Annotated in this window: 101 protein-coding genes, 3 pseudogenes and 1 riboswitch (1 of these 105 running past the window's edge); of the genes and pseudogenes, 21 read left to right on the top strand and 83 right to left on the bottom strand. The window is 72.0% G+C overall.

Going from position 1 to position 115343, the window contains the following annotated elements; genetic code table 11:
- Both M2266_RS06245 and M2266_RS06250 read left to right on the top strand, forming a co-directional pair.
- Nucleotides 1-90, top strand: the end of a protein-coding gene (locus tag M2266_RS06245) for an MFS transporter (RefSeq protein WP_277437242.1). It extends 1296 nt beyond the left edge of the window; only the last 90 of its 1386 coding nucleotides appear in the window; the start codon falls outside the window, past its left edge; the stop codon is at nucleotides 88-90.
- A 257-nt stretch (nucleotides 91-347) separates the two neighbouring features.
- Nucleotides 348-722, top strand: a complete 375-nt coding sequence (locus M2266_RS06250) for an RNA polymerase-binding protein RbpA (RefSeq protein ID WP_138353051.1) — start codon at nucleotides 348-350, stop codon at nucleotides 720-722.
- A 69-nt stretch (nucleotides 723-791) separates the two neighbouring features.
- Here the strand turns inward: M2266_RS06250 and fxsA are convergent, their stop codons facing one another.
- The 5 genes and pseudogenes from fxsA to M2266_RS06275 form a co-directional block, all read right to left on the bottom strand.
- Nucleotides 792-1385, bottom strand: a complete 594-nt coding sequence (fxsA, locus tag M2266_RS06255; protein WP_277437243.1) for an FxsA family membrane protein — start codon at nucleotides 1383-1385, stop codon at nucleotides 792-794.
- Between the two features lie 100 nt (nucleotides 1386-1485).
- Nucleotides 1486-2283, bottom strand: coding sequence for a polyprenol monophosphomannose synthase (locus tag M2266_RS06260; RefSeq protein WP_277437244.1), 798 nt, complete (start codon nucleotides 2281-2283; stop codon nucleotides 1486-1488).
- Nucleotides 2280-3915, bottom strand: a pseudogene (gene lnt, locus M2266_RS06265) (apolipoprotein N-acyltransferase). Before lnt ends, M2266_RS06260 begins: the two are co-directional and overlap by 4 nt.
- Nucleotides 3916-4560: 645 nt before the next feature.
- Nucleotides 4561-6189 (bottom strand): amidohydrolase, encoded by a 1629-nt coding sequence (locus M2266_RS06270; RefSeq protein ID WP_277437245.1) that lies wholly within the window; start codon nucleotides 6187-6189, stop codon nucleotides 4561-4563.
- Between the two features lie 28 nt (nucleotides 6190-6217).
- Nucleotides 6218-6658 carry an Lrp/AsnC family transcriptional regulator gene (locus tag M2266_RS06275; RefSeq protein WP_138353046.1) on the bottom strand — a complete coding sequence of 147 codons (441 nt, stop codon included), beginning with the start codon at nucleotides 6656-6658 and terminating at the stop codon, nucleotides 6218-6220.
- A gap of 249 nt (nucleotides 6659-6907) precedes the next feature.
- Between M2266_RS06275 and M2266_RS06280 the strand changes: the two genes are divergently transcribed.
- Nucleotides 6908-7339, top strand: coding sequence for a hypothetical protein (locus M2266_RS06280; RefSeq protein ID WP_277437246.1), 432 nt, complete (start codon nucleotides 6908-6910; stop codon nucleotides 7337-7339).
- 64 nt (nucleotides 7340-7403) lie between these two features.
- Here M2266_RS06280 and M2266_RS06285 read toward each other — a convergent pair whose 3' ends face one another.
- From M2266_RS06285 to M2266_RS06310, 6 genes are all read right to left on the bottom strand, one after another.
- On the bottom strand, nucleotides 7404-8579 hold the full coding sequence (locus M2266_RS06285) for an acyl-CoA dehydrogenase family protein (protein ID WP_277437247.1): 1176 nt from the start codon (nucleotides 8577-8579) through the stop codon (nucleotides 7404-7406).
- Between the two features lie 435 nt (nucleotides 8580-9014).
- Nucleotides 9015-10271: an SLC13 family permease gene (locus tag M2266_RS06290; protein ID WP_277441086.1), complete on the bottom strand. Its 1257-nt coding sequence runs from the start codon at nucleotides 10269-10271 to the stop codon at nucleotides 9015-9017.
- Between the two features lie 150 nt (nucleotides 10272-10421).
- Nucleotides 10422-12593: an EAL domain-containing protein gene (locus M2266_RS06295; protein WP_277441087.1), complete on the bottom strand. Its 2172-nt coding sequence runs from the start codon at nucleotides 12591-12593 to the stop codon at nucleotides 10422-10424.
- A 38-nt stretch (nucleotides 12594-12631) separates the two neighbouring features.
- Nucleotides 12632-13447 carry an SAM-dependent methyltransferase gene (locus M2266_RS06300; RefSeq protein WP_277437248.1) on the bottom strand — a complete coding sequence of 272 codons (816 nt, stop codon included), beginning with the start codon at nucleotides 13445-13447 and terminating at the stop codon, nucleotides 12632-12634.
- Nucleotides 13448-13716: 269 nt separating this feature from the next.
- Nucleotides 13717-14958: a carbohydrate-binding protein gene (locus tag M2266_RS06305; RefSeq protein ID WP_277437249.1), complete on the bottom strand. Its 1242-nt coding sequence runs from the start codon at nucleotides 14956-14958 to the stop codon at nucleotides 13717-13719.
- Nucleotides 14959-15072: 114 nt separating this feature from the next.
- Nucleotides 15073-15957, bottom strand: a complete 885-nt coding sequence (locus tag M2266_RS06310; RefSeq protein ID WP_277437250.1) for an amidohydrolase family protein — start codon at nucleotides 15955-15957, stop codon at nucleotides 15073-15075.
- A 190-nt stretch (nucleotides 15958-16147) separates the two neighbouring features.
- On the opposite strand from M2266_RS06310, the gene M2266_RS06315 reads away from it, so the two are divergent.
- On the top strand, nucleotides 16148-16438 hold the full coding sequence (locus M2266_RS06315) for a hypothetical protein (RefSeq protein ID WP_277437251.1): 291 nt from the start codon (nucleotides 16148-16150) through the stop codon (nucleotides 16436-16438).
- Nucleotides 16439-16511: 73 nt separating this feature from the next.
- On the opposite strand, the gene M2266_RS06320 is transcribed toward M2266_RS06315, so the two are convergent.
- Together M2266_RS06320 and M2266_RS06325 are read right to left on the bottom strand one after the other, a co-directional pair.
- A complete protein-coding gene (locus tag M2266_RS06320; RefSeq protein ID WP_277437252.1) occupies nucleotides 16512-17921 on the bottom strand; it encodes a peptidase C39 family protein in 1410 nt (469 codons plus the stop codon).
- A 214-nt stretch (nucleotides 17922-18135) separates the two neighbouring features.
- Nucleotides 18136-19272 (bottom strand): Xaa-Pro peptidase family protein, encoded by a 1137-nt coding sequence (locus M2266_RS06325; RefSeq protein ID WP_277437253.1) that lies wholly within the window; start codon nucleotides 19270-19272, stop codon nucleotides 18136-18138.
- 101 nt (nucleotides 19273-19373) lie between these two features.
- On the opposite strand from M2266_RS06325, the gene M2266_RS06330 reads away from it, so the two are divergent.
- Together M2266_RS06330 and M2266_RS06335 are read left to right on the top strand one after the other, a co-directional pair.
- On the top strand, nucleotides 19374-19991 hold the full coding sequence (locus M2266_RS06330; RefSeq protein WP_277437254.1) for a hypothetical protein: 618 nt from the start codon (nucleotides 19374-19376) through the stop codon (nucleotides 19989-19991).
- Nucleotides 19992-20432: 441 nt separating this feature from the next.
- Nucleotides 20433-22331: an AAA family ATPase gene (locus M2266_RS06335; RefSeq protein ID WP_277437255.1), complete on the top strand. Its 1899-nt coding sequence runs from the start codon at nucleotides 20433-20435 to the stop codon at nucleotides 22329-22331.
- A gap of 31 nt (nucleotides 22332-22362) precedes the next feature.
- On the opposite strand, the gene M2266_RS06340 is transcribed toward M2266_RS06335, so the two are convergent.
- From M2266_RS06340 to M2266_RS06390, 11 genes and pseudogenes are all read right to left on the bottom strand, one after another.
- Nucleotides 22363-23415: a hemolysin family protein gene (locus M2266_RS06340; protein ID WP_277437256.1), complete on the bottom strand. Its 1053-nt coding sequence runs from the start codon at nucleotides 23413-23415 to the stop codon at nucleotides 22363-22365.
- On the bottom strand, nucleotides 23412-24755 hold the full coding sequence (locus M2266_RS06345) for a hemolysin family protein (RefSeq protein WP_277437257.1): 1344 nt from the start codon (nucleotides 24753-24755) through the stop codon (nucleotides 23412-23414). The genes M2266_RS06340 and M2266_RS06345 overlap by 4 nt, the downstream gene beginning before the upstream one ends.
- Before the next feature lie 179 nt (nucleotides 24756-24934).
- Nucleotides 24935-25426, bottom strand: coding sequence for a PH domain-containing protein (locus M2266_RS06350; RefSeq protein WP_277437258.1), 492 nt, complete (start codon nucleotides 25424-25426; stop codon nucleotides 24935-24937).
- Nucleotides 25426-26274: an ATP phosphoribosyltransferase gene (hisG, locus tag M2266_RS06355; protein WP_277437259.1), complete on the bottom strand. Its 849-nt coding sequence runs from the start codon at nucleotides 26272-26274 to the stop codon at nucleotides 25426-25428. Before hisG ends, M2266_RS06350 begins: the two co-directional genes overlap by 1 nt.
- Before the next feature lie 74 nt (nucleotides 26275-26348).
- A complete protein-coding gene (locus M2266_RS06360; protein WP_138353026.1) occupies nucleotides 26349-26621 on the bottom strand; it encodes a phosphoribosyl-ATP diphosphatase in 273 nt (90 codons plus the stop codon).
- 34 nt (nucleotides 26622-26655) lie between these two features.
- Nucleotides 26656-27141, bottom strand: a complete 486-nt coding sequence (gene ribH, locus M2266_RS06365) for a 6,7-dimethyl-8-ribityllumazine synthase (protein ID WP_277437260.1) — start codon at nucleotides 27139-27141, stop codon at nucleotides 26656-26658.
- 53 nt (nucleotides 27142-27194) lie between these two features.
- Nucleotides 27195-28499 carry a bifunctional 3,4-dihydroxy-2-butanone-4-phosphate synthase/GTP cyclohydrolase II gene (locus M2266_RS06370; RefSeq protein ID WP_277437261.1) on the bottom strand — a complete coding sequence of 435 codons (1305 nt, stop codon included), beginning with the start codon at nucleotides 28497-28499 and terminating at the stop codon, nucleotides 27195-27197.
- Nucleotides 28496-29153, bottom strand: a pseudogene (locus M2266_RS06375) (nicotinamide mononucleotide transporter family protein). The gene M2266_RS06370 and the pseudogene M2266_RS06375 overlap by 4 nt, the downstream one beginning before the upstream one ends.
- Nucleotides 29150-29758, bottom strand: coding sequence for a riboflavin synthase (locus M2266_RS06380; RefSeq protein ID WP_277437262.1), 609 nt, complete (start codon nucleotides 29756-29758; stop codon nucleotides 29150-29152). Before M2266_RS06380 ends, M2266_RS06375 begins: the two are co-directional and overlap by 4 nt.
- Nucleotides 29759-30877: a bifunctional diaminohydroxyphosphoribosylaminopyrimidine deaminase/5-amino-6-(5-phosphoribosylamino)uracil reductase RibD gene (ribD, locus tag M2266_RS06385; RefSeq protein WP_277437263.1), complete on the bottom strand. Its 1119-nt coding sequence runs from the start codon at nucleotides 30875-30877 to the stop codon at nucleotides 29759-29761.
- A 120-nt stretch (nucleotides 30878-30997) separates the two neighbouring features.
- A riboswitch (FMN riboswitch) is annotated at nucleotides 30998-31128 on the bottom strand.
- A 127-nt stretch (nucleotides 31129-31255) separates the two neighbouring features.
- Complete coding sequence (locus M2266_RS06390; RefSeq protein ID WP_277437264.1) at nucleotides 31256-32479, bottom strand: ROK family transcriptional regulator; 1224 nt, start codon at nucleotides 32477-32479, stop codon at nucleotides 31256-31258.
- Between the two features lie 85 nt (nucleotides 32480-32564).
- Here M2266_RS06390 and M2266_RS06395 point away from each other — a divergent pair, with 85 nt between their 5' ends.
- Nucleotides 32565-33758, top strand: coding sequence for an MFS transporter (locus M2266_RS06395; RefSeq protein WP_277437265.1), 1194 nt, complete (start codon nucleotides 32565-32567; stop codon nucleotides 33756-33758).
- A gap of 9 nt (nucleotides 33759-33767) precedes the next feature.
- On the opposite strand, the gene M2266_RS06400 is transcribed toward M2266_RS06395, so the two are convergent.
- Nucleotides 33768-35072, bottom strand: coding sequence for an alginate lyase family protein (locus tag M2266_RS06400; RefSeq protein ID WP_277437266.1), 1305 nt, complete (start codon nucleotides 35070-35072; stop codon nucleotides 33768-33770).
- A 308-nt stretch (nucleotides 35073-35380) separates the two neighbouring features.
- Here M2266_RS06400 and M2266_RS06405 point away from each other — a divergent pair, with 308 nt between their 5' ends.
- A complete protein-coding gene (locus tag M2266_RS06405; protein WP_277437267.1) occupies nucleotides 35381-36838 on the top strand; it encodes a glycosyltransferase in 1458 nt (485 codons plus the stop codon).
- An 84-nt stretch (nucleotides 36839-36922) separates the two neighbouring features.
- Nucleotides 36923-37612, top strand: coding sequence for a DUF5995 family protein (locus M2266_RS06410; protein ID WP_277437268.1), 690 nt, complete (start codon nucleotides 36923-36925; stop codon nucleotides 37610-37612).
- 25 nt (nucleotides 37613-37637) lie between these two features.
- Here M2266_RS06410 and M2266_RS06415 read toward each other — a convergent pair whose 3' ends face one another.
- The 9 genes from M2266_RS06415 to M2266_RS06455 form a co-directional block, all read right to left on the bottom strand.
- On the bottom strand, nucleotides 37638-38096 hold the full coding sequence (locus tag M2266_RS06415; RefSeq protein ID WP_277437269.1) for a phospholipase: 459 nt from the start codon (nucleotides 38094-38096) through the stop codon (nucleotides 37638-37640).
- A 132-nt stretch (nucleotides 38097-38228) separates the two neighbouring features.
- Nucleotides 38229-39932, bottom strand: coding sequence for an NAD(P)/FAD-dependent oxidoreductase (locus M2266_RS06420; RefSeq protein WP_277437270.1), 1704 nt, complete (start codon nucleotides 39930-39932; stop codon nucleotides 38229-38231).
- Nucleotides 39933-39977: 45 nt separating this feature from the next.
- Nucleotides 39978-40778 (bottom strand): carbon-nitrogen hydrolase family protein, encoded by an 801-nt coding sequence (locus M2266_RS06425; protein WP_277437271.1) that lies wholly within the window; start codon nucleotides 40776-40778, stop codon nucleotides 39978-39980.
- A 175-nt stretch (nucleotides 40779-40953) separates the two neighbouring features.
- The gene (locus M2266_RS06430) at nucleotides 40954-41409 is read right to left on the bottom strand and encodes an Lrp/AsnC family transcriptional regulator (protein WP_277437272.1); all 456 of its coding nucleotides are present in this window, start codon (nucleotides 41407-41409) and stop codon (nucleotides 40954-40956) included.
- A 10-nt stretch (nucleotides 41410-41419) separates the two neighbouring features.
- A complete protein-coding gene (locus tag M2266_RS06435) occupies nucleotides 41420-42913 on the bottom strand; it encodes an amino acid permease (RefSeq protein ID WP_277437273.1) in 1494 nt (497 codons plus the stop codon).
- A gap of 334 nt (nucleotides 42914-43247) precedes the next feature.
- Complete coding sequence (locus M2266_RS06440; RefSeq protein ID WP_277437274.1) at nucleotides 43248-44687, bottom strand: GuaB1 family IMP dehydrogenase-related protein; 1440 nt, start codon at nucleotides 44685-44687, stop codon at nucleotides 43248-43250.
- A 154-nt stretch (nucleotides 44688-44841) separates the two neighbouring features.
- Complete coding sequence (locus M2266_RS06445; RefSeq protein WP_277437275.1) at nucleotides 44842-45156, bottom strand: barstar family protein; 315 nt, start codon at nucleotides 45154-45156, stop codon at nucleotides 44842-44844.
- Nucleotides 45153-45608, bottom strand: coding sequence for a ribonuclease domain-containing protein (locus M2266_RS06450; protein ID WP_277437276.1), 456 nt, complete (start codon nucleotides 45606-45608; stop codon nucleotides 45153-45155). The genes M2266_RS06445 and M2266_RS06450 overlap by 4 nt, the downstream gene beginning before the upstream one ends.
- Before the next feature lie 48 nt (nucleotides 45609-45656).
- Nucleotides 45657-46415, bottom strand: a complete 759-nt coding sequence (locus tag M2266_RS06455) for a GntR family transcriptional regulator (protein ID WP_277437277.1) — start codon at nucleotides 46413-46415, stop codon at nucleotides 45657-45659.
- 211 nt (nucleotides 46416-46626) lie between these two features.
- Between M2266_RS06455 and M2266_RS06460 the strand changes: the two genes are divergently transcribed.
- On the top strand, nucleotides 46627-47745 hold the full coding sequence (locus tag M2266_RS06460; RefSeq protein ID WP_277437278.1) for a glycosyl hydrolase family 18 protein: 1119 nt from the start codon (nucleotides 46627-46629) through the stop codon (nucleotides 47743-47745).
- 46 nt (nucleotides 47746-47791) lie between these two features.
- On the opposite strand, the gene M2266_RS06465 is transcribed toward M2266_RS06460, so the two are convergent.
- Together M2266_RS06465 and rpe are read right to left on the bottom strand one after the other, a co-directional pair.
- On the bottom strand, nucleotides 47792-48778 hold the full coding sequence (locus M2266_RS06465) for a sugar-binding domain-containing protein (RefSeq protein WP_277441088.1): 987 nt from the start codon (nucleotides 48776-48778) through the stop codon (nucleotides 47792-47794).
- Nucleotides 48779-48888: 110 nt separating this feature from the next.
- Nucleotides 48889-49554 carry a ribulose-phosphate 3-epimerase gene (gene rpe / locus M2266_RS06470; protein ID WP_277437279.1) on the bottom strand — a complete coding sequence of 222 codons (666 nt, stop codon included), beginning with the start codon at nucleotides 49552-49554 and terminating at the stop codon, nucleotides 48889-48891.
- A gap of 179 nt (nucleotides 49555-49733) precedes the next feature.
- Here rpe and M2266_RS06475 point away from each other — a divergent pair, with 179 nt between their 5' ends.
- Nucleotides 49734-51878: an MMPL family transporter gene (locus tag M2266_RS06475; protein ID WP_277437280.1), complete on the top strand. Its 2145-nt coding sequence runs from the start codon at nucleotides 49734-49736 to the stop codon at nucleotides 51876-51878.
- A gap of 390 nt (nucleotides 51879-52268) precedes the next feature.
- Nucleotides 52269-53612: a phosphatase PAP2 family protein gene (locus tag M2266_RS06480; protein WP_277441089.1), complete on the top strand. Its 1344-nt coding sequence runs from the start codon at nucleotides 52269-52271 to the stop codon at nucleotides 53610-53612.
- Between the two features lie 49 nt (nucleotides 53613-53661).
- Here the strand turns inward: M2266_RS06480 and M2266_RS06485 are convergent, their stop codons facing one another.
- The 3 genes from M2266_RS06485 to def form a co-directional block, all read right to left on the bottom strand.
- Nucleotides 53662-55047, bottom strand: a complete 1386-nt coding sequence (locus M2266_RS06485; RefSeq protein ID WP_277441090.1) for a transcription antitermination factor NusB — start codon at nucleotides 55045-55047, stop codon at nucleotides 53662-53664.
- Nucleotides 55048-55371: 324 nt separating this feature from the next.
- On the bottom strand, nucleotides 55372-56313 hold the full coding sequence (gene fmt, locus M2266_RS06490) for a methionyl-tRNA formyltransferase (RefSeq protein ID WP_277437281.1): 942 nt from the start codon (nucleotides 56311-56313) through the stop codon (nucleotides 55372-55374).
- Between the two features lie 66 nt (nucleotides 56314-56379).
- A complete protein-coding gene (gene def / locus M2266_RS06495; protein WP_277437282.1) occupies nucleotides 56380-56925 on the bottom strand; it encodes a peptide deformylase in 546 nt (181 codons plus the stop codon).
- A 275-nt stretch (nucleotides 56926-57200) separates the two neighbouring features.
- Between def and M2266_RS06500 the strand changes: the two genes are divergently transcribed.
- The gene (locus M2266_RS06500) at nucleotides 57201-57833 is read left to right on the top strand and encodes a hypothetical protein (protein ID WP_277437283.1); all 633 of its coding nucleotides are present in this window, start codon (nucleotides 57201-57203) and stop codon (nucleotides 57831-57833) included.
- Nucleotides 57834-57965: 132 nt separating this feature from the next.
- Here M2266_RS06500 and M2266_RS06505 read toward each other — a convergent pair whose 3' ends face one another.
- From M2266_RS06505 to pyrR, 14 genes and pseudogenes are all read right to left on the bottom strand, one after another.
- Complete coding sequence (locus M2266_RS06505; RefSeq protein ID WP_277437284.1) at nucleotides 57966-60104, bottom strand: primosomal protein N'; 2139 nt, start codon at nucleotides 60102-60104, stop codon at nucleotides 57966-57968.
- A 96-nt stretch (nucleotides 60105-60200) separates the two neighbouring features.
- Complete coding sequence (metK, locus tag M2266_RS06510; protein ID WP_277437285.1) at nucleotides 60201-61409, bottom strand: methionine adenosyltransferase; 1209 nt, start codon at nucleotides 61407-61409, stop codon at nucleotides 60201-60203.
- 231 nt (nucleotides 61410-61640) lie between these two features.
- Nucleotides 61641-62849 (bottom strand): bifunctional phosphopantothenoylcysteine decarboxylase/phosphopantothenate--cysteine ligase CoaBC, encoded by a 1209-nt coding sequence (coaBC, locus tag M2266_RS06515; protein WP_277437286.1) that lies wholly within the window; start codon nucleotides 62847-62849, stop codon nucleotides 61641-61643.
- A gap of 100 nt (nucleotides 62850-62949) precedes the next feature.
- On the bottom strand, nucleotides 62950-63219 hold the full coding sequence (gene rpoZ / locus M2266_RS06520) for a DNA-directed RNA polymerase subunit omega (RefSeq protein ID WP_269269550.1): 270 nt from the start codon (nucleotides 63217-63219) through the stop codon (nucleotides 62950-62952).
- A gap of 44 nt (nucleotides 63220-63263) precedes the next feature.
- Nucleotides 63264-63857, bottom strand: a complete 594-nt coding sequence (gmk, locus tag M2266_RS06525; protein ID WP_277437287.1) for a guanylate kinase — start codon at nucleotides 63855-63857, stop codon at nucleotides 63264-63266.
- Nucleotides 63858-63895: 38 nt separating this feature from the next.
- Nucleotides 63896-64219 (bottom strand): integration host factor, encoded by a 324-nt coding sequence (locus tag M2266_RS06530; RefSeq protein ID WP_138352594.1) that lies wholly within the window; start codon nucleotides 64217-64219, stop codon nucleotides 63896-63898.
- Between the two features lie 254 nt (nucleotides 64220-64473).
- Nucleotides 64474-65323 (bottom strand): annotated as a pseudogene (pyrF, locus tag M2266_RS06535) (orotidine-5'-phosphate decarboxylase).
- Nucleotides 65320-66429, bottom strand: coding sequence for a quinone-dependent dihydroorotate dehydrogenase (locus M2266_RS06540; protein ID WP_277437288.1), 1110 nt, complete (start codon nucleotides 66427-66429; stop codon nucleotides 65320-65322). Before M2266_RS06540 ends, pyrF begins: the two are co-directional and overlap by 4 nt.
- Before the next feature lie 85 nt (nucleotides 66430-66514).
- On the bottom strand, nucleotides 66515-69826 hold the full coding sequence (gene carB / locus M2266_RS06545) for a carbamoyl-phosphate synthase large subunit (protein ID WP_277437289.1): 3312 nt from the start codon (nucleotides 69824-69826) through the stop codon (nucleotides 66515-66517).
- Nucleotides 69819-70976 carry a glutamine-hydrolyzing carbamoyl-phosphate synthase small subunit gene (gene carA, locus M2266_RS06550; RefSeq protein ID WP_277437290.1) on the bottom strand — a complete coding sequence of 386 codons (1158 nt, stop codon included), beginning with the start codon at nucleotides 70974-70976 and terminating at the stop codon, nucleotides 69819-69821. The genes carB and carA overlap by 8 nt, the downstream gene beginning before the upstream one ends.
- Nucleotides 70973-71602: a hypothetical protein gene (locus M2266_RS06555; RefSeq protein ID WP_277437291.1), complete on the bottom strand. Its 630-nt coding sequence runs from the start codon at nucleotides 71600-71602 to the stop codon at nucleotides 70973-70975. The genes carA and M2266_RS06555 overlap by 4 nt, the downstream gene beginning before the upstream one ends.
- Nucleotides 71599-72885 carry a dihydroorotase gene (locus M2266_RS06560; protein ID WP_277437292.1) on the bottom strand — a complete coding sequence of 429 codons (1287 nt, stop codon included), beginning with the start codon at nucleotides 72883-72885 and terminating at the stop codon, nucleotides 71599-71601. The genes M2266_RS06555 and M2266_RS06560 overlap by 4 nt, the downstream gene beginning before the upstream one ends.
- Nucleotides 72882-73913, bottom strand: a complete 1032-nt coding sequence (locus M2266_RS06565; protein WP_277437293.1) for an aspartate carbamoyltransferase catalytic subunit — start codon at nucleotides 73911-73913, stop codon at nucleotides 72882-72884. Before M2266_RS06565 ends, M2266_RS06560 begins: the two co-directional genes overlap by 4 nt.
- 83 nt (nucleotides 73914-73996) lie before the next feature.
- Nucleotides 73997-74569 carry a bifunctional pyr operon transcriptional regulator/uracil phosphoribosyltransferase PyrR gene (gene pyrR / locus M2266_RS06570; protein WP_277437294.1) on the bottom strand — a complete coding sequence of 191 codons (573 nt, stop codon included), beginning with the start codon at nucleotides 74567-74569 and terminating at the stop codon, nucleotides 73997-73999.
- Nucleotides 74570-74806: 237 nt separating this feature from the next.
- Between pyrR and bldD the strand changes: the two genes are divergently transcribed.
- Nucleotides 74807-75307 (top strand): transcriptional regulator BldD, encoded by a 501-nt coding sequence (gene bldD, locus M2266_RS06575; RefSeq protein WP_277437295.1) that lies wholly within the window; start codon nucleotides 74807-74809, stop codon nucleotides 75305-75307.
- Between the two features lie 117 nt (nucleotides 75308-75424).
- On the opposite strand, the gene M2266_RS06580 is transcribed toward bldD, so the two are convergent.
- The 15 genes from M2266_RS06580 to M2266_RS06650 form a co-directional block, all read right to left on the bottom strand.
- The gene (locus M2266_RS06580) at nucleotides 75425-76885 is read right to left on the bottom strand and encodes an aminotransferase class V-fold PLP-dependent enzyme (RefSeq protein ID WP_277437296.1); all 1461 of its coding nucleotides are present in this window, start codon (nucleotides 76883-76885) and stop codon (nucleotides 75425-75427) included.
- A gap of 120 nt (nucleotides 76886-77005) precedes the next feature.
- Complete coding sequence (gene nusB, locus M2266_RS06585) at nucleotides 77006-77431, bottom strand: transcription antitermination factor NusB (RefSeq protein WP_138352604.1); 426 nt, start codon at nucleotides 77429-77431, stop codon at nucleotides 77006-77008.
- Between the two features lies 1 nt (nucleotide 77432).
- Complete coding sequence (gene efp / locus M2266_RS06590) at nucleotides 77433-77999, bottom strand: elongation factor P (RefSeq protein WP_269269536.1); 567 nt, start codon at nucleotides 77997-77999, stop codon at nucleotides 77433-77435.
- A 52-nt stretch (nucleotides 78000-78051) separates the two neighbouring features.
- Entirely contained in the window at nucleotides 78052-79161 is a 1110-nt protein-coding gene (locus M2266_RS06595) for an aminopeptidase P family protein (RefSeq protein ID WP_277437297.1), read from the bottom strand.
- Between the two features lie 119 nt (nucleotides 79162-79280).
- Entirely contained in the window at nucleotides 79281-79979 is a 699-nt protein-coding gene (locus tag M2266_RS06600) for an AAA family ATPase (RefSeq protein ID WP_277437298.1), read from the bottom strand.
- 136 nt (nucleotides 79980-80115) lie between these two features.
- A complete protein-coding gene (gene aroQ / locus M2266_RS06605) occupies nucleotides 80116-80556 on the bottom strand; it encodes a type II 3-dehydroquinate dehydratase (protein ID WP_277437299.1) in 441 nt (146 codons plus the stop codon).
- Nucleotides 80553-81644, bottom strand: a complete 1092-nt coding sequence (aroB, locus tag M2266_RS06610) for a 3-dehydroquinate synthase (protein WP_277437300.1) — start codon at nucleotides 81642-81644, stop codon at nucleotides 80553-80555. The genes aroQ and aroB overlap by 4 nt, the downstream gene beginning before the upstream one ends.
- The gene (locus tag M2266_RS06615; RefSeq protein ID WP_277437301.1) at nucleotides 81641-82156 is read right to left on the bottom strand and encodes a shikimate kinase; all 516 of its coding nucleotides are present in this window, start codon (nucleotides 82154-82156) and stop codon (nucleotides 81641-81643) included. Before M2266_RS06615 ends, aroB begins: the two co-directional genes overlap by 4 nt.
- Nucleotides 82153-83337 carry a chorismate synthase gene (gene aroC / locus M2266_RS06620; RefSeq protein ID WP_277437302.1) on the bottom strand — a complete coding sequence of 395 codons (1185 nt, stop codon included), beginning with the start codon at nucleotides 83335-83337 and terminating at the stop codon, nucleotides 82153-82155. Before aroC ends, M2266_RS06615 begins: the two co-directional genes overlap by 4 nt.
- Before the next feature lie 146 nt (nucleotides 83338-83483).
- Entirely contained in the window at nucleotides 83484-84326 is an 843-nt protein-coding gene (locus M2266_RS06625) for a shikimate dehydrogenase (RefSeq protein ID WP_277437303.1), read from the bottom strand.
- Between the two features lie 85 nt (nucleotides 84327-84411).
- A complete protein-coding gene (mltG, locus tag M2266_RS06630; protein ID WP_277437304.1) occupies nucleotides 84412-86172 on the bottom strand; it encodes an endolytic transglycosylase MltG in 1761 nt (586 codons plus the stop codon).
- A 121-nt stretch (nucleotides 86173-86293) separates the two neighbouring features.
- On the bottom strand, nucleotides 86294-86758 hold the full coding sequence (gene ruvX / locus M2266_RS06635) for a Holliday junction resolvase RuvX (protein WP_277437305.1): 465 nt from the start codon (nucleotides 86756-86758) through the stop codon (nucleotides 86294-86296).
- Between the two features lie 2 nt (nucleotides 86759-86760).
- Complete coding sequence (alaS, locus tag M2266_RS06640) at nucleotides 86761-89433, bottom strand: alanine--tRNA ligase (RefSeq protein ID WP_277437306.1); 2673 nt, start codon at nucleotides 89431-89433, stop codon at nucleotides 86761-86763.
- The gene (locus M2266_RS06645; RefSeq protein ID WP_277437307.1) at nucleotides 89433-89774 is read right to left on the bottom strand and encodes a DUF6167 family protein; all 342 of its coding nucleotides are present in this window, start codon (nucleotides 89772-89774) and stop codon (nucleotides 89433-89435) included. The genes alaS and M2266_RS06645 overlap by 1 nt, the downstream gene beginning before the upstream one ends.
- Before the next feature lie 6 nt (nucleotides 89775-89780).
- The gene (locus M2266_RS06650; protein ID WP_277437308.1) at nucleotides 89781-90224 is read right to left on the bottom strand and encodes a DUF948 domain-containing protein; all 444 of its coding nucleotides are present in this window, start codon (nucleotides 90222-90224) and stop codon (nucleotides 89781-89783) included.
- A 181-nt stretch (nucleotides 90225-90405) separates the two neighbouring features.
- Here M2266_RS06650 and M2266_RS06655 point away from each other — a divergent pair, with 181 nt between their 5' ends.
- Nucleotides 90406-92556 (top strand): tetratricopeptide repeat protein, encoded by a 2151-nt coding sequence (locus M2266_RS06655; protein WP_277437309.1) that lies wholly within the window; start codon nucleotides 90406-90408, stop codon nucleotides 92554-92556.
- A gap of 22 nt (nucleotides 92557-92578) precedes the next feature.
- Here the strand turns inward: M2266_RS06655 and rpsD are convergent, their stop codons facing one another.
- Entirely contained in the window at nucleotides 92579-93190 is a 612-nt protein-coding gene (gene rpsD / locus M2266_RS06660) for a 30S ribosomal protein S4 (RefSeq protein ID WP_138352618.1), read from the bottom strand.
- 124 nt (nucleotides 93191-93314) lie between these two features.
- Between rpsD and M2266_RS06665 the strand changes: the two genes are divergently transcribed.
- The gene (locus M2266_RS06665) at nucleotides 93315-94043 is read left to right on the top strand and encodes a DUF2470 domain-containing protein (RefSeq protein ID WP_277437310.1); all 729 of its coding nucleotides are present in this window, start codon (nucleotides 93315-93317) and stop codon (nucleotides 94041-94043) included.
- A 144-nt stretch (nucleotides 94044-94187) separates the two neighbouring features.
- On the opposite strand, the gene M2266_RS06670 is transcribed toward M2266_RS06665, so the two are convergent.
- From M2266_RS06670 to M2266_RS06680, 3 genes are all read right to left on the bottom strand, one after another.
- Nucleotides 94188-95537, bottom strand: a complete 1350-nt coding sequence (locus M2266_RS06670) for a replication-associated recombination protein A (protein WP_277437311.1) — start codon at nucleotides 95535-95537, stop codon at nucleotides 94188-94190.
- Nucleotides 95538-95548: 11 nt separating this feature from the next.
- Nucleotides 95549-96268 (bottom strand): gamma-glutamyl-gamma-aminobutyrate hydrolase family protein, encoded by a 720-nt coding sequence (locus M2266_RS06675; RefSeq protein ID WP_277437312.1) that lies wholly within the window; start codon nucleotides 96266-96268, stop codon nucleotides 95549-95551.
- Nucleotides 96269-96353: 85 nt separating this feature from the next.
- Nucleotides 96354-97109, bottom strand: coding sequence for an FCD domain-containing protein (locus tag M2266_RS06680; RefSeq protein WP_277437313.1), 756 nt, complete (start codon nucleotides 97107-97109; stop codon nucleotides 96354-96356).
- Between the two features lie 74 nt (nucleotides 97110-97183).
- Here M2266_RS06680 and M2266_RS06685 point away from each other — a divergent pair, with 74 nt between their 5' ends.
- From M2266_RS06685 to M2266_RS06695, 3 genes are read left to right on the top strand one after another with little or no spacing between them, the layout of a single operon-like run.
- On the top strand, nucleotides 97184-98545 hold the full coding sequence (locus M2266_RS06685; protein ID WP_277437314.1) for a glutamine synthetase family protein: 1362 nt from the start codon (nucleotides 97184-97186) through the stop codon (nucleotides 98543-98545).
- Between the two features lie 11 nt (nucleotides 98546-98556).
- A complete protein-coding gene (locus M2266_RS06690) occupies nucleotides 98557-99924 on the top strand; it encodes an aldehyde dehydrogenase family protein (RefSeq protein ID WP_277437315.1) in 1368 nt (455 codons plus the stop codon).
- Nucleotides 99925-99930: 6 nt separating this feature from the next.
- Nucleotides 99931-100722: a 3-oxoacyl-ACP reductase gene (locus M2266_RS06695; protein ID WP_277437316.1), complete on the top strand. Its 792-nt coding sequence runs from the start codon at nucleotides 99931-99933 to the stop codon at nucleotides 100720-100722.
- A 63-nt stretch (nucleotides 100723-100785) separates the two neighbouring features.
- Here M2266_RS06695 and M2266_RS06700 read toward each other — a convergent pair whose 3' ends face one another.
- The 3 genes from M2266_RS06700 to M2266_RS06710 form a co-directional block, all read right to left on the bottom strand.
- Nucleotides 100786-101424 carry a vitamin K epoxide reductase family protein gene (locus tag M2266_RS06700; RefSeq protein ID WP_277437317.1) on the bottom strand — a complete coding sequence of 213 codons (639 nt, stop codon included), beginning with the start codon at nucleotides 101422-101424 and terminating at the stop codon, nucleotides 100786-100788.
- A gap of 186 nt (nucleotides 101425-101610) precedes the next feature.
- Nucleotides 101611-102873, bottom strand: a complete 1263-nt coding sequence (hisS, locus tag M2266_RS06705; protein WP_277437318.1) for a histidine--tRNA ligase — start codon at nucleotides 102871-102873, stop codon at nucleotides 101611-101613.
- An 11-nt stretch (nucleotides 102874-102884) separates the two neighbouring features.
- A complete protein-coding gene (locus tag M2266_RS06710) occupies nucleotides 102885-103595 on the bottom strand; it encodes an MBL fold metallo-hydrolase (RefSeq protein ID WP_277437319.1) in 711 nt (236 codons plus the stop codon).
- Between the two features lie 231 nt (nucleotides 103596-103826).
- On the opposite strand from M2266_RS06710, the gene M2266_RS06715 reads away from it, so the two are divergent.
- Both M2266_RS06715 and M2266_RS06720 read left to right on the top strand, forming a co-directional pair.
- On the top strand, nucleotides 103827-104678 hold the full coding sequence (locus M2266_RS06715; protein WP_277437320.1) for a peptidylprolyl isomerase: 852 nt from the start codon (nucleotides 103827-103829) through the stop codon (nucleotides 104676-104678).
- A gap of 223 nt (nucleotides 104679-104901) precedes the next feature.
- On the top strand, nucleotides 104902-106131 hold the full coding sequence (locus tag M2266_RS06720) for a DUF349 domain-containing protein (RefSeq protein ID WP_277437321.1): 1230 nt from the start codon (nucleotides 104902-104904) through the stop codon (nucleotides 106129-106131).
- Between the two features lie 73 nt (nucleotides 106132-106204).
- On the opposite strand, the gene M2266_RS06725 is transcribed toward M2266_RS06720, so the two are convergent.
- The 8 genes from M2266_RS06725 to ruvC form a co-directional block, all read right to left on the bottom strand.
- Nucleotides 106205-108646, bottom strand: a complete 2442-nt coding sequence (locus tag M2266_RS06725; RefSeq protein WP_269269506.1) for a bifunctional (p)ppGpp synthetase/guanosine-3',5'-bis(diphosphate) 3'-pyrophosphohydrolase — start codon at nucleotides 108644-108646, stop codon at nucleotides 106205-106207.
- A gap of 124 nt (nucleotides 108647-108770) precedes the next feature.
- A complete protein-coding gene (locus tag M2266_RS06730) occupies nucleotides 108771-109331 on the bottom strand; it encodes an adenine phosphoribosyltransferase (protein ID WP_277437322.1) in 561 nt (186 codons plus the stop codon).
- Nucleotides 109328-110500, bottom strand: coding sequence for a protein translocase subunit SecF (secF, locus tag M2266_RS06735; protein WP_277437323.1), 1173 nt, complete (start codon nucleotides 110498-110500; stop codon nucleotides 109328-109330). The genes M2266_RS06730 and secF overlap by 4 nt, the downstream gene beginning before the upstream one ends.
- Nucleotides 110500-112260: a protein translocase subunit SecD gene (secD, locus tag M2266_RS06740; RefSeq protein WP_277437324.1), complete on the bottom strand. Its 1761-nt coding sequence runs from the start codon at nucleotides 112258-112260 to the stop codon at nucleotides 110500-110502. The genes secF and secD overlap by 1 nt, the downstream gene beginning before the upstream one ends.
- A gap of 91 nt (nucleotides 112261-112351) precedes the next feature.
- A complete protein-coding gene (gene yajC, locus M2266_RS06745) occupies nucleotides 112352-112804 on the bottom strand; it encodes a preprotein translocase subunit YajC (protein ID WP_277437325.1) in 453 nt (150 codons plus the stop codon).
- Between the two features lie 160 nt (nucleotides 112805-112964).
- Entirely contained in the window at nucleotides 112965-114041 is a 1077-nt protein-coding gene (gene ruvB, locus M2266_RS06750) for a Holliday junction branch migration DNA helicase RuvB (protein WP_277437326.1), read from the bottom strand.
- Nucleotides 114042-114138: 97 nt separating this feature from the next.
- Entirely contained in the window at nucleotides 114139-114762 is a 624-nt protein-coding gene (gene ruvA, locus M2266_RS06755; protein ID WP_277437327.1) for a Holliday junction branch migration protein RuvA, read from the bottom strand.
- Nucleotides 114759-115298: a crossover junction endodeoxyribonuclease RuvC gene (ruvC, locus tag M2266_RS06760; protein WP_277437328.1), complete on the bottom strand. Its 540-nt coding sequence runs from the start codon at nucleotides 115296-115298 to the stop codon at nucleotides 114759-114761. Before ruvC ends, ruvA begins: the two co-directional genes overlap by 4 nt.
- Nucleotides 115299-115343 lie beyond the last annotated feature (45 nt).

A 115343-nucleotide genomic window follows, 5' to 3' on the forward strand; every position in this document is an offset into this window, starting at 1 on the left:
TTCTTCGCCGTGGGGTTCGTGCTGCTGGCCCGGGTACCGGTGCGCGCGGCCGTGGAAGCCGCCGGAAATCGCGTCCCGGAGATTATTTAGGTATTGGGGGTCGCGGGCCGGTAGTGTACGCGGTTGTCCCGCCAGGTTGACCGTTACTGCGCGCCAAAGATATGAAAACACCGGGTGACATCTGGTAACAGATGTGACAAAACGGTCAACGGTGGGTACAAACAGGGGCGGCACGACGGACGACACAGGTCCCTCAACGGGAATCTTCACCGCCGACCGGACGTTGACCGGATGACGACGACAGCGACACCTGTCCTGTGGGCGACAAAGCCCGGGAGGCACGATTCATGAGTGAGCGAGCTCTCCGCGGTACGCGACTCGGGGCCACTAGCTACGAGACCGACCGTGGTATCGATCTGGCACCTCGCCAGACCGTTGAGTACGCATGCCGGAACGGACATCGCTTTGAGATGCCGTTCTCGGTTGAGGCCGAGATTCCGTCGGAGTGGGAGTGCCGCGCATGCGGCACCATCGCACTTCTGGTGGACGGAGAGGGCCCGGAGAAGAAGGAAACCAAGCCCGCGCGCACGCACTGGGACATGCTCATGGAGCGGCGCACGCTCGAGGAGCTCGAGGAGGTGCTGGCCGAGAGGCTGGCCGTCCTGAGGTCCGGAGCGATGAACATCGCGGTGCATCCGCGCGACAACCGCAAGAGCGCCTGACCAACAGGCATCGGGCCCGTGGTGACACACGGGCCCGCCCAACACTTCCGCCCCGTGGCGGAGCGCTGATCAGCGCTCTGTCCCGGGGTTCTTGCGTTCCGGGTCCACGACCTCGCCCTGGATGACCTCGCCCTGGATCACCTTGCCGTCGGGGCGGTGGATCCGGACCTGCTCGTTGACCACCCGCGCCTGCTGGAACAGATCGCCGACAGAGCCGGAGTCGTAGGTGCCGCGCCGCCGCAGGGCGCGGTCCGCCGCCTTGCGCACCAGGATGCGGGTCGGCGGGAACAGGCAGAGCAGCCCGACCGCGTCGGAGGCGAAGCCGGGGATCATCAGCAGCAGGCCGCCGAGCATGCCCAGCGCCGCCCCGGTCGCCTCGCTCCCCGAGGGAGCGATCCCCGGCGTTCCGGCGGTGCCCGGGGCCCCGGGCTGCACGGACACGGTCAGACTGCGCCAGGCGCTGCGCCCGGCCCGCTTCACCACGACCGCCCCCAGCACGATCCCGGCCGCGAGCAGCAGCAGGACGGCCCCGACGCTGGTGGCCGAGGCCACCACGATCAGCAGCCAGATCTCCAGGGCCACCCAGGCCGCCACCACGAGCGGCGCGAAGGTGCGGACACGGGAGCGCCGGGGGCGGACCGGGGGCGGGGTGCTGGTAGTCATACGGTCAATTGTGCCTGGGCCCGGATAAAGCCACGATCACCGGCGGACATCGCCGATCACGTTCAGCCCGAACCCGTTCAGCCCGAACCCGCTCCGCAGATCAGGTTCGGCCGGACGTGCGGCCCAGGGTCCGCTTCACCCGTGAACCCACGCCCCAGGCGGTGACCCGCCACAGCGCCTCGACCACGATGTTGCGGCTCATCTTGCTGTCGCCGCGCTCGCGCTCCACGAAGGTGATGGGGACCTCCACGACGTGGTAGCCGGCCTTGACCGTGCGCCAGGCCAGGTCGACCTGGAAGCAGTAGCCGGCCGAGGCCACCTCGTCCATGCCGAGACCGGCCAGGGTCTCCTTGCGGAAGGCCCGGTAGCCGCCGGTGACGTCGCGGATCGGCACGTCGAGCAGGATCCGCGAGTACGTGCTGCCGCCGCGCGAGAGGAACTCGCGGGACTTGGGCCAGTTGACGACCCGGCCGCCGGGGATCCAGCGGGAGCCGAGGACCAGGTCCGCGCCTTTGAGGGCGGTCAGCAGCCGGGGCAGTTCCTCGGGCTGGTGCGAGCCGTCGGCGTCCATCTCGACGAGGACGCCGTAGCCCTCGTCGAGGCCCCAGCGGAAGCCGGCCAGGTAGGCGGCGCCGAGGCCCTCCTTGCCCTTGCGGTGCAGCACGTGGACGTGGTCGTCCCCGGAGGCCAGTTCGTCGGCGAGCTTGCCGGTGCCGTCGGGGCTGTTGTCGTCGGCGACCAGGATGTGCGCCTCGGGTACCGAGGACCGGACCCGGGCCACGATCGGTTTGATGTTCTCGGCTTCGTTGTAGGTCGGGATGATGACCAGAACCGTGCCGAGCGGACCGAAGTCCCTCCCCTGGGCTCCGCCATGGGGAACCCCACCGCCGTCGTTCACTGCTGCCCCTTCGCTTTTGTGGCTTCGCGCCTGCCGAGCGCGATGGCGACAGCGCAGGACAGAATCCCCACCATAGCGAGAGTCCACTCGGGAACCGTACCGACGCGGTCGGCCACCGTGAGCTGGTCGCGCAGTGGGATCCGGGCACTCAGGACATCCCGGGTGAATTCCTTCGTGCGCTGCTCGATGGTGCCGTCGGGGGCCACCACGGCGCTGATGCCGCTGGTCGCGGCGGTGACGATGGCGCGCCCGTGCTCGACGGCCCGCAGCCGCGACATGGCGAGCTGCTGCTCGGGCTGCCCGGTGCGGCCGTACGTCGCGTTGTTGGTCTGGACGATGATCGCGCGGGCGCCGGCCTTCACGGTGTCGTGCACGATCTCGTCGTAGGCGACCTCGAAGCAGATGACGTCGCCGAGCGTGGCGGGCCCGATCTTGAGCACGCCGGTGTTCTTCCCCGGGTAGAAGTCCCGCGGGATCTGGTCGAGCCGCTTGATGACCTTGCTGAGTTCCGCGCGGAAGGGCACGTACTCGCCGAACGGCACCGGGTGCTGCTTGGTGTACGAGGCGCCGGGCCCGGAGACCGGGTCCCAGACGATGCCCTCGTTCTGCACGTGCCGGGCGTCCGGGCCGTCGACCAGCGCGCCGACCAGGATCGGGACGCCCACGGCGCGGACCGCGCGGGTGATCCGGTCGTACGCCTGGGGGTTGCTGAACGGGTCGAGGTCGGAGGAGTTCTCCGGCCAGATCACCAGATCCGGCTTGGGCGTCCGCTTCGCCTTGATGTCCTCGGCCAGCTGGAGGGTGGCCGCGACATGGTTGTCCAGGATCTGCAGCGGCCGGCCGAGGAAGTGCATCCCCGGCTGCTCGACGTTGCCCTGCACGACGGCCACCTTGACGAAGTCGGTGGCGTCGGTGGGCACCGGCACCGCGTACCCGGCGGCGACCAGGGCGCCCGCGAGCGCCGCGGACCCCACGGCGGGCAGCAGCGTCCGGGCGGTGCGGGCGGTCCCGGCGGCGCGCAGGCGCGGGGCGGCGAGCACGGCCGCGGCCAGCAGCGTGCGCGGTCAGCGCGACGGCGAAGGTCACCAACGGAGCCCCGCCGAGGGCGGCCAGCGGTGTGAAGGTCGAGCCGGTGTTGGCGAAGGCGAGCCGGCCCCAGGGGAAGCCGCCGAACGGCAGCCGGTCCCTGGCCAGTTCCTCGGCCACCCACAGGCAGCCGCCCCACAGCGGCCACCACGGCAGCCGCGAGGTGACCGCCAGGCCGGCCCCGAGCGCGGCGATGAAGAGCGCCTCCAACACGGACAGCCCGAAGACCGCGTCATAGCCGACGACCCGCAGCCACAGCAGGAGCCACAGGAAGAAGGGCAGCGCGAAGGCGAAGCCGAGCCAGGCGCCCTGGCGGGCGGTCCTGCCCCGGGTGAGGACGGACAGCCCGGCGACCGCGGCGATCGACAGCGGCCACACGTCGTAGGGCGGGAAAGCGGCGGCGAGCGCCAGTCCGCAGAGCACGGCGGCGGCGCTGCGGGGGGCCGCGCGGCGGGCGGCGAGCGCGGCACGCCGGCGGCGGCCGGGCCGCTCGGGCGCGGGGCCGGCCCGGTCCTGCGGCGCGTCCGGAGCGGCGGCCTGGTCCACGGCGGCCTCCTCGGAGGGCTCCACGGCCGGTTCCGCGGCTGGGTCCACGGCCGGGGCGGTGTCGGGTCGCGGGCGCACGTCGCGGCCTTCCTGCAGGTGGTGAGCTGGTGCAGTGACGGTACAGCGTGTGCGCGCCGCCGCGGGTCGCGGGTGCGTAACGGACAAAGACCCGGCTGGGGTGACGCGGGAGCGCGGCGGCGCGGGAGGGTGGCGGCCCGGGAGCGCCCGCTGCGGAACGAGCCCGGAACGCCCTTCGGGCCGACCTGGGACCCGCTGGCTGCGAGTCGGCGCCAAGGCCGTTGTCTACTGGGCGTCCGGGCCCTTCCCGGGTCACACCTGCCGTCCGGCGGCACTCGCCGTGGAGCGAGCCGCTTTCCGTGCCGCTGACGCTGGACCTGGCTGCCAGTGGCGGCGTGCACGTGCGGCGCGACACCCCATGGCCCAGCGGCGGCCGACGGATTCGCGGAGGGTCCCCGGTCCGACGTCCTGTGGTGGACTCGGCCGAACCTACTCGCCCTCGACCACTGGCTGTCAATAGCGGCTTGACCTGCGAGGACGCGTCAAATCAGCAGGTCAGTGCGGGCCCTGGCGACTCGGCGCGACAGGCCGAGGGAACACCGTTCGGCCGCATGTGACCGCCGCCGGTCACTCATTCGGCCGTGCGTAGACGGTCCGACCGGCCACGACGGTACGCAGAGCGACCGGAAGCGCACGGTCCGGTGCGACGTCCGGCAGCCCCGGAGTGCCGGAACGCGGGTCGGTGGACCAGTTGGCGACCCGTTCGTCCGGGGCCTGCACCACCAGTTCGCCGCCGCGCCACAGCACGTAGTCGGCGGGCGCGCCCGGCACCAGGACGCCGGTGTCGTCCCGGCCGACCGCGCGCCAGCCGCCCCGGGTGTGGGCGTTGAAGGCGGCGCGGGCCGAGATGCGGTGCCCGGAGGTGCGGTGGAACGCGGCCGCGCGCACGGCGCCCCAGGGGTCGAGCGGGGTGACGGGGCTGTCGGAGCCGAGGACCAGCGGCACTCCGGCCCGCACCATGGCGGCGTAGGAGTTGAGTGTCCTGGCCCGCTCGGCCCCGAGCCGCTCCGCGTACATGCCGTCCTCGCCGCCCCAGGCCGCGTCGAAGGCGGGCTGGACCGAGGCGATCAGGCCCAGCTCGGCGAAGCCGGCGATCGCGTCGGGCGTCATCATCTCGGCGTGCTCGACCCGGTGGCGCAGTGCCCGGACGCGGTCGGTGCCGACCCGCTCCGCGGCGGCCCGGACCCCGGCCACGACGGAGGACACGGCGGCGTCCCCGATGGCGTGGAAACCCGCCTGGACGCCGGCCTCGGTGCAGGCGGCGACGTGGGCGGCGATGGTGTCGGTGTCGAGGAAGGAGATGCCGTCGTGCGGCGCGTCGGCGTAGGGCGCGTGCAGGCAGGCGGTGTGGGAGCCGAGGGATCCGTCGACGAACAGGTCGCCGCCCGCTCCGACGGCGCCCAGCTCCCGGATCCGGTCGAGCCCCGACGCGTCCTTGACGGCCTCCGCCCAGTAGCCGAAGACCTGGGGTCCGGATTCCGCCGCGGCGAGTGCCAGCAGCCCGGTGAGGTCGTCCTCGGAGGAGATGTCGGGCCCCGCGCACTCGTGCACGGCGCTGATTCCCAGCGAGGCGGCGTGGCGCAGGGCCGCGCGCTGCGCCGCGAGCCGCTGCGCGGGGGTGACGGCGGCGTGCGCGGCGCGGCGTACCGCGTGGTGCGCGTCGGCGGTGAGCGGGCCCCGCGGGTGGTACCCGGGCAGCTCGCGCACGCCGGGGACGAGGTCGAGCAGCGCGGTGGTGACGACGGCGGAATGCACGTCCACCCGCGTCAGGTAGAGCGGACGGCCACCGACGGCCTCGTCCAGCTCCTGGCGCGAGGGGGTCCGCCGCTCGGGCCAGCGCGACTCGTCCCAGCCATGGCCGAGCAGCACCCGGTCGCCGGAGCGGTCGCGGGCGAACGCGGCGGTGCGCGCGAGCGCGTCCGCGAGCGAGGTGGCCGCGGTGAGGTCGAGGCCGGTGAGCGCCAGTCCGGTGGCGGTGGTGTGCACGTGCGCGTCGGTGAACGCCGGGGTGACGAGCGCGCCGTCGAGTCGCACCACCTCGTCGACGCCCTCCACGAAGGAGTCGGCGGCGCCCTCGGATCCCACCCAGGCGACGGTGCCGCCCTCCACGACCATGGCCGTGGCGAAGGGGTCGGCGGGGCTGTAGACGGTTCCGCCGCGCAGCAGCACGGTGGTGGAGGGGGTGCGCTCGTTCATGAGGAACAGTCTCTCCCCTGCCCGGAGCTCAGATGCGCGGGGGCCTGGCCTCGTACGGGGTGGACAGCACGACGGTGGTGCGGGTGGAGACCCCGGCCAGGGTGCGGATCCGGGCGAGCAGGTGCTCCAGCTCGCCGGGGGTCGCGACGCGGACCTTGAGGATGTAGTTCTCCTCCCCCGCGACACTGTGGCAGGCCTCGATCTCCGGCACTTCGGCGAGGCGCTCCGCGATGTCGTCGGGCGCGCTCGGGTCGAACGGCTTGATCGAGATGAACGCCGTCAGGGACAGGCCGACCGCTTCCGCGTCGACGATCGCGGCATAGCCGCGGATCACCCCGCGCTGCTCCAGACGGCGCACCCGCTGGTGCACCGCCGAGGTGGACAGGCCCGTGGCCTTGCCCAGGTCGGTATAGCTCATCCGCCCATCGGCGACGAGAAGTTCCACGATCTGCTGGTCCAGCTCCTCCACGGCGGTCAACCTACTGCCCCGGAGGCACTCCGGCACAGCGGGCGGGGGGCACGCCGGGGCGGAAGGGCGTTCTCCGGGGGCGCGTATGTCCCGTACGGCGCCCGATGTGATGAAGGCCACACCGTACGCACCCCACGATGACGGCCGCAGAGGTTATCGGCGGCGCTGGACGGGAAGTGCTCGCTATGGCCGTGGCCGTCGCGCCCGGCGGGCCCGTCGAACGGGCGTTCATCCAAGGGGGATCCACCTATGCGCACCCATGTGCGGCCCAGCCGCAGCGACCGTACGCAATCCGTGCTCGAGGAGGACGACGAACGGGCGCAGGCGCTCGAAGCCGCCGCCCTGGACGCCGAGGAGGCGTTCGACGAGGAGGTCTACGCCGTCCTGCGGGTGCACTGCCCGGACTGCGCGCGGCCGATAGCGCTGTTCGAGGGTGAGGACGTGCTGCCGCAGCACGCGCTGTGCCCCACGCCGTGGAATCCCTTCGGCCTCACCGTGTGCGCCGGTTCCGGGCGCGCGATGCGGGACGCGCAGCCCGTGGACGGCATGGAGTACACCGGCGAGGATCTCGCCACGCTGCTGACGCTCCCGGTCGGACTCGACTGGCGCACCCAGCCGTTCTCGCACGCGTACGGCCCCGAGTCGCGCCCGGTGCGGGTGCCGCGTCAGCGCGCGGCCTGAGCCCGGCGGCGACCGCCCGCGCGACGGTGCCGCGTCCCCGGGGGGCGCGGCACCGGCCCGGATGTTACGGCTTGCTCTCCGGCCCGGCGAGGTGCCGGGCGATGACCATCCGCTGGATCTGGTTGGTGCCCTCGACGATCTGCAGCACCTTGGCCTCGCGCATGTAGCGCTCGACGGGGAAGTCGACCGTGTAGCCGTAGCCGCCGAGGAGTTGCACGGCGTCGGTGGTCACCTGCATCGCCGCGTCCGTGCAGAAGAGCTTCGCCATGGCCGCCTGCCGCGAGAAGTCCCGGCCGGCGTCGCGCAGCCGGGCCGCGGCGAGATAGAGCGCCCGGCCGGCCTCGATCTTGGTCGCCATGTCGGCGAGCATGAAGCGCAGCCCCTGGAAGTCCACCAGGGGCCGGCCGAACTGCTTGCGCGCCAACGTGTAGGCCAGCGCCTCGTCGAGGGCGCCCTGGGCGACCCCGACGGCGCAGGCCGCGATGCCGAGCCGGCCCGAGTCGAGTGCGGACAGCGCGATGGAGAAGCCCTGGCCCTCCTCGCCGACCCGCCGGCTGTCCGGGACGCTCACGCCGTCGAAGTGGACCTGCGCGGTGGGCGAGCCCTTCATGCCCATCTTCCGCTCGGGCTGGGCCGCGGTCAGGCCCGGTGAGTCGGCGGGGACCAGGAACGCGGTGATCCCGCGCGGGCCTTCGGCGCCGCTGCGGGCGAGCACGGTGTAGAAGTCGGCGACGCCGCCGTGGGTGATCCACGCCTTGGTGCCGTCGATGGTCCAACTCCCGTCGCGCAGGACCGCGCGGGTGTTCAGGGACGCGGCGTCCGAGCCCGCCGCGGGCTCGGAGAGGCAGTACGCGCCCAGCAGCGCGCCGCCGAGCATGGCGGGCAGGTGCTCCGCACGCTGCTCCTTCGTGCCGAAGTGCGCCAGCGCGTGGCAGGCGAGGGTGTGGACGCTCACGCCGAGGCCGACGGTGAGCCGGGCGGCCGCCAGCTCCTCCAGCACCTGCAGGTACACCTCGTAGGGCTGTCCCCCGCCGCCGTGCTCCTCCGCGTAGGGGAGGCCGAGCAGCCCCGCCTCGCCGATGAGGGAGAACGTGTCCCGCGGGAAGTGCCCGCTGTCCTCCTCCTCGGCGGCCCGGGGAAGGATCTCCCGCTGGGCCAGCTCGCGAGTGAGGGCGAGCAGGTCTCGGGCCTCCTCGGTGGGCAAGTGGCGGTCTACCGGTTGCGGGCCGTTGCGGGGCATGGCGGCACGCTCCTCCCTGTCAGGCGCGGCGGCGGCCGCCCAGGGTGTGGCGGCGCCGTACGTCTTGCGGTGCCCAAATGCCGATCGTCTCCCGCCGGGTCGCGGCGGGGCTTGATCAGCGGCTGTGGCGCGATGGAGTATGCCCGATCGGGCGCCCGGCGTCACGGGGCGAGGCCCGCTTCCGGTACGGACCATGGGTCTTCCAGGGGTCGGTGGGGCCCGGCACCCTGCGCACCCGGGGGTACGCCGCGGTGCGGCGGGCGACGGGTTCGACGGCGTACCCGCCCGTCGTCCGTACCGCCGCTGTCCGGCGGCGGCGGGCGTGTCCGTCCGGGCCTCCCGCTCGGCCTCGGCGGTACGACGTTCGCACCAGCGGCCGGGACCGAGTCGTCCCGGCGGCCTCCGGATGGCCGCCTGGCGGCCGCCAGGGGCCCCTCAGGTGCCCGTCAGGCGCAGCATGGCCCACAGCGCGGTCGTGGCCCCCACCAGCGTCACAGGCACCGTCAGCAGGCCCAGGCGGGTGAAGACGCCCAGCTGCGGATCCTTGCCGTGGTCGCTGAGGATCCGGCGCCACAGCAAGGTGGCCAGCGAGCCGGCGTAGGTGAGGTTCGGTCCGAGGTTCACTCCGATCAGGACGGCGAGCACGGGGCCCGGCCCGGCCGTCGCGACGAGCGGCAGCAGGGCCAGCACCGCGGGCAGGTTGTTGATCAGGTTGGCCAGCACGGCGGCGAACGCGGCCACCGCCAGCAGTTCGGGCAGCCCCGCGCCGTCCGGCAGCACCCGGCCCGCCGCGTCGGCCAGACCGTTGTCGACCACGGCCTTGACGACGACGCCCAGCGCCAGCACGAACAGGCAGAACAGCGGGTTCGCGGCGCCCACCAGGCCGCGTACGGTCGTCCGCCCGCGGCGCAGCGCCCGCGCCCCCAGCACCAGCGCCCCGGCCAGCGCCGCCCAGGCGGGGTCTGCCCCGGCCAGGGACGCCACGACGAAGCCGACGAGGGTCAGGGCCACGACGACGAGGGTGAACACCGGCAGCGCGGGCCGCGCCACCGGTTCCATCGCGCGCGGCGGGGCGGCCAGATCGGCGGCGAAGAACCGGCGGAAGACCAGGTACTCCAGCCCGATCGCCACCAGCCAGGGCAGCGCCATCAGCGCCGCGAAGCGGGTGAAGGACAGCCCGGCCGCGGCGAAGGCGAGCAGGTTGGTCAGGTTGGAGACCGGGAGCAGCAGCGACGCCGAGTTCGCCAGGTGCGCGCACGCGTAGACGTGCGGCCTGGACCGGGTGCCGGCGCGGGCGGCGGTCACGATGACCACCGGGGTCAGCAGCACCACCGTCGCGTCCAGGCTGAGGACGGCGGTGATCAGCGAGGCCACCGCGAACACCCCGGCCAGCAGCCGGCGGGGCTCGCCCCGGCAGGCACGGGCCATCGCGTCCCCGGCCGCGGTGAAGAGGCCCGCGTCGGCGCAGAGTTCGGCCAGCACCAGCACGGCGGCGAGGAAGCCGACGACCGGCAGCAGTTCCCTCGTCTGCGCCCAGGCGTCCTGCCACGTCACCGCGCCCGTCGCGGTGACCAGGACCGCCGCCGGCACCGCCGCGACGGCCTCGGGCAGGCCGCGCGGGCGGGCGACCGCGAACCCCAGGACCAGCAGGAGCAGGACGACGGACAGGATCTCGGCTGCGGTGGTGCTCAGGGTCGCTCTCCACGGGCCTGCGGCGGGCGGTCGGCGGAGCCGCCGGAAGCGGGCACGCAGGACCAGGTCAGGAGCCAGCATGCACCACGCCGCCGACAGGCCGGGCGGCAGCGGCGGTGAGTCCCCCCTTGAGGTGCGGACGGGCCGCCGTCAGGCGCTCATCGCGTCGGCCAGCGTGAGGGTGTGCAGATGGTCCGGCGGCCCTGGCCGGGCGTAGTACCAGCCCTGGGCGGTGTCGCAGCCGAGCAGCCCCAGGTGTTCCGCCTGGGTGCGGGTCTCCACGCCCTCGACGGTCACCGTGAGGCCGAGCGTGTGCGCGAGGGAGACGATGCCCTCGACGATCTTGAGGTCGACGGGGTCGGCGGGGTGCTGCCGGATGCCGCGGGTGAAGGCCCGGTCGAGCTTGAGGTTGCTGATCGGCAGCCAGCGCAGCGACGACAGGTTGGAGTAGCCGGTGCCGAAGTCGTCGAGGGCTATGTCCACGCCGAGGTCGACCAGCCGGCGCAGCGGCTTGAGGGCGTCCTCGTCAGCGCCGATCAGGGCGCTCTCGGTGACTTCCAGGCAGAGCGCGGTGGGGTCGAGGCCGGTCTCCTCCAGCACGGCGGCGACCTCGTCGACCAGCCCCGGGTGGTACAGCTGGCACGGGGACAGGTTGACGTTGACCCGGACCGGAAGCCCGTCGGCGCTCCTGCGCTGCCAGGCGCGCGCCTGCCGGGCGGACTCCTGCAGCACCCAGCGGCCGAGCGGGACGATCTGCCCGGTGCTCTCCGCCAGCGGTATGAACTGGTCGGGACCGAGCACGCCGTGCAGCGGATGGCACCATCTGACCAGCGCTTCCGCGCCCTGGACGCTGCCGTCGGCGAGCCGGATGAGGGGCTGGTACTCGATGAAGAACTCGCCGCGCTCCAGGGCGGTCGGCAGCCGGTTCGTCAGGCCGTGCCGGGTGATCGCGCGGGCGTCGGAGTCCGGGTCCGCGACCTCGTAGCGGTTGCCGCCCGCGGCCTTGGCCCGGTACATCGTGATGTCGGCGCTGCGCAGCACGTCGGCCGCGCCGCGGGTGCCGGTGGGGCCCTCGACGATGCCGATGCTGCCGTGGACGGGCAGCTCGCGCCCGTCGAGGCGGACGGTGGTGGACAGGGCGGCCAGGATCCGGTCGGCCAGGTCGGTGACCTCGCCCTGCGTCGCGGGGTCGACGATCAGGGCCGCGAACTCGTCGCCGCCGATCCGGGCCACCAGCTGGTCGGGGGCGGTCACGCACGCCTGCAGCCGCTCGGCGACCGCGACCAGCAGCCGGTCCCCCACCGCGTGGCCGAGGCTGTCGTTGACGGCCTTGAAGCCGTCGAGGTCGAGGTAGCACAGGCCGAGGCGTTCGGTGCCGGTCCCGGGCGACAGGGCCTGTTCCAGCCGCTCGAAGAACAGCGCCCGGTTCGGGAGCCCGGTGAGGGTGTCGTGGGTCGCCTCGTGCCGCAGCCGCTCGGTCAGCAGCCGGGCCTCGGTGATGTCCTCCATGAGCGCCAGCTGGTACTGCGGGACCCCCGAGGAGTCCCTGAGCAGCGACACGGAGAGGTTGGTCCACAGGGCGGTGCCGTCGGGCCGGTAGTACGGCTTGGTGATCCGGTACTCGTCGCGCTCACCGCGCACCAGTTCCCCGTACAGCCCCCAGACCTCGGCGCCGTCCTCCGGGTGCACGAAGTCGCTGACGTTCCGGTTGCGGACGTGGTGCTCGCCGCCGAACATCCGGGTCAGCGCGCCGTTGAGTTCGAGGATCCGTCCGTCGAGGTCGGCGATTCCGATGCCGATCGCCGCACCTTCGAAAACAGCGCGAAAACGGGCCTCGCTGGCCTGGAGCGCCGTTTCCGCCTCGGCACGGGCGGCGATCGCCGCGCGCGAGATGGCCTCCTGCTCGTAGCGGGTGCGCTCCACCAGCGCGCGGGCGAAGCCGGCCGCGACGGCGTGCTGCAGCCGCGCGCAGCGCGACCGGCTCTCGTCGGCCGGCAGCGCCTGCGGCGGGCAGTAGAGCACCAGATACGCGTCGACCACGCGCAGGATGCTGGGCAGCGCCTCGGGGTCGGTGCAGTGCGCCGCGACCAGCGCGGCACCGACCTCGGAGGCCGGGCGCGGGTCGAACGGCGTGGCGCACAGCGCGTCGTCGAGCGTGCGGGCCAGCGGGAGCAGGTACTCCTCGAACTCGGAGCGCGTCATCGACGTCGCGGTGGCCGGGTAGATGGCGCGGCTCCATATGGTGGCGAAGCGCCGCAGGCCGTCGGCCCGTACGTTCGTCCCGGTGTCCCCGGTGGCGTCCCGCCCGGTGCCTCCGGCCAGGTGCAGCCCGGAGTCGTCGGTTCCCGCCGGCTGTGAGGTCACGCCTTGAGCCCCACGCCGGCGAAGCCGACGAAGGCCGCGGGGTCTTCATCGTGGCCGGCCGGGTTGTCCGGATGCCAGTCGGGCATCGACACGAGACCGGGGTCGACGATGTCGAAGCCCTCGAAGAACGGGGCCACCTCGGCGCGCGTGCGCATGATCAGCGGGGAGCTGGCCTTGCGGTAGACGCCCTGGACGGCGCCGCCCTGCTCGGCCGAGATGGGGCCGCCCTCGGTCGAGGCGTGGGTCAGCACCAGCAGGCTGCCGGGGGCGAGAGCGTCCCGCAGTTCGGCCACCGCGGTGACCGGATCGTCCTCGTCGGGCACGAAGTGGAGGACGGCGACGAGCAGCAGCGCCACCGGCTTGTCGAAGTCGAGCAGTTCGAGCGCCTCGGGACTGGTCAGGATGTCCTTGGGCTTGCGCAGGTCGGCGGCGGCGATCCGGGCCGTCGGATTGCCGTCGAGCACCGCCCGGCTGTGCGCCACGGCCACCGGGTCGCTGTCGACGTAGAGCACCCGGGCACCGGGGCTGGCGGCCTGGGCGACCTCGTGCACGTTGCCGAAGGTGGGTATGCCGGATCCGATGTCCAGGAACTGGGTGATGCCCTGCTCGACGGCGTAGCGAACCGCTCGGCGCATGAACGCGCGGTTCGCCTGCATGATCTTGGGAAGCCCCGGAAAGAACTCCATGGCCTGACGGGCGGCCTCGCGGTCCACCTCGAAGTTGTGCGAACCACCGAGGTAGTAGTCGTAGATGCGCGACACACTCGGTACCGAGAGGTCAATACCCTGGGGTGCCCAGGCGGGACGCTCCATCACGGTCTCCAGCTCATCAGATGATCTTGGTCAGCCCAAGATACCGGCCTACTCTCCACCAAAGGCTATCGATCACCGGAGCTAAGCGGAATATCATCCGGAAATGGTCCGTCCGTTTTCGGCGAGAACTCCCGGCATATGCACCTGCCAAAACGCGCCGGTGCGGATTCGCGCACATGTACGGGTCCACCGGCCGTCGACCGGTGGACCCGTACTGCGCCGCGGTCCCGGCGGTGCGTGCCGTGACCGGGCCGGACTTCAGGGAGACGTCAGCAGGCGCCCTCGTCCAGCCAGACGCCCCACTCGCCGGTGGTGCCGGGCTCCTCGTTCTGCGTCCACCACTTGGCCTTCCACTTGTGGCCCTTGTGGGAGACCTCGTTGCCGTTGACGTATACCGCGGAACCGCTCCACGCCGCCACCGTGCACTGGCCCGGGGGGTTGGTCGGAGGCGTGGTCGGCGGGGTCGTCGGGGGGTTCGTGGGCGGGGTCGCCCCGGCGAACTTCACCGAGAACTTGGCGAATTCCCAAGGGGTCTGCGGAACGCTGCTGCACACGCCCGAAGTGGTGCCGTTGTCGGGCGGAGTGCACTGCCGGTCACGGTTGAGTGACCAGAAGGTGAACCGGCCCATCGCGTGACTCGTGGCGTAGTCGAGCACCGTCTGGAAATCGGCCTGCCGGAAGTATTCGCCGGTATCGCTGCGGCCGTTCATTCCGGAGAAGCCCTCGTGGGCGTAGGCCGTAGCGGCGTTCCAGCCGAACGTCGTCTGCAGGATCGTGTTGAAGTTGGTCAGGGCGCTGGTCTGCGCCGCGGCGCTGTTGAAGCCGCCGTCGAACGGCATGATGGAGAAGTTGTTGGGCGTGAAGCCCTGCGCCTTGGCCTCGTTGAGCATCTGCTTGCCGAACCAGCCGGTGCCGTCGGCGGTGCCGGCCGTGGTCACCGAGACGTAGAGGCCGGGGTTGTTCGACTGGAGGATCTTCGCGGCGCCGATCTCGTGGGCGATCGCGGTGGTGTTCTCGTACTCCGGCTCCTCGAGGTCGAAGTCGATCGCCTTCAACTGGTACTTGCTGATGACCTGCTGGTACGCGGCGGCGGTCGCCTCCGAGGTGGAGCAGGCCTGGCCGAGTTTGGTGCCGCCGTAACCGCCGATGGAGACGGAGACGTCGCCGCCCTTGGCGCGGATCCCGCTGATCACCGCGGCGACCGCGGTGTCGGAGGAGACGGCCGCGGTTCCGTCCCAGGTCGGGCTGCAGCCACCGCCGTTGGGCGCGAGGATGAACGCGAGCTGGAACGCCTTGAGCCCGGTGGCGTCCATGATCGCCCCCGCGTCGGGCGGGTTGTTGTCCCGGGGCATCAGATAGGGCGCCGCCGCGTACCAGTTGTTGCCCAGGGCGGCCGCCGAGGTCTCGGCGCCGGATGCCTGGCCGGTGCCCAGCGTGGCGGCGGCGGCGAGTCCGGCTGCCGCGAGGGTGGCTGCCGCCACCCCGGAACAGAGTGCTTTGAGGCGCTTCACGTCGTACCTCCTGTGGGGGGAAACGCAGCCAGAATCCAGCCGTGACGCGACCCCGTCAAGGCTTTGGACTAGACCTAGGACTAAACCACTAGAAGCCTGCGACCTGGCGTCCCGTCAGATCTTGAAGAGAACTGACGCGTTGTCGTGGCACACGGCGCGCAGCCAGGCGTCCCCGAGGCCGAGTCGCCGCAGCGACTCCAGGCCATGGGCGTAGGCATACGGGATGTTCGGGAAGTCGCTCCCCCACAGGATCCGGTCGCCGAGGTCCGCGAGCCGGGCGTACTCCCCCTTCGGCAGCGGGGCGGACTCCTCGGAGAAGTCGGTGAACGCCATCGTCGTGTCCAGCAGCACGCCGGGGTGGCGTTCGGCCAGGTCGAGGAAGGCGGTGTAGTCGGGCATCCCCATGTGCGCGACGACCAGCCGCAGCCCGGGGTGCCGGGCCAGCACCCGGGCGATCGGGCCCGGACCGGTGAACGCGCCGGGCACCGGCCCCGACCCGCAGTGCGTCACCACCGGGATCCCGGCTTCGGCCAGCAGCCCCCAGACCGGTCGCAGCAAGGGGTCGTCGGGGTCGTAGGCACCCACCTGGACATGCGACTTGAAGACCCGGGCGCCGCCCTCGACGGCCGTCCGGACGTAGCGGGCGGCGCCCTCCTCCGGGAAGAAGGTGGCGGTGCTCAGGCAGTCCGGCGTGCGGGCGGCGAAGTCCGCCGCCCAGCTGTTCAGCCAGCGCGCCATACCCGGTTTGTGCGGATAGACCATCGAGGTGAACGCCCGGACGCCGAAGCCGCGCAGCACCGCGAGCCGCTCGTCCTCCTGGTGGCGGTAGGCGATGGGCCAGTGCCGGCCCACGAGCGGTCCGGCGGCGTCGAAGTACGCCCACACCTTGTCCAGCACGCGCTCCGGCATGAAGTGCGTGTGCACGTCGATCAGCCCCGGCAGCCCGAGACCGCGCCAGAACGCGGTCACCCGTGCGTCGTCCGCGCCCGTCTCCACCATGCGGGGGCCTCCGCCCGTTCCGTACGGTCCCGCTCCGTCCGGTCGGCGGCGTCCGTCCGGGTCCCGGGGTCCGTCCGGACATGATCGCAGAGGGCCCCGAGCCGGTGGTGGCCCGTCGGCCCGGCCCGTGCTTTCGGGCCGCGGCCCTGGCCGGGTCGCAATTGTCGGTCGGGCGGCGGATCCTGGCCCTATGGGAAACACCTATCGGGGCTGGGCGACAGTGATAGCGGACGGTGCCGGAACTCCGGTCGAGGCCGATCTCTACGCGATCCAGGAGAAGGGCCGCCTCTCGGCCTGGCACGGCAGTCTCCACGCCGCCGCGGGCGGCAGCCGGTGGGCGGTGCGCGGCCGGACGCTGGACCTGCGGTTGCCCAACGGGCGGCAGGGAGAGTGCGTCATCACCAAGGTGTTCCCGGAGACGGGACGCGCCGAGGTGACCGGGAACGGACCGGTGCCGTTCGGGGCGGAGCCCGGGAGGTAGCGGGATTGCGGCGACGCCCGGCCGTGCCGCGGTACGGGTCCCCTCCGGCGCGGCCGGAGGGGACCCGTCAGCGTCAGTGGACGCCGACGGAGGCCAGGGCGCGGCGCTGGCCCGGGCTCGGGTGGGCCGGCCAGTAGAGGTAGCAGACGCCGCCGGTCCCGCTGCTGACCTTGCCCGAGGCGTTGTAGCGCTTGGTCCGCAGCCAGATCGTCTCGAACTGGGACCGCTTGTAGACGTGGCGCACCGCGTCGTCGCCGGAGCAGGCCGGGTCGTTGGCCACCACGTCGCCGTCGGCGGTGAAGCCGGCGACGCACATCAGATGGCCGGAGGTGCCGTAGCCGGCGCCGTCCAGCTCGGTGGCGAGGAAGGACTGGGACGTTATCACCGGGATGCCGGCGCGGATCAGCCGTTCGACGTCGTCCAGCGAGCGCAGCCGCGTGATGACGGCCTGCAGGTCGCGGTAGGTCGCGGCGTAGGCGGCGTTGAACGGCCAGTTGCCGCAGCCCTCGTACTGGTAGTCGTACGTGAAGCGGGCCGCGTGGTCGACCTGCGGATCGGCGTAGGCCGGGTCCACCCAGGCGAGGTCGGCCGCGGAGGGCCCCCGGCCCCAGTACTCGACGACCATCTGCGACGACGTCGGGCTGCACCAGGCCTCACCGCCGTTGTCGTACTGCGGGTACTGGCCCTTGTGGACGTTCTGCGAGTAGCGCGGCACCGGGAGTTCGACCCCCGCGCCCGTGCCGGGCACCGAGGCCGGCACGGTGAAGCGGTCCGGGATGGTGGAGGCCATCGCGCCCAGCCGCCAGAGCGTCGGGGAGAGCCGACTGCCGGGCTTGCGGTACAGGGTCGCCCGCAGCCGGTACGAGGCGAGCAGCGGACCGGTCGCCGCGTCGTCGATGGAGAAGGTGTCGGTCCAGATGCTGCTCTTGCCGTCGGTCTGGCCGTCGACCGAGGTGCGCCTGATGTCGCCGTCCCCCGAGGCCCAGCGGCCCAGGACGTAGGCGGGGGTGGCCGTGCCGTCGGTGTAGGTGCCGAGGAGCTCGACCTGGAGCCAGGTGCCGGCCGGGGTGCGGGCGTTCCACGACGCGATCAGTTCGCTCGCCGGGTGGCTCAGGGTGTGCACCGGGGAGGCCCAGGTGGCGGAGTCCCAGGTGGACGTGGTGCCGGTGTGCGGGTCGGTGTAGGCCAGTGAACCGGTGGGGTGGTCGATGACCAGGCCCGGCCGCGCCCCCGGCACCGGGCGGGTGCCGGCGCGTTCGCCGCTCCGCCAGTCGGTGTACGAGGTCCAGCCGGTGTACTCCACCGGCGCGCTGTCCGCCGGGGCGTCGTGGGGCGGAGCGCCCCGGTCCGCGGCCCCCGCGTCTCCGGGCCTCCCGGCGGCTCGCGGGGCTGCGGCCGCCCGGGTCGCGGGCGCGGCGGCGGTGGCGGCGACGGCGGCGAGCGCGGCGGTCAGGACGGTGCGCCGCGGAGCGGGTCTGGTCATGGCGGTGTTCCCCTCGCTGTGAACGACGGAGTCGGTCCTGCCGCGTCGGCGGGCACGCGGTGGATGCGCCTTACTATCGCGGCTCCCCCGGCGTTTCTGCCAGGGTTTCCGCCGCGCGCCACGGAGCAACATTGGCGCAGACCACTGGCACTCGGCCGGGACGAACACCCAGGTCCGGCCCTTCGCCGCGGTGTCGGACCAGGGCCCCGTCGTGCTACCCCGGCAGCACGACGAGGTCACGGCCCGTCAGGTTCAGCCGCTCGCCGGAGTTCTCGGTGCAGATCGCGATGTCCTCGATGCGGGCGCCGAACCGGCCGGGGAGGTAGATGCCGGGTTCGATGGAGAAGGCCATGCCCGGCTCCAGCGGGCGGTCGCTGCCCGCGACGATGTACGGCTCCTCGTGGGTCTCCAGGCCGATGCCGTGCCCGGTCCGGTGGATGAAGTGGTCGCCGTAGCCGGCGGCGGCGATGATGTCGCGGCCGACCGCGTCCAGCGCCTCGGCGGTGATCCCCGGGCGCACCGCCTCGACCTGCGCGTGCTGCGCGCGCTGCAGCACGTCGTACAACTCCCGGAAGTCGGCGTGCGGTTCTCCGACGGCGTAGGTGCGCGTCGAGTCGGAGCAGTAGCCGTCCTCGGTGGTGCCGCCGATGTCGACCACGACGGGATCGCCGGCCTTGACGACGCGGTCGGAGACCTCGTGGTGCGGGCTGGCGCCGTTGGGTCCCGAGGCGACGATGACGAAGTCGACGGTCGCGTGGTCCGTCGCGAGGATCGCGTCCGCGATGTCACGGGCGACCTCGCGCTCGGTGCGGCCGGCCCGCAGCCATTCGCCCATCCTGCGGTGCACCCGGTCGATCGCGGCCCCCGCCCGCCGCAGCGCCGCCACCTCGGCCGGGCTCTTGCGCATCCGCAGCTCCTGGAGCACCTCGCCGGCCAGGATCGCCTCGGTCTTCGGCAGCGCGGCGGTGAAGGCGAGCAGTTTCTCGGCCCACATGTGGTTGTCGACCGCGACCCGGCGCACCCCGGCCGGCAGCCGGCCGGCGATCAGCCGGTAGGGGTCGTCGGTCTCGGCGAAGCCGGTGATGTCGATGCCGAGGGCGCCGACGGGCGAGGCCAGCGCGGCCGGCCGTTCCAGGGCGGGGACGACGAGGAAGGCGTCGCCCTCGGCGGGCACCACCAGGCACGTCAGGCGCTCCAGCGGCAGCGCGTGGTAGCCGGTGAGGTAGCGCAGGTCTGCGCCGGGCGAGATGAGCAGGGCGTCGAGACCCGCACCCGCGGCGGCCTTGCGGGCGAGTTCGAGACGCTCGGCCGGGAACAGCCCGGCGGAGGCGGAAGCGGAGGAGTCGGTCACGCGTCACACCGTAGACGCCTGCGGCGTCCGGCGGAGGGCGCCCGGCAGGACGCGTCGCGGCCCCGGCCGCGCCGTACCGCGGGCTCGCTACGCTGAGCCCGATGAACGATCACGCCGCCTCCACCTTGAGCGACCCCCTGGCGGGGTTCGCCGCACATCTGCGGGAGCTGCCGCCGTCGTGCGGACCGGTCAGGATCGTCGCGGTGGACGGGCACGCCGGCTCGGGCAAGACCACGTACGCCGCCCGGCTCGCCGCCGCGCTCGGCGGGGCGCCCGTCGTCCATCTGGACGATTTGGCCACCCATGACGAGCTGTTCGGGTGGACCGGCCGGCTGCGCGAGCAGGTCCTGGAGCCGCTGGCGGCCGGCCGGACCGCCCGGCACGGGGTCTACGACTGGACGCTGCGGCGCTTCGAGGGCGTCCGCGAGGTGCCTGCCGCGCCCGTGCTCCTCCTGGAGGGCGTCGGGAGCGGGCGGGCCGCCCTGCGACCGCTGCTGTCGCACCTGCTGTGGCTCGAGGTCCCCCGTGACACCGCCAGGAATCGCGGACAGCTGCGGGACGGACCCGAGATGGACGCTTTCTGGTCCTCCTGGATGCGCGCGCAGGACGCGCACTTCGTGTCCGATCCCTCACAGCCGTTCGCGGACCATCTGGTACTTGTGCGACCAGAGGGATACAAGATGCTTCCGGGGCCTGGGAGACACTCCCGGATGCCATGATTCCTCACGGACGGTGACCGATCACGGTCGGTGCGCTGCCACTTCCGGACGACCCCGACGGAGCCTTCGGGAGCGGCTTGACCGGGGGGGTGTACAGGAATTACGTTCTCAATACGCGGCCAGTGCGGGCCGCTCCCATGATCCGAAGCCCCCGGTTGTTCCCCCGTGACCGGGGGCTTCGCCGCGTCCCCGCCCGGTCCACCGGCCCCCTCGCGCCCCATCGCCCTCACCCACTGTCACCACGTGGAGTCCGTGCGTCGAACGGCGCGGCACCGAGGGGAGCGCTGCGCCGCTCTACGGCACGCCGGTTATCGCAGGTACGATGCGATCGGGGTGCGGTGGCAGGCGGGGGCGACTCCCCTGCGCCAACTCCCGTCCCCGTCCTCAAGGTTGGGACGGGATACAGCAGCAAGCCGCGGGGGAACGGTTGGTGGGGACCTGATGGACTTCGGGACAGAGCGCTCGGGCGCCCCCGCCGGCCTCGCCTGGCTGCGCGCCGTGGACGCCTACACCGTCGGGGCGTACGCGCAGGCCGAGGAGGAGTTCCGCACCGCCGTCCGGCTCGATCCGGGGATGGCGGACGCCTGGCTGGGCCTGCACGCGCTGCGCGCGGACACCTCGACCGCGCTGCTCCAGATGTACCGGCACCGGGACCGCTTCGGCGAGGAGCGCCGGCTGCACCGCAGGTCGCTCAACTCCTGGTACTGGCTGGGCTGGTGGGTGCAGCCGGTCCTGGAGTCCGAACGTGATCTGCTGCTCGCGCACGCCTCGCACTGGCTGGACGGCCGGCATGTCGCCGAGCTGGACCGCGCGCTGGCCGAGTGCCCTCCCGTCGACACCGACCGGCAGGTCCGCTTCCTGCACGCCTGCCGGGCGTATCTGGTCAAGGACTGGGAGCAGCTGGTCCGCAACACCGAGCCCCTGCTGGGCGATCCGGTGCTCGGCATCGAGGCGGGCCTGTTCGGCGGGATGGCCCGGGTCCGCCTCGAACTGTGCGGGCAGGCTGAACCGCTGCTCGCCGCCGCGCTGATGCGCTGTCGCAGCGAGCAGCCGCAGCGCAAGGAGCTGCGCTACTGGCTGGCCCGCGCCTACGAGGGCACCGGCCGCACCGCGGCGGCACTGCCGCTGTACCGGGCGGTGCACCGGGTGGACCCGGCGTTCATGGACACCGCCGCCCGGCTGGCGGCGATCAACGAGTCGGATGGGCTCGACGAGGGCGAGGGCGCGGCTGCCGGCATGGCGGCCGTCTCGCTGTCGGGCTTCGGCCAGGCCTCCCCCGACGTGCTCGACAGCCCGGACTCCGCCTTACTGACCGGGGAGCCGATGGACGGCCGCGGCCCCGGCACCGAACTGGAGGAGCCCGCGCTGACGCTCGGCCCGCCGGACGACGACGTACGGGAGAAGTCCGTGGTGGGGTCGCCGGCCCTGCCGCCGCTGTCGATGACGGCGCCCGACCCGATGCTGCTCGGCCAGGCACTCGCCGAGTTGGACCGCATGGTCGGTCTCGAGCCGGTGAAGCGGCAGGTGCGGGCGTTGTCGGCGCAGCTGCGGATGGCGCGGCTGCGGGCCGGCCAGGGGCTGCCCGTGCAGCCTCCCAAACGCCACTTCGTCTTCTCCGGCCCCTCCGGTACCGGCAAGACCACCGTGGCCCGGATACTCGGTCGGGTCTTCTACGCGCTGGGCCTGCTCGGCGGCGACCATCTCGTCGAGGCCCAACGGTCGGACCTGGTGGGCGAGTTCCTGGGGCAGACCGCCGTCAAGGCCAACGAGCTGATCGACTCCGCGCTCGGCGGGGTGCTCTTCGTGGACGAGGCGTACGCCCTGTCCAACTCCGGCTACTCCAAGGGCGACGCCTACGGCGACGAGGCACTCCAGGTGCTCCTCAAGCGCGCCGAGGACAACCGCGACCGCCTCGTGGTGATCCTCGCCGGCTATCCGGAGGGTATGGACCGGCTGCTGGCGGTGAATCCCGGGCTCGGTTCCCGCTTCACCACCCGGGTCGACTTCCCCAGCTACCGGCCGCTGGAGCTGACCCGCATCGGCGAGGTCCTGGCCGCGGACAACGGCGACCACTGGGACGAGGAGGCGCTGGAGGAGCTGCGGGCCATCAGCGCCCATGTCGTCGACCAGGGGTGGATAGACGAGCTGGGCAACGGCCGGCTGCTGCGCACCCTGTACGAGAAGAGCTGCGCCTACCGCGATCTGCGGCTGACGGACTACCCGGGATCGCCCAGCCGTGACGACTTGTCGACCTTGCGGCTCCCGGACCTGATGCAGGCGTACGGCGAGGTGCTGTCCGGCCGCGGCCCGGGGGTGCCGCCGGGCGAACCGGCCGAATAGTGCCGGTCCGCCACAGGGGCCGGAAGGGGCGTCAGGCCCGGCCGGCGATGGTCGGCAACTGCCGGTGCGCCGGGTCGCGCACCTCGCCGACCAGCATCTCCAGCACGTCCTCCAGCGCGACCAGCCCGATCGGGCGCCCGTCGGCGTCCGCGACCGCCGCGAGGTGCGACGCCGCACGCCGCATCTGGGTGAGCGCGTCGTCCAGCGGCAGGTCGGCGCGGAGTGTCGCCATCGGGCGCCAGAGCCGCTGCGGCACCGGGCGACTGCCGTCCTCGACGTCCAGGACGTCCTTGACGTGCAGGTAGCCCAGGTAGAGGCCGTCGGGGCCGGCCACCGGGAACCGCGAGTACCCGGTGTGGACGGTGAGTTCCTCGACCTGGCGCGGGGTCACCGACGGATCCACCGTGATCAGCTCGGCGGGGCGCAGCAGCACCTCGGTGACGGGGCGGGTGCCCAGCTCCAAGGCGTCCTCCAGCCGCTCCTGCTCGTCATGGTCGAGCAGCCCGGCCCGCCGGGCGTCCTCGACGAGCACCGTCAGCTCCTCGCTGGTGAAGACGGAGTCGACCTCGTCCTTCGGCTCGACCCGGAACAGCTTCAGAATCAGCCGCGCGCAGCTGCCCAGCACGGTGATCACCGGCCGGAACACCCGGGCGAAGGCGACGAGTCCGGGGCTGAGCCACAGCGCGGTCTTCTCCGGGGCCGCCATCGCCAGGTTCTTCGGCACCATCTCGCCGATCACCAGGTGCAGCGAGACCACCACCGCGAGCGCCACCACGTACCCGACGGCGTGCACCAGCCCTTCGGGCATCTGTACGGCCTCGAAGAGCGGTTCCAGCAGCTGCGCGATGGTCGGCTCGGCGACCGCGCCCAGGGTGAGCGAGCAGACGGTGATGCCGAACTGGGCCGCGGCCATCATGCGCGGCAGGTTCTCCAGCCCGTACAGGACGGTACGGGCGCGCCGCTGTTCGGCCGCGAGCGGTTCGATCTGGCTGCGGCGGACCGAGACCAGCGCGAACTCGGCGCCGACGAAGAATCCGTTGGCGAGCACCAGCAGGACGGCGAAGATCAGTTGGAGGGCGCTCATCGGGCGGCCTCCTGTTCGTCCTCGGCACCGGTGTCGGTTCCGGTGCGCACGATGCGCACCCGCTCCGCCCGGTGGTGGGAGACGTCCCGCACCCGCAGCTCCCAGCCGGGCAGCTCCGCGGTGTCGCCGGGCTCGGGAATGCGTGCCAGCAGGTCGGCGACGAGCCCGGCGACCGTCTCGTACGGCCCCTCGGGGGCCTGCAGCCCGATCCGGACGAGCGTGTCCACCCGGCAGCCGCCGTCGGCGTCCCAGGCCGGCAGGCCGTCCTCGGTCGGGGCCTGCGCCAGTTCCGGCAGGTCCACGGCGTCGTGCTCGTCGCGCACCTCGCCGACGAGTTCCTCGATGATGTCCTCCAGGGTCACGACACCGGCCGTGCCGCCGTACTCGTCGACGACGACGGCGATCGGCTGCTGGCTGCGCAGCAGTTGCAGCAGCTGCCGTCCCGCCAGCGTCTCCGGGACCAGCAGCGGCGAGACCGCGATCCGGCCGACCGGGGTGCGGTCGCGCAGCGGGGCGGCGACGGCGAGCGCGTTCTTGAGGTGGACCATGCCGATGATGTCGTCCAGCCGCTCCCGGTAGACCGGGAAGCGGGACAGCCCGGTGGCCCGGGTGAGGTTCAGGACGTCGGCGGCGGTGGCGGTGTCCTCCAGCGCGCTGACCCGGACCCGCGGCGTCATCACGTTGGCGGCCGTCAGGTCGCCGAGCGACAGGGTGCGGACGAACAGGTCGGCGGTGTCCTGCTCCAGCGTGCCGGCCTGCGCCGAGTGCCGGGCGAGGGAGACCAGTTCGCGGGGGGTGCGGGCCGAGGCCAGCTCGTCGGCCGGCTCGACGCCGAGCGTCCGCACCAGCCGGTTGGCGATCCGGTTGAGCACTTCGATGACCGGCCGGAACGCGGTGGAGAACACCCGCTGCGGGCCGGCCACGAACCGGGCCACCTGCAGCGGGCGCGAGACCGCCCAATTCTTGGGGACGAGCTCGCCGACGACCATCTGCACGGCCGAGGCGAGCATCATGCCGATGACGACGCCGACCCCGGGGGCCGCGCCCTCGGGCAGTCCGGCCGAGGTGAGCGGGCCGGTGAGCAACTGGGCCAGGGCCGGTTCGGCGAGCATGCCGACCACCAGCGAGGTGATCGTGATGCCGAGTTGGGTGCCGGAGAGCTGGAACGACAGCTTCCGCAGCGCCGCCACGACGCTCCGGGCCCGTCGGTCACCCTCGGCGGCGGCGCGTTCCGCGGCCGGCCGGTCGACGGTCACCAGACCGAACTCGGCGGCGACGAAGAAGCCGTTGGCGAGAATCAGGACGAATGCCGCACACAGCAGCAGCAACGAGGTGTTCATGCCGCCGCTCCGGGAATCACGTGGACTCCGCTGGAGGGAGGGGCGGCGCAGGTACTACCAGACGATTTGGACATCGTCGTTTGGGTGTCACTCCTTGGGTCGGTGGGGCCCCGCGCGGCAGTCTCCGCAAGCACTGCCCGACTACCAGAGTAATCAGGAGCGGGGCTGGGTCGGCAGCCCTATCCGGTGCCCGGCTGCCCGGTGCCGCGCGCTTCGGCCAGGGCCCGCAGCCGACGGGCGGCGCGGACCGCCTGGTCCCGGCCGCCGCCGGGCTGGATGCCCATGGCGGCCAGGCTGGTGCCGTCGGTGAGGTCGAGGTACGCCCACGGGTCGCCGGTCCGGAGATTGACCTTGACGATCTCGGCCCACTCCAGATGGCGGCGGACGACCAGGTTCACCACGGTGACCCCGGCGTCGTCCGCGACCACCTTGGGCCGGCTGAGCACCGCCAGCAGGGCGAAGATCAGCACTCCCGTGATGATCATGGTGGCCCGGTCGCCCGGGCCCCAGGGCTGCGCCCCGCCGCTGGGCATCATCAGCGCGACGACGGTGAGCACGACCAGCAGCCCCGCCCCGATCGTCAGCAGCACCACGCGGGTGCGGACCGGACGGAAGGTGACGGGCAGCTCGGGTTGGGGCACGGCGGCGGACGGGACGGGATCGCCGGACATCACAGGCGGGCGGCGTGGATGCCGGTGGTGAGGATCGCCCGGGCGCCGAGGTCGTACAGCTCGTCCATGATCCGCTGCGCGTCGCGGCTGGGGACCATGGCGCGGACGGCGACCCAGCCCTCGTGGTGCAGCGGCGAGACGGTCGGCGACTCCAGGCCCGGGGTGAGGGCCACGGCCCGTTCGACCTGCTCCACGCGGATGTCGTAGTCCATCATCACGTACCGGCGGGCCACCAGGACGCCCTGCAGCCGGCGCAGGAACTGCGCGACCTTGGGGTCCTCGCCGTCCACGCCGGTACGCCTGATGACGACCGCCTCGGACTCCATGATCGGCTCGCCGAAGACCTCCAGGCCCGCGTTGCGCAGCGAGGTGCCGGTCTCGACGACGTCCGCGATGACCTGGGCGACGCCCAGTTGGATCGCGGTCTCGACGGCGCCGTCCAGGTGCACGACGGAGGCGGCGATGCCGTTGTCGGCCAGGTGCTTCTCGACGACGCCCTCGTAGGAGGTGGCAACCGTCATGCCCCCGAGGTCCTTGACCGACTGCGCCGTACCCGGCTCCGCGGCGTAACGGAACGTGGAGCGGGCGAAGCCGAGCTGCAGGATCTCCTCGGCGTCCGCGCCCGAGTCCAGCAGCAGGTCGCGGCCGGTGATGCCGATGTCGAGCCGGCCGGAGCTGACGTAGATCGCGATGTCGCGCGGCCGCAGGTAGAAGAACTCCACCTCGTTGTCGCGGTCGACCAGGACGAGCTCCTTGGACTCCTTGCGCTGCCGGTAGCCGGCCTCATGGAGCATCGCCGACGCAGGCCCGGAGAGTGAACCCTTGTTGGGAACGGCGATGCGCAGCATGAGAACGGCTTCCTTTGCGGTTCGGAGGGTGCGGGAGGTCTTCGGGAGCGGGACCGCGGGGTTCGCGTGCCCGCTCAGAGGTGGGCGTAGACGTCGTCGAGGGAGATTCCCCGGGCGACCATCATCACCTGCAGGTGGTAGAGCAGTTGCGAGATCTCCTCGGCGGTGCGGTCGGCGCCTTCGTACTCGGCGGCCATCCACACCTCGGCGGCCTCCTCGACCACCTTCTTGCCGATCGCGTGCACCCCGCTGCCCACCAGTTCGGCGGTGCGGGAGGTACTGGGGTCGCCGGTGGCGGCCTTGTGCTGGAGCTCGGTGAAGAGCTCCTCGAATGTCTTCTTGGCCATGGTGGCTCACACCCTACGCGGAAGTGCCGGACGCTCAGCGCCAGGGTTCGGATACTGAACGCAGGATGGTCGCGGTGGCCACCGCCGCGGTGACCGCTTCATGGCCCTTGTCCTCGTTCGAGCCGGGCAGCCCGGCCCGGTCCAGCGCCTGCTCCTCGGTGTCGCAGGTCAGCACCCCGAAGCCGACGGGCACTCCGGTGTCCACGCTGACCTGGGTGAGGCCGGCGGTGACGCCGTGGCTGACGTATTCGAAGTGCGGGGTGCCACCGCGGATGATGACGCCGAGGGCGACGATCGCGTCGTAACCGCGGCCCGCCAGCACCTTGGCGACGACCGGCAGCTCGAAGCTGCCGGGCACCCGCAGGACGGTCGGCTCGTCGATGCCCAACTCGGTCAGGGCGCGCAGCGCGCCCTCGACCAGGCCGTCCATGACCTGGGTGTGCCACTGGGCCGCGATCACTGCCACGCGCAGGTCACCGCAGTTCTTCACGGTCAGCTCGGGGGCGCCCTTACCGCTCACGTCTCTCCTCAGTTCCGGTGTGCTGGTCGTACGGGGTGGTGTCGTGCGGGTGATTACTGGTTGCCACAGGGGCTGGTCACGACCGGGTCGAGCCACGGCAGGTCGTGACCCATCCGGTCCCGCTTGGTGCGCAGGTACCGCAGATTGTGCTCCCCCGCCGCGACGGCCATCGGCTCGCGGGAGAGGACCTCCAGGCCGTGGCGGGTGAGCGCGTCGACCTTCTCCGGGTTGTTCGTCAGCAGCCGCACGGACCGCACCCCGAGGTCGGCGAGCATCTGCGCCGCGGCGCCGTAGTCGCGGGCGTCGGCGGGCAGGCCGAGTTCCAGGTTGGCGTCCAGGGTGTCGCGGCCGAGCTCCTGCAGTTCGTACGCGCGCAGCTTCGACAGCAGGCCGATGCCGCGGCCCTCGTGGCCCCGCAGATAGACGACGACACCGCGCCCCTCGGAAGCCACCCTTTCGAGCGACGCCTGGAGCTGCGGTCCGCAGTCGCAGCGCTGCGAGCCGAACACGTCCCCGGTGAGGCACTCGGAGTGCACCCGCACCAGGACGTCGTCGCCGTCGGCCAGCGCGCCGTCCGCGTCCAGGTCGCCGGCGATGAGCGCGATGTGCTCGATGCCGTCGGTGGTGCTGCGGTAGCCGTACGCCCGGAAGTCGCCGAAGGCGGTGGGCAGCCGGGTCGCCGCCTCACGGCGCACGGTGGGCTCGGCGGCGCGGCGGTAGGCGATCAGATCCTCTATGGAGATGATCGACAGGCCGTGCTTGCGGGCGAACGGCACCAGCTCGGGGAGCCGGGCCATGGTGCCGTCCTCACGGGCGATCTCCACGATCGCCGCGGCCGGCCGCAGTCCCGCCAGCCGCGCGAGGTCGACGCCCGCCTCGGTGTGGCCGTTGCGGACCAGGACGCCGCCCGGCCGGGCGCGCAGCGGGAAGACGTGGCCGGGGCGCACGAAGTCACCCGCGACGGAGGAGGGGTCGGCGAGCATCCGGATGGTGGTGGCCCGGTCGGCGGCGGAGATGCCGGTGGACACGCCGTGCGCGGCGCTCGCGTCGACCGAGACGGTGAACGCCGTCTTCATCGACTCGGTGTTCGCCTCGACCATCTGCGGCAGTTCGAGGCGGTCGAGCTCCGGCACCTCCATCGGCACGCAGATCAGCCCGCGGCACTCGGTCATCATGAAGGCGACCAGCTCGGGGGTGGCCTTCTCGGCGGCGATGATGAGATCGCCCTCGTTCTCGCGGTCCTCGTCGTCGACCACGACGACGGGACGGCCGGCGGCGATGTCGGCGATGGCCCGCTCCACCGGGTCGAGCGTGAGATCACCGTCATGGTCGGCGTACCAAGTCTGCAGCGCGGTCATGCTGTGGCTCCATCCGGGACGGTCCCGCTCGGCGTCCTGTCCGTCCGGGTCTGCAGCCACCAGGCGCGCAGACCGAGGACGACCAGGACGAAGTAGATGACATAGACCAGGCCCGAGAAGGCCAGCCCGTTGTTGAAGGCGAGGGGGACGCCGACCACGTCCACGGCCAGCCAGGCGAACCAGAACTCCACCCAGCCGCGGGCCTGGGCGACCATGGCGGTCAGCGTGCCGACGAAGATGTACGCGTCGGGCCACGGGTCCCAGGACAGCTTCGGGTAGGCGGTGAAGAGCAGCGCCAGGGCGACGGTGCCCGCGGCGGTGCCGGCCACCAGCCAGGGCCCGTTCGGCCCAGGTGGCGAACCGGATGGCGAGGCGGCCCTGCGTCGCTCCGCCGCGCCGCCACTGGACCCAGCCCCACACCGCGACGGTGATGACCACGAGTTGCTTGCCGATGCCGCCGCTGAGGTGCGCGGAGGCGTAGGCGGCGACCAGCACGAGGCCGGAGAGCAGCTGGACCGGCCAGGTCAGCATGGAACGGCGCCAGCCGAGCGCGAGGGCGCCCAGGCCGAGCAGGTTGCCGGCCATGTCCGACCAGAGGATGTGCTGGTCGAAAGCGGTGAACGCCTCGCTGTTGAGCCAGTCGAGCGCACTCATGGCGTGGTCTCCGTCCGGTTCGCGCCGAGCAGCCGCTCGACGTACTTGGCGAGTACGTCCACCTCGAGGTTGACCGGGTCGCCGGGCTGCTTGAAGCCGAGCGTGGTGAGCGCGAGGGTGGTCGGGATGAGGCTGATGGTGAAGTGGTCGGAGCCCGCGTCGACGACGGTGAGGCTGATGCCGTCGACGGTGATCGAGCCCTTCTCGACGACGTAGCGGGTCAGTTCGGCGGGCAGCGAGACCTTGACGAGCTCCCAGTGCTCGGCCGGCGTGCGCTCGAGGATGGTCCCGGTGCCGTCCACGTGACCCTGGACGAGGTGGCCGCCGAGGCGTCCGCCGAGCGCCATCGGGCGCTCCAGGTTGACGCGGGAGCCGGTGGCCAGCGCGCCGAGGCTGGAGCGCTTGAGGGTCTCGGCCATCACGTCGGCGGTGAACTCGCCGTCTCCGAAGTCCACGACGGTCAGACAGACGCCGTTGACGGCGATGGAGTCGCCGTGCTTGGCGCCTTCGGTGACGACGGGGCCGCGCACTCGGAAGCGGGAGGCGTCGGCCAGCTCCTCGACTGCGGTGATCTCGCCCAGTTCTTCGACGATTCCGGTGAACACTCAGTTCTCCTCGGCGTGCGGGTATGCGGTGATGCGGAGGTCGGGACCGATGCGGACCGTTTCGGTCACATCGAGCCGCAACGCCTGCGTGATGGTGGTGATTCCGGCGTCGGCCAGCGCGGCCGGTCCGGCGCCGAGCAGGACGGGCGCGAGGTAGCCGACGACCTTGTCGACGGCGCCCGCGGCCACGAAGGCGCCGGCCAGGGTGGGGCCGCCCTCCAGGAGCACGGAGCGGACTCCGCGGTCGTACAGGGCGGTGAGCAGGGAGGGGATGTCCAGCCCGGGGCCCGCTGCCGCGCGGGGCAGCCGGACGGTCTCGGCGAGGCCGTCCAGGTGCGCGGTCGCGGTGTCCTGGGCGACGGCGATCAGGGTGCGGGCGGCGGCGTCCAGCACCCGGGCGCCGGGCTTGACGGTGGCGGCGGTGTCGACGACGACCCGCAGTGGCTGGGTGACGCCGTCCAGGCCGCGCGCCGCCAGGTGCGGGTCGTCGGCGCGCAGGGTGCCGGAGCCGGCGACGACGGCGTCCGCCTCGGCGCGCAGCCGGTGGACGTCGGCGCGGGACTCCGCGGAGGTGATCCAGCGGCTGGTGCCGTCGGCGGCGGCGATCCGGCCGTCGAGGCTGCTCGCGTACTTCCACACCACGAAGGGGCGGCGGCGGGCGAGGGTGGTCAGCCAGACCTCGTTGCCCCGGGCGGCCTCGGCGGCGAGCAGCCCGCCCTCGGCGTCGATGCCGGCGGCGCGCAGGGTGGCGGCGCCGCCGCTCGCGTCGGGGTTCGGGTCGGCGACCGCGTAGACGACGCGGGCGACGCCGGCCTCGATGAGGGCCTGGGAGCAGGGGCCGGTCCTGCCGGTGTGGTCGCAGGGTTCGAGGGTGACCAGGGCGGTGCCACCGCGGGCCGCCTCTCCGGCCGCGCGCAGCGCGTGGATCTCGGCGTGCGGGCCGCCGGCCCGCTGGTGCCAGCCCTCGCCGACGGTGCGGCCCGCGGCGTCCAGGACGACGCAGCCGACGACGGGGTTGGGGCTGGTGGAGCCGAGCCCGCGGGCGGCGAGCCCGATGGCTCGGCGCATTGCGGCGATGTGGGCCGGAACTGCTGTGGCCACCGGGTCCTCCTGCCTCATAGGGCACGGACTCCGGGGCTGTCACGAGGACAGTAAGCGGGTTGCACCAGGAGACGCCGAGGCGGGAAACGGTTCGCCCGAGGGACGAGCCGACAGCAGCGGCGCACCGGTGATAGCCCGCCGCGCACTGCCTCCCATCCGGACTTTCACCGTCGGTCCAGGAGTTTCACCTGGTCAACCGGCCGCTGGCTGCGGACGGGTCGCGGACTGTAACCGCCGGTTCGGAATTACACCGACCCCGGAGTGCGCAAACGTCACTGATACAGCCCCCAGTCTGCCACGTCCGATCACAGCGCCGGTAGAGAGGTGACTGTGGTCTCACTCACGAGAGGGGCGGCGCGGGGGTCCGCCCGGGCAGCCGCTTCAGGCCACCGGCGCTCAGGGGGTGGGGACGAACAGATCCTCCTGGGCGGCGTCCATGGCGGACAGCACGGCGCCGCGCAGCACCGCGCTGCCGGTGACCGTGCCGGCCCGTACGTCGGTGCTCAGCGGCGACATCAGCGGGAGCCGCCGCGCGACCCTCCCGGCCAGCGCCTCGCCGCCGGCCCGGCCAATCTCTCCCGCCAGCACCACGCAGCCGGGGTCGAGGACGGCGCAGACCGCCGCCGCGCCGATGGAGATCCGGTCGGCCAGCTCGTCCAGGAACGCCTCGCCCCGCTCCCCGGGACCGGGGCCGCAGGCCCAGCGGACGGCGGCCTCGGCCGTCTCGATGCCGTCGCCGGGCTCGGGAAAGCCGTGCCGGCGCGCGAGCGCGCAGACCGCGGCGGAGCCGGCCAGCGAGTGGAAGCCGCCTTCGCAGTCGGTGACGGACGGCAGCCGCGAGGTGCCGGGCACCGGCAGGAAGCCGATCTCGCCCGTTCCGCCCGAGGCGCCGCGCCGCAGCCGGCCGTCGAGCACGACGGCCGCCCCGACGCCGGCGCCCAGCCACAGCAGGACGAAGGTGTGCCGGCCGAGGGCGGCGCCCACGCGCTGCTCGGCGATCGCGGCCAGGTTGCACTCGTTCTCCAGCAGGACCGGGATCCCGAGCCGGCCGCGTACCTCGGTCACCAGGTCGCCGTGCCAGGCGGGCAGCGCGCCGGTGGCGCGGAGCTGCCCGGTGGCGGGGTCGACGAGGCCGGGTGCCCCGAAGGCGACGGTGTGCAGCGCTTTCGCGCCCGCCTCGTGCGCGGTGCGCTCCAGCAGCTCGGTCCCGCGCCGGGTCACCTCGTCCGGGGCGTCGGACGGACCGACGGGCATGGCCGCGGTGCCGACGGTGCGGCCGAGCAGATCGGCGACCGTGACGGCGATGCCGGAGACGCGGATGTCCACTCCGGCGATGTACGCGCGGTCGGCGACGATCGCGTAGAGCCGGGCGTTGGGACCGCGGCGATCCTCCCCCGCCGTCCCGGCGACCTTGATCAGCCCGGCGTCCTGGAGCCGTTCGACCAGGTCGGCGACGCTGGGCCGGGACAGCCCGGTGAGGTTCTTCAGCTGGGCGGCGGTCAGCGGCCCCTCGCTCTGCAACAGCCCCAGCGCCAGCCGGTCGTTGATGACGCGGGCCGTGCGCGGCGAGGCGGTGGGGCCGGGGGGCGGGGGGCCTGCGTGCGCGCGGGTGGCGGTCATGCCGGGATCCTTCCAGACACCGGACGCCGAACGGGCATCCGAAAAGCCATTTCTATCAGGCAGGCTCCCTGATAGTTTACGCGCCATGACAAGTGCAGCGACGCAGCAGGCCGATCCGGGGCTTCGCCGGGCCCACATAGCCATCGCGACGGTATTCGCCGTGCACGGCTCGGTCGCCGGTAACTTCGCCACCCGGATTCCCTGGATCAAGGACCATCTGGACCTCAGCGCGGGCCAGCTCGGCCTGGCGCTGATCTTCCCGGCCTTCGGCGCGTCCGTGGCGATGCCGCTGGCCGGCCGGGTCATGCACCGTTTCGGCTCCCGTACGGCGCTGCGCGGGCTGCTGGCCCTGTGGTGCGCGGCGCTGGCGCTGCCCGCCGCCGCCCCCAACCTGATCTCGCTGTGCGGCCTGCTCTTCGTCTTCGGCGCCACGGCCGGCATGGCCGACGTGGCGATGAATGCGCTGGGCGTCGATGTGGAACAGCGCAAGGGAAAGTCGATCATGTCGGGGCTGCACGGCATGTGGAGCGTGGGCACGCTGGCGGGCTCCGGGATCGGGGTCGCCGCCGCACACGCGGGCATCGACGCCCGGCTGCATCTGGCGGTGGTGGCGGCGGTGCTGATCCCGCTCGGGTTCTTCGCGTGCGCCGGCGCCCCCGACATCCACCCGGAGGTGGAGACGGAGGCGCCGCCGCGGTTCGCCCTGCCGCCGCGCTCCGCTCTGGTCATCGGGGCCATCGGCTTCTGCGCGGTCTTCGCGGAGGGCGCGAGCATGGACTGGTGCGCGGTCTACCTCCGCGACGTCATCGGGGCCTCCGCCGGTGTCGCCGCGGCCAGTTACACCGCCTTCGCCTGCACCATGGCCGCGACCCGGCTCGCCGGGGACGCGGTGGTGCGGCGGCTCGGACCGGTGCGGACGGTGCGGGCCGGCGGCGTACTCGCCGTCGTGGGCGGGCTGCTGGTGGTCGCGGCCGATGCCCAGCCGCTGGCCATCACCGGCTTCGCGCTGCTCGGCGTGGGCATCGCGGTGGTCGTGCCGCTCTGCTTCGCCGCGGCCGGGCACGCGGGTCCGGTGCCCAGCCAGGCGATCGCCGGTGTCGCGACCGTGACGTACACCTCGGGTCTGGTGGCGCCGGCCGCCATCGGGTTCATCGCCAACGCCAGTTCCCTGACGGTGTCGTTCGGGCTCGTGACGCTGCTCGCGGCGGGACTCGTGGTGGGCGCGGGGGTGTTGCGCCCGGCCGCCGGACGAGCCGTCTCCGGCTCGTCCGGCGCGTGAGCGGCGGACTCAGCCGGTGATCGAGTCCAACTGCTCGGCCGCGGGACGCAGCGCCCACAGGTCACCGCCCGGCGGGGCCTGGAGCGCGGACACCGCCGCGCGGGCCCTCGGGTCCCCGGCGTCGGCGGCCGCATGGACGAGGTCGCTCGCCGCGTAGGCGTGGAAGTCCAGTTCCGGGTGCGGCCAGGGCGCCTTGCCGGTCGCCGCGGGCAGCAGGTAGTCGACGGCGGCGGAGAGCCGCTGTCCGGCCGGCCCCCGGTAGGACCACAGGTTCACGCCGACGTGCTCGCCGATCGCCGCGAGCCGGGTGAACGCCACCAGGTTGAAGGTGGAGTAGTGCCAGCTGCGGGTGCGGGAGATCTCGCCGGGCTGGCTGCCGTCGGCGGCGATCTGCGGGTCGATCCGCGAGGAGCGCGCCGTGGCCACCGTCCGGGCGGCGAGGTCGCGGTGACCGGTGGCGAGTTGGAGCGCGGCCAGCTGCATGTCGAAGAAGGTGCCGTGGTTGTTGGCGGCCGCGGCCTCCTCCGTACCGAAGGCGCCGCCGAGCCAGCCGCGGAAACCCTCGTACCAGGTGCGCATCCCGCCGCGGTCGCCCGCGGTCCAGCCGGGGGCTCCGGTGTCGAGGATGGCGGTCGCGTCGAGGACGCTGGTGAAGCCCTGCGAGAAGTCGATGATGCCGATCGCCCGGCCGTCGTACTTGCACGGGATGATCTGCGCGTGGTCCAGGTTCGGGTTCATGCGGGTCGCCGGGTCGGTGAACCAGGTGCGCAGGATCTCGGCGGCGTGCCGCGAGTAGGCCGGGTCGCCGGTGTAGTACCAGGCGAGGCTGAGGGTGTAGGCGGAGGCGAACACCTCACCGCGCTCGTCGTGGTCGGTGAGTTCGTCGACCTCGGGATTGCGCTGCCCGTCCTTCTGCACGTAGGGACACCCCATCGGGTTGTCCGCCGTCTTCGGCAGGCTCGCCCACCAGTAGGGGGCCTGGCTGAGGTAGTCGTGCTTGTCGCCGCCGGGCGGCGTGCGGTCCTTGTCGGTGACGGTCCACGGCCCCTGGCCCAGCCAGCCGTCGGCCTGCGTGCGCAGCGCGGCGACGGCTCTCCGCAGCGCCGGGTCGCCCTTCGCCAGCCGCGCCTTCGTCTGCCGCAGGCGCTCGCCGTCCAGCACGACGGTCCGCGGCGCCTTCGACCCGGCATGGGCGGCGGGCGGGGGCGCGTGATCGGGCGCCGCGGACGCCGGCGATGCCATGGGCACGAGCAGGGCGGCGAGCCCGGCCAGGGTGGCGAGCAGCGCTACCCGACCCCTACGTCTTCCGCTCATCAAACGCTCCGATCACATACATGAATGGTGTTCACAATGGCGACCGTGTGAGCGTAAGGCAGCCACTGCTGCCTGACAACGCCTCGTACGGGATTCACGGATGAGACCAAAAAGGGGCGCATGGCCGGTACGGAGCCGGTCCCGGCAGACGTCAGCCGCACGGGTACCCGCCCGGCGTACGGCGGCACCTCCACCCCGCGCTTGCGCTAGATTGCCCTTCCTCGGCACCGCGAGCCCCCAACTCGTCGACCGGATCATGGATTCCCCCTCTCTTTGCTGCGGCCACAACCAAGGAGGCGACCGCGACCGTGCCCGAGACATGGGTAAGCGTCATCATTCCGGTCTACAACGCTGTCGACTTTCTGGACGAATGCCTGGAATCGGTCGTCCAGCAGACGATCGGCATCGACCGCGTCGAGGTCGTGGCGGTCGACGACGGGTCGACGGACGGCAGCGGCGACCTGCTCGACCGGTGGTCGGCGAAACACCCGCAGATCCGGGTGGTCCACCAGAAGAACTCCGGTGCTCCCGGCGGCCCGCGCAACCGTGCCATCGACATGGCCACCGGAGAATTCCTCTTCTTCGCCGATCCCGACGACTACTTGGGCACCGAGGCTTTCGAGCGCATGCTGGCGGCGGCCCACCGCGACGATTCCGATGTCGTGCTCGGCCGTATCCGCGGGGTCGGCCGCGCCGCGGCGACGGGGCCGTTCCGGCAGAACGTCGAGCGGGGCGACATCTACAGCACCAAGGCGGTGTGGAGCCTGACCGCGCACAAGCTGTTCCGCCGGTCGATGGTGGCCGAGCACGGACTGCGTTTCGCGGAAGGTGTCCGGCTGGCCGAGGAGCAGATCTTCATCGTGCCCGCCTATTTCGCCGCCAAGGCGATCTCGGTGGTCGCGGACTACGACTGCTATTACCTGATGATGCGGGAGGGTTTTCCCCACCTCACCCAGCAGGGGCCCGATCCCGAGGTGTTCTACGGGGGCATCCGGAAAGTCCTGGAGACGGTGGTCGAGAAATCCGAACCCGGCGCCCGGCGCAACAGCCTCCTCCTGCGCTGGGGCCAGGTGGAAATTCTCGGCAAGTTCGGGCGCAATTTCCCGCGCTGGCCCGAGGACCGGCAGAAGGCCTACGTGCGACTGGCCTCGGAACTCCTCCAGGACTTCATCCCCGAGGAAGTCCTGACCCCGCTCTCCCCGCTCGACCAGGCGCGCGGGCAGTTGCTCCGCCGTGGTCAGCTGGATGAACTGATCGCCCTCGCCCGGTTCGAGCAGTCCGACTGGGCGGACCTCACCGACGTCGCCTGGCTGCCGGACAACCGGCGGTTCACCGTCGGCGTGCGCACCCGACTGCGGGCCTCCAACCGCCCCGCGAACCTGGCGCACCACTTCCTGCTCCAGCGGGTGGGCGACGGGCACGAGGTCGTGGTCCCCGCCGGGGAGCCGGGGGGCGGCGGGACGGAGTTGACCTTCGCAACCGTCTTCGACGTGCGCCATCTCGGCACCGAGGTCCGCCGGCCGGGCGCGTGGAAGATACTGCTGCGGCTGTCGTACGGCGATCAGTCCAGGGACTTCCCGGTGTGCTTTCCCGGAGCGAAGGTCCCGACGGGCGCGGCGGGCCGCAGGAAGTTCCTCGCGGGCCTGCGCCCGATGCTGGTCTGGCTCTCCCGCGACCAGGACGGCCAGGCGGAACTCATCGTCACCAACTGGCGCGGCGTCGCCGGGATGGTCAAGCGCAAGGTCCGCAAGCGGCTGTCGCGGTGAGACGGGCGCGGCGCCCGTCACCCGTTTCAGGGACTCACCGGCGCGCGGCCGCTCCCCGTGCCGGCCGGCTGGGACGCTGGGCGTATGACGACGGTGCGGCGGACGGTCCCCGGTGACGTGGACGAAGTGGTGGCGCGGATGCGTGCGCTGGGCGCCTCGCTCCCGCCGCATGACGGCGTCGCGGTGTTCAACCGGGTCTACCTCTCCGTCACCGAGGAGGTCCGGCGGCTGATCTCCACCGGGCTCTTCGACGACCCTTACGCGGCCGCCGAGTTGGACGTGCGCTTCGCCGGCCGCTACCTGACGGCGGTCGGCGCGGGAACGCCGCGCCACACCCCGGCCTGCTGGCGTCCGCTGCTGCAACTGCGCGGACACCGCGGGGTGCGTCCCCTGCAGTTCGCGTTGGCCGGGATCAACGCGCACATCGGCCACGACCTGGCGCTCGCGCTGGTCGACACCTGCGGGGCCCTGGATCGTGAACCCGCCTCGATGGAACGGGACTTCGAGCGGATCGGGGACGTGCTGGTGGCCATCGAGGAGCGGGTGCGCGAGGACCTGATGCCGGGGCCGGACCTGCTGGACATCGCCGACCCGCTGACCCACCTGGTCGGCTCCTGGAGCCTGGAACGGGCACGGGACGCGGCCTGGGCCGCGTCCCGCCTGCTCTGGTCCTTGCGGCACACCGGAGAGATGTACCGGGAGTGCGTGGAGCGGCTCGACGCGGGCGTGGGGCTCGTCGGCCGGTTCCTGCTCACCCCGCTGACCGGTCGCTGACGCGGGGTCAGGCGGGGCCGGAGGGTCAGCCGAACTGCTTGACGGCCTGGTAGTACGTCCAGGCGAGGCTGTTGCAGGCCGCCTTCGTCACGACGTTGTAGCCGTGCGAACCGCAGACGCGCTTCAGGTCCTCGTACAGCATGCTGTCCAACCGGGGCTTGTTGGCGCTGAACTGTCCGGCGGCCTTGTAGTTGCGGTAGCCGAAGTCGTGGTGGGCGCAGGACAGGTTGAACGGGAAGCCCAGCGGGTTGTCGGGCGACGACGAGCAGTAGTCCGTGGACCAGTCGAAGCCGTAGGCGGACCAGGCGCCCTGGTTGTTGCGCGCCGAGATGAAGGCGTTGTAGCTGGAAGCGCTGGTCTGGGTCCAGCTGGACAGGACCTGGGGTTTGTCGGCGGGTGCCGCCGACGCCGGAACTGCGGCGCCAGCGACAGCGATCAGGGCGGCGGCCGGAACGGCCAGGAGTACGGGCAGGCGACGGCTCATGCGCTACCTCCGGGTTGCGGCGGCCCGCGTGGGGCGGACCGCTTACCCGGAGGATTGCACCGCTCGCCGCTGGCGTCCCGCTATACGACTCCTTAAGCCCGGATCACCGGAAGACGACACCCTGACGCCGGCTCAGTCCTCGTCGAGGAGAACCGGCGCGATGTCCTCGTACACGTCGCCGGGACCGGGGTTGGTCGCGTCGGTCCCGCCGCCGAAGTGGTGCATGACGCCCCACACCGCGTTGAGCGCCGTCTGCACCGCGCCCTCGGCCCAGCCCGCCGTCCAGGAGATGTCGTCGCCCGCGAGGAAGATGCCGCGCTTGTCGTGCGGCAGCGCGTCCTGCATGAAGTGGGTGAACAGCCGCCGCTGGTAGCGGTAGTGGCCGGGCAGGTTGGCCTTGAAGGCGCCCATGAAGTAGGGCTCGTTCTCCCACGACACGGTCACCGGGTTGCCGATGATGTGCGAGCGGATGTCGACCTTGGGGTAGATCTCGCCGAGCGAGGTGAGCATGACCTCCATGCGCTCGTTGGCGCTCAGTGGAAGCCACTTGAGGCTGTCGTCGCACCAGGTGTACGACAGGCAGATGGTCGCCGGCTTGTCCGGGCCGTCGTCCAGCAGGTACGTGCCGCGGGTCATCCGGTCGGTGAGCGTCATGCTCATCACGTCCCGCCCCGTCTCCGCGTCCTTGTCGAGCCAGAACGGCCGGTCGACGGGCACGAAGAGCTTGGACGACTCCATGTAGTGGGTGCGCTCGATCGCCGTCCAGTGGTCGATCGGGAAGAGTGAGTCGTCACAGGCGATCTTGGACAGCAGCATCCAGGACTGCGCGGTGAAGACCGCCGCCGGGTACGTCCGGATGTCGCCCGCCGCGTCGGTGACCGTGATGCGGTTGCCCGCGGTGCGGTGCAGCCGGGTGACCGCCGGGCGCGGAGCGCCGCCGTGCAGCGAGGCCAGCGAGGTGCCGCGCTCCCAGTGCGTGAGCTTGTCCGGCTCGCGGTCCCACAGCCGCAGCGGCAGCTGCTGGCTGCCGCCCACGATGCCGTGGTGGTCGTCGTCGGCGCCCGTGTAGACGACTCGCAGGATCTCCAGGATGGAGTTGGGGAAGTCGGTGTCCCAGCCGCCGGTGCCGAAGCCGACCTGACCGAAGATCTCCCGATGCCGGAAGGACTTGAAGGCCGGGGAGTCGCAGAGGAAGCCGTAGAACGTCTGGTTGTCGAGCTTCTCGACCAGCGTGGACCAGATCTTTCGGATGGCGGGGACGTCGCGCTCGCGCAGGGCGCGCTGCATCGAGGAGAAGTCGGCGCCGTCCTCCAGGCACGCGTTCCAGGCGTGCATCACCTGGTGGTAGACCTCGGGCAGGTCCTCGACGGACGTGGCGTAGTGCGACTCGCCCTTGAGGTCGACGACGGTGGAGGGGGTGCCGGGCGCCAGCGGGTTGGGGAACGGCTTGGTCTGCAGCCCCACCAGGTCCACGTAGTACTGGAAGGCGGTGGACGACGGCGGGAAGCGCATTGCGCCCATCTCCGCGGTCAGCCCCGCGTCGCAGCCCTCGAAGCCGATGGTGCGCAGCCGGCCACCGATCTTGTCGGCCTCGTAGACGACGGGCTTGAGGCCCATCTTCATCAGCTCGTAGGCGGTGATGATGCCGGACAGGCCGCCGCCGATGACCGCGACCTCGGTGCCGTGCTCGGTCGCCGGTATGGACCCGAGCCCGGCCGGGTGCGCCAGGAAGTCGTCGTAGGCGTACGGGAAGTCCGGCCCGAACATCGTGATGGGGGGCTCGGCCTGCGCCTGGACGTGCTGCTCGTCATGGACCGCGGTGGGCACGGACGTCATCGGGGGGTACTCCTCGCGAAAAACGAAAAAGGGGTCGGACGAACGTCAGACGAGCGTGCTGTACAACTCGGGCCGCCGGTCGGTCAGATAGGGGGTCTCGTCCCGCACGGCCCGCAGCAGCTCCGGATCGGCGTCGGCGATCACCAGTTCCTCGCCGCCGCCGGCGCGGGCACGGACCGTGCCGTCGGGGCCGACGAGCGCGCTGAGCCCGGTGAAGTGGTACTCGCCCTCCGCGCCGCAGCGGTTGGCGTAGGCCAGGTGCAGCTGGCTCTCGTACGCGCGGGCCGGGACGAGGGTCCGGGCCACGAACTCGTACGGGCGCATCAGCGCCGTCGGAACGACGAGCAGGTCGGTGCCCGCGAGGGCGTGCGCCCGGACATTCTCCGGGAACTCGACGTCGTAGCAGATCAGCAGCCCGATCCGGACGCCGTCGAGGTCCGCCTGGACCACGGCGGTGTCACCGGGTGTGAAGTTCTCGCGCTCGAAGCCGCCGAACAGATGCGTCTTGCGGTAGTTCGTCAGCGCGGCGCCGTCCGGGCCGATGAGCTGCGCGGAGTTGAAGACCGCGGTGCCCGCCCGCTCGGGGTAGCCGTACACGATCGCGATGCCGTGTTCGGCGGCGATCTCCGCGACGCGCCGCGCGCCCGGACCGTCGGCGGGCTCGGCCAGTTCGGGGATCCGGTCGCCGAGTGCGTACCCCGTCAGGTACATCTCGGGGGTGGCGAGCAGCCGGGCGCCGGAGGCCGCCGCGCGCCGCGCGGCGGCGTCCAGCGCGGCCAGGCTGGCGCCGGTGGAATCCGGAACGCCGCCGGGGCCTTGGTACAGCGCGATGCGCAGCGGCGGCATGGATCCTCTTCGTCGCTCGGTGGTCTGCTCGGGGTCTCCTAGACGGTACGTTTCCGGCCACTCGGGCGACAAGATCTGAATATTGCGCACCGACCAGCGATCTGTTGCGTCTCGAAGCTCCCCGGCGGCGATTCGTTGCGCATCCCCGAAAGGGCCAGGCCGTGTGGAGAAGTCCCTAGGCCGGCGAGCCCGACGTGTAGCGCCGCAGCAGCGGCGACAGCACCAGGACCGACTTGGTCCGCTCCACGAACGGCTCCCCCGCGATCCGCTCCAGCACCCGCTCGAAGTGCCGGACGTCGGAGGCGAAGACCTGCACGAGGGCGTCCGCCTCGCCGGTGACGGTCGAGACGGTCGCGACCTCGGAGTAGCGGGCGAGGCCGCGCAGGATGTCGCCGGGGCCGGTGTTGCGCCGGCAGTAGATCTCGATGAACGCCTCGGTCTCCCAGCCGAGCGCCGCCGGGTCCACCCGCACCGTGAACCCGGTGATGGCGCCGGAGGCCAGCAGCCGGTCCACCCGTCGTTTGACGGCGGGGGCGGAGAGCCCGACCTGGGTGCCGATGTCGGCGTAGGAGCGCCGGGCGTCCTCGGCAAGGGCGTGGACGATGCGTTCGTCGAGATCATTCAGGCGCACAGCGGGTGGTTCACACTTCTTCTCGGGCGAGCTGGGAGCGGCGCATGCCGTACCCGAAGTACAGCACGAGACCGGCGGCCATCCAGCATCCGAAGTACGTCCAGGTGGTCGCGTTCAGGCTGGTCATCAGGTAGCCGCACAGCAGGAAGCCGATGGCCGGGGTGACCGGGGAGAGCCAGACGCGGAAGGTGCGGGGCATGTCCGGCCGGGTCCGCCGCAGGATGATCACCGCGACGTTGACCAGCGCGAAGGCGAACAGGGTGCCGATGCTGGTGGCGTCGGCCAGTTCGTGGAGCGGGACCAGCGCGGCCAGGACGCCGCAGAACAGCGAGACGATCACGGTGTTCGCGCGCGGGACACCCGATCGGGCGTCGACCCGGGAGAAGATCCTGGGCACCAGGCCGTCGCGGGACATCGAGAACAGGATGCGGGTCTGGCCGTACAGGACGGTCAGCACGACGCTGGCGATGGCGATGACGGCGCCCGCGGCGAGCAGCACGGCCCAGAAGCTCTGGCCGGTGACTTCCTTCAGGATGTGCGCCAGGGCGGCGTCGGTGTCGCCGAACTGCTGCCACGGCATGGCGCCGACGGCGACCAGCGCCACCAGGACGTAGAGCGCGGTGACGATGAGCAGCGACAGGATGATCGCCCGCGGCAGGTCGCGCTTGGGGTTCTTCGCCTCCTCACCCGCGGTGGAGGCGGCGTCGAACCCGATGTACGAGAAGAAGAGGCTGGCGCTGGCGGCGCTGACCCCCGAGATGCCCATCGGCATGAGGGGGGTGAAGTTGCCCGCCTTGATACCGGTGAACGCGACCCCGCAGAACAGCACCAGTGCGGCGATCTTGATGACGACCATGACGGTGTTGAGCCGGGCGCTCTCGCGGGCGCCGCGGAGCAGGAGGACCATGCAGAGCAGGACGAGCACCAGGGCGGGCAGGTTGACGATGCCGCCGTTGTCGCCGAACGGGTTGGCGAACTCCGCGGGGATGGTGACCCCGACGGTGCCGTCCAGGAACTCGTTGAGGTACTGCCCCCAGCCGACGGCGACGGCGGCCACCGACACCCCGTACTCGAGGATCAGGCACCACCCGCAGAGCCAGGCGATGAACTCGCCCATCGTGGCGTAGGTGTAGGAGTACGAGGAGCCGGAGACCGGGATGGTGCCCGCCAGCTCCGCGTAGGACAGCGCCGAGAAGAGCGCGGTGAGTCCGGCGATCACGAAGGCGATGGTGACGGCGGGGCCCGCCTTGGGGACGGCGGTACCGAGCACCACGAAGATGCCGGTGCCCAGCGTCGCCCCGATGCTGATCATCGTCAGCTGCCACATGCCCAGTGAGCGTTTGAGCTCACCGCCGTCGCCGTGGCCGCCCTCGGCGACGAGCCGGTCGACGGGCTTGCGCCGCATCAGCCTGCTGCCGAAGCCACCGCCGGCGGGGGGTCCGCCCGGGGCGGAGTCCGCCCGGGTCGGGTGGGGGGTGGACGGCGCTGCGCCAGATCGTGCCACTGCGGGAGCTCCTTGGTCGTGCCGGCTCGAAGGGCGGCGAGGTCGCGGCGGCACCGTACGGGAGTGCGCGCTGCGGCGCACTGCCGGTGGGAACCGCCGAGCTGGGGGTCGCCACCGCTCCACGTACAGGGCATGACCTTACGAGGTATGACGAGTGCCCGTAATGCGGGTCCATTGCGCATCCGCGGATGATCGTTGCGCGAAACGGGCGTACCGCGCCGAATCATTGCCCCCGGGGCGGCGGGTCGTTGCGTTGTCCGGTTTGTGGGGGCCCGGAACGCGGCAGCGCCGGACCGGTTCGTCCCGGTCCGGCGCTGCCGTGTGCTGGGTGCCGTCAGCTCCAGCTGGCGTGCAGGGCCTTGCCCTCGGCGTAACCGGCGGCGCTCTGAATGCCGACGATGGCCTTCTCCTCGAACTCGGCGAGCGAACCCGCGCCCGCGTAGGTGCACGAGCTGCGCACCCCCGCGATGATCGAGTCGATCAGGTCCTCGACACCGGGGCGTGTCGGGTCGAGGAACATCCGCGAGGTGGAGATGCCCTCCTCGAAGAGCCCCTTGCGGGCCCGGTCGTACGCGGACTCCTCGCTCGTGCGGTTGCGCACCGCGCGGGCCGAGGCCATGCCGAAGCTCTCCTTGTACGGCCGCCCGTCGGCGCTCTGCTGCAGGTCGCCCGGGGACTCGTACGTGCCGGCGAACCAGGAGCCGACCATGACGTTGGACGCGCCCGCGGCCAGCGCCATCGCGACATCGCGCGGGTGCCGGACGCCGCCGTCGGCCCATACGTGCTTGCCGTGCTTCTTCGCCTCGGCGGCGCACTCCAGGACCGCGGAGAACTGCGGGCGGCCCACGCCGGTCATCATGCGGGTGGTGCACATCGCGCCGGGGCCCACCCCGACCTTGATGATGTCCGCGCCGGCCTCGATGAGGTCGCGCACGCCCTCGGCGGCGACGACGTTGCCCGCCACGATCGGCACCTGCGGGTCCAGCGCGCGTACGGCCCTGACCGCGGCGAGCATCGACTCCTGGTGGCCGTGCGCGGTGTCGACGACCAGCGTGTCCACGCCCGCGTCGAGCAGCTGCTTGGCCTTGACGGCGACATCGCCGTTGATGCCGACGGCCGCGGCGATGCGCAGCTTGCCGTTCGCGTCGGTGGCGGGGGTGTAGAGAGTGGCGCGCAGTGCGGCCTTGCGGGTCAGGATGCCGACCAGCCGGCCGTCCGCGTCCACGGCCGGGGCCAGCTTGCGGTTGGCGGCGTCGAGGCGGTTGAAGGCCTCGCGCGGGTCGATGTCGGCGTCCACGAGCAGCAGGTCGCGCGTCATCACCTCGGAGAGCTGGGTGAAGCGGTCGACACCCGTGAGGTCGTGGTCGGTGACGACGCCGACCGGGCGGCCGTCCTCGACGACGACACCGGCACCGTGCGCCCGCTTGGGGAGCAGCGACAGCGCGTCCGCGACGGTCTGGGAGGGGGCCAGCGTGATCGGGGTGTCGAGCACCAGGTGGCAGCTCTTGACGTACGCGACGACGTCGGCGACCACGTCGATCGGGATGTCCTGGGGGATGACGACGAGGCCGCCACGGCGCGCGACCGTCTCGGCCATCCGGCGGCCGGCGATGGCGGTCATGTTCGCGACGACCAGCGGGATGGTGGTGCCGGTGCCGTCGGGGGACGCGAGGTCCACCGCCTGCCGGGACCCGACCGCGGAGCGGCCGGGGACCATGAAGACGTCGTCATACGTCAGGTCGTAAGGGGGCTTCACGTCATTGAGGAATCTCATACTGGCTCTCTCACCTGCGGTTCTACGACTGGGGCGGGTGGGGAGTCAGCACCGAACCAGCACCGTCCAGGCTGCGGCTCCTACGCCATCATCGCCGACGCGACCGAGTTCTGGCGAACCGGCGGCCCCCGTTCTGTGCCTTCCACCAGCACGTCTACTTCCCGTTTGTGGCTTCCTCCACGCTCACGTGCAGGGGGGTGTCGGTGTGCTGCCAGAAGTCGGAGGCGTCCCGGAGGATCTGCGTGACGATGAGCCATTCACGGGGCGAGGCGGCTGCGTACTCCTGCCAGCCGGTGACCCGCAGCCGGCGGGGGGCCGTCGCCGGGCACCAGGACAGGTCGGTGAGGCAGTCCGCGAGGGCGTCCCAGTTGCGGCCGAAGTACTCCGGCAGCGACAGCGACCGGGCGCAGCGGTCCATGAACTCGGGCCGGGTGGTGACACCGGCGAGGTCGAGCACGGTGGCCGTCACCGAAGCACCGCCTTGAAGCTCTCGTAGTGGTCGTCGGTGTAGTAGAACTCGCCGCCCGCGCCGGTGATGATCCGGCGGGCGCCCCGGTCCCGCGAGCCCGGGGTCGTGACGGTGTACTCGTGGTAGTACCCGGACTTCTGGCGCGGCAACTGCTTCTCGAAGTTGCCGAACACCGCACCGTCCTTGGCGTACGGGTACGGGCCGCCCCGGTCGATCAGCCCCAGGGTGTTCCGCGCCTCGACGGGCAGCCGGCCGGCGCCGACCGTGGCCCGCCCGGCGGCCCAGCGCGGGACGGCGGCGGAGGGCCCGGAGGTGGCGCCCGAGGACGCCGGGGGGCGCGTCGTGGTCCCCCCGTCCGACGTCCCGGAGTGCGGGGAACAGCCGGTGAGGAGCACGGCGAGGCACAGTAGGAGCGCGGCGGCGGCCGCGCGCGTGGCGGACCGCAGCAGCATGCGGCCGATGCTGCCACACGGCCCCGACCCGAGCACGGTGGCGCGCGGTCAGACGGTCGGCGTGACCCGGGGGCTCGCAGCGTCCGGCGGCCCGCCGAGGGCCAGCTGGGAGACGAGCCGGTAGCGGTCGCCGCGGTAGACGGCGTGGGTGTACTCGAAGAGCCGGCCGTGCTGGTCGCGGGTGACGCGCTCGCTGGACAGCACCGCCGCCCCCGGGCTGATGCCGAGCAGCGACGCCTGCACGGGGTCGGCGGACAGCGCCTCGTGGACCTGCTCGGCGGCGGACGGCTCGATGCCGTAGCGCTCACGCAGCAGGGAGTAGAAAGAGCCGCCCTCCACGTCCTCGGCGGTGGCGCCCGGCACCAGTTCGCCGAGCACGTGGATGGTTTCGAGCGCCATCGGCTCGGCGTCGACCAGTCGCTGCCGGGCGACCCGCAGCACGGGGGTGGCGGGCTCGACGCGCAGCCGGCTGCCGATGCCCATGCCGGCCGGAATCACCGAGTGGTCGAGGACGCGGCTGGTCCACGTGCCCGGAGCCGCGGGGTAGCCGGACTGGTCGGCGCCCGGCGCCGTCACGATCCGCTGGGAGATCTTCGGTGCCCCGACGAACACGCCGCGCCCGTGCTCGCGGACCAGCCAGCCGTCCCTGACCAGCTCGTCCACCACGGCCCGCAGCGTCGGCCGGGACGTCTCCAACTCGACGCAGAGCCGGCGCTCGGCCGGGATGGCCTGCCCCACCGCGCGGGCCTCGATCAGCGCGATCAGGTGCTCGCGGATCAGGTCGCGTTTTCTCAGTCCGGCAGTCATCGGGTACGCCGCTCCAGCGTGGGGGCACCCCCAGCGGTAGCCGGGGGTGGGCCCATGGGGGGCCGCCTCGTGCCGACAGTTTAGGACCACTGGCTGCTTCGCGCTAAGAAACTGACCACTTCTTGACCACTTAGCGCTTTCTGGTCCACCATCACCCCAGCGCCATCCCCACTGGTCACGATTTCTGGCAAACTCCCCGGAGGCCAGCACCATGCGCAATCGCCGACTCCTCACCGCCGCCGCGGCGGCCGCCGCCTGTATGTTCGCGGCCTTCACCGCGGGATCCGCCCTGGGTTCTCCCCCGGCCGGCACACCCGCTCCGGCCCACGCCGCCCCCGCGCGGGCCGCCGCCCCCGCCGCCGCGCCGGGGGTGCAGCTGCAGGGCTGGCTGTACCCCGGCTCCGCCGGTGAGCCGCAGTGCGCCGGGCAGGCCGAGTACGCCGACAACCGGTTGAAGACCGGGGCGCTCAAGCCCGAGTACTGGGCGGTCCAGCCCAACGGCACGCTCCTCCTGGAGACCACGGCGCAGGGCCTGTGCAATGCCTACAGCGCCGCGAACGTGGCCGATCTGAAGGCGCACTCGACGTACCAGTACCCGACCGTGTCGGGCATGGACACCGCCACCGTCCGTGCCCTGGTGGGCAGTTCGGCCCGGCGCGGGCAGGCCGTCCAGCAGCTCACGTCGCTGGCGGTCAACGCCGGCCTGACCGGTGTCGACGTCGACATGGAGGACTACTGGTCCTGGTCCACCGGCGACTTCGCGAACTACCGCACCTTCCTCACCCAGCTCGCCACGTCGCTGCACGCCGCCGGCAAGCGGCTGCAGGTCGACGCGCCGGCGATGACCGAGGACGCGCCCTACTACGACTACGCGGCCGTGGCCGCGACGGGCGTCGACGAGCTGGCGATCATGGCCTACGACGAGGAGTACGACTCGGACCCGGGCGGGAAGTGCAAGGCCATCGCCCCGTACGCCTGGCTCAGGCAGGTGGTGCAGTACGCCCAGAGCAAGGTCCCGAACCGCGACCGGCTGGTCATCGGGCTGCCCTCGTACGGCTACAGCGCCCCCGCGTCCTGCGACACCTCGGCCATCGAGGGCAACATCCCGTTCAGCGTGATGCGCGGCAAGCCGGGCTGGTCGGGCAACGCGTCCACCATCGAGCAGCGCCGCGACGGCGGCTCCGGCGAGATCCGTTGGACCTCGGGCGGCAAGCTCTACGACTACGTCGACCAGACGGCGCTGGACCGCAAGCTCCAGGTCCTCACCGGCCTCGGCGTCACCAAGGTCTCGGTCTGGTCCCTCGGCGGAAACCCCTGGTTCACCCGCTGAGCTCCCGCTCCCCGCTGAGACACCGCTCCCCGGCGGGCCGTGCCGCTCACGACCCGTCGGGGTCCGCGCGGTCCAGGGCGGGGCGCGGGGCGGCGCCGGTCGCGTGCAGCAGGTGGTCGGCGGCGGCGGTGTCCGTCACGAGGCTGGTGACCAGCCCGGAGCGCAGCACGGCGTCGATCGCGGCGGCCTTGCGCAGCCCGCCCGCGATGGCCAGCACCTCGGGGATCCGGCGGAGCCGGTCGGCCTCGATGGTGATGCAGCGTTCACCCAGGTCGCGGCCGACCCGGCGGCCCGCGGCGTCGAACAGGTGCGAGGACATCTCGGCGGCGACGCCGAGCCCCGCGTAGTGCTCGCGCTCGGCGTCGGTCAGCGCGTCATGGACGGTGGAGATGCCGGCCGCCCAGGAGCCGATGGAGACCACCGCGACGGTGACCTTGTCGAAGTACCCCATCGCGGCGGCGATCCCGCTCTGGGCGCGCAGCGTGGCGGCCGTCGCCGGGTCGGGGAGCACCATCGGCGCGTACAGCGGGTGCGCCTCGCCGCCGGAGACCGCGGCGGCGGTCCGCACCGCCTCGACGGAGCCGCGCTCGGCGGTGCCCACGTCGTACACACCGGTGAGCTGGACGACGGTGCACGGCGGCAGCCGGTCCAGGGCGTTGGCCATGGTGATGATGGAGCGGCCCCAGGCCAGGCCGAGCACGTCGCCCTCGGTGACCAGTTCGCCGAGCAGGTCGGCGGCGACCTTGCCCAGGTTCTCCGGGTCGGGCGCGTCGGACTGCTCGGGCGGCGTCTCGACGACGACCGCGTGCCGCAGGCCGTAGCGGGCGCGCAGCGCGTCGGAGCGCTCGGCGTCCAGCTCGGCCGGGACCCGGATCTCGATCCGGACCAGGTCACGTTCGAGGGCGGTCTCCAGCACCCGCGCCACCTTGAAGCGGCTCACGCCGAACTCCTCGGCGATCTGGATCTTGGACTTGCCCTCGAGGTAGAAACGGCGCGCCATCGCTGCGGCCTGGACCATCTCGCCGGGGCCCATGCGCACCTGTGTGCGGCCTGTGGTCACGTTGCTCTCCCCAGTTGCCCATCTGATCGGCTCCGCGCTCATCCTCGCAGATGGCGCGGTGTTACGGACGCGTAGCCCGATCGTCAGTGGGTACAGGCCGCCGAGGCCAGCTCACGCAGCCCCCGCACCGCCGCCGCCGGGTCGTCCGCACCGTAGACCGCCGAACCCGCGACGAAGACGTCCGCGCCCGCCTCGGCGCACCGCTCGATGGTCCGCTCCGAGACCCCGCCGTCGATCTGCAGCCACAGCCCGAGGCCGTGCTTGTCGATCAGCTGTCGGGTACGCCGGATCTTGGGCAGCATGATGTCGAGGAACGCCTGGCCGCCGAAACCGGGCTCGACCGTCATGATCAGCACCATGTCGAGCTCGGGCAGCAGGTCCTCGTACGGCTCGATCGGCGTCGCGGGCCGCAGCGCCATCGACGCCCGCGCGCCCTTCGCCCGGATCTCGCGCGCCAGCCGCACCGGCGCGGCAGCCGCCTCGACGTGGAAGGTGACGGAACCGGCGCCCGCCTCCACGTAGGCCGGGGCCCAGCGGTCCGGGTTCTCGATCATCAGATGGCAGTCGAGCGGGATGTCCGACGCCCTGCTGAGCGACTCCACGATCGGCACACCGAGCGTCAGGTTGGGCACGAAGTGGTTGTCCATGACGTCGACATGGAGCCAGTCGGCGCCCTCCACGGCCTTCGCCTCGTCGGCGAGCCGGGCGAAATCGGCGGAAAGGATACTGGGGCTGATCTGCACGCTCATATGCCCAGCAAACCAGATGCGGGGAAGCCCCTGACCACTGCCCGCGCAAGGAACGCGCCCGTTCCGTAAAATAGCGGAACGATCTCGAACACCGGTGCCATGCTGGATCACGGAACGCCCTTCCCGCAAGGGTTCGGGAGGGCCACCGGCACTGTACGCAACGGGGAACGGGGAGACTCGTGGGCGGAACCGGACGGTGGGCGCACCTGGTGTGCGGCCGGCGCAGCAAGTGGGTCGTGCTCGTCCTGTGGCTCGTGCTGTTGGTGGTGGTCTCGCCACTGGCGCAGAAGCTGACGGACCAGCAGAAGAACGATTCGTCGACGTGGCTTCCCGGCAACGCGGAGTCCACCCAGGTCCTCAACCTGCAGAAGGACTTCCTTCCCGACACCGCTCCCGCCGTCGTCGTGTACGCCCGGCCCGGCGGTCTCACCGAGACCGACCGCGCCAAGGTCACCCGGGACGCGGCGTCCCTCAAGGCCTTGACGGGGCACGGGATCCTGGGCGCCCGCACCGTCGGACCCGTGCTGGAGAAGTCCGGCACCCCGCGCGCGGCCCAGATCATCGTCCCGATCAGCGTGGACGCGGGCGGCTGGAACGGCCTGGCCGACGCGGTGAAGGACATCCGGGCCACCGCCGAGGCGAACACCGCCGGCCTCGACGTGCACATCACCGGGCCGGGCGGTTACGCCGCCGACTCCGCCGACGCGTTCGCGGGACTCGACGGCACGCTGCTGTTCGCCGCGCTCGCGGTGGTCGTGGTGATCCTGCTGCTCACCTACCGCAGCGTGAGCCTGCTCTTCCTGCCGATCATCTCCGTCGTGGGCGCGCTGTTCACCGCCCAGGCGGTGATCTACCTGCTCTCCAAGCACGCCGGCCTGGTGGTCAACGCGCAGAGCGCGGGCATCCTCACCGTCCTCGTCTTCGGCGCCGGCACGGACTACGCGCTGCTGCTCGTGGCCCGCTACCGCGAGGAACTGCGCCGCCACGAGGACCGGCACGAGGCGATGGCCCTCGCCCTGCACCGGGCCGGGCCCGCCGTACTCGCCAGTGCCTCGACGGTCGCGGTGAGCATGCTGTGCCTGACGGCCGCCGAGATGAACTCGACCTCCGGCCTCGGACCGGTCGCGGCCATCGGGGTGGCCGTCGCCCTGCTCGCGATGATCACGCTCTTCCCGGCGCTGCTCGTCATCGTCGGCCGCTGGGTGTTCTGGCCCGCCGTGCCGCACGTGGGATCCGAGGAGCCGACCCGCAGCGGGGTGTGGGCGCGGCTGGGCGGGCGCATCGCCACGCGGCCGCGCGCGGTCTGGGTGACCACCGCGGTGGTGCTCGGCGTGCTCTCGCTCGGCCTGATCGGCCTGAAGGCGAACGGCCTGACGACCGCCCAGGGCTTCACCGGCACTCCCGACTCGGTGGTGGGCCAGGAGGTCGCGGGCCGCTACTTCCCGGCGGGCGCCGGGCAGCCGCTCGTGGTCGTCGCGAAGGCCGGGGCCGCGGACCGGGTGCGCACCGCCCTCGGCTCGGTCCAGGGTGTCGCGCCGGGCTCCGTCACCACCCCGCCGGGCGTCCCCGCCGAGAAGAACGGCCGGGTCTACCTGGAGGCCACGCTGGCCTCGGCGGCGGACAGCACACAGGCGAAGCAGACGGTCGACCGGGCGCGTGACACGATGCACGCGGTGCCGGGCGCCGACGCCAAGGTCGGCGGCGGCACGGCGGTCATCCAGGACGCCAACCGCGCGACCTCGCACGACAACAAGCTCCTGATCCCGATGATCCTCGCCGTCGTGCTGCTGATCCTCGGGCTGCTGCTGCGGTCACTGGCCGCCCCGCTGGTCCTCATCGCGACCGTCGTGCTCTCCTTCGCGGCCGCGCTCGGGGTGAGCACGTTCGCCTTCCACCACCTGTTCGGGTTCGAGGGCGAGGACACCGCGTTCCCGCTCTTCGTCTTCGTGTTCCTGGTGGCGCTGGGCATCGACTACAACATCTTCCTGATGACCAGGATCCGGGAGGAGACCACCCACTCCGGTACCCGTACCGGCACCCTGACCGGCCTCGCCGCGACCGGCGGCGTCATCACGTCCGCGGGCCTGGTGCTGGCCGGCACGTTCGCCGCCCTGGGCACCCTCCCGCTCGTCGGCTTCGCCGAGATCGGGTTCGCGGTCGCCTTCGGTGTGCTGCTCGACACGTTCGTCGTCCGGTCGATCCTGGTCTCGGCGATCACCCTGGACCTGGGCCACCACATCTGGTGGCCCAGCAAGCTCGACGCCCCGGGAACGCCACCGCAAGCCGCCGCGCACCAGAAGGACGATCTGGCCAAGCGGTCCTAGTGCTCTGAAAGGAGCGCCGTTCGCCCGTGAGGGCGGGGTCCGCGGCGTCTGCTGCGTGCGACTGCAAGGCGGAGGGTCGTCCTCGTACTGGACGTACCTGGACGAGCCCGACAACGCAGCAGGCGTGCGTGCCAGGCGTCGCGGACCAGGCGGGACTTTCGCAACACCCTTGAGACCCGATCCGCCGGCACCCCTCCGATAGCATGATCGGGCTCACGACGATGGCCCTGATCGTCCGTCCTTCACGGAAACGCTGCTGACCAGCACGAAGGGTGAGTTGTTTGACAAACATCTAACACATCGGCCAGACAATTGACTTTCATAGCATCGCAAGTGTTCTCACGACATAACTTCAGAGCTGTGATCACCGCGTGGCGCCGACCACGGGCGATGCTGTGGACCGCGGTGAGTGTGGTGGCCCTCGGATTCCTCGTCACCCTGGAGATCACCGCGCGCCACTACGGCCTGCGGGGGCCGATCACCAACCAGCTGCGCGAGGTGCTCTTCGCACCCAAGTCGGGGCCCCTGCTCTACGCCGGCATGGCCTTGATGATGCTGGTGCTCACCACCTGGCGGGAACGCCTCATCGCGACCGGGATCGCGCTCGGCATCGACGTCGTCTTCTTCCTGGTGCGATGGGCCTTCGACGCCAAGATGATGTTCGGCAACGGCGCTCTGTGGGTGCTGCTGGCCTATGGGGTTATCGCCGTCACGCGCCGCACCGGCCGGGAACGCGTCCTGCTGCTGAAGGGCGTCGGGCTGGGCCTGCTGCTGGTGACCGGTCGCAAGACCGGCGACATCTGGCTGCTCATCACGTCGAAGACCCGCCCGACGGTGCTCGACCCGTACGTGGCGACCGCCGATCACGCGCTGGGCAACCCGTCGTGGCTGGTGGGCCGGGCGGTCGAGGCCACCGGATCGGTCGGCCACTTCGTCCTCGAAGCCGTCTACATCCAGCTGCCGGTGGCCGCGGTCCTGGTCGCGCTGTACCAGCTGCGCAACGTGGCGGCCGAGCGCCGCTTCCCGCGCCACCACCTGGTGCGCACCTTCCTGCTCATCGGCCTGCTCGGGCCCGCCGTTTACATGCTCTTCCCGGTGGTGGGACCGGTCTTCGCCTACGGCACCGAGGGCGCCCACTGGGAGGTGGCCGACCTGTGGCCCAACACCCCCGTGCCGATCGGCATCCCGCACCCGGTCCCGTTCGACGGGATCACCCCGCGCAACTGCATGCCCAGCCTGCACACGGCGTGGGCCACCTCGATCTTCATCCACTCCCGCAAGGGCCCGCGGAGTCTGCGGCACGCGGGCACGTTCTGGCTGATCGCCACCCTCGGCGCGACGCTGGGATTCGGCTACCACTACGGCGCTGACCTCGTCGCCGGCGTCGTGTTCGCCTACACCATCGAGGCCGGGCTGCGCGCGCACGACCGCGGCTGGGAGCGGGCGGGGGTCCAGCTGGTCGGCTACGGCACGGCGGTCTTCCTCGCGCTCCTGGCGGCGTACCGCTGGCTGCCGGTGACGCTGGCCGAACACCCGTGGGTGTTCGGGCCGCTTCTGATCCTGGCGATGTTCTCGGTGGTCCTCGGCTTCCTGCGGACCACCGGGCGGTGGGATGCCACGGCCGAACCGGTGCACGGTGCGGAACTCGTCCCGGGGTCGCGGCTGCCCGCCCAGGGCGGTCCGGCGGCCGGCACCGCCCTCATCGGCGCCCGGACCGGCTCCTCGGTGGACTGAGGCCGGTCGCGCCGAGGGGGATGTCCGGCCGGACATCCCCCTCGGCGGCTCAGCCGGTGCGGCGCAACAGGGCCAGGTACATGGCGTCGGTGCCGTGCAGGTGCGGCCAGAGCTGGACGTCCGGGCCGTCGCCGACGGCATGGACCCCGGGCATCAGCGGGCGGGCGTCGATCCACTCGGCGGTCAGCGGCTCGGCCTCCCCGCGGCCGCGCAGGACGTCCTCGACGACGGCGCGGGTCTCCGCCGGGTGCGGCGAGCAGGTGGCGTAGCCGACGACGCCGCCGACCCGGACGGCGCGCAGCGCCTCGGTGAGCAGTCCGCGCTGGAGCGTCGCGAAGCCCGCGACGTCCTCGGCCTTGCGGCGCCAGCGCGCCTCGGGGCGGCGGCGGAGCGCGCCCAGGCCGGTGCAGGGCACGTCGACGAGCACCCGGTCGAAGGAGCCCTCGGCCCACGCGGGACGGGTGCCGTCCGCGACGATCACCTGGTACGGGCCGGGGTTGCCGGCCAGCGTGCGCTCCACCAGCCGGGCCCGGTGCGGTTGCTTCTCCGACGCGACGAGCAGGGCGCCGCGCTGCGCGGCGAGCGCGGCGAGCAGGGCGGCCTTGCCGCCGGGGCCGGCGCAGCCGTCCAGCCAGCGCGCGTCCCTGCCGTCCAGCGGAGCTGCCGCCACCGCGGCGGCGACCAGCTGGCTGCCCTCGTCCTGCACCCCGGCCCGGCCCTCACGGACGGCGTCCACGGCACCCGGGTCGCCGCCCTCGGCGAGCCGGACGGCGTACGGGGACCAGCGGCCGGGCTCGGTCGCCTCCAGCGGGAGCGAGGCGGCCACCTCCTCGGCCGTGGAACGGCCCGGACGCGCCACCAGCGTCACCTCGGGCCGTTCGTTGTCGGCCTCCAGCAGGTCCTCGATACCGGCCCGGCCGCCGCCGAGCGCGTCCCACAGCGCGGAGACGATCCAGCGCGGGTGCGAGTGGACGACGGCGAGGTGCGCCTCGGGGTCGTCGTCGTACGGCGGGGCGACCTGGGCGACCCACGCGTCGAGGTCCTGCGCGGCGATCTTGCGGAGCACGGCGTTGACGAAGCGGGCCCGGCCGTCGCCGAGCACGCAGCGAGCCAGCTCGACGGTGGCGGAGACGGCCGCGTGCGGCGGGATGCGGGTGCCGAGCAGCTGGTGCGCGCCGAGCGCGAGCACGTCCAGCACCGGCGGGTCGACCTCGCGCAGCGGCCGGTCCACGCAGGCGGCGATCACGGCGTCGTAGGTGCCCTGGCGGCGCAGGGTGCCGTAGACCAGTTCGGTGGCGAGGGCGGCGTCGCGGCGGTCGAACTCGCCGCCCTTCTTGGCCGCTTCCGCCTCGGCATTGCGCAGCAGCGAGGGCAGCACCAGGTTGGCGTACGCGTCGCGCTCGTCGACCGCCCGCAGCGCCTCGAAGGCGAGGATGCGGACGGGATCCCGCTGGGGCCTGCGGTAGGGCTTGCCCTTCGGCCTGCCCTGGGACTTCCCCTGCGAGGTGCCCTGCGGTCGGCTGCGCGGCTGGTCGTTCACGATCAATGTGCTCCGGACTCGGTCGGAAGAAAGTGCCGCACCCGCGCGGCGGGAAGGCCCTCTCCCGCGCACAGGGCGTGAACAAAGCGTACGGCCGCCGGCCCCGCGACCACCCACCCGGGCGGTCGGGGCCGGCCTGCGCGGACGCTCCTAGGCCGTGTCTGACACATCCTGCCTGGCCCGCCCTCCGGGCGGACGCCGGTATGTGTCAGACACGGCCTAGGAACCCAGCCGGGTGCCCGAGGCGAGCCGGACGCCGCGCGCCCAGTCGGCGGCACGCATCAGCTTCTTGCCCTGCTGCTGCACCTCGCCGAGTTCCACGGCGTGGCTGCCGGTGCCCGCGTACACCGCGTTCTTGGCGACGGAGAGCTCGCCGGGGGCCAGTTCCGCGAGGTCCTCGCGGCCGGGCAGCAGGGTCACCGGGCCGAGCTTGAACCGTTCGCCGTCGAGCAGCGTCCAGGCGCCGGGCGCCGGGGTGCAGCCGCGGATGAGCCGGTCGACGCGCAGCGCCGGCGCGGTCCAGTCCACCGCCGCGTCCTCGACGGTGATCTTGGGGGCGACGGTGATGCCCTCGGTGGGCTGGGTGCGGGGCACCAGGCGGCCGTCCGCGATGCCGTCCATGGTCGCGGTGAGCAGCCCGGCGCCGCTGTGCGCGAGCCGGGTGAGCAGGTCGCCGCTGGTGTCGGTGGGCCGGACGTCCTCGGTGACGACGCCGTAGACCGGGCCGGAGTCCAGCCCCTGCTCGATGAGGAACGTCGAGGCGCCGGTGACCTCGTCACCGGCCATCACCGCGTGCTGCACGGGGGCCGCGCCGCGCCAGGCGGGGAGCAGCGAGAAGTGCAGGTTGACCCAGCCGTGCACGGGAACCTCGAGCGCGACCTTGGGCAGCAGCGCCCCGTACGCGACCACCGGGCAGCAGTCCGGGGCGATGTCCCGGAGCCGGGCGAGGAACTCCTCGTCCCGCGGCTTCACGGGCTTGAGCACCTCGATGCCCGCCTCCTCGGCCCGCTGCGCGACCGGGCTGGAGACCAGCTTGCGGCCGCGGCCCGCGGTCGCGTCGGGCCGGGTGACGACGGCGACGACCTCGTGCCGGTCGGACGCCAGCAGCGCCTCCAGGGCGGGGACGGCGACCTCGGGGGTGCCTGCGAAGACGAGCCTCATCGTGGGTTCTGTGCCTCTCGTTGGCAGGGGGGACGGCCGTGGACGGCGGTTCGGGGGGGGTGGGGCTCACTGCGCGCCGCCGAACGTACTGTGCGGGGAGACCTTCACCTGCGGCACGCCCAGGTCCGCCCACTCCGCCTCCCGGATCGCCTTCATGGCGGCCTTGCGCTGCTCGGTGTCGAGGCGGTCGATGAAGATGATGCCGTCGAGGTGGTCGGTCTCGTGCTGGATGCAGCGCGCGAGCAGCTGGGTGCCCTCGATGGTGACGGGATCGCCGTACATGTTGAAGCCCTTGGCGACGACCCCGTAGGCGCGGACGCAGTCGTAGCTCAGCCCGGGGAGCGACAGGCAGCCCTCGGGGCCGTCCTGCTCCTCTTCGCTCAGCGTGAGGTCCGGGTTGACCAGGTGCCCCAGTTCGCCGTCGATGAAGTACGTGAAGACCCGCAGCGAGACGCCCAGTTGCGGGGCCGCGAGACCGGCGCCCGGCGCCGCCTGCATGGTCTCGGTCAGATCCTGGACAAGGGTGCGGAGTTCCTTGTCGAAGGTGGTGACGGGCTGCGCCGTCATGCGCAGCACCGGGTCGCCGAAGAGGCGGATGGGCGTGACGGACACGGCTGGCGGGCTCCCGTGATCGGACGGACAGGGGCACCCCGGGCGGCGGCGGCCCGGGGGCGCTTCCCGGCGGCAGCCGGGGGCCAGTCCGATTCTAGAGGCCGACCCGTTCGGGGGTGCACGCGGTCGTACGAGCCCCCGGAAACATCAGCACGCCCTCTGAGGCGTGACTCGATGGCCCGCTGGAGCGTTGGTCAAACGAGATTGACCGAAATGGGGCCACGCACCACGGACACGGCCCGATCCCTAGCAACGCCGGTAGGAGAGGCTTGTTGATGCCCGACCACGCAACCCATGACGCCCAGGCCCGGGCGAGCCTGCACCTACTGGTGCGGGACATCGAGAGGGTCCGCCGACAGGTGGACGCGCTAAGGACCCTGACCGCCCAGCTGGGCAATGTGTACCGACCGCGGCGCAGCGGTCCCGCCGCCGGGTTCGTCGTCTACGGACGCGCCCCCGCTCCCACCGTGCGACTCGCCCAGGAGCTCCGCGACAGCGTGGAGACCCTGGTGACGGCGGCGGTGGAGTTCGACCGTTCGCTGGGGTTCTCCTGGGACGCGGTGGGCTCCGCCCTCGGGGTGACGAAGCAGGCGGTGCACCGGCGGTACGGTGCGCGCCGCCATGCCGTCAACGGTACGGAGGACGAGTCCTCGCGCCCGGACACCGCGGGGGTGCGCGCCGCGGCGTCCGCTCCCCCGATGGCCGGTGTGCCGGCGGCGCGCTCGATGCCGGACCACTTGCCCGCGCCCCTGTCCGGGCCGAGGTCCGCACCCGTGTCGGGCCCGATGTCCGCCCCGTTGTCCGGGCAGCTGCCGCAGCAGATGCCGGGACACGTACCGGGGCTGGTGCCGGTGAACGCCCGGGAGGACGCCTTCCCCGGCGCGCTGCCCGGGCCGCGCAACGGCTGACCCCGGCACACCGGCCCCCCGCACCACGTCACCAGCCGCCCCGCCGCCCGCCACGCCGACAGGTCGGACGCCGGGGCGGCGCCCTGTCCCGGACCGGCGTCCGGCCGGGAGCCGGTCCCGGGGGCGGTCACGTCAGCCGATGTCCAGCGGGTCGATGCGCACCAGGACCTGGTCGGTCTGCTTGAGCGCGGTGCGGGCCACCTGCGCCGCCTTGAGAGCGGCGGCCAGTGCCGCCCCGCTGCCCGGCGGGACCCTGATCAGCATCCGCTCCCAGTGCTCCCCCTGCGGGGGGTCGCCGGCCCGGCGCGGCCCGCCCGGCCGGTCGGCCGGCACCGGGACCGGCCCCAGGACGGCGGCCCCCTCGGGCAGCCGCGCCAGCTCGATCAGTCCGGCCACCGCCGCCGGGCTGCCGGTCACCGAGGCCATCCGCGAGACCGGCGGGAAGCCCAACTCGGCCCGCTCGGCCAGTTCGCGGGCCGCGTGCCCGGCCGGGTCCCAGCGCACCAGCGCCTGGACCGGCCGCAGCGTGGGCTCGGCCAGCACCAGCACCGTGCCGCCCTCGGTCGCCGGTCTGACCAGGGCGGCCGCGCCCGTCCAGCGGCGCAGCGTCTCCTCGCCGGCGCGCAGGTCCGGCCGGTTGAGCAGCGCCCAGCCGTCCAGCAGCAGCGCGGCCGCGTAGCCGCCCTCAGCGACCGGTTCCGCGCCCGGGGTGGAGATCACCAGGGCCGGTGTACCGGTGACGGCCCCGAGGATGCCGTCCCGCCCGGAGGTGCGGACCGGGACCTTCGGGAACGCCCGGCCGAGTTCGTCCGCGGTACGCCGGGCGCCCACCACCTGGGCGCGCAGCCGGAATCCGCCGCACTCCTGGCAGTGCCACGCCGCCTCGGGGCGGCCGCACCATCCGCACTGCGGCGCGCTGTTTCCGTCCGCCAGCTCCAGCGGTCCCGCGCACTTCCCGCAGCGGGCGGGCTCCCGGCAGCGTTCGCAGGCCAGCCGCGGCACATAGCCGCGGCGCGGGACCTGGACGAGGACGGGCCCGTGCAGCAGGGCTTCACGGGCCACCTGCCAGGCGAGGCTCGGCAGCCGGGCGGCGCGGGCCGCCCCGTCCCGCGCCTGGTCGCCGTCGCCGATGGTGCGGACGAGCGGCGCCGCCGCCCGGACCGCCTCACGGGCGGCGTCCACCGGCAGCGCCCACTGGGTCTCGACGAGCTGGGCGCCCTCGACCGTGCGGATGTGGCCGCCCAGCAGGAACGCGGCCCGCTCCTCCGTGGCCCGCAGCAGCAGCACGTCACGGGCGTGCGGCATCGGCGCGTGCGGCTCGGCGTGGCTGGAGTCGCCGTCGTCCCACAGCGCGACCAGCCCGAGGTCCTGCACCGGGGCGAACATGGCGGCCCGGGTGCCGACGACCGCCCGGACGGCGCCCCGGCTGACCGCCAGCCAGCGCCGGTACCGCGCCTCGGGGCCGGAATCGGCGGTGAGCAGGACGTGGTGGCCCTCGCCGAGCAGCGCGGTGAGCGCCGCGTCGACCCGGGCGGCGGCCCGTCCGTCGGGCAGCACGGCGAGCGCGCCGCGGCCGGAGGCGAGGGTGGCGGCGACCGCCGCCGCCAGCTCGGCGGGCCAGTGCGGACCGGGGAGCGCGGTCCACACCGCGCGCGGGGAGTCGCCGCGGCCCAGCGCGCGCAGCAGCGCGGGGCCGGTCGGGTAGCGCGACCAGGTGCCGGGCTCCGGCGGGGCGGGGGTGGCCGGCGACTGCGGGGACGGTTTCTTCTCCACCCGCCCGTGCCGGGCGGGCACGGCGAGCTGGATGACGTCGGCGAGGGATCCCGCGTACCGGTCGGCGACCGCGCGGCAGAGCCGGAGCAGGGCCGGGCCGAGCACCGGCTCGGGCGACACCACCTGGGCGATGGCGGCGAGCGGCCCCGCGTAGTCGGACTCGGTGAGCCGGGCGACGACGAACCCGTCGATCAGCCCGCCGCCCTCGCGGCGGCCGCTGACGACGTTGTGCGCCCCGGCACCGAACCGGACCCGCACCCGGACCCCGGGCTGCGCGTCGGCGTCCATCGCGGCGGGCACCGCGTAGTCGAAGTACTTGTCGAGGTGCAGCACGCCCTTGTCGACCAGGACGCGGGCGACGGGCAGCCCCTCGGCGAGGTCCGCCCCGCGCCAGGTGCCGCGTCGGGCCTTCGGCTCCTTCGCCTTGCGCACGGACTCGCGGATGAGCGCCAGCTGCTCCCCCGCCGGTGGATTCGTCCGCTCGTCCTCGCTGCTCACAGCCCCAGTCCTACCAGACGGCTCGGACAGCCCGGACAACGCGACGGCCCCGGACCACGAGGGTCCGGGGCCGTGCGCGTGGTGCGGTGGCGGGTCCTACAGACCGGCGGCGGTGCGCAGCGCCTCGACGCGGTCGGTGCGCTCCCAGGTGAAGTCCGGCAGCGGGCGGCCGAAGTGGCCGTACGCGGCGGTCTGGGAGTAGATCGGGCGCAGCAGGTCCAGGTCGCGGATGATCGCGGCCGGGCGGAGGTCGAAGACCGACGCGATGGCCTGCTCGATCTTCTCGACGTCCACGGACGCGGTGCCGAAGGTCTCGACGAACAGACCCACCGGCTCGGCCTTGCCGATCGCGTAGGCGACCTGGACCTCGCAGCGCGAGGCGAGGCCCGCGGCCACGACGTTCTTGGCGACCCAGCGCATGGCGTACGCGGCGGAGCGGTCGACCTTGGACGGGTCCTTGCCCGAGAAGGCGCCGCCGCCGTGGCGGGCCATGCCGCCGTAGGTGTCGATGATGATCTTGCGGCCGGTGAGGCCGGCGTCGCCCATCGGGCCGCCGATCTCGAAGCGCCCGGTCGGGTTGACCAGCAGGCGGTAGCCCTCGGTCTCCAGCTTGATGCCGTCCTCGAGGAGCGCCTTGAGCTCGTGCTCGACGACGAACTCGCGGATGTCCGGCGCGAGCAGCGACTCCAGGTCGATGTCCGAGGCGTGCTGCGAGGAGACGACCACGGTGTCGAGGCGGACGGCCTTGTCGCCGTCGTACTCGATGGTGACCTGGGTCTTGCCGTCCGGACGCAGGTACGGGATGGTCCCGTTCTTGCGGACCTCGGAGAGGCGGCGCGCGAGCCGGTGTGCCAGGTGGATCGGCAGCGGCATCAGCTCGGGGGTCTCGTCGCAGGCGTAGCCGAACATCAGGCCCTGGTCGCCGGCGCCCTGCTTGTCGAGCTCGTCCTCGTCACCCTCGACCCGCTGCTCGTACGCGGTGTCCACACCCTGGGCGATGTCGGGCGACTGTGCACCGATGGACACCGAGACGCCGCACGAGGCACCGTCGAAGCCCTTCTTCGACGAGTCGTACCCGATGTCGAGGATCTTGTTGCGCACCAGGGTCGCGATGTCCGCGTAACCCTTGGTGGTGACCTCGCCGGCGACGTGCACCTGGCCGGTGGTGATCAGCGTCTCGACCGCGACCCTGGAGGTCGGGTCCTCCTTGAGGAGGGCGTCGAGGATCGTGTCGCTGATCTGGTCAGCGATCTTGTCAGGATGTCCCTCGGTGACGGACTCCGAGGTAAACAGGCGGCGGGACACATTGCTCCCTGGGGTTGCAGCGGCTGCTGGCTGATCATGGGGTGGGACGCGCGGGGCTGCGCCCGGCGTTCCCTGGCTAGTTTATCGGTCGCTTCGGCCGGACGGACAAGCCATCTCGGTAGTTGGATAAGCCGTGACCTGCGACACGACTGGCGTCAGTATGACGATTCCTCGCGATCGAGGGGCGAAATGTCGCACAGGTCCGGTTTTGGTACACCCGGAAGAACGCATTCACGTCAACCGGACGACCGCGAGGTCCCACACCTGGTCGGCGAGGGCTTCCTTCGGACCGTACGGTACCGGGGTCTCGCTGCCGTCGGCACCGAGCACCACGGCCTCGTTCTCCTCGGATCCGAACGCCTTGTGATCTCCGACCTCGTTGACAACCAGCAGGTCACAGCCCTTGCGGAGCAGTTTGGCCCGGCCGTTCGCCAGTACGTCGTCGGTCTCCGCGGCGAAGCCGACGACGAGCTGCCCGCGATGTGAACGTTGTGTTGCGAGTTCGGCCAGGACATCGGGGTTGCGGACGAGCTCCAGCGGCGGCTGCTCCTGGTCGTCCTTCTTCTTGATCTTCCCCTCGGCGTAGTGCGCCGGTCGGAAGTCCGCCACGGCCGCCGCCATGACGACCACATCGGCGTCCGCCGCCGCCTTCAGCACCGCCTCGCGCAGTTGCTCGGCCGTGCCGACCCGCACCACGTCGGCACCGGCCGGGTCGGCGAGGTCGGCGTTGGCGGCCACCAGGGTGACGCGGGCGCCGCGGGCGACCGCCGTGCGGGCGAGGGCGTACCCCTGCTTGCCGGAGGAGCGGTTGCCCAGGTAGCGGACCGGGTCCAGCGGCTCGCGGGTCCCGCCGGCGCTGATCACCACGTGGCGCCCGGCGAGGTCCGCCGCGAGGCCCTGCGGGCCGCGGGCGAGCACCCGGCGGCAGACCTCGAAGATCTCGGCGGGGTCGGGCAGCCGGCCCTTGCCGGTGTCCACGCCGGTCAGCCGCCCGACGGCGGGCTCGATCACGATGGCGCCTCGGCGGCGCAGGGTGGCGACGTTCTCCTGCGTGGCGGGGTGCTCCCACATCTCGGTGTGCATGGCGGGCGCGAAGACCACCGGACACCGCGCGGTGAGCAGGGTATTGGTGAGCAGGTCGTCGGCGAGGCCGTGCGCGGCCTTGGCGAGCAGGTCGGCGGTGGCCGGGGCGACCACCACGAGGTCGGCGTGCTGGCCGATCCTGACGTGCGGGACCTCGTGGACGCCGTCCCACACCCCGGTCGACACCGGGTTGCCGGACAGCGCCGACCAGGTGGCCTCGCCGACGAAGTGCAGCGCCGACTCGGTGGGGACCACGCGGACGCCGTGCCCGGACTCGGTGAGCCGCCGCAGCAGCTCGCACGCCTTGTAGGCGGCGATACCGCCGCTCACCCCCAGGACGACCTGTGGCTGGCCCATCGTCTCTCCCGCCGAGATGCGAATTCTTCTTGCGTCCATCACACACCACGGGCCCGGCAGCGGTGCTGCCGGGCCCGTCGTGACAAGGATTCGGTTGCTGCTAGCCGGCGGACTCGATGGCCTCGGCGGTCAGCAGTCCCGCGTTGATCTCGCGCAGCGCGATCGACAGCGGCTTCTCGTGGACGTGGGTGTCCACCAGCGGGCCGACGTACTCCAGCAGGCCTTCACCGAGCTGGGAGTAGTACGCGTTGATCTGGCGCGCGCGCTTGGCCGCGTAGATCACCAGGCTGTACTTCGAGTCCGTGGCCTCGAGCAGCTCGTCGATCGGCGGGTTGATGATGCCCTCGGGCGTGGTGATGGAAGAGGACATTCTCTACCTACCCCTACTTGCTTGTGGAAAAGAATGGAAGTGGATCATACAACTCTCATCAAGGCTAGCAGCTCGCGTGCTACATCCTCGACGGAGGTATTGACAAGGGTGGTGTCGAACTCGGATTCGGCAGCCAGTTCGATCTTGGCCGCGGCCAGCCGGCGCTCGATCACCTCGGGCGACTCGGTGCCCCGCCCGGTGAGCCGGCGGACCAGCTCGTCCCAGCTCGGAGGAGCCAGGAAGACGAGCTGCGCCTCGGGCATCGACTGGCGGACCAGCCGGGCACCCTGCAGATCAATCTCCAGCAGCACGGGCTCACCCGCCTCGAGCCGGTCGAGCACCGCCTTGCGCGGGGTGCCGTAGCGGTTGCCCGCGAACTCGGCCCACTCCAGCAGCTCACCGTTGGCGACGAGCTTGTCGAACTCGTCGTTGTCCGCGAAGAAGTAGTGCACTCCGTGCTGCTCGCCCGGCCGTGGCCGGCGAGTGGTGGCCGACACCGAGAGCCATACCTCGGGGTGGGCCTTGCGCATATGAGCGACGACCGTGCTCTTGCCGACCCCGGAGGGGCCGGAGAGCACGGTCAGCCGCGGACGTACGTCCGGGGGCACGGGGGACGTCCCCCGGGATGTTGCAGCCATGAAGCGATTATCCCGGTTCCCGGAGGTGCTGGGGACCGTCAGGCGGCGCCGCCGCCGAACTCACGCTCCAAAGATGCGATCTGGTTGGAGCCGAGCCCCCGTACACGGCGGCTTTCGGAGATGCCGAGCCGCTCCATGATCTGCTTGGCACGGACCTTGCCCACGCCGGGCAGGGACTCCAGGAGGGCAGAGACCTTCATCTTGCCGATGACATCGTTCTCTCGGCCCGACTTGATCACCTCGTGCAGCGAAGCGCCGGAGTGCTTCAGCCGATTCTTGACCTCGGCGCGCTCCCGGCGAGCCGCGGCGGCCTTCTCGAGCGCGGCAGCGCGCTGTTCAGGGGTAAGGGGCGGAAGAGCCACGCCTACGTCACCTCGGATATCGAACTGTCGGATACGGACCGGTAGTGGAACCCAGTTGCCCCCACCTGCGGGGCAACGAACGAAGCACTTGCGTGCTCGCTCTCGTCGGAGACTAGCGGTCACGGCGGCTCAAGTCAGCGAGAACAGACGAAAAGTCCTGGTCAGACTCGATCCGCTGGGATTTTTGGGACATATAGGCACTGGTTGACGCTGTGGCGGCGCTCGAAGGACGCCCGGAGGGTGCCCGCCGGCGCTCAACCGGCCACGGCGACACGGACCTCGTCGGCGAACCGGGCCGCCGCGTCCCGCAGTCCGGCCGCGTCGGGGCCGTGCCGCAGCACATCGCGGCTCACGCTCGGCAGGACGTTGCCGACGACCGCGGACCCGAAGAGCCGGGGAAGTCCGGCGGGTGTGGCGCCCTGGGCGCCGATGCCGGGAGCGAGCAGCGGGCCGTTGACGTCCAGGTCCGCGCCGGCCTCGGCGAGGGTGGCGCCGACCACGGCGCCGACGGATCCGAGCGGCCGCTCCCCTGCGTTCTCGACCGCGATGTGGTCGAGCATCACCTGGGCGAGCGACTTCCCGTTCGCCGCCGTGGCCCGCTGGACCTCGGCGCCCTCCGGTGTTGGACGTCAGGGCCAGCACGAAGACCCCGGCGCCGGAGATCCGCGCCGCGTCCAGCGCGGGGCGCAGCGAGCCGAAGCCGAGGTACGGGCTGACGGTGACCGCGTCGGAGAAGAGCGGGGAGTCCTTGTCGAGGAACGCTGCGGCGTAGGCGGCCATGGTGGAGCCGATGTCACCGCGCTTGGCGTCCATCAGCACCAGCGCGCCGGCGGCGCGGGCGTCGGCGACGGCCCGCTCCAGGACGGCGACGCCCTTCGACCCGAAGCGCTCGAAGAACGCGCTCTGCGGCTTGAGGACGGCGACCCGGTCGGCGAGGGCGTCGACCACGGTGCGCGTGAAGCGCTCCAGGCCGGCCACGTCGTCGTTCAGGCCCCAGGAGGTCAGCAGCGCCGCGTGCGGGTCGATGCCGACGCACAGCTGTCCCCGGGTGTCCATCGCGTGCCGCAGCCGCGCGCCGAAGGGTTCCAGGTTCTCCGCGCTCATGAACTCGCCTTCCGGTGTTCGGCGCCGATCGCGTCGGCGAGGGTGGCGTACGGGCTCGCGGCCAGCCGGGCCGCGAGGCCCCGGTGGAGGGTCCGGCACCAGAACGGGCCCTCGTAGATGAAGGCGCTGTACCCCTGGACCAGGGTGGCGCCGGCCAGGATCCGCTCCCAGACGTCGTCGGCGGTCGTGACGCCGCCGACACCGACCAGCGTGATCCGGTCGCCGACCCGGGCGTACAGCCGGCTCAGGACCTCCAACGAGCGGGTCCGCAGCGGGGCGCCGGACAGGCCGCCGGTCTCCTTGACCAGGGCCGGGTCCGAGGCGAGCCCCAGGCCGTCGCGGGCGATCGTGGTGTTGGTGGCGATGATGCCGTCGAGACCGAGTTCGACGGCGAGGTCGGCGACGGCGTCGATGTCGTCGTCGGCCAGGTCCGGGGCGATCTTGACCAGCAGCGGCACCCGACGCGCGGTGACCGTGCGGTCGGCGGCCTCGCGCACCGCGCTCAGGAGCGGGCGCAGCTGGTCGACGGCCTGCAGGTCGCGCAGGCCCGGGGTGTTGGGCGATGAGACGTTGACGACGAGGTAGTCCGCGTGGGCCGCGAGCCGCTCGGTGGAGGTCACGTAGTCCGCGATCGCCTCGCCCTCGGGGACCACCTTGGTCTTGCCGATGTTGACGCCGACGGTCGTCCTGAAAGCCGGGTTGCGGGCCGCGAGGCGGGCGGCGACGGCCGCGGAGCCCTCGTTGTTGAAGCCCATGCGGTTGATCAGCGCGCGGTCCTGGACCAGCCGGAACAGCCGCTTCCCGGGGTTGCCGGACTGCGGCTGCCCGGTGACGGTGCCGATCTCGACGTGGTCGAAGCCGAGCATCGCCATGCCGTCGATCGCGACGGCGTTCTTGTCGAAGCCGGCCGCGAGGCCGAACGGGCCGTGCATGCGCAGGCCCAGGGCCTCGGTGCGCAGCTCCTTGTGGCGGGGCGCGAGCACGGCGGCCACGAAGGTCCGCAGGACCGGGACGCGGGCGGCGGACCGGATCCAGGCGAACGCCAGGTGGTGCGCCCGCTCGGGGTCCATACGGCGGAAGAGCAGTTGGAACAGGAGGGAGTACATGCGGAGCCTTCTACGGGATTCTGCGGGGAGGCGGTCACATGGCGAGGGGGACACCGCTGTGGTGTCCCCCTCCTGGAGCTATGCGCTATCCCTCGCGGGAGGCGTTCAGACGTTCCGCGTGTTCCTGCAGTGATCTCACGCCGATGTCACCGCGGTTGAGCGCGTCGATGCCCTGCACGGCGGCGGCCAGCGCCTGCACCGTCGTCAGGCACGGCACGCCGCGGGAGACCGCGGCGGTCCTGATGTCGTAGCCGTCGAGACGGCCGCCGGTGCCGAACGGCGTGTTGACGATGAGGTCGATCTTGCCGTCGTGGATCAGCTGCACCACGGTCGGCTCACCGTCGGGACCGGTGCCCTCGCTCTGCTTGCGCACGACGGTGGCGTGGATGCCGTTGCGGCGCAGCACCTCGGCGGTGCCGGAGGTGGCGAGCAGCTCGAAGCCGTGCTCGGCGAGCGCGCGGGCCGGGAAGACCAGGTTGCGCTTGTCGCGGTTGGCCACCGAGATGAACGCGGTGCCCTTGGTGGGCAGCGCACCGTAAGCGCCGGCCTGGGACTTGGCGTAGGCGGTGCCGAAGACGGAGTCGATGCCCATGACCTCGCCGGTGGAGCGCATCTCCGGGCCGAGCACGGTGTCGACGCCGCGGCCGTGGATGTCGCGGAAGCGGCTCCACGGCATGACGGCCTCCTTGACGGAGATCGGCGCGTCCAGCGGCAGGGTGCCGCCGTCGCCGGTCTTCGGGAGCATGCCCTCGGCCCGCAGCTCGGCGACGGTGGCGCCGAGCGAGATCCGGGCGGCGGCCTTGGCCAGCGGGACCGCGGTGGCCTTCGAGGTGAAGGGCACGGTGCGCGAGGCGCGCGGGTTGGCCTCCAGGACGTAGAGGATGTCCCCGGCCAGCGCGAACTGGATGTTGATCAGGCCTTGGACGCCGACACCCTTGGCGATGGCCTCGGTGGAGGTCCGCAGCCGCTTGATGTCGTGGCCGCCGAGCGTCATCGGGGGCAGCGCGCAGGCGGAGTCGCCCGAGTGGATGCCGGCCTCCTCGATGTGCTCCATGACGCCCCCGAGGTAGAGCTCGGTGCCGTCGTAGAGCGCGTCGACGTCGATCTCGATGGCGTCGTCGAGGAAGCGGTCGACCAGCACCGGGCGGGTCGGGCTGATCTCGGTGGACTCGGCGATGTACGAGGAGAGCCGGGCCTCCTCGTAGACGATCTCCATGCCGCGGCCGCCGAGCACGTACGACGGGCGCACCAGGACCGGGTAGCCGATCTCGTCGGCGATGGCCTTGGCCTCGCCGAAGGTGGTCGCGGTGCCGTGCTTGGGGGCGGGCAGGCCGGCCTCGGCCAGGACCCGGCCGAAGGCGCCGCGGTCCTCGGCGAGGTGGATGGCCTCGGGCGAGGTGCCGACGATCGGCACGCCGTTGTCCTTGAGAGCCTGCGCCAGGCCGAGCGGGGTCTGACCGCCGAGCTGGACGATGACGCCCGCGATCGGGCCGGCCAGCGTCTCGGCGTGCACGATCTCCAGCACGTCCTCCAGGGTGAGCGGCTCGAAGTAGAGCCGGTCGGAGGTGTCGTAGTCGGTGGAGACGGTCTCGGGGTTGCAGTTGACCATCACGGTCTCGTACCCGGCGTCGCTGAGCGCGAAGGAGGCGTGCACGCAGGAGTAGTCGAACTCGATGCCCTGGCCGATGCGGTTGGGGCCGGAGCCGAGGATGATCACGGCGGGCTTCTCGCGCGGGGCGACCTCGGACTCCTCGTCGTAGGACGAGTAGAAGTACGGGGTCTTCGCGGCGAACTCGGCGGCGCAGGTGTCGACGGTCTTGTAGACCGGGCGCACGCCCAGCGCGTGCCGCACCTCGCGCACGACGTCCTCGCGCAGGCCCCGGATCTCGGCGATCTGGACGTCGGAGAAGCCGTGCCGCTTGGCGTCGGCGAGCAGCTCCGGGCCGAGCCGGTCGGCGGCCGCCAGGTCGTCGGCGACCTCCTTGATCAGGAAGAGCTGGTCGGTGAACCAGGGGTCGATCTTCGTCGCGTCGAAGATCTCCTCGGGGGTCGCGCCGGCGCGGATCGCCTGCATGACCGTGTTGATCCGGCCGTCGGTGGGCACCGCCGCCGTGGCCAACAGCGCGTCCTTGTCGCCGGGCTCGCCCACGAAGGTGAACTGGCTGCCCTTCTTCTCCAGCGAGCGCAGCGCCTTCTGCAGCGCCTCGGTGAAGTTGCGGCCGATGGCCATCGCCTCGCCGACCGACTTCATGGTCGTGGTGAGGGTCGCGTCGGCCGCCGGGAACTTCTCGAAGGCGAAGCGCGGCACCTTGACGACGACGTAGTCGAGCGTGGGCTCGAAGGACGCCGGGGTCTTCTCGGTGATGTCGTTCGGGATCTCGTCGAGCGTGTAGCCGACGGCCAGCCGGGCGGCGATCTTGGCGATCGGGAAGCCGGTGGCCTTGGAGGCCAGCGCCGAGGAGCGCGAGACGCGCGGGTTCATCTCGATGACGATGACGCGGCCGTCTTCGGGGTTGATCGCGAACTGGATGTTGCAGCCGCCGGTGTCGACCCCGACCTCGCGGATGATCGCGATGCCGACGTCCCGCAGGTTCTGGTACTCGCGGTCGGTCAGCGTCAGCGCCGGGGCGACGGTGATGGAGTCGCCGGTGTGGACGCCCATCGGGTCGAAGTTCTCGATGGAGCAGACGACCACGACGTTGTCGTTGCGGTCGCGCATCAGCTCCAGCTCGTACTCCTTCCAGCCGAGGATGGACTCCTCCAGGAGCACCTCGGTGGTCGGCGAGAGCGTGAGGCCCTGGCCGGCGATGCGGCGCAGCTCCTCCTCGTCGTGGGCGAAGCCGGAGCCGGCGCCGCCCATGGTGAAGGACGGGCGGACGACGACGGGGTAGCCGCCGAGGGTGTCGACGCCCGCGATGACGTCGTCCATCGTGTGGCAGATGACGGACTTGGCGGACTCGCCATAGCCGATCTTGGCGTTGACGGCCGCGACGACGCCCTTGAAGAGCTCGCGGTCCTCGCCCTTGTTGATCGCCTCGACGTTGGCGCCGATCAGCTCGACGTTGTACTTGTCCAGGACGCCGTTGGCGTGCAGCGAGATCGCGGTGTTGAGCGCGGTCTGGCCGCCGAGGGTCGGCAGGAGCGCGTCGGGGCGCTCCTTGGCGATGATCTTCTCGACGTACTCCGGCGTGATCGGCTCGACGTAGGTGGCGTCGGCGATCTCGGGGTCGGTCATGATCGTGGCCGGGTTGGAGTTCACGAGGATGACCCGCAGGCCCTCGGACTTCAGCACCCGGCAGGCCTGGGTACCGGAGTAGTCGAACTCCGCTGCCTGACCGATGACGATCGGGCCGGAGCCGATGACCAGGACGGACTGGATATCGGTGCGCTTAGGCACGCTGGCCCTCCATCTGGACGGTGTTCATCAAAGACGTGAAGCGGTCGAACAGGTACGCGGCGTCGTGCGGGCCGGCGGCCGCCTCGGGGTGGTACTGGACGCTGAACGCCGGCTGGTCGAGCAGCTGGAGCCCCTCGACCACGTTGTCGTTCAGGCAGACGTGGCTGACCTCGGCCCGGCCGTAGGGCGTGTCGGAGACCGTGTCGAGCGGCGCGTCGACGGCGAAGCCGTGGTTGTGCGCGGTGACCTCGACCTTGCCGGTGGTGCGGTCCTGCACCGGCTGGTTGATGCCGCGGTGGCCGTACTTGAGCTTGTAGGTGCCGAACCCGAGCGCGCGGCCCAGGATCTGGTTGCCGAAGCAGATGCCGAACAGCGGGGTCTTCCGCTCCAGCACCGCGCGCATCAGGGCGACCGGGTGGTCGGCGGTGGCGGGGTCGCCGGGGCCGTTGGAGAAGAACACACCGTCGGGCGCGACGGCGTACACGTCCTCGACCGTCGCGGTGGCGGGCAGCACGTGCACCTCGATGCCGCGCTCGGCCATCAGCCGCGGCGTCATGGACTTGATGCCGAGGTCGATCGCGGCCACCGTGAAGCGCTTGGTGCCGATCGCCGGGACGACGTACGCCTCCTTGGTCGCGACCTCGGCGGACAGGTCGGCGCCCTTCATCTCGGGGGCCCGCAGCACCTTGGCGACCAGTTCGGCGTCGGTGCCGACGGCGGAGCCGGAGAAGATGCCGACCCGCATGGCGCCACGCTCGCGCAGATGGCGGGTGAGGGCGCGGGTGTCGATGCCGCTGATGCCGACGACGCCCTGGTTGACGAGTTCCTCGTCCAGGGTCCGGCGGGCGCGCCAGTTGGAGTGGACGCGGGCGGGGTCGCGGACCACGTAGCCGGCGACCCAGATGCGGGCCGACTCCAGGTCCTCGTCGTTGACGCCGGTGTTGCCGATGTGCGGGGCGGTCATGACGACCACCTGGCGGTGGTACGACGGGTCGGTCAGCGTCTCCTGGTAGCCGGACATGCCGGTGGAGAACACCGCCTCGCCGAAGGTCTCCCCCACCGCCCCGTAGGCACGGCCGCGGAAGATCCGGCCGTCCTCCAGGACGAGTACGGCGGGGGTCCTGTCTGCCCGCTGGGTGGAGGTCGTCATCGTGGGCCTTCCTGGTGGTGCGGGGCGGCGACGGCGCTGTCGCCGGGGTGCTGGTCGGGTGCGGGAGCGTTCGCCGCGGATGCTGATGCCATGGAGTCGACCGCGTCGACCCAGCCCGCGTGCTCGGCCGCGTGCTCGGAGCGGAAGCCGGAGTCGATGAGCCGGCCGCCGTGCTCCCAGGTGATCACCAGCAGGCCGCCCTCGGTGAGGACCTTGCCGGCGATGCCCTTGTCGAGCCGGGCGCCGCGCAGGGCGGCGGTGGGGACGAAGAAGTCCGGCGCGCCGGTCCGCTCCGCGTGCAGGCCCTGCTCCGTCAGGGTGAGGACGGCCGTGCTGCGCACTCCCAGGCCGTGGGCGACGATGCGGTCCAGCCACTGGCCGGCGGTGGTGCTGCCGTAGTAGCGGCCCCGCAGGGTCAGCAGCGGCTCCGCTGCGTCCTCGGGGGCCGCGGGCAGCTCGGGCAGGCCGCCCTGCAGGATGCCGCGCCACTTCCAGCCTTCGCGCATCAGCCAGTAGACGAGCGCGACGAACAGTCCCAGGCCGACGATCCAGCCGATCCGTGAGGACCAGTCGGTGACCTGCTGGGACTTCTGGTCCGCAGCCAGCACAAGAGTCAGAGTTGTCACGCGAGTTTCCCGTCCACGACCGTCGCCCTGCCCCGCAGGAAGGTGGCGATCACCCGGCCCGGCAGCTCACGGCCCTCGTACGGGGTGTTGCGGCTGCGGGAGGCGAAGCCCGCGGGATTCACCGTTCCACGGTAAGCCGGATCGACCAGAGTGAGGTTCGCGGGCTCGCCGGCGGCGACCGGACGGCCGTGGCCGGCCAGCCGGCCGATGACGGCCGGCCGCGCCGACATGCGGTCGGCGACGCCGGCCCAGTCGAGCAGGCCGGTGTCGACCATCGTCTGCTGGACGACGGACAGCGCGGTCTCCAGCCCCACCATGCCCATGGCGGCCGCGGCCCACTCGCAGTCCTTGTCCTCGTGCGGGTGCGGCGCGTGGTCGGTGGCGACGCAGTCGATGGTGCCGTCGGCCAGCGCCTCGCGCAGCGCCATGACGTCGGCCTCGGTGCGCAGCGGCGGGTTGACCTTGTAGACCGGGTTGTACGAGCGGACCAGCTCGTCCGTGAGGAGCAGGTGGTGCGGGGTGACCTCGGCGGTCACCTTCCAGCCCTTGGACTTGGCCCAGCGGACGATCTCGACGGAGCCGGCCGTGGACAGGTGGCAGATGTGCACGCGGGAGTCGACGTGCGCGGCGAGCAGCACGTCGCGGGCGATGATCGACTCCTCGGCGACGGCCGGCCAGCCGATCAGGCCCAGCTCGCCGGAGACGATGCCCTCGTTCATCTGGGCGCCCTCGGTGAGGCGGGGCTCCTGGGCGTGCTGGGCGACGACGCCGTCGAAGGCCTTCACGTACTCCAGGGCCCGGCGCATGATCACCGCGTCGTCGACGCACTTGCCGTCGTCGGAGAAGACCCGTACGCCCGCGGCGGAGTCGGCCATCGCGCCGAGCTCGGCGAGCTGCTTGCCCCCCAGGCCGACGGTGACGGCGCCGACCGGCTGCACGTCGCAGTAGCCGGACTCGCGGCCCAGCCGCCAGACCTGCTCGACGACGCCCGCGGTGTCCGCGACCGGGAAGGTGTTGGCCATGGCGTGCACGGCGGTGTAGCCGCCGATGGCGGCGGCGCGGGTGCCGGTCAGGACCGTCTCGGAGTCCTCACGGCCCGGCTCGCGCAGGTGGGTGTGCAGGTCGACGAGGCCCGGCAGCAGGATCAGGCCGTCGGCCTCGACCACGGTGGCGTCCCCGGCCTGCAGGCCGGCTCCGACGGCGGCGATCGTCTCACCGTCGATCAGGACGTCCTGCGGGTCGCCGCCGAGCACCTTGGCGCCTCGGATAAGGGTCTTGCTCATGACTGGTCGTTCTCCTCGGTGCGGGCGGCGGGGGCGGCGGTGGCGATGGCGGGTTCGTTCCCACCGAGCAGCAGGTACAGGACGGCCATCCGGATGCTGACGCCGTTGGCGACCTGCTCCACGACGGTGCAGCGCCCGGAGTCGGCGACCTCGGCGGTGATCTCCATGCCGCGGTTCATCGGGCCGGGGTGCATGACGATGGCGTGCTCCGGCAGCGCGGCCATCCGGGCGCCGTCGAGGCCGTAGCGGCGGGAGTACTCGCGCTCGGTGGGGAAGAACGCGGCGTTCATCCGCTCGCTCTGCACCCGCAGCATCATCACGGCGTCGGACTTGGCGAGCACCGCGTCCAGGTCGTAGGAGACGTCGCAGGGCCAGGTCTCGACGCCGATGGGCAGCAGGGTGGGCGGGGCGACCAGGGTGACCTGGGCGCCGAGCGTGTTGAGCAGCAGCACGTTGGAGCGGGCGACGCGGCTGTGCAGGATGTCGCCGACGATCGTGATCCGCCGGCCGGCCAGGTCGCGGCCGGTGCCGTCGCCGGGGCCCTGATGGAAGGTGGGGCCGCCGTCCTTCGCGCCCGCCAGGTGGCGGCGCATGGTGAAGGTGTCGAGCAGCGCCTGGGTGGGGTGCTCGTGGGTGCCGTCGCCGGCGTTGACGACCGAGCCGCCGATCCAGCCGGAGGTGGCGAGGCGGTGCGGGGCGCCGGAGGAGCCGTGCCGGATGACGACGGCGTCGGCGCCCATCGCCTCCAGGGTCAGCGCGGTGTCCTTCAGGGACTCGCCCTTGGAGACCGAGGAGCCCTTGGCGGAGAAGTTGATGACGTCGGCGGAGAGCCGCTTGGCGGCGGCCTCGAAGGAGATGCGGGTGCGGGTCGAGTCCTCGAAGAACAGGTTGACGACGGTGCGGCCGCGCAGCGTCGGCAGCTTCTTGATCGGCCGGTCGGCCACGCGGGCCATTTCCTCGGCGGTGTCGAGAACGAGGATGGCGTCGTCGCGGGTCAGGTCGGCGGCCGAGATCAGGTGGCGCTTCATCGGGTCACTCCGAAGGGGGTGCTGGGGCGGCGGAGGGCATGCTCGTGGGCCCGGTCCACGAAGGGTCCGGGTCGGTGCCTGCGCTATTCGTCCGCCGGGGAGCCCTCGCGCACGCCGAGGAGGACCGTGTCGCGGCCGTCCTCTTCGGTGAGGTGGACCTTGACGGTCTCGCGCAGCGAGGTGGGGAGGTTCTTGCCGACGTAGTCGGCCCGGATCGGGAGTTCGCGGTGACCGCGGTCGACCAGGACGGCGAGCTGTACGGCGCGCGGCCGGCCGATGTCGTTGAGCGCGTCGAGGGCGGCGCGGATCGTGCGGCCCGAGAAGAGCACGTCGTCGACGAGGATCACCAGCCGGCCGTCGACGCCGTCGGCGGGGATGTCGGTGCGGGCCAGCGCGCGGGCCGGGTGCAGCCGCAGGTCGTCGCGGTACATGGTGATGTCGAGCGATCCGACCGGGACCTTGCGGCCGGTGATGTCGGCGAGCTTGTCGGCCAGCCTGCGGGCGAGGAACACGCCGCGGGTGGGAATGCCGAGGAGCACCACGTCATCGGCGCCCTTGGCGCGCTCGACGATCTCGTGGGCGATGCGGGTCAGGGCCCGTGCGATGTCCGGTGCTTCGAGCACCGGACGTGCGGGGGTACTGCGGTCTTCAGCCATGGAGGGCTCTCCTTCCCCGCCTCACGGGACGGGTCTTAAAGGACGCCAGGGGTACACCCTCACGCTACCAGGCGCGCAGGTCGCGTTCTCGGGCGGGCACCCGCAGGATGAGCACACCGGTACGAATCGGACGCCTGATCAGTACAGGGAGGCCGGTCCGGACCATTCGGCTTGACGAAGTCAAATTACGCTGCGTAACCTCACAGTGAGTCACCGAGTTTCCGTCCGGGGAGCCTTATGTCCAGCGATTACGCCAAACAGCTCGGAGCCAAGCTCCGCGCCATCCGCACCCAGCAGGGTCTCTCCCTCCACGGGGTGGAGGAGAAGTCCCAGGGCCGCTGGAAGGCCGTCGTGGTCGGCTCGTACGAGCGTGGCGACCGCGCCGTGACCGTACAGCGACTGGCCGAGCTGGCGGACTTCTACGGAGTTCCCGTCCAGGAGCTGCTGCCCGGCACCACGCCGGGCGGGGCGGCCGAGCCGCCGCCGAAGCTCGTCCTGGACCTGGAGCGGCTGTCCCAGGTCCCGCCGGACAAGGCCGGTCCGCTGCAGCGCTACGCCGCGACCATCCAAAGCCAGCGCGGGGACTACAACGGCAAGGTGTTGTCGATCCGCCAGGACGACCTGCGCACGCTGGCCGTGATCTACGACCAGTCGCCCTCGGTCCTCACCGAGCAGCTCATCGGCTGGGGCGTCCTCGACGCGGACGCGCGCCGCGCGGTCGCGCACGAGGACAGCTGACAAACACCAGTGCAGAAACGTCCCGCCCGGGGCGGTGCCCGCAAGGACACCGCCCCGGGCGGTTCTGTTCTCCCGCGCTGCTTCCCGGACCTCCCGACGGGCCGACGACGGCCTCCGTCACCCATACGGCCCAGTCCGCGCCCGGAAGAGGCGGCCGATGACCTCCGGCAACAACCGCTCGGTCAGCCGGGACGGCAGCGCCTGCAGCACCGCCAGCACCGGAGCCATCCGCTGCGGGAGCGCGCCGTCCGCGGAGACGCCCGCGAGCCGCAGGGCCAGGGCGACCTCCTCGGGGCCCAGCTTCTCGGGGTCGAGCGCGCCGGCGAGGTCGACGAGCCCCTCGTCGACGGTGGCGGGACCGAGGTCCCGGGCCCGCCCTACGGCGCCGCCCAGCTCCTCCAGCAGCAGGGCGATCCGCCCGGGGGACGCCACCGCCGCCGTGACGGTCAGATGCAGATTGGCCGGGGAGCCCCCGAAGGCGGGCTGCGGCTGCAGGAACCACCCGCGCATCCGCAGCTCGTCGGCGACGACGAAGGGGTCCACGCCCGGGTCGTCGGAGGCCACGGCGATCAGTGCGGCCTCCGGTGTGCCCAGCACCCGCAGCCCGTCGATCCGGCCGATACCCCCGACGAGGGCCTGTACCGCCTCGTGCACGCGCCCGGACAGCTCGCCGTACCCCGCAGGGGTTATGCGCTGCAGCACCGCCCAGGCGGCGGCCAGCGGTGCGGCGGACTTCGTTCCCTGCAGGGTCGCGTTGACCACCGGGTATCCGGGCCAGGAGGCGTCCGCGAACCAGCCGTGCCGGCGCAGCTCGGCGTCCCGGAAGAGCAGCACCGAGGCGCCCTTGGGCGTGTACGCGTACTTGTGCAGGTCCACCGAGAGCGAGGTGACGCCGGGGACCGCCAGGTCGAAGGCGGGCGGCCGGGGCAGCGCCGGGGGCAGGTGGGCCAGGTACCAGCCGCCGATGCAGGCGTCGACGTGGCACAGCACCCCGCGGGCGGCCGCCGCGGCGGCGACCGGCGCGACCGGGTCGATCACCCCGTGGGCGTAGGACGGCGCCGAGGCCACGACCAGGGCCGTCCGGTCGGTGAGGGCGTCCGCCATGGCCCGCGGACGGGCGCGGAACGTCACCGGGTCCACCGGGACCGGGACGACGGTCAGGCCGAAGAGGGCGGCGGCCTTGCGGAAGGCCGCGTGGGCGGTGGCCGGCAGCACCAGCTCGGGCTCGGTGACGCCCCGGGTGCGGCGGGCGTGCTCGCGGGCGGTCAGCACGGCCAGCAGGCAGCTCTCGGTGCCGCCGCTGGTGAAGGTGCCGGCTGTCGTGTCGTCCCCGCCGAGCAGCCGGGCGGCCCGGCCGACGATGTCGTTCTCCAGGGCCACCACGCTGGGAAAGGCCGTCATGTCCAGGCCGTTGACCCCGGCGAAGGTGGCCTGGGCGCGCTCCGCGAGCTCGTCGAGACCGTCGAGGCCGGAGTCGTAGACGTACGCCATGGTGCGGCCGCCGCGCACCGGCAGGTCCTGGGAGCGCAGCGCCGTCAGCCGGTCGATGATCTCCCGGTCGAGCTCTTGATCGGACATGCGAGCGAAACTAGGCCACGGTCCGGGAACCGCACCAGGCCCAAAGCAGAGGTTTGTTCAACTTCTGCTCCGGGCCTGGTCTTTGGTGCGGGTGGCGCTGTACTGCTGCCGCCGGGCGGGCTATCGCCGCAGCGTCGGCTTGAGATCCTTCAGACGGGCCAGCAGCCCGTTGACGAAAGCGGGCGACTCGTCCGTGGAGAACTCCTTGGCGAGTTGGACCGCCTCGTCCAGCACGACCGCGTCCGGGGTCTCGTCCTCCCAGATCAGCTCGTAGGTGCCGAGCCGCAGGACGTTCCGGTCGACGACCGGCATCCGATCCAGCGTCCAGCCCACCGAGTAGGTCGCGAGCAGCTCGTCGATGCGGGGCGCGTTGGCGGCGTACCCCTCGACCAGCTGCATGGTGTACTCGGTGACCGGCGGCTGCCGGTCGTCGGTCCGGGCGAGCCGGATCCAGTCCGCCATGGCGGTCTTCGGGTCGACACCCCGTTGATCCGCTTCGAAGAGGATCTGGAAGGCGCGCTTGCGGGCCTTGTTCCGAGCAGCCACGTTAGCTGTTCACCCGGCCGAGGTAGTCACCCGAACGGGTGTCGACCTTGATCTTCTCACCGGTGGTGATGAAGAGCGGGACGCCGATCTCGTAGCCGGTCTCGAGGCGGGCCGGCTTGGAGCCACCGGTGGACCGGTCGCCCTGGACGCCCGGCTCGGTGTACTCGATGACCAGCTCGACGGAGGCCGGGAGCTCGATGTACAGGGGCGAGCCCTCGTACATCGCCACGACGGCGTCGAAGCCCTCGAGGAGGTAGTTGGCGGCGTCGCCGACGACCTCGGGGGTGATGTACACCTGCTCGAAGGTGTCGCTGTCCATGAAGACGAAGTCGGTGCCGTCCTTGTAGGAGAACTGCATACCGCGCTTGTCGACGTTGGCCGTCTCGACCTTGATGCCGGCGTTGAAGGTCTTGTCGACGACCTTGCCGGACAGCACGTGCTTGAGCTTCGTGCGGACGAAGGCGGGGCCCTTGCCGGGCTTGACGTGCTGGAAGTCGACAACGGTCCAGAGCTGGCCGCCGTCGAGCTTGAGCACGAGGCCGTTCTTGAGGTCGTTCGTGGATGCCACGGTTGCGGAATCTCCTGAAAGTGCAGCTTCGGAGACCGAGGAACGCGCCCTTCTACAGGGCGAGCAGCTCCTTGGTCGTAATGGTGAGTAGCTCAGGCCCGCCGTCCGTCGGAGGACGTACGACGAGTGTGTCGTCGATGCGGACACCGCCGCGGCCCGGAAGGTGGACCCCCGGTTCGACGGTGACCGGCACGCAAGCGTCCAGTTTACCCATGGCCGCAGGTGACAGCCGAGGGTCCTCGTCGATTTCGAGTCCCACACCGTGCCCCGTCACCTCTCCGAGGGCCTCCGCGAAGCCCCCGGCGGCCAGTACGGAGCGTGCCGCGTGGTCGACATCACGGCAGGCCACACCGGGTGCGAGGGCCTCCCGGCCGGCCCGCTGGGCGGCGAAGACCAGCTCGTACAGTTCGATCTGCCAGTCGGCGGGAGAAGTCCCCACGACGAAGGTGCGGCCGACCTCGCAGCGGTATCCGCGGTAGCAGGCGCCGAGCCGGACCGTGAGGAAGTCCCCCTCCTCGACGCGCCGGTCGGTGGGGACGTGCCGGGCGGCGCCCGAGTGCGGGCCGGTTCCCACGCAGGTGGGGAAGGCCGGGCCGTCCGCGCCGTGGTCGATCAGCCGGCGCTCCAACTCCAGCGCGAGGTGCCGCTCGGTCCTGCCGATCAGGATCGACTCCAGCAGCTCGCCGAGCGCCTGGTCGGCGAGTTCGGCGGCGATCCGGATCGCGGCGATCTCCTGCTCGTCCTTGACCACCCGCAGCTGTTCCACGGCTCCGCCGAGGTCGGACAGCCGCACGCCGGGCGCGACCGAGCCGATCACCCGGTGCCGGGCGACGGTGAGGTGGTGCTCCTCGACGGCCAGGGTGTCGCCTCGCCGGTCGAGGACCAGGCCGGCGGCGGTCACCACCGGATCGGCGTCCGACCTCGTCAGGACCACGGTCCGCACGTCGTCCGGCGGCTGCCCCTCGGAGAGGTCCCCGGCAGTGGGGCGGCGGCGGACCAGCACGTCCTGTGGTCCCGGGCCGACGAGCAGGACCGCGCCGGGCGGCGCGCAGCCGGCCAGGTAGCGGATGTTGGCGGGGCGGGAGACCAGCGCGGCCGCCGCTCCTGCCGCCGCGCATCGGTCGCGCAGGCGTTCTCTGCGGGCTGCGTGCACGTCGGACATGTCGCGAGCGTACGTGCGGGCCGTCCGGGGGGCCGCCCGAGCGCGTCCGACCGGGGGCGGGGCCGCCCCGCGCACGGTGGTGGGCGCCACCGGCCGGGCGGCTCAGGGCTCCGGGCCGGCTACCAGACGGGCGGGCCCTGGACGCTGCGGGCCACGACCCGGTCCAGCGCGGCCGCGGCGGCGACCACGTCGAGCTGCGAGTTGTCGATGATCGGCAGCCCCGATCCGTACCAGCCGGCCATCCGGCCGTGGATCCGGGCGACCTCCTCGTCGGACAGCCGCCGGTTCCCGTTGCGCGCGGCGTTGCGGGCGAGGACCACGTCCAGGCCCGGGAGCAGGACCACGGGCAGCAGGCCGGGCCCGACGTGCCGCTTCCAGCCGCCGAGGCCGACGACCGGCCGGTCGGGGAAGACCGCGTCGTCGATGATGCACGAAATGCCGTTGGCCAGGAAGTTCCTGGCCGAGAAGCCGCAGGTGCGGCGGGCCAGCCGGTACTGGGCCTCGGAGTGCTCGTTCCACCCGGCCTGCGGGTCCGCGAAACCGGAGCGGACCCATTCGCGCACGTCGTCGAGGCTGATGTGCGCGGTCGGAACACCGCGGGTGTCGGCCCAGTGCCGGGCGATGGTGGTCTTCCCGGCCCCGGCGGCGCCGATCAGCAGGACCGCCACGGGCCCGGACCCGCCGCCCGGCAGCTGGCCGCCGGAAGCGGCGGGCAGCTGCACCGGGCCCGCGGCGGGCAGGGGGAAGTGGCCGGTGGTGCTGGGGGCCGGCTGAGGTCCCGGCCGGCCGGGCTGCGGTGCCCCCACAGCGTGCTGCATCCCGTCCCACTCCATCTCGTGCCGGAGGTTCTGCTTCCGTGACGGCCGGGAACGGGCCGTTCGAACCGAACCGTACCGTCCCCGGCGGGTCTTGTGTGAACGGCCGGGGAGCGGCACAGGTGCCCGGACGGCGGTGTCAGCCGCTGATCTCCTCCGCCAGGGCCCGCAGCGCCAGCCGGTACGAGCCGATGCCGAAGCCCGCGATCGTGCCGGTGGAGACGGCCGCGATGACCGAGGTGTGACGGAATTCCTCACGGGTGTACGGGTTCGAGATGTGCACCTCGACGAGCGGGGCGGTGCGCTGGGCCGCCGCGTCCCGGATCCCGTACGAGTAGTGCGTGAACGCGCCCGGGTTGATGACGACCGGGATCCGTCCGTCGGCCGCCTCGTGCAGCCAGCGGATCAGCTCGCCCTCGTCGTTGGTCTCCCGGACCTCCACGTCGAAGCCGAGCTCCTTGCCCACCGCGGTACAGGCCTCGACGAGCCCGGCGTACGAGGTGGCGCCGTACACGTCCGGCTCCCGGGAGCCGAGCCGGCCGAGGTTCGGCCCGTTCAGCACCAGGACGCGGCGGGTCACTTGGAGACCTCGGCGTAGGCGGCGACCAGGACGGCCGGGTCCGGGCCCTCCAGGACAGTGGGCTTGGCCAGGCCGTCCAGCACGATGAAGCGCAGCAGGTCACCGCGGGACTTCTTGTCGACGCGCATGGTGTCCAGCAGCTTCGGCCACTGGTCCCCGCGGTACGTCAGCGGCAGCCCCACCGACTCCAGGACGGTGCGGTGCCGGTCGGCGGTCGCGTCGTCGAGCCGACCGGCCAGCCGGCCCAGCTCGGCGGCGAAGACCATGCCGATGGAGACGGCGGCGCCGTGCCGCCAGTTGTAGCGCTCGTTCTTCTCGATGGCGTGCGCGAGGGTGTGGCCGTAGTTCAGGATCTCGCGCAGGCCGCCCTCCTTGAGGTCGGCGGAGACCACGTCGGCCTTGACCCGAATGGAGCGCACGATCAGCTCGGCGGTGTGCTCGCCCTGCGGCGTACGGGCCCCGGCCGGGTCGGACTCGATCAGGTCGAGGATGACCGGGTCGGCGATGAAGCCGGCCTTGATGATCTCGGCGAGACCGCTGATGTAGTCGTTGGGCGGCAGCGAGTCCAGCGCCGCGAGGTCACACAGCACCCCGGCCGGCGGGTGGAACGCACCGACCAGGTTCTTGCCCTCGGCGGTGTTGATGCCGGTCTTCCCGCCGACCGCCGCGTCCACCATGCCCAGCACGGTGGTGGGGACGGCGATCCAGCGCACCCCGCGCAGCCAGGTCGCCGCCACGAAGCCCGCGATGTCGGTGGTGGCTCCGCCGCCGACGCCGACGATCACGTCGGTGCGGGTGAAGCCGGTCTGGCCCAGCGCCTTCCAGCAGTAGGCCGCGACCTCGACGGTCTTGGCCTCCTCCGCGTTCGGCAGCTGGATCGCGATGGCCTCGAAGCCCTGCTCGGCGAGGTCCGCGCGCAGCGCCTCGCCGGTGGCGGCCAGCGCCTCCGGATGCAGCACGGCGACCCGCTTGGCGGCCGGACCGATCAGCGCGGGCAGCTCGGCCAGAAGCTGGCGTCCGACCAGCACCTCGTACGGCTCCGTGCCCGCGCTGCCGGCGATCGCGATCCGGGTGGGGTTCTCGCTCATGCGTCCTTCAACTCCAGTGCGTCGAGGACCGCCTCGGCGGCGTCCTCGGGGGTGCGGCCGTCCGTGGAGACGACCGCGCGGGCGACCTCGGTGTACAGCGGACGGCGCTTCTCCATCAGCTCGCGCCACTGCTGGCGCGGAGCGACGGCGAGCAGGGGACGCGGGGCGTCCAGGCCGACCCGCTTGACGGCGTCGTTGACCCCGACGTCCAGGAAGACCACCGGGCGGCCGCGCAGCAGGCTGCGGGCGACCGGCGACAGGATCGCGCCGCCGCCGAGCGCCAGGACGCCGGTGTGCTCGGCGAGGGCGTCGGTGACCGCGGCCAGTTCGAGCTGCCGGAAGTGGTCCTCACCGTCGTTGATGAAGATCTCCGGGATCGACTTGCCCGCGGTCTGCGCCACATCCGCGTCGGTGTCGCGGTAGTCGGTGCCGAGCCGGGCCGCGAGCAGCATGCCGACGGTGGTCTTGCCCGCGCCGGGCGGGCCGACGAGGACGACCAGCGGCCCGGTCACCGGATCGCCAGGTTCTTCAGGTACCCCTCGACGTTGCGCCGGGTCTCGCCCACCGAGTCGCCGCCGAACTTCTCCGCGACCGCGTCGGCGAGGACCAGCGCGACCATGGCCTCCGCCACGATCCCGGCGGCCGGCACCGCGCAGACGTCCGAGCGCTGGTGGTGGGCCGCCGCGACCTCACCGGTGGTGACGTCGACGGTGGCCAGCGCGCGCGGCACCGTCGCGATCGGCTTCATCGCCGCCCGGACGCGCAGCAGTTCACCGGTGCTCATGCCGCCCTCGGTTCCGCCGGAGCGGCCGGTGGAGCGGCGGATGCCCTCGGGCGTCGGCACGATCTCGTCGTGCGCCTGCGAACCGGGGACCCGCGCCAGGCCGAAGCCGTCACCGATCTCGACGCCCTTGATCGCCTGGATGCCCATCAGGGCGGCGGCCAGCCGCGCGTCGAGCCTGCGGTCCCAGTGAACGTGGCTGCCGAGCCCGACGGGGACGCCGTAGGCCAGCACCTCGACCACGCCGCCGAGCGTGTCGCCGTCCTTGTGGGCCTGGTCGATCTCGGCGATCATCGCCTCGCTCGCCTCCGGGTCCAGGCAGCGCACCGGGTTGGCGTCGAGCGCCGCCTCGTCCGCGGGGAGCGGCACGACCCCGTACGGGGCCTTGGCCGCGGCCAGCTCGACGACATGGCTGACGATCTCGATGCCCGTCGTCTCCTTGAGGTAGGAGCGGGCGACGGCGCCCAGCGCGACGCGGGCGGCGGTCTCGCGGGCGCTGGCACGCTCCAGGATCGGCCGGGCCTCGTCAAGCGCGTACTTCTGCATGCCGGCGAGGTCCGCGTGGCCGGGGCGCGGACGGGTCAGCGGCGCGTTGCGCCCCAGACCGGCCAGGATCTCCGGGTCGACGGGGTCGGCCGCCATGACCTGCTCCCACTTGGGCCACTCGGTGTTGCCGACCATGACGGCGACCGGGCTGCCCATGGTCAGGCCGTGCCGCACGCCGCCGAGGAAGGTGACCTCGTCCTGCTCGAACTTCATCCGGGCACCGCGGCCGTACCCCAGCCGCCGGCGCGCCAGCGCGTCCGCCACCATCGCCGTGGTGACGGGAATGCCGGAGGGCAGCCCCTCCAGCGTCGCGACGAGTGCGGGGCCGTGCGACTCCCCCGCGGTCAGCCAGCGCAACCTGCTCAACGGTGCTCCTCTTGCTCGCGCCTCGAACGTCCGAATGTCGACGGCACGGCCGGGTGCGCGGCCCTGGCCCGCCGCCACCGATCCTCCCACGGCCGGAGACACCTCCCACCCCCGGTCCATCTTGTGGACGCCCCGGGGCGCCGGGTTCAGGACGGTCGGACGGCCCCGAGTGCGGCCTCGCCGGCGGCGCGCATCGCTGCCAGGGGGGCGGGGGTGCGGGTGGTCATCCGCTCCACCTGGAGGACCGCCTGGTGGACCAGGAGGTCGAGGCCGCCGAGGACCTCGCCACCGCGGGCCGTCCAGGCGGCGGCGAGGGCGGTCGGCCACGGGTGGTACAGCACGTCGAAGAGCGCGCCCGGCCGCTCCGGCACGGACGCGGCGAAGCCGTCGGTGGCGCCCGCCGGGGTGGTGGCGATCACCAGCGGCGCCTCGAACGCCTTCGCCGCGTCGCCCCAGTCCCCGGTGCGCACCCGCACGCCCAGCCGCTCGCCCCACTCGCGCATCTCGGCGGCGCGGGCGGCGCTGCGTACGTACACGGTGACCTCGCCGGCGCAGATCCGGGCGAGCGCGGCCAGCGCGGACGAGGCGGTGGCGCCGGCGCCGAGGATCGCGGCCGACTCGACCGCCGTCACCCCGCGCTCGCGCAGGGCGGCGACCATGCCGGGGATGTCGGTGTTGTCACCGGTGCGGCGCCCGTCGGCGGTGAACACCACGGTGTTCACCGCCTCGACGGCGGCCGCGGTGTCACTGACCTCGTCCAGCAGCGGGAAGACGGCCCGCTTGAGCGGCATGGTCAGCGACAGCCCGGCCCACTCCGGCGCGCTCAGCCGGTCGAGGAAGCCGGGCAGCGACGCCTCGTCCACCTCGAACGGGTCGTAGCGCCACCCGCTGAGACCGAGCTCCGCGTAGGCGGCCCGGTGCAGCACCGGTGAGAGGGAGTGGGCGATCGGCGATCCCAGAACCGCTGCCCGGCGCTGCTCCACGTTCACGTTGTCCGTTTCCGTTCCGTCGGGCCCGGTCGGCCCCGGGTCAGGCGCACGATCATGTCCGGCGTGATCATGTCCGGCGCCGCATCTAGCCCTTGTACTGCCTGGCGAGCTTGTCGTGTTCCGCCAGGGTCTTGGTGAACTGGGTGGTCTTCCCGTCCAGCGAGATGAAGTAGTACCAGTCGCCGACTTCCGGATCAATGGCCGCCTTCAGCGCGTCGATCCCCGGGTTGCCGATCGGACCGGGCGGGAGACCCGTGTTGTGGTACGTGTTGTACGGGTCGTTCAGCTTGCGCATCTCCGCGAGGTTCAACTTCGTCTCGTGCTGGTTCTTGATGTAGTTGAACGTCGAGTCGAATTCGAGCTTGCCATTGGTCTCGGTGTTCTTCGGATTCAGGCGGTTGTAGACGACGCGCGACATCTTGCGGAAGTCGTCGGTCGTCTTGCCCTCGGCCTGCACCAGGCTCGCGACCGTGATGACCTCGAGCGGCGTCTTGAGGCCCAGCTTCCGCGCCTCGCCCGCGAGGTCGTACTTCTTGTACTGGTTCGAGGCCTCCTCGACCATCTTGCCGAGTATGGCCTCCGGCTTCATGCCCTTTCCTACGCTGTAGCGCGTGGGGAAGAGGAAGCCCTCCAACGGGTCCTTGATGTTCGCGCCCTGGTTGGCCCAGTCGGGCAGACCGAGGGTCTTCGCCTTGGCGATCGCCACGCCCTTGGTCGTGCCGTCCGCGAGTCCCAGCTTCTTGTCGATCACCGCGTAGATCTGGGCGTCGCGCATCCCCTCGGGAATGATGATCGCGCTCTGCTTGGTCGGGTCGGTCATCATCGTGACCGCCGACGCGGCCGACATGTCCTTGTGGAGGAGGAAGACGCCGGCCTGGATGCTCTTGCCCTTGGGGTTCTTGCCGGCCGCCGCGGTGAAGGCGTCGACGCTCTTGACCACGCCCGCGGTCTTGAGGATGTTGCCCATGTCCGTGAGCGTCGAGCCCTTGGGGATCTCGACCTGGACGTCTCCGGTGCCCTCGCCCGAGAAGTCGGGGGCCGCGCCGAAGTGGCTCTCGTAGAACTGGTAGCCGAAGTAGCCGGCGCCGCCGACGCCGCCGCCGAGGACCAGCAGGACGACCAGGCAGGCGCAGCCGCTGCGGCGCTTCTTGCCCTCCTTCTTACCGCCCTTGCCACCGCGCTTGCGGCCGCCGCGGCCGGCGGGCACGTCCTCGTCCGGCTCGGACTCGTCGCTGTCGTCGGCGAAGAAGGCGTGCGTCTCCGGCTCGGCCTCGGCCTCCCAGTCGCCCGTGTTCTCCGGGGCGGACCGCATCGGCTGCTGGGGCTGCTGCTCCGGCTGCCGGTGCTGGGGCTGCTGCGGGGGCGGGTAGCCGCCCTGCCCGTAGAAGTCGGGCTGCTGCGCGCCGTAGGGATCGGCCGGCGGCTGGCCGCCGTAGGGGTCGCCGGGGTTGGCACCGTAGGGGGCGGACGAACCCCCGGAGGTGTCCCAGTCGTTGTACTGCTGCTGCCCGTGCTGCTGCTGCCGGCCCTGCGGGTGCTGCTGCGGATACTGCTGCTGCGGGTACTGCTGCTGTTGCTGTTGCTGCTGCTGGGGGTACCCCTGCTGCGGGTACTCCTCCTGCTGGGGGTACTGCTGCTGGTTGGGGTACTGCTCCTGCTGCCCGTACTGCTGCTGCTGGGGTGCCTGCTGACCGTTGTACGGGTACTGCGGCTGCTGCCCGGTGGCGTAGGGATCCCAGTCGTCCTGCTGCTGCCGGTGCGGCTGCTGCTGGTATCCCTGGTCACCGAAGAGCGGGTCCTCGGGATGCCACGGTTCGGAGCCGGAGCCCCGGCCATAGTCGGTCATCGATCCCCTTGGTACGCGTCGGTACGCGGGGCGATCGCTCCGTCCGAAACTGGCCGCCCCTTGCGAAACGGGCGGCGCCAGGTGGCGCCGCCGTGTCGCGCGGAACGTTACCGTACCGCGATCAGATGACCACTTCGACGCTCTCCCCCGCTGGTTTGCCGGACACCCGCTCCGTCTCGAGGGCGCTCTGCAGGATGACGATCGCGGCTGCCTGGTCCACCACCGCACGGCCCTTCTTGGCCTTGACGCCCGACGCGCGCAGTCCCTGGGTCGCGGTGACCGTGGTCATCCGCTCGTCCACCAGGCGCACCGGGACGGGGGCGATGATTTTCGCCACATCCAGCGCGAACGCCCGGACCTTGGCCGCCGCGGGACCCTCCTTGCCGCTCAGTGAGCGTGGCAACCCGAGGACCACCTCGATCGGCTCGTACTCCTCGACGATCGCCGCGAGGCGGCGCAGCGCCGCCGGGACGTCCCGCCCCGGTACCGTCTCGACCGGCGTCGCGAGGACCCCGTCGGGGTCGCACGAGGCGACCCCGATCCGGGCGTCCCCGACGTCGACGGCGATACGCCTGCCCCTGCGCACCGTCAGACCTTCTCTTCGACCAGGCGCTGGACCGCGGCGACGGCCTCGTCCACGGCGGCCGGATTCTGGCCGCCGCCCTGGGCGACGTCGTCCTTGCCACCGCCGCCGCCACCGAGGGTCTTGGCCGCGGCCTTGACCAGTTCGCCGGCCCGGACGCCGCGCTCGCGGGCGGCCTCGTTGGTGGCGATGACGGTGAGCGGGCGGCCGTTGGCCACGGTGAACAGCGCGACGACGGCGGCCCGGCCGGCGGTACCGACGCGCTGGCGCACGTCCAGGACGAGCTTGCGCAGGTCGTCGGCGCCGGTGCCCTCCGGCACGGTGCCGGTGACCAGGGCCACGCCCTTGATGTCCTGGGCGCCCTGGGCCAGGCCCGCGGCGGCCTGCAGGACCTTGTCGGCGCGGAAGCGCTCGATCTCCTTCTCCGCGTCCTTGAGCTTGGCGAGCATGCCGGAGATCTTGTCGGGCAGCTCTTCGGGACGGCCCTTCACCAACTCGGTGAGCTGGGCGACGACCGTGTGCTCGCGGGCCAGGAACTTGTACGCGTCCACCCCGACCAGCGCCTCGACGCGGCGGACCCCGGAGCCGATGGACGACTCGCCGAGCAGCTTGACCAGCCCGAGCTGGGCGGTGTTGCCGACGTGCGTGCCGCCGCACAGCTCCTTGGAGAAGTCGCCGATGGTGACCACGCGGACCCGGTCGCCGTACTTCTCGCCGAACTCGGCGATGGCGCCCTGCTTCTTGGCCTCTTCCATGCTCATGACCTCGGCGGTCACGTCGAGTTCCCGGCCGAGCACCTCGTTGATCTTCTGTTCGACGTCGGTGAGCACCGTGCCGGGAACGGCGGCGGGCGAGCCGAAGTCGAAGCGGAAGCGGCCCGGGGAGTTCTCGGAACCGGCCTGTGCGGCGGTGGGGCCGAGCGCGTCGCGCAGCGCCTGGTGCGTCAGGTGCGTCGCGCTGTGGGCGCGGGCGATGGCCCGGCGGCGCACCAGGTCGATCTGGGCGAGCGCGCCGGCGCCGAGGGTGACCTCGCCGACCTGCACGACACCCTTGTGCACGCTGACGCCGGCCACCGGCTGCTGCACGTCGCGGATCTCGATGACGGCGCCGGTGTCGATCCTGATCCGGCCGGTGTCGGCGAGCTGGCCGCCGCCCTCGGCGTAGAACGGGGTGCGGTCCAGGACGATCTCGACCTCGTCGCCCTCGTGGGCGGCCGGCGACGGGACGCCGTCGACGAGCAGCCCGACGACGGTGGCCTCGTTCTGGTTGTTGCTGTAACCGGTGAACTCGGTGGTGCCGGAGCGGTCGGCGACCTCGCGGTAGGCGGAGAGGTCGGCGTGGCCCTGCTTCTTGCCCCGGGCGTCGGCCTTGGCGCGGTCCCGCTGCTCCTTCATGAGGCGGCGGAAGCCTTCCTCGTCCACCGAAAGGCCCTGTTCGGAGGCCATTTCGAGGGTGAGGTCGATCGGGAAGCCCCACGTGTCGTGCAGCAGGAACGCCTTGTCGCCGGAGAGGACGGTGCCGCCGGCGGCCTTGGTCTCGCTGACGGCGGAGTCCAGGATGTTGGTGCCGCCGCTGATCGCCTTGAGGAAGGCGACCTCCTCGGCGAGCGCCACGGTCTCGATGCGCTTGCGGTCGGTGACCAGCTCCGGGTACTGCTCGCCCATCGTCTTGATGACGGTGTCCACGAGTTCGCCGACGACCGGCCCGGTGGCACCCATCAGCCGCATGTTGCGGATGGCGCGGCGCATGATGCGGCGCAGCACGTAGCCGCGGCCCTCGTTGCCGGGGGTGACACCGTCGCCGATGAGCATCACGGAGGTGCGCATGTGGTCGGCGACGACGCGCAGCGAGACGTCGGTGCCGTGCTCGGCGCCGTACCGGACCCCGGTGAGCGCGGTGGCGGTGTCCATCACCACGCGCAGGGTGTCGGTCTCGTACATGTTCTGCACGCTCTGCAGGATCATCGCGAGGCGTTCGAGGCCGAGACCGGTGTCGATGTTCTGCGACGGCAGCTCGCCGAGGATCTCGAAGTCGTCCTTGCCCTGGCCGGGGCCGCGCTCGTACTGCATGAAGACCAGGTTCCAGATCTCCACGTAGCGCTCGTCGTTGACGGCCGGGCCGCCCTCGACGCCGAACTCGGGGCCCCGGTCGTAGTTGATCTCGGAGCAGGGTCCGCACGGTCCGGGGACGCCCATGGACCAGTAGTTGTCGGCCTTGCCCAGGCGCTGGATCCGCTCGGCGGGGACTCCCACGACCTCGCGCCAGATGCGCTCGGCCTCGTCGTCGTCCAGGTACACGGTGACCCAGAGCTTCTCGGGGTCCAGGCCGTAGCCGCCGTCCGCCACGGAGCCGGTGAGCAGCTCCCAGGCGTACTTGATGGCGCCTTCCTTGAAGTAGTCGCCGAACGAGAAGTTGCCGCACATCTGGAAGAACGTGCCGTGCCGGGTGGTCTTGCCGACCTCTTCGATGTCGGGCGTGCGCACGCACTTCTGCACGCTCGTGGCGCGGTCGAAGGGCGGCTTGACCTCGCCGAGGAAGTACGGCTTGAACGGGACCATGCCCGCCGGGACCAGCAGCAGCGTCGGGTCGTCGGCGATGAGGGACGCCGAGGGCACGACCGTGTGCCCGCGCTCCTCGAAGAAGCGCAGCCAGCGGCGGCGGATTTCTGCCGACTCCATCAGTGATCGTCCTTCCGGTTGTACGACTGCTTGTGCGACTGCTTGTAGGACTGCTGCGGGCGCGGCAGGGGCGCGTCGAGAGCGGCCCTGCGCTGCTCGGGGAGATCGCGCTCGGCGGCCTCCAGGCCCAGCGCGTCCTTGAGTTCGATCTCGCGCTCGGTCATCCCGGCGCGCACGTCCTGGGCGAAGAGCCGCAGGCGGGCGCCGGTTTCGAGCGCCTTGTCGGCCGCTGTCGCGGCGAGGCTGTCCGGAGAGAGCCTGCGCACCGCGCGGTTGACCTTGGTGGTGGCCCAGACGCCTGCGGCGGCGCCGGAGAAGAACCAGAACAGGCGGCGGAACATGGTGTGTCAGCCCTTCGAACGGTTGCGTCGGCTGCCGCGCCGGGCGGCCGGCAGCACCTTGCCGGCCACGACGGTCGGGGTCTTCCCCGCCTTCCCCGCACCCTTGGCCTGCAGGCCTACCGCGCGCCGCACCCCGTAGCCGAAGGCGGCGACCTTCACCAGCGGCCCGCCGAAGGTGGAGGCCACGGTGGAGGAGAGCGCGGAGGCGTTGGCGGTCACCTCGGCGACGTCCGCGGTGATCGTGTCGACGCGGTCGAGCTGGGTGTGCGCGGAACGGAGCGCCGAGGTCGCCTCGCCCAGCAGCGGAACCGCCTGCTCGGTGACGCTCGCGACCAGCTCGGTGGTCTTCCTGAGCGTCTGGGACAGCCGGACGAGCGCCACCGCCAGGAACGACACCAGGATCGCCCAGAAGACGGCCACGATCAGGCCGGCCACCTCTCCACCGGACACGTTCTGCGCTCCCTCACCCTCACCACTTCACAACGACAATCAGCTCCCGACCCTATCGCGCCCGGCCTCGGCGTTCGTACCGCGTTCCCGGCGCGGCGGCAGCGTCGCAGGGTAGTACCCCGGGCCCCCGGCGGGAGCGTGATTGTACGTTCCGCTCACCACCCCGTACGCTCCGTAGACCATGGACACAGCGGGAAACCTCCCTGCCGAGCTGAACAGCTTCGTCGGGAGGGCCGCCGAACTCGCGGCCCTCGGCGGTCTGCTGGAGCGGGCGCGGCTGGTCACCATCACCGGGGTCGGCGGTGTCGGCAAGACCCGGCTCGCCATGCGGACGGCCCGGCAGCTGCAGAACCGGTTCCCCGACGGGGTGTGGCTCGTGGAGCTGTCCGCCCTGTACGACGCGGAGCTGCTGGAGTACACCCTGGCCGAGGCGCTGCGGCTGGCGGACCACACCGGACGCCCGCCGCGGGCCGCGCTCGCCGAGGAACTGGCCGAACGCGAACTGCTGTTGGTGCTGGACGGCTTCGAGCATGTGGTGACGGAGTGCGCGGAACTCGTCGCGGAGCTGCTGCGCCGGGCGCCCGGCCTGCGGGTGCTGGCCGCCGCACGCCGGCCGCTGGGCATCACGGGTGAGCACACCGTCCCGCTGGCGCCGCTGCCCGTGTCCGCCGAGGACGGGGACGCCGTCCGGCTGTTCGCCGACCGGGCCGCCGCCGTGCTGCCCGGCTTCACGGTCACCCCGGCCGACCGGGACGCGGTGGTGGAGCTGTGCCGGCGGTTGGACGGCATCCCGCTGGCGCTGGAACTGGCGGCGGGCCGGCTGCGGGCGCTCTCGGTCGACCAGGTGCTGCAGCGCCTCGACGACCGCTTCCGGCTGCTGACCGGCGGCGACCCCAGCGCGCCGACCCGCCACCACACGCTGCGGACCGCGATCGGCTGGAGCCACGAACTGTGCACACCCGCCCAGCGGCTGCTGTGGGCGCGGCTCTCGGTCTTCGCCGGGCAGTTCGACCTGGAGGCCGCGGAATACGTGTGTTCCAGCCCCGATCTGCCCGCCGAGGACGTCATGGAGACGGTCGCCCAACTGGTGGCGCAGTCGGTCGTGGCCCACGAGGAGGGTGTCGGCTACCGGATGCTAGAGACCGTCCGCGAGTACGGCGCCGGCTGGCTGGAGGCGCTGGACGACACGGCGCGCATGCAGCGCCGGCACCGCGACTGGTACCTGGGGCTGGCGACCTGGTGCGAGCTGGACTGGTTCAGCCCCCGGCAGGCCGAGGTCGCCGCACGGGTCGAGGCGGATCTGCCCAATCTGCGGCTGGCGCTGGAGTTCAGCCTCAGCGGATTCGAGGATCCGCACGTCGGCCAGTACCTCGCGGCCACCCTGTGGTTCTACTGGGTGGGCTGCGGGCGGCTGTCCGAGGGCCGGTTGTGGCTGTCCAGGGCGCTGGAGCTGGAGACCTCGCACGCCGAGGCGCGGGCCAAGGCGATGTGGGTGTACGGGTACGTCGCCGTGCTGCAGGGCGATCCGGTGTGCGCGCTCGGCGTGCTGCAGGAGTGCCGTGACGAGGCCGCGCTGACGGGCAACGCGCCGGCCTCGGCGTACGCGGTGCACCGGCTGGGGTGCCTCGCGCTGCTGTCGGACGACATGGTCAGGGCCGAGGAGCTGATCGGGAGGGCGCTGGACGCCTATCGCGCGATCGGCGAGCTCAACAGCAACGTGCTGATGGCGCAGGTCGAGCTGGCGATGGCGGTCGCCTTCCGCGGTGACCTGGAGCGGGCGGTGGCGCTGAGCGAGGAGGTCCGCGACATCTGCCGCGACCACGGGGAGCGCTGGACCCTGGCCTACGCGCTCTACGTGCTGGGGTACGCGGCCTGGCTCGCCGGGGACCCGGCGGCCGCGCGCGAACTGGTGGAGGAGTGCCTGGTCATCGACCACGCCTTCCACGACCTGGTCGGCGCGGTGCTCGCCATCGAACTGTTGGCGCTGATCACCGAGGGCGAGGGCGCGCCGTACGAGGCGGCGGTGCTGCAGGGGGCGGCGGGCCGCGTCTGGCGCTCGGTGGGGCTGCGGCTGTTCGGTTCGCGGTTCTTCAACGCGCCGCACCAGCTGTGCGAACAGCGGGCGAGGGACGCCCTGGGCGACACCGACTACGAGTCCGGGCTGGCGGAGGGCGCGCGGTTCGACCTGGACGCGGCGGTGGCGCGGGCCCTGGGCGGCCTGCCGGCGGACCAGCCGCCGGGGCGGCCGGCCACCGGAGCGCGGCCGGCCGGCCCCCGTACGCACGAACCCGCCGCCTCCCCTGCCGTGGGCGGCGGGGAAACGGCGGGCTGAGGGTACGTGGGCTCTCGCCGGATCAGCGGGCGTAGTACTCGACGACGAGCTGCTCGTCGCAGATCACCGGGATCTCGCGACGGTTCGGGTCGCGGTCCAGGCGGAAGGCCAGGGCCTGCAGGTTGACCTGCAGGTACTTCGGCGTCTCACCCTCGCCGGCCCAGCCACCCTCACGGGCGACCTGGAACGGGGTCTTCTCGCGGCTGCGCTCGCGGACCATGACGACGTCGTCGGGGCGCACGCGGAAGGAGGGCTTGTCGACCTTGCGGCCGTTCACCTCGATGTGGCCGTGCACGACCATCTGCCGGGACTGGTAGATGGTGCGGGCCAGACCGGCCCGCAGGACGAGCGCGTCCAGACGGCGCTCAAGCTCGATGATCAGCGCTTCGCCTGTCTTGAGGTCGACCTTCCGAGCGCGGTCGTAGGCACGGCGCATCTGCGTTTCGCTGATGTCGTACTGGGCGCGCAGACGCTGCTTCTCGAGCAGACGCGTCTTGTAGTCGCTGTTCTGCTTGCGACCGCGGCCGTGCTCGCCGGGCGGGTACGGGCGGGCCTCGAAGTACTTGACTGCCTTGGGGGTCAGCGCGATGCCGAGCGCACGCGACTTCTTGACCTTGGGACGCGACTGGTTCACGTGGAACGATCCTCCATGTAAATTAGGTAAGGCTTACCTTAGCTGAGGAGATCGCATGATTCGACCCGGGAACCCCATGCCTGCGCACGGTCAGCCGCGCCCCGATATGGACGATGCGCTCCGGATGCCATCGGCAGCCGAACGCGCGCGAACTCTAGTCGAGGGTAACCCGTCGGCTGTACTGGTCATTCCCGGGCTGACCACCGTACCGCCCGGTCAACTGGTGCCCGAGATGCGCAGCGTCGGCCCCGAGGGCGACGTGTTCCTGCTGTTCCCCACCGACTCCCCGGCCGTGCGGGCCGCGACCCACGCCGACGCCGACGAACTGACCGCTGTGTTGGAGATCACCGACGTGGCGCCGGTCTCGGTGCCGCACCGGATCCGCGGCCGCGCCTGGATCGCGGGCTGGCTGACGCCCGTGCGCGACGAACCGGTCGTGCCCGGCACGGCGCTGCTGCGGCTGGAGGTCGGCGAGGCGTCGGTCGACGACCTGTGGGGCGCGGATCAGGTGGAACCCGACGAGTTCGCCGACGCCGTCGCCGACCCGCTGGCGCCGCACGAGACGGAGCTGCTCCAGCACCTGGCCACCGCGCACGGGGACCAGGTGGGGTGGCTGTGTGGGCTCGTCGACGGCTACGGCGGCCGGGACGGCGCCGAGTGCGCGGCGGCCCGGACGGCGGTGCCGGTGGCGCTGGACCGTTTCGGCCTGCGGGTGCGGTTCACCGACCCCGACGGCACCTTCGACGCCCGCTTCGACTTCCCGGAGCCGGTGCGCGGCCAGGAGGAGCTGCACCGGGCGATGCACACCCTCTTCGACGCGGCCCGCGCCTCGGCGGACGATCTGCGCGGCTAAGGGCTGTCCCGTAATCCCTGGTGGATCAGCGCGCGGCGTCAGATGCGGTGCATCGCACGCACCAGACGCCCCGGGCCCCGCCCTCCGGGCGGACGCCGGTATGTGTCAGACACGGCCTAGCCCGGTCCGGCGAAGCCGCCGGGGTCACTCCCCCGCCAGGCGCTCCCGGACGCGGTCGAGGACATCGGCATACCGGGCCTCCGCGCCGTAGCGGGTGGGTTCGTAGTAGCGCCGGCCGTGCACCTCGTCGGGGGCGTACTGCTGGGCGGCGATGGCGCCGGGCAGGTCGTGCGGGTACCGGTAGCCCTGGGCGTGGCCGAGCTTGGCCGCGCCCTTGTAGTGCCCGTCGCGCAGATGCGGCGGCACCGGCCCCGCCAGCCCCTTGCGCACGTCGGCGAGCGCCGCGTCGATCGCCAGGTACGCCGCGTTCGACTTCGGCGCCAGAGCGAGGGCGATCGCGGCCTGCGACAGGATGATGCGCGCCTCGGGGAAGCCGATCATCGCGACGGCCTGCGCCGCGGCGACCGCGGTCTGCAGCGCGCCCGGGTCGGCCAGGCCGACGTCCTCACTGGCCGAGATCATCAGCCGGCGGGCGATGAAGCGGGGGTCCTCCCCCGCCTCGATCATGCGCGCCAGGTAGTGCAGCGTGGCGTCCACGTCCGAGCCCCGGATGGACTTGATCAGAGCGCTCGCCACGTCGTAGTGCTGGTCGCCGTCGCGGTCGTACTTCACCGCGGCCCGGTCGACGGACTCCTCCAGCGTGCTGAGGCTGATCTCCTCCTCGCCCTTGGCGATGGCCGAGCCGGCGCCCGCCTCCAAAGCGGTCAGGGCGCGCCGCGCGTCCCCGCCCGCGATGCGCAGCAGGTGCGCCTCGGCGTCGGCGGGGAGGGAGACGGCCCCACCGAGACCGCGCTCGTGGGTGAGCGCCCGGTGCAGCACTCCGCGCAGGTCGTCGTCGGTGAGCGGCTCCAGGGTGAGCAGCAGCGAGCGGGACAGCAGCGGGGAGATGATCGAGAAGTACGGGTTCTCGGTGGTGGCCGCGATCAGGGTGACCCAGCGGTTCTCGACGGCGGGCAGCAGCGAGTCCTGCTGGGCCTTGCTGAACCGGTGGATCTCGTCCAGGAAGAGCACCGTCTCACGGTCGTAGCCGCCGGACTGCCGCTTGGCACTCTCGATGACCGCGCGGACCTCCTTGACGCCCGCGGTGATCGCCGAGAGCTCGACGAAGCGCTTGTTGGTGGCCTTGCTGACCACGTATGCGAGGGTCGTCTTGCCGGTGCCGGGTGGGCCCCACAGGATCACCGAGGACGGTCCCGCCGGGCCGCCGCTGCCCTCGCCGACCAGCCGGCGCAGCGGTGAGCCCTGCTTGAGCAGATGCTGCTGGCCGACCACCTCGTCCAGGACGCGCGGGCGCATCCGCACGGCGAGCGGGCTGTTGCCCGGCTCCCTCTCCTGGCGGTCCTCTGCGGCTGCGGTGAACAGGTCGGGCTCCATATCGTCCGAGCCTATGGCACGGGTGTGACAGCACCTCCTGCCGCGGCCAGCAGGGCCAGGACCAGTCTTGGGTCCGATCCCATCTCGGGGTGCCACTGCACACCCAGCGCGAAACCGGGTCCCGGCAGCTCGACCGCCTCCACGGTGCCGTCCTCGGCGTACGCGCTCACGGCCAGCCCGGCGCCGAGCGTGCCGACGGCCTGGTGGTGGTACGTCGGCACGCTGGTAGGGGCGGGGGCGATCCGGGCGAGCAGGGTGCCCGGCACCGGGGTCACGACATGGTCGCCGAAGACGCCCGGCGAGACGGCGTGGCCGTCGTGGCCCACCCTGTCCGGCAGGTGCTGGACGAGGGTGCCGCCGTACAGCACGTTCAGCAGCTGCATTCCGCGGCACACGGCGAGGACAGGGGTGCCGGAGTCGATCGCGGCCCGCAGCACCGCCAGTTCCCACCGGTCGCGCTCGCGGGCCCGCGGCCCGGTGCGCGGATGGCGCGGCTCCCCGTAGAGCGAGGGTTCGACGTCGGGGCCGCCGGACACGATGACGGCGTCCATCCTGGCGACCGCCGTCGCCGCGACGTCCGGATCGTCCGGCGGCAGCAGCACGGCGATACCGCCCGCGGAGCGGACCATGCGGGGGTAGACCTCCGGCAGCAGCACGACGTCGGTCTCCCAGACGCCCCACCGGGCGGTGTCGAGGTAGGTCGTGACGCCGACCAGCGGCTGCTCGGGCATGGACCGGTCCTCCTGAACGAGTTTCTCCAAAGGTCTGTCTGCGTACCTTTACGACTACCGGGACGCTGCGCAAGCCTCGCCCGGATCAGGCGAGGAAACCGCGCAACAGGGCCGCCGTGCCCTCGGCGTGCTCGCGCATCACCGCCCCGGCGGCCGCCTCCTCGCCCGCGAGGATGGCCTCGACCAGCACCGCGTGCTGGCCCTGTGAGTGTTCGAGGTTGCGCACCAGGATGGGGATGCAGTCCAGGAGTTCGTTGACCTGGGCGCGCACCGCGGCGTACTGCGTGGCCAGCGACGGGGAGCCGCAGAGCTCGGCGATGGTCAGGTGCAGCAGGGTGTCGGCGCGCCGGTAGTCGGCGGTGGCCGCGTCGCCGGTCTCGCGCAGCCGGCGGCGCAGCAGGTCCGCCTGCTCCCCGGTCAGTTCCGTGCGGGCGCACAGCCCGGCCGCCCCGACCTCCAGGACCTCGCGGAAGCGCAGCACGTCGTCCAGGCCGCCGGCGCCCAGCCCGGCCGCGCGGCGGCGCAGCTCGTCCTCCGCGTCCGCCCGGCCCGCGCCGTGGGACGGCAGGCGGCCGCGGACGAAGGTGCCGCCGTGCCGGCCGCGGCGGGTCTCGACCAGCCCCTGCTCGTGCAGCACCTTCAGCACCTCGCGCAGGGTGACGCGGCTGATCCGCAGCCGCTCGGCCAGCTCGCGCTCGGCGGGCAGCCGCTCCCCGTCGGGCACCAGGCCCAGGCGGACGACCTGGAGCAGCTGTTCGAGCGCCTCCTCGAAACCGTTGCCGCCGCGGACCGGCCGCAGCACCGGGGCCAGCGGATCGACGGAGATCCGACGCTCACTCATGCGCGGGCCCCTTCCCCTTCAATGGTTCCAACACATACCTTAGTGCTTCCGTCCGATCCGAGAGGAACCCCCTCGTGGCAGATCGCACACCCCCCTTGTCCGTCGACGCGCTGCGCGCCCTGGTGGAGGCGGGGAAGGTCCACACCGTCATCCTCGGCTTCGCCGACATGCAGGGCCGGCTGCAGGGCAAACGGTTCGCCGCGCCGTTCTTCCTCGACGAGGTACTGGCCCACGGCACCGAGGGGTGCAACTACCTGCTCGCGGTGGATGTCGACCTCAACACCGTCGACGGCTACGCGATGTCCTCCTGGGAACGCGGCTACGGCGACTTCGCCATGCACCCCGACGTCAGCACCCTGCGCCACGTGCCCTGGCAGGACGGTACCGCTCTGCTCATCGCCGACCTGGCCTGGAACGACGGCGAACCGGTGGTCGCCGCGCCCCGGCAGATCCTGCGCCGCCAACTGGGACGGCTGGCGGACCGGGGCTGGAGCGCCCACGCCGGCACCGAGCTGGAGTTCATGGTCTTCCGCGACACCTACGAGCAGGCGTGGGACGGCGGCTACCGCGGCCTGACCCCCGCCAACCAGTACAACGCCGACTACTCGGTGCTCGCCACCTCCCGCGTCGAGCCGTTGCTGCGCCGCATCCGCAACGAGATGGCCGGGGCGGGTCTGACCCCGGAGTCCGCCAAGGGCGAGTGCAACCTCGGCCAGCACGAGATCGTCTTCCGCTACGACGAGGCGCTCACCACCTGCGACCAGCACACCGTCTACAAGACCGGGGCCAAGGAGATCGCCGCCCAGGAGGGCGCCTCGCTCACCTTCATGGCGAAGTTCAATGAGCGCGAGGGCAACTCCTGCCACATCCACCTCTCCCTGCGCGACGAGGCGGGACGCCCGGTCATGGCGGGCGAGGACGGCGGGATGTCACCGCTCATGCGGCACTTCCTGGCCGGGCAGCTCGCCGCCCTGCGCGACTTCGCCCTGCTGTACGCGCCCAACATCAACTCCTACAAGCGCTTCCGGCCCGGCTCCTTCGCGCCCACCGCGGTCGCCTGGGGCGTCGACAACCGCACCTGCGCGCTGCGCGTCGTCGGGCACGGCGCCTCGCTGCGCCTGGAGAACCGCGTCCCGGGCGGCGACGTCAACCCGTACCTGGCCGTGGCGGGCATGGTCGCGGCGGGCCTGTACGGCATCGAGCACCAACTGGAGCTGCCGGAGGCCTGCACGGGCAACGCCTACACCGCCGACTACGAGCAGGTGCCCGGCACCCTGCGGGAGGCCGCCGGGCTGTGGGCGGCCAGCCCGATCGCCCGGGAGGCCTTCGGTCAGGACGTCGTCGACCACTACGGCAACATGGCGCGGATCGAACAGGAAGCGTTCGACACCGCCGTCACGGACTGGGAGCGGTTCCGCTCCTTCGAGCGGATGTAGGGAAGCAACCCGTGACCGAGCACCACCAGGTACTGAACCCCGCCACCGAAGAGGTCATCGCCACCGTCACGGCGACCACCCCGGAAGGCGTCGACACCGCCGTCGCCGTGGCGGCCAAGGCGCAGCTCGGCTGGGCCGCGCTGGCCCCGGCCGACCGGGCGCGGGGCTTGCGCCGCTTCGCCGCCGAGGTCGACGCGCACGTCGAGGAACTCGCCGCGCTGGAGGTCCGCGAGGCCGGCCACACGCTCGGCAACGCCCGCTGGGAGGCCGGCAACGTCCGCGACCTGCTCGACTACGCCGCCGGCGGAGTGGAACGGCTCAGCGGCCGGCAGATCCCGGTCGCCGGTGGTGTCGACCTCACGTTCCACGAGCCGATCGGCGTCGTCGGCGTCATCGCCCCGTGGAACTTCCCGCTGCCGATCGCCGCGTGGGGCGCCGCCCCGGCGCTCGCCGCCGGCAACGCCGTCCTGCTCAAGCCGGCCGAGACCACCCCGCTGACCGCACTGCGGCTGGCCGAGCTCGCCCTGTCCGCGGGCCTGCCGGAAGGGCTCTTCCAGGTACTGCCCGGCGCCGGTCCGGTCACCGGGACCCGGCTCGTCGAGCACCCGGACGTGCGGAAGATCGTCTTCACCGGCTCCACCGCCGTCGGCAAGCGGATCATGGAGCAGTGCGCCCGGCAGGTGAAGCGGGTCACCCTGGAACTCGGCGGCAAGAGCCCCAACATCGTCTTCGCCGACGCGGACCTGGAACGCGCCGCCGCCGCGGCCCCGATGGCCTTCCTGGACAACGCGGGGCAGGACTGCTGCGCCCGCACCCGGATCCTGGTCCAGCGCGGGGTCTACGAGCGGTTCCTGGAGCTGCTGGTCCCGGCGGTCGAGGCCGTCAGCGTCGGCGACCCGGCGGACCCCGCCACCGAGATGGGCCCGCTGATCTCCGCGGTCCAGCGCGAGCGGGTCCGTTCCCTCGTCACGGACGACCTGCCGGTGGCCGCCCGCGGCAGTGTCCCCAAGGGGCCGGGCTTCTGGTACCCGCCCACGGTCCTGGCCCCGGTCGGCGCCGCCACCCCCGCCGCCACCGAGGAGATCTTCGGCCCGGTCGCCGTCGTGCTGCCCTTCGAGGACGAGGCGGACGCGCTGCGGCTCGCCAACGCCACCCGCTACGGGCTGTCCGGCTCGATCTGGACCCGCGACCTCGGCCGGGCCCTTCGGATGTCGCGCGGGGTCGCGGCGGGCAATCTGTCGGTCAACAGCCACAGCTCGGTCCGCTACGCGACCCCGTTCGGCGGCTTCGGCGAATCCGGCCTGGGCCGGGAACTGGGCCCCGACGCCCTCGCCGCCTTCACCGAGACCAAGAACGTCTTCATCAGCACCGAGGAGTAGCAGCGCATGTCAGAGCCAACCACCACCGAAGTCTGCCGCCGCCTGGTCGGCCGTACCGCGGTCATCACCGGCGCCGGCAGCGGCATCGGCCTGGCCACCGCCCGCCGCTTCGCCGCCGAGGGCGCCAACGTCGTGGTCGCCGACATCGACGAGGGGTCGGGCAAGGCCGCCGCCGAGGAGGTCGGCGGGATCTTCGTGAAGGTCGACGTGACCGACCCCGAGCAGGTCGAGGCGCTGTTCAAAACGGCGTACGACACCTACGGATCGGTCGACATCGCCTTCAACAACGCCGGGATCTCACCGCCCGACGACGACTCGATCCTGACCACCGGCCTGGATGCCTGGCGCCGGGTCCAGGACGTCAACCTGACGTCCGTCTATCTGTGCTGCAAGGCCGTGCTGCCGTACATGCAACGGCAGGGCCGGGGCTCGATCATCAATACCGCGTCCTTCGTGGCCAAGATGGGCGCGGCCACCTCGCAGATCTCCTACACCGCGTCCAAGGGCGGGGTCCTGGCGATGACCCGCGAGCTGGGCGTGCAGTTCGCCCGTGAGGGCATCCGCGTCAACGCGCTGTGCCCGGGGCCGGTCAACACCCCGCTGCTGCGGGAACTGTTCGCCAAGGACCCGGAGCGCGCCGCCCGCCGGCTCGTGCACATCCCGGTGGGCCGCTTCGCCGAGCCGACGGAGATCGCCGCCGCGGTGGCGTTCCTCGCCAGCGACGACTCCAGCTTCATGACGGCGAGCGAGTTCCTGGTGGACGGCGGCATCGGCGGGGCCTACGTCACCCCGCAGTAGCCGCCATGGCCGCCCGGTCCCGCCGGGCCCCACGACGGGTGCGGCGGGACGGCGCGCGGGCTCTCAGACGAGCGACTTCCAGTACGACCACCAGCGGGTCAGGATCAGCATCACGATGATGCCGTACCAGAGCACCGGCACGACCCAGTGGAACTCCAGGACCGCGGTGCGCACCCCGGCGGGGAGCCGGATGATGTCGTGCTTGATGTTGTGCACGGCCGTGTACCAGAAGAGCGCGATGGTGACGACCCAGGCCAGGCAGCACCACAGGCACAGCGAGTTGATGCTGTAGAGCGACTGGTACTGCAGCCACGTCACGAACCCGACGCCGAACAGGGTGCCGGCCTGCAGGCCGAGCCAGAACCAGCCGCGGTAGCGGGCGCCCGCGAGCACGCCCACGCCGATGCAGAGCACGATCGGGTAGGCGATCATGCCGATCATCGGGTTCGGGAAGCCGAACGCGTGCGCCTGCTCGCTCTTCATGATGTTGCCGCAGGAGATGATCGGGTTCAGGCTGCAGGCCGGAACGAAGTTCGGGTCCTCCAGCAGCTTGAACTTGTCCTCGGTGATCACGAAGGACGCGAGCGTCCCGAGCGCGCCACAGATGATCAGCAGCCACGCGAAGGCACGTCCCGCGCCGATGGTGCCCCTGGTCTCGCGGTCACCGTCGGTGATTGTCTGGTCGAGCGCCGAAGTCGTCATATCGCCGTTCCGTAGATCCGTCGTTAGCCCGCGCGGCTTTCATTGTGCACCAGTGGAAGGGCCCGCCGGTGCCCGGAGGTCCATCGAACGGTGGACACGGAAGGGTCCTCCTGGTCATCCCCGACGGCGACCCGGACATGGCGAGGGGCCCGGACGGCGTCTGCTGTCCGGGCCCCTCGCCATCGTTCAGGCCAGCTTCTGCCGGAGCGTGGCGAGCAGCGCGTCCAGGGCGACCGGTGACTGCTCACCGCTCTGCATGTCCTTGAGTTGGACGATGCCTTCGGCGAGGTCGCGGTCACCGGCCACGATCGCGAAGCGGGCGTTGGCGCGGTTCGCGGACTTCATCGCGTTCTTCAGGCCCTTGCCGCCGAACGCGAAGTCCGTGGCGATGCCCGCCCGGCGCAGCTCGGTGACCGTGCCGAAGAGCGCGCGGCGCGCCTCCTCGCCGAGCGGAACGGCGAACACGTCCGTCGTCGCGGGCAGTTCGAGCTCGACGCCCTCGGCCTGCAGCGCCAGCACCGTACGGTCCACGCCCAGCGCCCAGCCGACGGACGGCAGCGCGGGGCCGCCGATCATCTCGGACAGGCCGTCGTACCGGCCGCCGCCGCCCACCGCGGACTGCGAACCGAGTCCGTCGTGGACGAACTCGAAGGTGGTGCGGGTGTAGTAGTCGAGGCCGCGCACCAGCTTCTCGTCGTCCTCGAACACCACGCCCGCCGCCGTCAGCAGCTCGCGCACCTGCTCGTGGTAGGCCTTGCACGCCTCGCAGAGGTAGTCGCGGAGCACCGGCGCGCCGGTCAACTGCTTCTGCACCGCGTCGCGCTTGTCGTCGAGCACGCGCAGCGGGTTGATCTCCGCCCGGCGCACGGTGTCCTCGTCCAGGTCGAGCCCGGCCAGGAACTCCTGGAGCGCGGCCCGGTAGACCGGACGGCACTCCTTGTCGCCCAGCGAGTTGAGCAGGATCCGGAAGTTCCGCAGTCCGAGCGTCCGGTACGCCTGGTCGGCGAGGATGATCAGCTCGGCGTCCAGCGCCGGATCCTCCATGCCGATCGCCTCGGCGCCGACCTGCGAGAAGTGCCGGTAGCGGCCCTTCTGCGGGCGCTCGTAGCGGTAGTACGAGCCCGAGTACCAGAGCTTGACCGGCAGGTTGCCGAGCTTGTGCAGGTTGTTCTGCAGGGCGGCGCGCAGCACGGAGGCGGTGCCTTCGGGACGCAGCGCCAGCGTGGTGCCGCCCTTGGTGGTGAGGGTGTACATCTCCTTGCTGACGATGTCGGTGGACTCGCCGACGCCGCGGGAGAAGAGTTCGACCGCCTCGAACCCCGGGGTCTCGATGTAGCCGTAACCCGCCCGCCGCAGCGGGGCGGAGATGGCCTCGCGCACCGCGAGGAAGACCGCGGAATCCGGCGGGGTCAGGTCGTAGGTGCCTTTGGGGGCCTGGAAAGTACTCACAGCAAGCCTGGTCACAATCCTCGTCGCGGAGCCGGCGAACCGGCTCCGAAGCCGCGGGCCGCTTCCCCCAGGTAGGGGTTGGCGGCGCGCTCGCGGCCGATGGTCGTCTGGGGGCCGTGGCCGGAGAGCACCACGGTCGAGTCGTCGAGCGGCAGGCACACGCGGGCCAGCGACTCCATCAGCTCGTCCGCGGCACCGCCGGGCAGGTCGGTGCGTCCGACGGAGCCGGCGAACAGCAGGTCGCCCGAGAAGAACACCGACGGGATGTCGGAGGTCTCGGGGAGCCTGAAGGTCACCGACCCCTTCGTATGGCCCGGCGCGTGCGAGACGGTGAACTCCAGGCCGGCGAGTCCGAGGGCGGCGCCGTCCGTCAGCTCCCTGACGTCGTCGGGTTCGCCGATCGTCAGCTCGCCCAGGAGTTGCTGCCCGATGGAGCGCCCGAGGGCCTTCTCCGGATCGCTCATCATGTAGCGGTCCCGGGGGTGGATCCAGGCCGGGACGTCATGGGCCCCGCAGACCGGCACGACGGACGCCACATGGTCGAGGTGCCCATGGGTGAGGATGACGGCGACGGGCTTGAGGCGATGCTTGGCGAGCGTGTCCTCGACGCCCTGGGTCGCTTCGTGACCCGGGTCGATGATCACGCACTCCTCACCGGCGGCGGGGGCGACCAGATAACAATTGGTCCCCCAGGCCCCGGCGGGGAACCCGGCAATAAGCACGTTCGTCCTTCTGTCGTCCGCGGAGGTGTCGGCAGTTAGCGAGCCTACCGGCGCGGGAGTGGCCGGAGCGAACCCGTATCGTCCCCGCGGGGCGCCCGCCCGTACCGTGCGGGTACTGGACTGCGGGCCGGGTGGGGCGCGAAGATTCGCCGCACGCGGATTCACGTTGGACAGGACGTCGACGACAGACGTCGACGAGAAGACTGAAGCAGAAGACCGGGAGACGGCGAAGTGGTCACCAAGGAACAGCGGCGGCGACAGCTCGCCCGAGAGAAGTTCGAGCGGCAGCAGCAGCGCAGGACCCTGGAGCAGTCCAAGGCCCGCCGGCGCAACGCCGTGGTCGCGGCCGTGGTGGCCGTCGTGGTCGCCGCCGGTGCCACGGCGTACGCGACCGGCAGCCTGGACGGCAAGGACAAGCCGAAGACGGACGCGGCCGCCAGTGGCACGCCGTCGGCCACGACGCCGCCCCCCAAGGCGCCGGACCCGTGTGCCAAGCCGAGCGCGGGTACCCCGGGCAAGCAGCAGTGGAAGACCGCGCCGGCGATGGACATCGACAAGAGCGCCAAGTACTCCTTCACGCTGCAGACCACCTGCGGTGACATCGCGATGACGATGGACGCCGCGAAGACCCCGGCCACGGTGAACTCGTTCAAGTTCCTCGCCGACAAGGGCTTCTTCGACCACACCAAGTGCCACCGGCTCACCGCCGAGGGCATCTACGTCCTGCAGTGCGGTGACCCCACGGGCACCGGCCACGGCGGCCCGGGCTACACGATCCCGGACGAGAACCTCAAGGACCCGGCCGTCGCGAAGGGCACCTACCCGGCGGGGACGCTCGCGATGGCGAACCAGTACAGCGCCCAGACGGGCAGCGGCCGGAATTCCGGCAGCAGCCAGTTCTTCCTGGTCTACAAGGACAGCCCGCTGCCGGCCGACTACACCCCCTTCGGCACCATCGGCGCCGACGGGATGAAGGTGCTGCAGAAGATCGCGGCGGCGGGCGCGGCAGCCGCCGACGCCCAGGGGACCACCGCGCCGAACGCGACCGTGGTGATCAACAAGGCAGTCGTCAAGCAGTCGTGAACCCCTGATGAACCGGGTCCCGGCGGTAACGATCCGCCCCGTGGTCGCGAGCACGCTCATTACCACGGGGCAGGTCGTAATCTCGCGTGTGCTGGATGCGGACAGCCGGGGCGCCGGTCGCCTATGTTGGCGTTGGACCGGTCAGGGCGCAGCCCGGCCGGAAGAAACTGTGAACGATGCCGGCGAGCCGTACAACGGCCGGGCATCACGTGGAGGAGGCGCTGTGAGCAGCGACCCATGGGGCCGCGTCGATGAGACGGGGACCGTGTACGTGCGTACGGCCGACGGGGAGCGGGAGGTCGGTTCGTGGCAGGCGGGGTCTCCGGACGAGGCACTGGCCTACTTCGAGCGCAAGTACGAGGGGCTCGTCGTCGAGATCGGCCTCCTCGAGCGGCGGGTGAGGACCACCGACCTCGCGGCCAAGGACGCACTGACCGCGATCGAACACCTCCGGGCGTCGGTCACCGAGGCGCACGCGGTGGGCGACCTGGCGGCGCTCGCCACGCGGCTGGACGCGCTCGTCGGGCTGGTGGAGGCGCGCCGCGAGGAGCGCAAGATCGCCAAGGCCAAGGCGACCGACGAGGCCAAGGTGGCCAAGGAGGAGCTGGTCGCGGAGGCCGAGGGGCTGGCCGAGAGCGAGCAGTGGCGGACCGCGGGCGAGCGGCTGCGCGCACTGGTGGACACCTGGAAGGCGCTGCCGCGCCTGGACCGCAAGGCCGACGACGAGCTGTGGCACCGCTTCAGCCACGCCCGTTCGGTCTTCTCCAAGCGGCGCAAGGCGCACTTCGCGTCGTTGGACTCCCAGCGCGAGGATGCCCGCCGCGTCAAGGAGAAGCTGGTCACGGAGGCGCTGGCGCTGGCGAACTCCACCGACTGGGGTCCGACGGCCGCCCGCTACCGCGAGCTGATGACGGAGTGGAAGGCGGCGGGCCGCGCGCAGCGCGAGTCCGAGGACGACCTGTGGAACCGCTTCCGCGGCGCCCAGGACCAGTTCTTCCAGGCCCGTACCGAGGTCTTCAACGAGCGCGACTCCCAGGAGCGGGAGAACCTCGCGCTCAAGGAGGAGCTCGCCATCGAGGCCGAGAAGATCCTTCCGGTGACGGAGCTCAAGGCGGCCCGTGCGGCGTTCCGCGCGATCAACGAGCGCTGGGAGGCCATCGGCCACGTGCCGCGCGACGCCCGGCCCCGGATCGAGGCCCGGATGCACGCGGTCGAGCGCGCGATCCAGGACACCGAGGAGAACGAGTGGCGCCGGACGAACCCGGAGGCGCGGGCGCGCGCCGCGGGTCTGACGGGCCAGCTCCAGGCGGCCGTCGACAAGCTGCGTACCCAGGCCGAGGCCGCCAGGGCCGCGGGCAACACGTCGAAGGCCGACAAGCTCACCCGTGAGCTGGAGGGCCGGCAGGCCCTGCTGGACCAGGCCCTGAAGGGCCTGGAGGAGTTCGGCGGCTGAGCAACCGAGCCACACGCGAGCGGCCCCGGTACGGAATTCCGTATCGGGGCCGCTCGCGTGTGTACCCAGAGCACTAGCGCTGGCGGCCGGAGGTGACGCGGTAGACGTCGTAGACGCCCTCGACGCCGCGTACGGCCTTCAGGACGTGTCCCAGGTGCTTGGGGTCGCCCATCTCGAAGGTGAAGCGCGAGGTCGCGACCCGGTCCCGGGACGTCTGCACAGCGGCGGACAGGATGTTGACGTGCTGGTCGGACAGCACCCGCGTGACGTCCGACAGCAGCCGCGACCGGTCCAGCGCCTCGACCTGGATGGCGACCAGGAAGACGGACGACTGGGTGGGCGCCCACTCGACCTCCAGGATCCGCTCGGGCTCCTGGGACAGCGACTCGATGTTGACGCAGTCCGTGCGGTGCACCGAGACCCCGCTGCCCCGGGTGACGAAGCCGATGATCGGGTCGCCCGGCACCGGGGTGCAGCAGCGGGACAGCTTGACCCACACGTCGTCGACGCCCTTGACGACCACGCCGGGGTCGGCATTGGCGCGCCGCTTGGAGCGGTTGCGCGAGGGGGTGGTGACCTCCTCGATCTCCTCGGTCGCACCTTCCTCGCCGCCGAGCGCGTCGACCAGTTTCTGGACGACGGACTGGGCGGTGATGTGCCCCTCGCCGATCGCCGCGTACAGCGCGGAGATGTCCGGATAGCGCATCTCGTGCGCGAGGGTGACCAGCGAGTCGCCGGTCAGGACCCGCTGGATCGGCAGGTTCTGCTTGCGCATCGCCCGCGCGATGGCGTCCTTGCCCTGCTCGACGGCCTCCTCGCGGCGCTCCTTGGAGAACCAGGCGCGGATCTTGTTCCGGGCGCGCGGGGACTTCACGAAGCCCAGCCAGTCGCGCGACGGGGCGGCGCTCGCGGCCTTGGAGGTGAAGACCTCCACCAGGTCGCCGTTGTCGAGCGTCGACTCCAGCGGGACCAGGCGGCCGTTGACCCTGGCCCCTATGGTGCGGTGCCCGACGTCGGTGTGCACCGCGTAGGCGAAGTCCACCGGGGTGGCGCCGGCCGGCAGCGCTATCACGTCACCCTTGGGGGTGAAGACGAAGACCTCGTTCTGCGAGAGGTCGAAGCGCAGCGACTCCAGGAACTCGCTCGGGTCCTCGGTCTCCTTCTGCCAGTCCAGGAGTTGCCGCAGCCACGCCATGTCGTTGACCGCGTTGCTGCCGGTGGCGCTGTCGCTCTTGCGGGGGGTGTCGGTGCGTACCTTGGAGGCGCCGGAGACCGGATCCTGCTTGTACTTCCAGTGCGCGGCGATGCCGTACTCGGCGCGGCGGTGCATGTCGAACGTTCGGATCTGCAGCTCGACGGGCTTGCCGCTGGGCCCGATGACCGTCGTGTGCAGCGACTGGTACATGTTGAACTTGGGCATCGCGATGTAGTCCTTGAACCGCCCGGGCACCGGGTTCCACCGCGCGTGGATGGTCCCGAGCGCCGCGTAGCTGTCGCGGACGGTGTCGACGAGGACGCGGATCCCCACCAGGTCGTAGATCTCGGCGAAGTCGCGACCCCGCACGATCATCTTCTGGTACACGCTGTAGTAGTGCTTCGGGCGGCCGGTGACGGTCGCCTTGATCCGGGCCGCGCGCAGGTCCTGCTGGACCTGGTCGGTGACGACGGCCAGGTACTCGTCGCGCTTGGGGGCGCGCTCGGCGACGAGCCGCACGATCTCGTCGTACATCTTGGGGTAGAGGATCGCGAAGGCGAGGTCCTCCAGCTCCCACTTGATGGTGTTCATGCCCAGCCGGTGCGCCAGCGGGGCGTAGATCTCCAGCGTCTCGCGGGCCTTCTTCTCCTGCTTCTCCCGCTTGAGGTACCGCATGGTGCGCATGTTGTGCAGGCGGTCGGCGAGCTTGATGACCAGGACGCGCGGGTCCTTGGCCATCGCCACGACCATCTTGCGTACGGTCTCGGCCTGCGCGGCCTCGCCGAACTTCACCTTGTCGAGCTTGGTGACGCCGTCCACGAGGAGCGCGACCTGGTCGCCGAAGTCGCGGCGCAGCGCGTCCAGGCTGTAGTCGGTGTCCTCGACGGTGTCGTGCAGCAGCCCCGCCATCAGCGTGGCCGGGTCCATGCCCAGCTCGGCGAGGATCGTGGTGACCGCGAGCGGGTGCGTGATGTACGGGTCGCCGCTCTTGCGCTTGACCCCGCGGTGCCAGCGCTCGGCGACCTGGTAGGCGCGCTCGATCTGCCGCAGCTGCGCGGTGTCGCCCTTCGGGTCGTTGCCCCGGACGATGCGCAGCATCGGCTCCAGCACCGGGTTGTACGGGCTGGAACGCTGCACACCGAGCCGGGCGAGGCGGGCACGGACGCGGTTGGAGGAGCCTGCGGCGCGCGACGGTGTCGCGCCACCTGGGGTCCGTGCGGGCCGGACGGCAGGCGTCGGCGGCTCGGGAGCGGCTCCGTTGCTCCCGGCGGGGGTTTCGTCCCCGCCTTCGGCGTCGAGCGGCTGGGCCTCGTCTGGCAAGAGCACTCCTCACGCGGGTTAGAGCACCCATGGTATCGATCTGTGGCAGGAGGCGGGCGCCCGGTGGTTCCGGGCGCCCGCCTCCGGGCCGTGCTGGGTGCCGCGGGCCGCTGGGCCCGCGGTGTCAGACGATGATCAGCGCGTCCAGCGGGGCGCCCGCGAGGACGGTGGAGAGCCGTTCGCGACCTCCGAGGAAGCCGAGCTCCAGCAGGACCGCGACCCCGGCCACCTCCGCGCCGGTCCGCCGGATGAGCTCCAGCGAGGCCTCGGCGGTACCGCCGGTGGCCAGCACGTCATCGATGACCAGGACCCGGTCGCCGGCGGCGAGGGCGTCCTGCTGCACCTCTATCTCGGCGCTCCCGTACTCCAGCTCGTAGCGCTGCGACAGCGTCGCGCCGGGCAGCTTGCCCGCCTTGCGCACGGGCACGAAGCCGAGGTGGGCGCGCGCCGCCGCGGGGGCGGCGAGGATGAACCCGCGCGCCTCCAGGCCGGCGACCTTGGTGGCGCCGTGGCGCGCGCAGAGCACGGCCAGGGCGTCCACCAGGGCGTTGAACGCGTCGGGGTCGGCCAGCAGCGGGGTGATGTCCTTGAACATCACACCCGGCTGCGGGTAGTCCGGGACATCCCGGATCCGGCCCAGCAGCTGCTCGCGCAGCGCTTCGGCCGCTGCCGCGGTCGCCGTCACCGCCGCTTCCCGGAAGGCCGGTTCTTGCTGCGGTTGCGGGCGGCGGCGCCCTGCGGACGCTGGCCGACCACACCGCCGGCGGCGGCGCGGTCGCCGTCCTCCGGCTCGTCGTCCGCGTCGGCGGCCTCGGCGGCGGCGACGTCCTCACGGGCCCGCCGGTCCTCGTCCGCCGGGTCGACACCCTTGGCGGCGTCGGCCTTGCGCTTGGCCAGCACGCGCTTCTTGAGGGCCTTGAGCTCCGGGTCGCGCTCCTTGAAGTCCGCGACCAGCGGGGTCGCGATGAAGATCGAGGAGTACGCACCGGCGGTGAGGCCGACGAAGAGCGCGAGCGCGATGTCGTTGAGCACACCGGCCCCGAGGATGCCGCCGCCGATGAAGAGCAGGGCGCCGACGGGGAGCAGCGCGACGACCGTGGTGTTGATCGAACGCACCAGGGTCTGGTTCAGGCTGCGGTTGGACAGCTCGCTGTAGGTGAAGCGGGTCTGCTTCGTGATGCCGCGGGTCGTCTCCTTGAGACCGTCGAAGACGACGACGGTGTCGTAGAGGGAGTAACCGAGGATCGTGAGCAGACCGATCACGGTGCCCGGGGTGACCTCGAAACCGACGATGGCGTAGACGCCGACGGTGATCGTGAGGTCGTGGATCAGGGCGATGAGGGCGGCGATGGCCATCCGCCACTCGAAGGCGATGGCGAGGTAGATCACCACCAGGATCATGAAGATGATCAGGCCGGTGAAGGCCTTCTTCGAGATCTCCTCACCCCAGCTGGGGCCGACGATCTGCGCGTCGATCTTGGTCGCGTCCAGGCCGAGGTCGGTGGCGACCTTCTCCTGGATGCTCTTCGACTCCTCCGTGGAGATGTCGCTGACCTGGATCCGCACGCCGCCGGTGCCGAGCTTCTGCACGGTGGCGACGTGGCCGCCGGTGTCGCCGGCGATCTTGTTCTGCACTTCGGTGACCGAGTACGACGTCTTCGGGGTCGTGAAGACCGCGCCGCCGGAGAACTCGATGCCGAGCTTGAGGCCGTTGATCGCCAGGCCGGCGATGGCCACGATCGTGATCAGGATCGAGACGCCGTACCAGAGCCTGCGCTTGCCGACGAAGTCGTAGGCGATCTCGCCACGGTGCAGCCGGTGTCCGAGCTGTCCGAGGTTGCCGAGCTTGGACATCAGGCCTCCTTCGTCTCGGTGCTCGTCCTGCGGCGGACGCGGCGGATGGGGGCCTGGACGCCCAGGCCCTTCGGGTCGAGTCCGGACCACTTGTGGCCGTTGGCGAAGAACTTGCGGCGGGCCAGGATCGTCATGAGCGGCTTGGTGAAGAGGAACACCACCACGACGTCGAGCAGCGTGGTCAGACCCAGGGTGAACGCGAAGCCCTGGACCTTGCCGACCGTCACCGCGAACAGCACGGCGGCGGCGAGGAAGGACACGAAGTCCGACACCAGGATGGTGCGCCGGGCGCGCGGCCAGCCGCGGGCCACGGCGGGCTGCAGGGAGCGGCCCTCGCGCAGCTCGTCACGGATCCGTTCGAAGAAGACGATGAACGAGTCCGCGGTGATACCGATGGCGACGATGGCTCCGCAGACGGCCGGCAGGTTCAGCGCGAAGCCGATGGCCGGGCCGAGCAGGGACATCAGCGTGTAGGTGAGCGCCGCCGACACCAGGAGGCTGACGATCGCGACGAGGCCGAGGCCCCGGTAGTACGCCAGCATGTAGAGCACGACCAGCGCGAGGCCGACGGCGCCCGCGATGAGGCCACCTCGCAGCTGCTCGCCGCCGAGCGCGGCGGAGACCGTGGTGACGTCCTGGATCTGGAAGGACAGCGGCAGCGAACCGTAGGACAGGACGTTCGCCAGGTTCTGCGCGGACGTCTGGGTGAAGCTGCCGAAGATCGTCGCGCTGCCGCCGGGCAGGGCCTGCGAGACCGAGGGCGCCGAGACGACGTTGCCGTCGAGGTCGATCGCGAACTGGTTCAGCGGGGCCTGCTGGGTGGCCAGCTGGGTGGTGACCTTGGTGAACTTCTTGGCGCCACCACCGGTGAAGCTGAGGTCGACGACCCAGCCGTTGCCGGACTGGGTGTCGAACTTCGCACTGGCCTTGGAGACGTCCTTGCCGTCGAGGACGGCCGGGCCGAGCGCGTACTTGTACCAGATCTTGTCTTTCTTCTCACCGCGCTCGCCGCAGCCGATGACCTTGTTCTCAGGCTTGACGCCCTGGTTCGCCGCCAGGCGCTGCTTCGGGTCGTTGCAGTCCAGGACGGTGAACTTCGCCTGCAGATCGGCCGGAATCGTGCTGTCCAGCGTGCCGGCCGCGGGCGCGCTGGGCGCCGGCGTCGGGGTGGGCGCCTTGGCGGGGGCGGCCTTCAGGCCGTCGGTGACCGCGCGGCCCTGGGTGGTGACGCTCGACGAGGGCTTGGCCTGCGGCGGCGTGCTCGTCTTGCCCGTCGGGGTCGGCGAGCTGCCCGCCTTGCCCGTCGGAGTCACGGACGGGGAGGGCGTCGCCGGCGGCGTCTTGACGGCCGGGGGGTTCGCCTGCTCGGCGAGCACCTGCCGGAAGAACAGCTGGGCGGTCTGGCCGACCTGCTCCTGCGCCTGCTTGGGGTCGGTGCCCTTGGGGATGTTGACAATGATGTTCTTGTCGCCCTGGGTCTGCACCTCCGCCTCGGAGACACCAAGACCGTTGACACGCTGGTTGATGATGCTCACAGCGGTGTTCATGTTGGTCTTGTTGACCGCGCCGGCCTGGTCGCTCTTGGCGGTCAACGTGATGCTGACACCGCCTGCGAGGTCGATACCCAGTCGCGGAGTCGTGTTGTGCGAGAGGAACATCGTCCCCGTCAACGCCACGAGCGCGATCAGGATCACGGCCAGTGCGCGCCCGGGGTACCCCTGACTCCCCGAGGACCTGCGGCCCTTCTTGGGTGCTGCCACCTTCTTGTATCTCCCTGTCCAACCAGCCCCCGGGACCTGCGCGCCCGTGGGGTGGCCACGAAGTGATGTGAGAGTCCGGACCGACGCGCCCTTACTTGGGGTCGGTGCCGTCCTTCTTCGGCTCGTCCTCCGTCTTGCTCAGGTCGATGCGCTCGTCATCGGCGGCCTCGGACGTCACGACGTCCTCGTCGTGGACCGCGTCCTGGTCGTGGACCGCGTCCGCGTCGACGTCCTCGGAGCCGTCCTCCGGCTCCTCCGGCTCGATGCCGTGCACGATCCGGTCGTACTCGGCCTGGTCGAGGACGGCGCCGATGGAGTTCTTGGCGAAGTGCGCGTGCACCCCGTCGGCCAGCTCCAGGAGGACCGTGTCCTCGTTGACTTCCTTCACCACGGCGTACATGCCGCCGATGGTGCGGACACCGGAGCCCGGTTCCATCTGGTTCCGCATCGTCGCCGCCTGCCGCTGCTTGTTCTTGGCAGATCGGGTCATGAGGAACATGGCACCGATAAGGATGATGAACGGGAGGAGCAAGCCGATACTCACGATTTACAACGTTCCTTCGCACGGCCGCGGTGGCTGGCCTGATCTACGGGGGTGTATGCCGATCCGGAGGAAGGGCGTCGGCGGAGTCTAAGCGAGTCCTCGCCGGTGAAACAACGCCCAGCATGGCACTGGGGTTCCTGGGGGGCGAGTCCCCGTGCCGTCACGGTCCGAACAGGCCACCCTGGCCGGGGCCCGCGGGCTGCTGGGGCGGGACCAGTCCGAGGTGCGTCCACGCCGCCCGGGTGGCCACCCGGCCACGGGGGGTACGCGCCAGCAGACCCTCGCGGACCAGGAACGGCTCGGCGACCTCCTCGACCGTCTCGCGCTCCTCGCCGACGGCGACCGCCAGTGTCGACAGCCCGACCGGGCCGCCGCCGAACAGCTGGAGCAGGGCGCGCAGCACGGCCCGATCCAGCCGGTCGAGGCCGCGACCGTCCACCTCGTAGACCTCCAGGGCCTGGACGGCGATCTCGCGGGTGATCCGGCCGTCGGCCCTGACCTGCGCGTAGTCCCGGACCCGGCGCAGCAGCCGGTTGGCGATGCGGGGGGTGCCACGGGAGCGGCCGGCGATCTCCGCGCCGCCGTCCGTCTCGATCTCGACGTCCAGCAGCCGGGCCGAGCGGTGGATGACGCGCTCCAGCTCGGCGGGGGCGTAGAACTCCATGTGGCCGGTGAAGCCGAAGCGGTCGCGCAGCGGGGGCGGCAGCAGGCCGGCCCGGGTGGTGGCACCGACCAGGGTGAAGGGCGGCAGCTCCAGCGGGATGGCGGTGGCGCCGGGGCCCTTGCCGACGATCACGTCGACCCGGAAGTCCTCCATCGCCATGTAGAGCATCTCCTCGGCGGGCCGGGACATGCGGTGGATCTCGTCGAGGAAGAGCACCTCGCCCTCCTGGAGGGAGGAGAGGATCGCGGCGAGGTCGCCCGCGTGCTGGATGGCCGGGCCCGAGGTGATGCGGATCGGGGCGCCCATCTCGGCGGCGATGATCATCGAAAGGGTGGTCTTGCCGAGACCGGGCGCTCCGGAGAGCAGGACGTGGTCGGCGGTGCCGCCGCGCTTCTTGGCCGCTTTCAGCACCAGGTCCAGCTGCTGCCGCACCCGTTCCTGCCCGACGAACTCCTCGAGGTCCTTCGGCCGCAGCGCGGCCTCGACGGCCTGGTCCTCACCGTCGGCGTCGGAGCCGACCAGCCGGTCCGGCAGGTCACCGGCGGTGGGGGGTGCGGGCTCGTCCCAGTTCATGTCGGACTTTCGGGTCGTCGGTCAGGGGTCGTCGGTCAGGGTCGGTGGGTCGGCGCGTCGGCGGCGCGGCGGTCGCGTCAGGTGCGGCCGCAGGCACTCAGCGGGTGCGGTTCAAGGTCTGCAGGGCCGCGCGCAACAGTGCGGACACGTTGGGCGTCCCGCCCTCCGCCAGCTCCGCCTCGGCCCGCGGTGCGACCGCGGAGACCGCTTCGTCCGCCTCGCGGGTCGCGTAGCCGAGGCCGATGAGCGCCGCGTGCAGCTGGTCGCGCCAGGAGGCGCTGACCGGGCTGCCGATCCCGCGGTTCGCCCCGGGGCCGACGGGCTCGCCGAGCCGGTCCCTCAGTTCCAGCAGGAGTCGCTGGGCGCCCTTCTTGCCCACGCCGGGCACGGCGGTGAGCGCCTTCTCGTCGCCGGTGGCGACCGCGACCCGCAACGCGTCCGGCGAGTGCACCGCGAGCATCGTCTGCGCCAGGCGCGGGCCGACGCCGCTGACGGTCTGCAGCAGCTCGAAGACCAGCCGCTCGTCGTCGTCCGCGAAGCCGTACAGGGTGAGCGAGTCCTCGCGGACGATGAGCGAGGTCGAGAGCCTGGCCTGCTGGCCGGTCCTGAGGCCGGCGAGGGTGCCCGGGGTGCACAGGACGGACATGCCGATGCCGCCCACCTCGATGACCGCGGCGTCCGGGGCGAGTGCGGCGACCGGGCCGCTGACGAAGGCGATCATGCTCGGGGCTCCTGGATTCGTTTCGGCCGGTGGGCGGCGATGGCCTGTTGGAGGCGGTTGGTGGCGGTACCGCGCCAGATGTGGCAGATGGCCAACGCCAGCGCGTCCGCGGCGTCGGCCGGCTTGGGCGGGGCGTCCAGCCGCAGCAGCCGTGTCACCATGGCGCCGACCTGGGCCTTGTCCGCCCGTCCGCTGCCGGTGACGGCGGCCTTGACCTCGCTGGGGGTGTGCAGATGGACGGGGAGTCCGCGCCGGCTGGCGCAGAGCATCGCGACGGCGCTGGCCTGGGCGGTGCCCATGACCGTGCTGACGTTGTGCTGGCTGAACACCCGTTCCACCGCGACGACTTCGGGCTGATACTCGTCCAACCACGCCTCGATGCCGCGCTCGATGAGGACGAGGCGGTGGCCGATCTCCGCGTCGGCCGGGGTGCGCACCACGCCGACTCCGGCCATCGTCAACGGCCGCCCCGGAACGCCGTCCACGACTCCGATGCCGAGCCGGGTCAGCCCCGGGTCCACGCCGAGTACCCGCACCCCGTCACCCCTCAAGCCCTGTCGGTCAACTGTTCCTGCAGGTTA

It is taken from the genome of Streptomyces sp. SPB162 (assembly GCF_029504575.1).
Classification (GTDB): Bacteria; Actinomycetota; Actinomycetes; order Streptomycetales; family Streptomycetaceae; genus Actinacidiphila.

Coding starts and splice junctions, on each gene's coding strand:
- M2266_RS06410 (WP_277437268.1), top strand. CDS start 36,923: ATGACGACGGTGCGGCGGACGGTCCCCGGTGACGTGGACGAAGTGGTG.
- M2266_RS06580 (WP_277437296.1), bottom strand. CDS start 76,885: ATGTCCGATCAAGAGCTCGACCGGGAGATCATCGACCGGCTGACGGCG.
- M2266_RS06460 (WP_277437278.1), top strand. CDS start 46,627: ATGCGCAATCGCCGACTCCTCACCGCCGCCGCGGCGGCCGCCGCCTGT.
- M2266_RS06390 (WP_277437264.1), bottom strand. CDS start 32,479: ATGACCGCCACCCGCGCGCACGCAGGCCCCCCGCCCCCCGGCCCCACC.
- M2266_RS06415 (WP_277437269.1), bottom strand. CDS start 38,096: ATGAGCCGTCGCCTGCCCGTACTCCTGGCCGTTCCGGCCGCCGCCCTG.
- M2266_RS06320 (WP_277437252.1), bottom strand. CDS start 17,921: ATGACCAGACCCGCTCCGCGGCGCACCGTCCTGACCGCCGCGCTCGCC.
- M2266_RS06600 (WP_277437298.1), bottom strand. CDS start 79,979: ATGCAGCACGCTGTGGGGGCACCGCAGCCCGGCCGGCCGGGACCTCAG.
- M2266_RS06675 (WP_277437312.1), bottom strand. CDS start 96,268: ATGCCCGAGCAGCCGCTGGTCGGCGTCACGACCTACCTCGACACCGCC.
- M2266_RS06250 (WP_138353051.1), top strand. CDS start 348: ATGAGTGAGCGAGCTCTCCGCGGTACGCGACTCGGGGCCACTAGCTAC.
- M2266_RS06300 (WP_277437248.1), bottom strand. CDS start 13,447: ATGGAGCGTCCCGCCTGGGCACCCCAGGGTATTGACCTCTCGGTACCG.
- M2266_RS06360 (WP_138353026.1), bottom strand. CDS start 26,621: ATGGCCAAGAAGACATTCGAGGAGCTCTTCACCGAGCTCCAGCACAAG.
- fxsA (WP_277437243.1), bottom strand. CDS start 1,385: ATGACTACCAGCACCCCGCCCCCGGTCCGCCCCCGGCGCTCCCGTGTC.
- M2266_RS06425 (WP_277437271.1), bottom strand. CDS start 40,778: ATGCCGCCGCTGCGCATCGCGCTGTACCAAGGCCCCGGCGGCGTTCCG.
- M2266_RS06700 (WP_277437317.1), bottom strand. CDS start 101,424: ATGACGACTTCGGCGCTCGACCAGACAATCACCGACGGTGACCGCGAG.
- M2266_RS06400 (WP_277437266.1), bottom strand. CDS start 35,072: ATGAGCGGAAGACGTAGGGGTCGGGTAGCGCTGCTCGCCACCCTGGCC.
- fmt (WP_277437281.1), bottom strand. CDS start 56,313: ATGAGGCTCGTCTTCGCAGGCACCCCCGAGGTCGCCGTCCCCGCCCTG.
- M2266_RS06665 (WP_277437310.1), top strand. CDS start 93,315: ATGCCATCGGCAGCCGAACGCGCGCGAACTCTAGTCGAGGGTAACCCG.
- M2266_RS06565 (WP_277437293.1), bottom strand. CDS start 73,913: ATGAAGCGCCACCTGATCTCGGCCGCCGACCTGACCCGCGACGACGCC.
- M2266_RS06450 (WP_277437276.1), bottom strand. CDS start 45,608: ATGCTGCTGCGGTCCGCCACGCGCGCGGCCGCCGCCGCGCTCCTACTG.
- M2266_RS06395 (WP_277437265.1), top strand. CDS start 32,565: ATGACAAGTGCAGCGACGCAGCAGGCCGATCCGGGGCTTCGCCGGGCC.
- aroB (WP_277437300.1), bottom strand. CDS start 81,644: ATGAGCGAGAACCCCACCCGGATCGCGATCGCCGGCAGCGCGGGCACG.
- secF (WP_277437323.1), bottom strand. CDS start 110,500: ATGTCCAAGCTCGGCAACCTCGGACAGCTCGGACACCGGCTGCACCGT.
- M2266_RS06595 (WP_277437297.1), bottom strand. CDS start 79,161: ATGTCCGACGTGCACGCAGCCCGCAGAGAACGCCTGCGCGACCGATGC.
- rpe (WP_277437279.1), bottom strand. CDS start 49,554: ATGAGCGTGCAGATCAGCCCCAGTATCCTTTCCGCCGATTTCGCCCGG.
- alaS (WP_277437306.1), bottom strand. CDS start 89,433: ATGGAGTCGGCAGAAATCCGCCGCCGCTGGCTGCGCTTCTTCGAGGAG.
- pyrR (WP_277437294.1), bottom strand. CDS start 74,569: ATGGCTGAAGACCGCAGTACCCCCGCACGTCCGGTGCTCGAAGCACCG.
- rpoZ (WP_269269550.1), bottom strand. CDS start 63,219: ATGTCCTCTTCCATCACCACGCCCGAGGGCATCATCAACCCGCCGATC.
- M2266_RS06370 (WP_277437261.1), bottom strand. CDS start 28,499: ATGACCGCGCTGCAGACTTGGTACGCCGACCATGACGGTGATCTCACG.
- bldD (WP_277437295.1), top strand. CDS start 74,807: ATGTCCAGCGATTACGCCAAACAGCTCGGAGCCAAGCTCCGCGCCATC.
- M2266_RS06420 (WP_277437270.1), bottom strand. CDS start 39,932: ATGACGTCCGTGCCCACCGCGGTCCATGACGAGCAGCACGTCCAGGCG.
- M2266_RS06455 (WP_277437277.1), bottom strand. CDS start 46,415: ATGACTGCCGGACTGAGAAAACGCGACCTGATCCGCGAGCACCTGATC.
- ruvB (WP_277437326.1), bottom strand. CDS start 114,041: ATGAACTGGGACGAGCCCGCACCCCCCACCGCCGGTGACCTGCCGGAC.
- M2266_RS06315 (WP_277437251.1), top strand. CDS start 16,148: ATGGGAAACACCTATCGGGGCTGGGCGACAGTGATAGCGGACGGTGCC.
- M2266_RS06330 (WP_277437254.1), top strand. CDS start 19,374: ATGAACGATCACGCCGCCTCCACCTTGAGCGACCCCCTGGCGGGGTTC.
- M2266_RS06695 (WP_277437316.1), top strand. CDS start 99,931: ATGTCAGAGCCAACCACCACCGAAGTCTGCCGCCGCCTGGTCGGCCGT.
- M2266_RS06340 (WP_277437256.1), bottom strand. CDS start 23,415: ATGAGCGCCCTCCAACTGATCTTCGCCGTCCTGCTGGTGCTCGCCAAC.
- M2266_RS06500 (WP_277437283.1), top strand. CDS start 57,201: ATGCCCGACCACGCAACCCATGACGCCCAGGCCCGGGCGAGCCTGCAC.
- carA (WP_277437290.1), bottom strand. CDS start 70,976: ATGACGACCTCCACCCAGCGGGCAGACAGGACCCCCGCCGTACTCGTC.
- M2266_RS06310 (WP_277437250.1), bottom strand. CDS start 15,957: ATGGTGGAGACGGGCGCGGACGACGCACGGGTGACCGCGTTCTGGCGC.
- M2266_RS06345 (WP_277437257.1), bottom strand. CDS start 24,755: ATGAACACCTCGTTGCTGCTGCTGTGTGCGGCATTCGTCCTGATTCTC.
- M2266_RS06540 (WP_277437288.1), bottom strand. CDS start 66,429: ATGTACTCCCTCCTGTTCCAACTGCTCTTCCGCCGTATGGACCCCGAG.
- gmk (WP_277437287.1), bottom strand. CDS start 63,857: ATGGCTGCAACATCCCGGGGGACGTCCCCCGTGCCCCCGGACGTACGT.
- M2266_RS06670 (WP_277437311.1), bottom strand. CDS start 95,537: ATGGAGCCCGACCTGTTCACCGCAGCCGCAGAGGACCGCCAGGAGAGG.
- M2266_RS06655 (WP_277437309.1), top strand. CDS start 90,406: ATGGACACAGCGGGAAACCTCCCTGCCGAGCTGAACAGCTTCGTCGGG.
- M2266_RS06280 (WP_277437246.1), top strand. CDS start 6,908: ATGCGCACCCATGTGCGGCCCAGCCGCAGCGACCGTACGCAATCCGTG.
- M2266_RS06480 (WP_277441089.1), top strand. CDS start 52,269: ATGCTGTGGACCGCGGTGAGTGTGGTGGCCCTCGGATTCCTCGTCACC.
- coaBC (WP_277437286.1), bottom strand. CDS start 62,849: ATGGGCCAGCCACAGGTCGTCCTGGGGGTGAGCGGCGGTATCGCCGCC.
- M2266_RS06560 (WP_277437292.1), bottom strand. CDS start 72,885: ATGAGCAAGACCCTTATCCGAGGCGCCAAGGTGCTCGGCGGCGACCCG.
- M2266_RS06440 (WP_277437274.1), bottom strand. CDS start 44,687: ATGAGATTCCTCAATGACGTGAAGCCCCCTTACGACCTGACGTATGAC.
- M2266_RS06350 (WP_277437258.1), bottom strand. CDS start 25,426: ATGTCCGGCGATCCCGTCCCGTCCGCCGCCGTGCCCCAACCCGAGCTG.
- ruvA (WP_277437327.1), bottom strand. CDS start 114,762: ATGATCGCCTTCGTCAGCGGCCCGGTCGCCGCACTCGCCCCGGACGCC.
- mltG (WP_277437304.1), bottom strand. CDS start 86,172: ATGACCGACTATGGCCGGGGCTCCGGCTCCGAACCGTGGCATCCCGAG.
- M2266_RS06645 (WP_277437307.1), bottom strand. CDS start 89,774: ATGTTCCGCCGCCTGTTCTGGTTCTTCTCCGGCGCCGCCGCAGGCGTC.
- M2266_RS06285 (WP_277437247.1), bottom strand. CDS start 8,579: ATGCCCCGCAACGGCCCGCAACCGGTAGACCGCCACTTGCCCACCGAG.
- ribD (WP_277437263.1), bottom strand. CDS start 30,877: ATGAGGCAGGAGGACCCGGTGGCCACAGCAGTTCCGGCCCACATCGCC.
- M2266_RS06335 (WP_277437255.1), top strand. CDS start 20,433: ATGGACTTCGGGACAGAGCGCTCGGGCGCCCCCGCCGGCCTCGCCTGG.
- hisG (WP_277437259.1), bottom strand. CDS start 26,274: ATGCTGCGCATCGCCGTTCCCAACAAGGGTTCACTCTCCGGGCCTGCG.
- M2266_RS06680 (WP_277437313.1), bottom strand. CDS start 97,109: ATGAGTGAGCGTCGGATCTCCGTCGATCCGCTGGCCCCGGTGCTGCGG.
- M2266_RS06270 (WP_277437245.1), bottom strand. CDS start 6,189: ATGAACGAGCGCACCCCCTCCACCACCGTGCTGCTGCGCGGCGGAACC.
- M2266_RS06465 (WP_277441088.1), bottom strand. CDS start 48,778: ATGGGCCCCGGCGAGATGGTCCAGGCCGCAGCGATGGCGCGCCGTTTC.